The sequence below is a fragment of the Providencia sp. wls1922 genome (assembly GCF_009706505.1).
GTDB classification, from domain to species: domain Bacteria; phylum Pseudomonadota; class Gammaproteobacteria; order Enterobacterales; family Enterobacteriaceae; genus Providencia; species Providencia lanzhouensis.
Genome location: NZ_WLUG01000092.1, coordinates 1 through 115343, shown reverse-complemented (window position 1 = coordinate 115343; position 115343 = coordinate 1). Strand labels below are relative to the sequence as shown.

Sequence of the window (115343 nt, the reverse complement as noted above, 5' to 3'; positions counted from 1 at the left end):
CGCACTTTGGCAAAGCCTGCTAACAGAAATCGACAGCCTACCCCGCTCTATCCATAGCCGCCCCTCCCTCTCGAAATCACTCCTAAACTTAATTCAAAACGCATGGGTGATAGCCTCATTGGATGAAGATATCGAGCACATTCGCAGCGTCCATATTCTTGCAGCGATGGTGAAGCAACCCTCTTTAGTTCCGAACGACGCCCTTTGGCCATTAATGACCTTAAGCATCACACAATTACAACGCTTAAGACCGATGCTGGATGCGCAATCCGATGAGCGCCCTGAAGTTCAGCAACTTGCGGCGCATAATCAATCTTTGCCGGCAGAAGCGCCACTTGAAACGCAATCAACAAATGAAGCTCCTGCACCGAATGTCATCGGAAACACACTGAATGAAGCCTTACTGGCCGTGCTGAATAAATTTACGGTGGATGTGACCGAAAAAGCACGCGAAGGCGCGATTGACCCAGTCTTTGGACGTGATGACGAAATCCGTCAAATGGTGGATATTCTGTCTCGCCGTCGCAAAAACAACCCAATCCTCGTGGGCGAACCGGGTGTTGGAAAAACCGCGTTAGTGGAAGGCTTAGCCCTACGTATCGTTGAAGGTAATGTTCCTGTCAGTCTGCAAACCACATCATTACGTACATTAGATTTAGGTCTACTGCAAGCGGGGGCTGGCGTCAAAGGCGAATTTGAACAGCGTCTAAAAAACGTGATTGAAGCTGTACAACATTCTCCTACTCCGATTTTACTGTTTATCGATGAAGCCCATACCATCATTGGCGCAGGCAACCAAGCCGGTGGCGCTGATGCCGCTAACTTACTCAAACCCGCCCTTGCTCGTGGTGAGTTACGCACGATTGCCGCCACCACTTGGTCTGAATATAAACAATATTTCGAGCGTGACGCCGCTTTAGAACGTCGTTTCCAAGTCGTCAAAGTCGATGAACCTGATGACGAAAAAGCCTGTTTAATGCTTCGTGGACTAAAACCGCGCTACGCCAAATATCATGGTGTTCACATTACCGATGATGCGGTCAAAGCCGCTGTTACCTTATCCCGCCGTTACTTAACCGGTCGCCAACTCCCCGATAAAGCCGTGGATTTACTCGATACCGCCAGCGCCCGTATCCGCATGAGCCTCGATACACTCCCTGAAGAATTGACGCGTTTAAAGGCCAAGCGCAATGCATTAGAACTTGAACAGCAAGCGATCCTTGATGATTTGGCGATTGGCAACACCACCAACCAATCCCTACTGAGCGAATTAGTCACTCAAGATGCCCAAATAGCGATACAGCTTGCTGAGTTAGAACAGCGTTTTGAGCAAGAAAAAAACCTTATCAGCGAGCTCTTAGAACAGCGCCGTCAATCCCAAGATGTCAGCGATATCCAATCACAGTTAGAACTCGTTCAACAAAATGAGCCGCTGATCACCCCCGATGTGGATATCAGAACCGTTGCCACTGTCATCGCCGACTGGACGGGTGTGCCATTATCCAGCCTCTTAAAAGACGAACAAACCGAACTGCTTGAATTAGAAGACTCGCTAGGTAAACGCGTTGTGGGTCAAGAAAACCCATTACTGGGGCTTGGACAACGATTACGTGCTGCTCGCACAGGTCTTGCCTCAGAAAATGGTCCTCAAGGGGTATTTTTATTAGTGGGGCCAAGCGGAATTGGTAAAACTGAAACCGCACTCGCCTTGGCTGATGTCCTGTTTGGTGGCGAAAAATCCTTAATTACCATCAACATGTCAGAGTATCAAGAAGCCCACACTGTCAGCCAATTAAAAGGCTCGCCTCCAGGTTATGTGGGTTATGGTCAAGGCGGGATTTTAACGGAAGCCGTTCGCAAGCGCCCTTACAGCGTCGTGTTACTCGATGAAGTGGAAAAAGCCCACCGCGATGTGCTCAACCTGTTTTATCAAGTTTTCGACCGTGGATTTATGCGCGATGGCGAAGGCCGTGAAATTGATTTTCGCAATACCGTTATCTTAATGACAGCCAACTTGGGCAGCGACTTGCTTATGCAGCAACTCGAAGAGTTCCCTGAGTCTACCGACGGCGAGCTGCAAGAACTGCTGCGCCCAACTTTGCGCGACCACTTCCAACCCGCCTTACTCGCACGCTTCCAAACCTTAATTTATCGCCCATTAGGCCCAGCCGCTCTGCGCCAAATTGTTGAAATGAAACTGGGCAGCGTCATTAAGCGTCTTTACACCCACTACAAGCTTGAAGGCATTATCGAAGAAGCGCTGTATGACACGCTCGTGAGCGCCTGTTTATTACCTGACACCGGCGCCCGCAATATAGACAGCCTGCTTAACCAACAAATTTTGCCAGTACTTAGCCAACAATTACTCATGCGCCAAGCCAACCACCAGCAAGCACAAAGCCTGACGTTGGGGTATAGCGAAGAAGACGGGATCATCCTGAGTTTCAGTGATATTGAGGAGACAAATCCATGAGCCTACTCGATACAGCCAAAAACCTACTTCAAGGTCAAAACCGCTATCGCCTAGAAGTCCAAGGCTGCTCAGATTTACTGGACGTTGAACATTTTACGGGTCGTGAAGCCGCTAGCGATACCTATCGCTATCAAATTACGTTTACCTGTTCTGCCCAAGATCTTTCTGCGCAACAATTATTGCGCCGTAATGCCAGCCTGACCTTTTCCGCGCCGATAAATAACCTAATGGGGCTCGCCACTCAGCCGAGCGTTGCCAAGCGCGTTCATGGCGTAGTGACGGATTTCCGTCGTCTCTCTGGCTCTGCGGATGAAGCTCGCTACCAGTTAGTTATCGAGCCTTTTTTTGCTCTACTCCGCCATCAAATTCGCAGCCACCGTTTCTTTATCAACCAATCCATCCCTGATGTGGTTGAACAGATCCTGCGCGAACATAATTTCAAAGGCTGGGAATTCGAATTTCATCTCGAAAAAGAGTACCCAAAACGCGAACAAATCAACCAAATTAACGAAAGTGACCGCCAATTTATCGAGCGTTTACTCAGTGAAGTGGGTATTTTTTACCGCTTTGGTTTACAAGATGATACCCAAACCGAGGTGCTCCACTTTACGGACAGCCAACGCGGCTATGTGTATGACAAAACGCTACCATTAAATAGCCCATCTGGGCTGAGCGATAACCATGTTGACAGTGTTTGGGGATTATCTTTGCGCCATCAAGTGGTTGAAAGTACTGTCTTTGCCAAAGACTATAACCACCGACTGGCGGAAGATACGTTGATTTCCGCCGTCGCGGACATGACTCGCGGTGATGGCGAAAAAATCAACTACGGCGATGTTTACCACTATAAAGGTCGCCACCTGACCCGAGGGGACAAAATTCGCCCTGAAACCGAAACCGCTAACTTCTGGGCAAGACTCGACCACGAACGCTTTTTAGCTCGCCAGACTTTACTACGCGGAGAAAGTAGCGCAGCAGACCTGACGCCATTATTAGTATTAAGCATTCAAGATAACCCGCTCAGTTCGACGTTACCCAGCGTATTCAAATCACCCGTTTTAATTACTCGCCTACGCTTTACCGCCAGCCGAGATAAAGCGCTGACTGTTCGCTTTGACGCCGTGCCTTACACGGAATCACTGTGTTGGCGCCCTGCTCTAAAACCACGCCCTGTCATTGCTGGAACATTAATGGCGCGCATCACCAGCGCAAAAGACCACGACATTTATGCCCACCAAAATGAACATGGCTTTTATTGGGTAAAATTCGACGCAGATCGCGATGATAAAACCAAGGGCTATGAAAGTATGCCCGTGCGTTTGGCGAAACCTTACGCCGGAGATACTTATGGGATGCATTTCCCACTGATTCAAGGGACTGAGGTCGCTATCGCCTTCCATGAGGGTGATCCAGACCGCCCTTACATCGCCCACGCACTACATGATTCCCGCCACCCCGACCACGTGACGGATAAAAATAACACCCGTAATGTGATCCGCACGCCTGCGAATAACAAACTGCGCATGGAAGATAAACGCGGGCAAGAGCATATTAAGCTCAGCACCGAGTATGGCGGAAAAACCCAGTTAAACTTGGGGCATTTGGTCAACGCCGAGCGCGAACAACGCGGTGATGGTTTTGAGTTACGTACAGATAGCTGGGGCGCAATTCGCGCGGGTAAAGGGCTGTTTATTACCACCGATAAGCAGGATAAAGCTGGTGGTGATGTGTTGGCGATGGAAGAGGCTGTTGCCCAGTTAAAACAAGCCCAGCAGCTGACTGAATCTCTTAAAGAAGCAGCGAAGATCGCAAAAGCTGAGCTGGCTGATTTACAAACTCAAAAAATTCTGCTCTCTGACACTCTTCACGAACTTAAACAATCTGCGTTGCTTGTTTCTTCTCCAGAAGGTATCGCACATACCTCACCTAAAAGTATTCAACTTTCATCGGGTGAAAACATTATTGCAACCGCACAGAAAAGTGCCGATTTTAGTATTGCAAAAAAATTCACAGTTGCGGCAGGTGAAATTATTAGCTTGTTCGCTCAAAAATTAGGCATAAAAATCTTTGCTAACCAAGGTAAAATTTCCATAGAAGCTCAGCACGACGAAATGTCATTAGATGCATTAAAAGATTTAAGCATCAGCAGTCATGATGGCAAAGTCATTATCAAGGCTAAAAAAGAAATCATTTTAACTAGTGGTGGAGGTTATATCCGTATTGCGGATGGTTCTGTTGAATGTGCCGCACCCGATAAAATCATCGAGCGTGGGGCTGTCTGGCAAAAATTTGGTGGGCAAAGTATTAATACTGCAATGCAATCTTGGGAAAGCTCTGAGTTTGCAGTTAAGCCTCAGTTTGTGAGTTATGACAAAGAAGCACAAATTGATTTATCACATCCTGTTGGCATTATTGCTGACGGTACTAAAAGTTCTAGCACTAGTGACACATTAGGAAACGTATCTGAGCAAAAAGGATTAGGTCTCGATAAATTGAACATTGAATTTAACGACAAGAAATAGTTTGTCAGCAATGGATGCAGCGATTCCATTTTAAGGAGATTATATGGCCGATAAATCAGATCATGCAGCAAAAATTGGCGAGTGCCAGCACACTTCATATCATTTACCTCAATGGGATGAAAATGGGAAATGCAGTTGGGTTGATATCCAACGTCAACATAAATCCCTCAATGCTGAAGCGAAATGTATCGTACCGCCAACAAAAGTAATACCTATTATTTTTATCCCTGGGGTCATGGGAACAAATCTTAAAAGTAGTGTTGGTGAAGATTCTTGGAAAGCGGAATCGATTAAGGGGGCTGATACTCTTTGGTTTGTTCCTAAAGACGGTCATGAACGTAGAAAAACTTTAAACCCAGACACTACTACTGTTGAAAACAGGAAAACAAGTATTAGCTCTCGAGTTCATTCTCTCTTCCCTGATAATGGAAATCTACTCCCTACTAGACAGGAGCGGCATTGGGGTGAAGCGTTATATTTAAGTTATGGAAAATTTTTAGAATTTTTTCAATATGCTTTGTTGGATGATTGGCAGACTGATGTTTATCGTATGTATTCTGACGCTAAACTAAAACAATTCAAACGTTCAGGTGTATTAGCTAACTTAGTTAACCGAAAATTAGGGGATACTCATGACTCTCCGCTAACCGATCCTGAGCTAACGCACTTTAAACGCTTCCTCTTTTCTGTTCATGTTTTTGGCTATAATTGGCTGAAGGATAATGTTATATCCGCTGAAGAACTGACTAAATATATTGATGATGTTTTAGATATCTACAAAAATAAGCATGGGTATGGTTTAGCAGTAGAAAAAGTCATTTTAGTCACGCATTCTATGGGGGGATTAGTCGCTCGTTACGCAATGAGCCCCCCTGAAGGGGTTGAATTTAAAGGTTGTCAAGATAAGGTTTTAGGCGTTGTTCACGGGGTTATCCCTGATTTGGGGTCTCCTGCAGCTTATCGCCGAATGAAAACCGGAGCGGGTAAAGAAGATATTCCAGGGCAAGTTCTAGGAGGAAACGCAGAAAAATTAATGCCTGTTTTAGCTAGAGCACCAGCTCCATTACAATTACTGCCGTATCCGTCATACCCATCAGGATGGTTAAAAATTGATGGTGAGAGTGCATATCCTAAAGTAGACCCTTTTGACGAAATTTACTTACGTAATGATGTGTGGTGGAAATTGTATCAATCTGACATTATTGATTCCGATAATGCGAAGGTCACGAGTAATTGGGATGAATATGATAAATTAATGGAAGGTTCGGTTAGACCTTTTATGGAGCATCAGGAAAAAGGCTTTTATCACCCTAACACTTACGTATTTTATGGTAATGAAAAAGAATCCGATAATTATCTATCATGGAGTCGAGTTTCATATAAACGAGAAATACAACTGAGTGAGGATGCATTGCGACGTTTACCGGCCGTTAAAAATGTTCGATTTGAAAAACAATCAGATGGTAAAATGTATGTTATTCCTACAGGAGATGTTCCGCATTATTATTACAAAATAGATGACGATAATGTTTATGAGTTAGTTTCGTCGTTAGGCAAAGGTGATAGCACCGTTCCCATTGAGTCACTCAATAAAATAAAAATACATACATCAATTAAAAGTGTCTTGGCGACAAATGTTGATCATCAAAATGCTTATGCATTAGATGATACGGCTTATTCTGAATTTAGTGATGCCATTAAATTTACATTAAGATCAATAATTAAAATTGTACAAGAGGTTGATGCCAGTGCAGCTGACTAAATTACAAGCATCGTTCATGATAATTTTGTTTATGCTCATAATTTCATTTTTATGGCTCATTCGTGAAGTTGCTCCAGCTCCGTTAAGTGACAAGGAAAAGATTGTGATAGAAACTCTGTTTGATAAAACGAAACCTCAATGTATTGGTCGTTATGTTATTGATGTTCCTGCATCATTTAATAATAAATTGCAGGATAAGATATTTATTGATGATTTTAAAATTGAGAGCAAATTTATTTATCCCCCTGCATTTCGGCAACGAATTGAGTTACGAGAAAAGGAGTTAATAGAAAGAAAAACGAGTAAAGAAAATACACCTGTACTGAAGGAGGTTATACAATTGCCAGATGGAAAAGGCGTTATTTTCGATGCGAATCAGTCTGGATCTAATGATGCTTATAGAACATTAGAAGCTCATGTGTATGTTAATCATATCGCGTTTATAATTACTACTGACATCCGAGATCTTTCTGATAAAAAATATGAAAAAAGAAAAGCTAGCTTTTTAGCTAGAGGTGGAACAGAATTTCAATCAAACCAAAAACCAGCTAAATTAGCTGCTATGCAATCTTTGATCTCACGATTAAGTGGGCGGTTAGATCATGTCGTTCCCACAGAGAAAGGGGTTTGCATTCCTAATGGTTTTATTTTAGATGATAATAGTAAACAACAAGAAGATATTTATTTTTTATATGAAAATAGTGATTTTAGTTTAGCCATAAACATGGATCATCATGAGACGCCGCAAGATGAAATATTATTAAATAAATCTTTTGAAATAAAAAAAGCAATGGCGTTAAATAATATGCACACGTTTAAAAAAGGTGAAATAAAACCTAATGGAGTCCCTGCTCAAGAATGGCTAATGTATGGGAGACAAAAAGTTTATAACGAAGAAAATAACGAAGAGTCAGGATTTTCTCATTATTCTTTTCTTTTGAAGGTAAATCAAGGTACATCCTCTTTCGCTAAACCATTTTTAAGTATAACTTTATTTAACAATGATAAAGAAACAACATACAGTGATGCCGAAATGGTCGAAATTTGGGATCGAATTGCCAGCTCACTACGTTATAAACCCAACGCCTTTTAATTTAAAAACTATAATTAACCAATTGAATTTCAGGTAAAAATACCATTAATTACTCATATTAAATCATCATCTATCATCGCCTATTTCACTTTTATACATTATTATTTAGTAATAATGTATGTGGTGTGTTACTGGCCTAAAAACACCATGATTCTATTAAATAACGTTTTACCGTTAGATAGTAAAATAATAGGAACTAATGTCTGTGCGAATAATTAAGAATCACTATTGGGGTATAATCATACTTGTTGTGATTATGATACTTGTTGGACTCATTCTTTTTACAGAACAACAAGCAAACACCAAACTGAACGATAAAGAAAAAATCGTGGTAGACGCATTATTTGAAAAAACTAAACCTCAATGTATTGGGCGTTATATCATCGATGTTCCAATTAACTGGGAAAACGGTTCTCATGATAGTCTGTTTATTGATGATTTTCATATTGAAAGTAAATTTATTTATCCTCCAGCCTTTAAACAACGTATTGAACTCCGAGAAAAAGAATTAAGAGAATGGAAGCAAAGCACAGAAAATTCACCTGCACTTAAAGAAGTTATCCAATTGCCAAATAGTAAAGGTGTTATTTTTGATCGAAATGAGCCTGGGGCAGATGATGCTTATCGAGTATTAGAAGCTCATGTCTATGTTGACCATATCGCATTTATTATTACTACTGAAATCCGAGATTTTTCGGATAAAAAATATGAAAAAAGAAAAGCCAGTTTTTTAGCTAGAGGTGGGACAGAAGTTCAATCAAACCAAAAGCCAACTCGTTTAGCGGCTATGTATTCATTAATTTCTCGATTAAGTGGGCGATTAGATCATGAAATCCCGACCGATAAAGGTATTTGTATCCCGAATGGGTTCATTTTGGATGATGATAATAATAAGCACCAGCAAAAAATCGCTATGGTCTATAAAAATGATGAATTGTTATTGTTCTTGGAATCTGACAATCGTTATTTGGGGTCTAATGATACGTTACTAAATAGAGAAAAAGAGATAAATGAGGCAATGAAGCAACAAGGGTTACACACAATAAAAAAAAGAGATTTATCAATTAGTAATATTCCAGCACAAGAATGGTTAATGACAGGGAATCAGGAAATTTACCCTAAGGAAGAGAATAAAAGAATATCCAATTTACCATATTATGATTTTTGGTTTTTTGCCAATGAGGCAACATCAACTGAAATAATACCACTACTACATATTGGTATGAATAATCGAAATAAATTCACTTCATACAGTGATGCACAAATGGTCGAAATATGGGATCGAATTGTCGGCTCTCTGCGTTATAAGCCCAATGAATTTTAATCTATACAAAAGGGATAATAAATATCTAAACACTTAGCCCTATTTCTGATACGAATCCGAAAGGGAACGATAAAATAACGGTTAAAAAACACTGTGTATTTTGGTGGTTCAGATAAAAATGGTCTTCCATTATCAATGACTGAACTTTCGCATAAAGATAATAACGTTATTTCCAAAAGGTAGGTTCACAATGAAGGGATTTGTCTGTCTAGGTGACAAAAATACCCATGGGGGATATGTACTGTCCGCCTCATCAAGTTTATTCATTAATGGTAAGCAAGTTGCACGCATCGGAGATCTTGTTTCCTGCCCTAAACACGGAAATAACACCATTATAGAAGGGTCTGATTCCACTTTTGATAGTGGCATTGCTGTAGTGGTTGATCAGTGCCTATGTTCATGTGGGTGTCGAGTAATCAGTTCTGAGCCTACTACTTGTATAGAATAGATAAGGATATCAAACTAATGCATTGGAAAATCCCCTCTATCCCTGATAAAACACCGAGAAAGAATCCCAGCTATAAAGTTTTAATTGCCTTTTTCATAGGGATAGTTACCGCAATTTATGCTTATGGAGTAACATTACCTACCGAACAAAAAATGCGTTTATTTATTATCACATTACCTGTGACGGCTCTTTTATTTCTGGCATGTTTTAGTTTTTTATATATACGCTATCAGCATTCCGTAATCACCTGTAATAACTGGGAAAAAGAAAAGAAAATCACCGAAATGGAATGGCAGCATTGGTGCCAATCCTCAATTACATCTCTTGGTTATGTTAACTATACACCAGATAAAGATGGCGCTGGCGTATTTTTAAAAGATGACGAATCTATCCCAATGTTCCCAGATAAGCCACGGCAGTTATTCAACAAACAAAAAACTGATGAAGACCTTTTTTCAAAAATTGATAAAAATCTTGAAAAGCAGTGTCCAAACTACAGAGTGTATCTATCAAATATTTATATCTTCGATAATGAAAATCGCGTTGATAACAACCTACTAATTTACAATCAATGGCATCTTAAACCGACTGAGTCATCATCATATCAAACTATTTTCTCCGCTTATGACACTAAACATGAAGATACATTTTTGATTATTACTATCCAATCAGAACCAAAATTTAGTCAATTCGTTTCAGCTCAATTATTTTCAACTAATAATCAATTAATTAATCCAAGTCATTCTCGTGTAAGTATAGAAAGGATTATGGAGATTGATATGCAAGATATTGACAATGAAATAATCAAGTTTATCAACTATAGCGGAATATCAAGAAAGCATAGATTTCAGACCTGGGTAACAGAGTCCAAGCAAGATATAATTGATAGTATTCTAATCAATTATAGTGATAAAAAAATCGAATTTGATAAACATCGCCCTATTTACTCTCTAGCATTATCTTATTCAGTTCCCCATCCTAATGCATTTTTAAGCTATCTCTCGTTAGTGAGTGAAATAGCAAAAAAATCAGGTACAGATCAGGTTCTCATCCATTCTAATACTAATGGCTCTAGCTATGCCGTTTACATTCGCAGGTTTTAATATGATAAATAGAACATCTATCAGTTTACCTAGAGGGAAATTGTTTTTTATTCTTTTCCTCGTTGTTATTCTCTCATTGATAACTATGTTTTTTGTTTATCAATATAAACCTTTTGATACAAATCCATTCCTGATAGGAATATCTGTACTTAGTGTAATTGCTTTATTTCTTATTTCTTTTTATCCCATAAAAAATAAGTTAACACAAAAAAAACAACAAAAAGAATTCAAACCTCAAAATACCCCAATCGATTTGAATGCACCAACTAAAGAAATAAGCTTATTGCATAATCAAATTATTCAAGCACTACGCAACCAATACGGCACTTTCTGGCATTCCAAAGTCTCCATTCAGCTCCTCCTTGGCTCCCACTCCGCCGTCGAAAAACTTGCTCCTAGCCTGACGCAAGAAATCTGGCAAGAGTGTGATGGAACCCTACTTATCTACGGTGGCGATATCGGGAGTTCCATCGATTCAGAGCGACTAGAAACCCTCAAACACCTACGCCGACGTCGTCCGCTCGATGGCGTGATTTGGGTGACTGAAAACAGTATTTCGTCACAGCTTTTAGACAACAACGTCACGTTCACTAACCTCAATACCGCAACAGCCCACAATGCAGGGCGCGCTATCCAGAACCTCTTCCAAGAGTTAGGTTGGCGTGCACCGGTTTGGGTATGGAGTGTCAGTGACCAGCAATCCCTCAGCGCTGTTGAAACGCCCTCTATCCTCTGTATGACAGAGCAAAACATGCCAGCCGAGGCGCTATCCCCTAGCTTATTAAGCCTGATCCCTGCACTTGTGATCAACGGAACTCAAGCATTACTGCGCGAACAAAAACACACCTATCTACTCGCCTTAGCCCAATTTTTACAAAACGGTGGCAGCCAGCAGCTTGCAACCGCATTAGCACCACTCAATACCCAATTACGTACGCTGCCTTTTTCCGGCATCGCATTCAGCCCTTCTATCAATCCGTTAAATCAGCAACGTTTACCCAATAGTTGGCATCCTGATACCCGCTGGAAAAGCTGGTTGAATGTGCAGTCTGAACTGGCATCCGGTTTACAGCCTGCCTCTTTAGGCTTTGACAAAAAACGTCTCGTTCAATATGGCGCAGCCACCGCCATGACCTTATGGGGCGCGGGCATGATTGTCTCTTACTTCGCCAATCGCCAGCTTATTGAAGAGAGCTACCAAAGCGCGAGTGTCGCCGCTAACAGCCAATTACCGGAAACTGAACGCCTCAAAGCCCAGTACGATTTTCAGCAAACCCTAGGCTTACTCAATCATCGCGAACAAACTTCTGTGCCTTTCTGGCTCCATTTTGGGCTAAACAGTAATCAGCCACTATTAGCCCATTTATGGCCACTGTATCAACAAACGGTATTACCGCCTTTGCGTGATACCATCGCTCAACAATTGTCTCAACAATTACAGGCGTATGCTCAGCTATCCCCTAACAGTGATGACCGTCGCCAAGCCACCCAAGGGGCGTATCAAAGCCTAAAAACCTACTTAATGATGAGTACCCCTGAGCGCATGGATCCGGCGTTTTTTACTGACAGCGTGCTCTCGACTCTCCCCGTCCCGCAAGGAATGAACGAAGGCGAATGGCAAACCCTCGGTAAAGAATTACTTATGTTCTATGCCCAACAGCTACCGAAGCACCCCGAATGGCAATTAACTGCCAACAATAACCTGATTAATCAAAGTCGCACTTTACTCATTCGACAAATTGGTCAACGCAGCGAAAGTGCTACGCTATATCAAGAAGTGTTACTACAAGCGCAACATCAGTTCCCTGATATGACCTTAGATGATATGACGGGCGATACCGATGCCAGCTTTTTATTCACCACGGATGAGTTTGTATCAGGTATTTTTACCCGCAAAGCGTGGGAAGAGTCTATTCAACCTGCCATCAAAAAAGTGGTTGAATCTCGCCGCAGTGAAATTGATTGGGTATTGAGTGATAGCCAGCATGAACTTAGCCAAGATATTTCGCCTGATGCACTTAAGCAGCAGCTTACTGAACGCTATTTTGCTGACTTTTCTGATAGCTGGTTAAACTTCCTCAATAGCCTGCAATGGCGCCATACTGAAAGTTTGTCTGATACTATTGACCAATTATCTTTGATGAGCGATGTGCGCCAGTCACCCGTCATTGCATTGATGAATACCGTGGCTTACCAAGGGAAAACCGGACGCCAGCAAGAAAAGCTCGCCGATTCCTTTATGAACTCCGCGAAAGACCTGCTCAATAAAGAACAGAAACCCGTCATTAGTCAGAAAGCCGACTTTACGGGTCCGCTTGAAGATACCTTTGCCCCTATTCTGAATTTTGTGGACCCGCAAGCCACCGCGCAAACAAGCGATAACCTCAGCCTACAAGCCTATCTCACCCGCATAACCCGCGTGCGATTAAAACTTCAGCAAGTGGTTAATGCACCGGATCCGCAAGCGATGTCTCAATCCTTCGCGCAAAGTATTCTAGAAGGTAAAAATGTCGATTTCGCCGAAGCGCGGGATATGGGTAGTTTGATTGCCGCCAGCTTTGGGCAAGAGTGGCAAAGCTTTGGGGATGCGCTGTTAGTGGAGCCGATGACCCAAGCGTGGCAGCAATTACTCACACCAACCGCCCAAGGCATTAATAGCGAATGGCAAAATGCCATTGTCAGTGAATGGAATAACGCTTTTGGTGGACGCTATCCGCTAAAAAATACCCAAAGCGATATCTCCTTACCGTTGATGGCGCAATATCTGCGCCCCGATAATGGTCGGATCCAACGCTTCTTAGAAACTCGCCTACAAGGAGTTTTACGCAAAGAAGGCAACCATTGGGTACCCAATAGCACCAATGCCCAAGGATTACGCTTTAACCCTGCCTTTTTAACCGCGCTAAATACCCTGACAGAGTTAGGCGATGTGGCCTTCGCGAACGGGGAAGCGCGTCTCTATTTTGAAATGCGTCCAGGCACCAGTAAAAATGTGATGCAAACCATATTGGTGATCGATAAACAAAATCTCACTTACGATAACCAGTTCCCAGAATGGCAACGTTTTGTTTGGCCTGCCGATACCGTCGCGTCTGGCGCATCTTTAACTTGGATGACCACGTCATCGGGTACCCGACTCTATGGCGATCATCGTGGTGTTTGGGGTTTGATCCGTTTACTCGAAACGGCCAACGTCGCGCCTTATGCGGGCAGCACTAGCAGCTATACCGTCTCGTGGGTAACACCCGATGGCATCTCTCTAAATTACCAACTACGCACCGAAATGGGTCAAGGCCCGCTGGCGCTATTAAAACTGCGTAATTTCGTTTTACCTGAAAAAATCTTTTTGGATTAGCCATCGATAGGACATCACCTATGCCTTTATTAACTGCCTTGCGCACCGCTTGCTTTACTGGAAATCCGCTTGCTGCTAACCAGCTTGTTGAGCAACAAGTGGCACTATGGGAGCGCTGGCTACTGCCCATTACCGCTGAAAATCCAATGGGGGATGACCCCGGTTATGACGATGACTTCGAACGCATGAAAGAAGAAGTCAACAAACTCTCTGGGTCAGACACTGAATTAATTTGTGCTCTTGCCGAGAACCTCCTAACCAACGTCTGCAAAGATGCGCGAGTTATCACTTACTATATTTGGGCGCGTTTGCATCGTGAAGGGGAAACGGGATTAGCCGATGGGCTCGGTCTACTCACAGGATTACTACATCGCTACCATGACAGCCTACTACCTTCGCGCCCAAATAGCCGAAAAGCCGCCATCGAATGGCTGGCGGGTCAACGTGTCATCGACAGCTTATCCCTCTACCCTGAGGTGGATAGCAACGAATTTTCCCGCATTGTGGCACTACTTAGCGCGATCGTGGATGAGTTTAATACGTGGGATGAAGCAAGCCGCCCTAACCTTGCCCCCCTCTTACGGGCTTTAGAAAATCGGCTCGCCCAATCCGGTGGGGCTGATAGCGTCATCCCGCAAAATATCAAAGCGTCGGAAAATGTCGCGACAAAGCAAACGGCCTCGGGGATCAGCCCTATCGCCCCCATACAATCAGGTCGTGAGCTGCTCGACCAAGCCAAAGTGCTTGCCAATTATTTGCGTAATCAACCCAACGGCTGGCTGTCGGGTCACCGGCTGATGAAATCTGTCCGTTGGGATACCCTGCACCAATCGCCACCACAGAACCAGCATGGTTGCACACGTTTAGCCCCACCGCGCTCGGATGCGAAAGCCCAATTAAAACGTTTATATCTGCAACAAAACTGGTTGGAGCTCACCGAACAAGCCGACCGCCTATTTGCTGAAGGCGTTAACCATTTTTGGTTAGATGTTCAATGGTACCTACACCAAGCGCTCAGTAAATCTCCCGCGCCTTGGAACGGTTGGGCAGACGTTATTGCCTCGGATTTAAAACAATTTTTATTGCGCCTACCCGGGTTAGAAAATCTCGCATGGGAAGATGGCACCCCCTTTGCTGATGAAGTGACCCTCGCGTGGATCAAACAACAGATTCTGGAAGATAACATTCAGTCTCTGCACTCTATGCCAGTTCAAGGCGCGGATGACGATGATAACGGCTCGATATTTGCCTTAGAGCAAGAAGCATTAACGCAAGCCGATACCGAAGGGGTAGAAGCCGCCTTAGCATGGTTAATGTCTCGCCCGAATATTCAGACCACCCGCCAAAAATGGCTATTGCAATTGGTAATGGCAAGAGTGGCAGAGCAGTTTGCCCGTCATGATTTGGCGCTGAACTTATTGCGTGAATTAGACAATCGCGCTGAACACATGCAACTGGCTGATTGGGAACCGCATTCCCTGTTTGAAGTCAAAGCCCGCCAATTACAACTTCTGCGCGGTAAAGCGCAACGTAACACACCGGATAAGGCCGAGTTACATCACCAAATGTCTGAGTTATTGGCTCAATTGACTCGCTTAGATCCTGTCCGAGCGCTAGTACTCTACCCTTAAATTAATCAGTGAGAGTGATACGAATGGATGATTTAACCCTTCGCTATTATGATGCAGAAATGCGCTATCTACGCGAAGCTGCGAAAGAGTTCGCCCAAGCTCATCCCGACCGGGCGGCACTATTAGATTTAGATAAAGCCGGCATTCCCGACCCTTTTGTTGAGCGACTATTTGAAGGTTTTGCCTTTTCGATGGGGCAACTTCGCCAAAAGATTGATGATGATTTACCTGAATTAACGGAAGGATTGGTCAGCCTACTCTGGCCTCATTATTTACAAACCATCCCTTCACTGTCCGTGGTTGAACTCGCACCGGATATTCACGATATGAAATTATCGTCGGTGATCCCTGCCAATTTTGAAGTACTTTCACGCCCGATTGGCGAAAAGAAAACCGTTTGTCGTTACCGCACCACGCGGGATTTAACCTTAAATCCCATTGCGCTATCCACAGTGAATTTAACCACTGAGCCTGATGGACGTTCCGTGATCCGATTACGCTTCGATTGTGCAAAACTTGTCGATTGGAAACAGAGCCCACTTGGGACCATTTCCTTTTATTTGGCGGGTGACGTTCCAACCACTTACGCCCTGCATCTGGCTCTCACTAAACATGTCGCGGCGACCTATATCCGTTTACCGTCATCCCCTGACCGCGTTCGTTTGCCGCTGTGGTTTTCCCCTGGGGGATTTGCTGAAGAAGATCAATTGTGGCCCAAAGGAGATAGTACTTTTAGTGGCTACCAGTTGTTGCTGGAGTATTTTTCTTTTCGCGAAAAGTTTTTCTTCGTCAACTTAAACGGGCTTGAAGAGATTCAATTACCCGAAGGATTAAGTCACTTTGAGCTGGAAATTGTACTCGATACCCTGTGGGATAGCGACATTCCATTAAGTCACGATAACCTAAAATTGCACAGCGTTCCGGTGATCAACTTATTCAATATTGAAGCTGATCCACTCACCGTTAACGGGTTAGAAAGTGAATATTTACTGCGTCCCCGCCGTCTACAAGATGGACACACCGAAATTTATGCTGTCGATACGGTTCATGGAACAAGGCGAGGTGAACACATTCACTATGTTCCATTCAGCAGCTTTCGCCATCGAGGCGGTATGTTGCGACGCAATGCACCAGAACACTACTACCACACTCGCGTTAAGCGCGGGGTCAGCGGGTTACATGATACATGGCTGATTTTAGGGGGAGAACGCGAACAGCCGACCGCTGCTCTTGAAAGTGAAACCTTATCTTTGCAATTAACCGGCACTAACGGGCAACTTCCACGCAAAGCGCTGCAAAGTACATTGCTCGACAGAACCGAAGAAACGCTACAAACCCAATTGCAGGTTCGCAATTTATGCAAGCCAACCCTGCCTTGCTATCCCCCAGCAGAAGACCGATTTCATTGGCGCGTTCTCAGCCACCTTGGCGCCAGCTTCCTCAATATGATGGACAACGTAGAGGTATTGCGCGGCACATTGGCACTCTATGACTGGCGAGAGGATGATTTAAACAGCCGCAAACTCGATGCCATGATCCACGTTGAACAGCACCTTATTGAGCGTTTCGAAAAAGGCTTTTTACAGCGCGGTATTGCCATCGATATCACTCTTGATAGCAACGGATTTAACGGTGAAGGGGATATTCATCTCTTTGGTGAAATGCTCAACCGCTTTTTCGCACTGTATACCGACGTGCATCTATTTAACCAATTGACTCTCCATATTTTACCAACAGGAAATAGCCTCACATGGACAGAGAACCATCCTCAGTAAATCAGCTTTTTGATGCGCTAGGGGAGCGTCTACCACTGGTTAACTTCTATCGGTTTTGCCAACTGCTAGAACAGAGTAATAAACAGCGCCCGCCACTTGGTAGCACCCAAGACCCGAAAACAGATGTTATCCGGTTTCGTCCCCATCGTGGGATGGGTTTTCCTGTCACCGAAATTAAAGGCATCGACATTGAAGACCGCTACCGAGATAGCAACACACCCAGTATTCGAACTACCTTTTTAGGGTTATATGGTGTCACATCACCGTTACCCACCGCCTACCTCGATGACATCGCACAACAGCGGGAAGGAACCGAATCGCTCACGGACTTCTTGGATATTTTTAACCATCGGCTCACGACGCAGTTTTACCGTATTTGGCGAAAATATTCCTATCCAGCAACTTTTTCCGCAGGTGGCGAAGATGAAACATCCCAGTATTTGTATGGGTTAATTGGCTTGGGGATCCCCGGCACTGCTCAACATGTGCAAGCGCCTTTATCCCGCTTTCTCGCCTTACTGGGCACGTTACGTTTTCCAACCCGCACCGCAGAAGGCGTTGTGTCACTCGTAAAATTACTCGCGCCTGACACTCATGTGAAAATCAAACCCCATGACCCGCGGCGTATCGAGCAAACAACTCAAACAGGGCTGTCGTGCAAAACCCCAATGACCTTAACCAATAAGCCCGTTTTAGGTCAGTATTCTACCGATGTAAACAGCCAAATTTTGATTACCTTACAGACAGATAACTTTGATGAAGCCCGCAATTGGCTGCCTGACGGACAGCTGTATCAAGATTTAATGGCGCTATTGCATGTTTACCTAGGGTCAAGAGTCAATGCCCGTCTTTGTCTTAAATTACCCAGAAAGTTGCTCCCTAACGCAACGTTAAGCTCGCAATCTCACCAAGGTGTTCAGCTGGGACGGACCGCCGCGATGGGCACATTGGCGCCTAATGTCGCTCTCCGCGAACACATTATTACCTTAAATCTGGGGCGCTATCAGCGATTATCGGCAACATCACACTCTACGCCGCCCTCACATTACGCTAATTATCGATTCTGATTCCGGGACTCTCCTATGAAACACATCCCTTTATTGCCATTTTGCGGCAAAACATTGGTGCTTCTGACTGCATTAAACCTCACTGGATGCGGGCTCACTCAAATGGTCAGCGATGGCACTCGCAGTGCAGCAAGCGCGATATTTTATAAGCAAGTGAAAGTCGTCCATCTTGATTTCGTGGCACGTGAAGCGCTCAATACCGATGATACAGGCGCATCGCTGTCCACCATCATTCGTGTATATCAATTGAAAGATACTGAAAGCTTTGATGAGAGTGACTACGCATCGTTATTTGCCAAAGATAGCCAAGTACTAAAATCCTCTCTCGTGGTACAAAAAGATTTACGCATTCGCCCGGGTGAGTCGATTTCCCTTGATATGCCCCTTGAAGACGGCGCTGAATTTGTTGCCATCGCCGTGATGTTCCATCACCCAGACCTTATCACCGATGACTGGCGCGTAGTGATCCCCAAAAAGCGGTTACTACCGGATGACCCACGCTTACTCACCCTTACTGATAACTCCATGACCTTAAAACCACTTGGAGAAAAATAGCATGTCCCAGCCTTCATTATATGAAATGTTGACGGGGTATTTTGCGGGAGGATTGGATATTGATACTATCCCAGAACATGACCAAGTGATGGTTTCTGTGATGGACAATATTCGCCGCATTCTCAACGCCAGAGCGGGCAGTATCGAGCACCTTCCCGACTACGGGCTACCAGATATGAGTAAAATGATCCAAGGTCTCCCCGGCACTGCTCACAATATGATGACCATTTTATCGGCAACGTTACTCAAGTATGAGCCCCGCATCAAATCACTCTCTTTAGTGTTATTACCGCAAAACAGCTTTGGGGCACTCCATTACGCCCTTGAGGTTGAATTACATGAGCAAGGTTTGATCCGTTATGGCACTGAATTTATGCCGGATGGGCGCATTCTCGTACACCATCTAAAAAAACAATTCTATACGATTTAAACTGACGACTGCGTGAGAAGACTATGAACCCAGATTTAAACACATTGCGCCTTGGTGGCGACCCGCGCACGCTGGCTGATTTTGCCGCGCTCAAAGAAGAATTAAATAAACGCTTTCACCCCGCCCGCCCAGATGTAGACTGGGCGCGCGCTCATGGGCTATGTTTGTCCTTATTCAACCAAAACGGCGCTGATTTACAAACTTGCGCATGGTTTACCCTGATCCGCCAGCATCAAAATGGCATCGCGGGATTAAACGAAGGCTTATCTTTACTTCAACATTTACTGAGCCGCCACTGGCAAGGATTATGGCCACAACAGACCCATGCCCGGGTTGAGATCCTCGCTACGCTGAGCCAACAACTCATGACAGGGTTACGCGCCCATGCACCTGTTTATGCAGACCTGCCAGCTCTGTATCATACTGAAGCGACGCTCAACCAAATTGGACAGTTGCTACAAACATTAGAGCTCAAACACCTCACTCAGCTGGAACGACTGCAAAACTTGCTCACCACTCAAGCCAAGCAGCTCGAAAATACCGATGTTCCCGACAGTGGTTTTATTCCACCAACGCCGCTGCAATTGCCAAAAACTGCGCCATCGTCATTTCATGCCCGTACCGCAGCAACGCCAATTTCCATCAAGGCCAATGCCACTATCAGCACACCAACACCGACCAAGCCTTCTTACCGCAAAGGCATTTGTGTGGGTATGGCTTTCGGTATTGTGCTCACAGGCGCGCTGTGTGCAGGAACTTTGTATGTGTTACACCCACAAATCAATAACCACGTTTTAGCGCAAGCGCTACCCCAATTACCTGACTTTACGCCGAATATTGCCTCAATTCTTGAGCAACAATTGCAGCCTAATGCCGCACAACCGAATAGTTTTTCTCCTGAAAAACTCAAGATAATCGATAACTACCTCGTGGAATTAGAGTCCGTCTCCCCAATTTGGTCTCAGCAGTATGGATTAAACATGGTGAGTTACCTCACTAAACAATATGGTGACCGGCAAGAAGTCAGCGCATTTAACGATAAATGGCAGCAAAATATGCAAATTAATGCGCTATCTAACAATAAATTACAACAGTGGTCTGAAGGGATGGCCGAGCTAAATAATCTCAGTACGCGCTTAGACAGTCTTGATGGTAAACCTCGCAGCTATATCACGGGGTCTGAATTAAAAACCATTATTTTCAATGCCCGCCAGCATTTTAATCAAAGCGTTCCGTTAGAAGAAGAATTGCGTCGTCTTGAGCAACTTCAAACCCAAGGCTCCGTCCCTGAGTCTGAATACCAACGGATTGATAACCATTTTAAACAGCTACTCAATCGCTATGCGTTGATTCAGCAAAATAAATAATTCTTCATCTCTCAATTAAGCCAGCATGCTCAATTAAAAGGACACGCAATGAGCCAAGATGAACAAAGCGAAAATATTCAGCATTGTTTTGCTGAATTTGATGACAATAAATGTGCAGTTTGGAAAGACTTACAGCGGAAGCACCAATCTGAAAATGCCAAAGCGAATTGTTATCTCCCATCAACTAAAGTGGTTCCCGTTATTTTTCTACCCGGCATTATGGGGTCTAACTTAAAACATAAAGATACGGGAGACTCTGTCTGGCGGATACGCAGTAATATGGCGTTAATGCTATGGGATGCGTTGGGTTGGGGATTGACTGGCGGAAAACGTCGTCGTGAATTGCTAGATCCTAATGCCGTTGTAACGGATTTTGGTCAAAAAGTGGGTAATGATGATAACGAATCAACCTATTTTGCCAGTTCACGTCAAAAACGAGGTTGGGGCAGCGCATTAGAGTTCTCTTACTTTGAACCCTTAGAGCAATTACAAAAAGAATTACTGGTTTGGGAGCAGTATTACAATAAAGCGAAAGATCAGGGATGCGCGACGGCAGATGAAGCTGAGGAGTATTTCTCTCAACACTCTATTTTTAAAAATATTCTAGAGAAACCACTTTCGCCAGAGGATACTAACCTGCTTTCATATGGTGAAACGGGGAAATACCGTAGCTTACTGCTTCCACTTCATGTTTTTGGTTATAACTGGTTACAAGACAACGCTCAGTCCGCACAAGATCTCGCCAAATACATTGATGAGGTTTTAAATTTATACCGTCCTAAACAGAATGGCGGGATTGGGCATGGACTCGCCTTTGAAGAAGGGCAGGAGAAAGTCATTCTTGTGACCCATTCGATGGGAGGCTTAGTATCACGTTACGCTTCCGAATTATTAGCAACACCCTGCAAAGATAAAATTCTTGGTATCGTGCATGGTGTGATGCCCGATTTAGGTTCGCCAACCGCCTATAAGATGATGAAAATCGGGGAACATGCGTTTCCGATGTCACTTGTTTTGGGGGCCAGTGCCACACGGCTTATGTCTGTTTTAGCGCAATCCCCTGCACCGTTACAACTTTTACCTTCTCCGAAATATAACCATGGTCAACCGTGGATGCGGGTTGAAAAAGGCAGTCCTGATGGGGTAACTGATTTATTGTTGCCGCAAAAAGGTGATCCATTTAAGGAAATCTATCTTCAAGATAAAGTTTGGTGGCGAATGTATGAGTCTGATATTTTGGATAAAAAAGAGGATAAAATTACTACTAACTTTATAAATTATAAAATGTTAATGATAAAACAAGTAATACCATTCATGGAAAAAATGAATTCTCATTATCATGCCAATACTTACCAATTTTACGGGGCGTATGACGATAAAAATGACACTACGCTGGCTAAAGATCCTCGCCGTTCAGATGAAACGGTGACCTGGAAATTACGGGATAAAACGTCGTGGTTATGGGTATCTGACGATAGTCGAGAGACAACGGAATATGGTGATAAACGGGAGTATACATTACTTAAATCGAGCTATGCGTGGAAAAGCCCCAATGGAAATTATGAAGGAGGTGCGGGAGATGGTACGGTGCCTAAATACGCTATCAATCTACAGGAATCGTGGCGATTTAAAGACATTTTAGAAACGAATGTTGACCATCAGAATGCCTATAAATTTGAGCCCATGAAGGGGGATGGTATTTATGGTGAGGGTAAATTATCACCAGCGATAAAATTCACCTTACGCTCCTTATGCAAAATATTGCAAACGGGTGAGGTTAAACCATGATAAGAAATAAATTTATTGCTTTTTTAAGCTTGGTCTTATTGGGGGCTTTAGTTGCGTGTTCCGTGCCCAATAAAACCTATTCCCGCTCACTTAATGAAAAGGATTCTGCTGTGATTAATACTCTGTTTGATGATGCACCGACCTACTGTTTAGGTCGCTACACCTTTAATTACCCAAAAGCGTTAACCCAAGAGCTTTCCTCGGTCATCACCATCGATGATATGACGATTGAAAGTCAATTTATGTATCCCCCTTCATTTAAACAACGTATTGAATTACGAGAAGACGAATTAAAAAAACAGCGAGTGAGTGAGGAGCGGGATGGACCCTTTTTGAAAGATATTGTGCGATTAGAAAAGGGGGTAATTTTTGATAAAAATGAAAGCTATGCTTACCCTGGATTTGCCAGAGAGCTAGAAGCTCATGTGTATATTGATAATGTAGCGTTTATTATAAAAACTAAGTTCCATGATCTGACATCAGATAAGTATGCTAAAGAAAGATCATATTTTACAGGTGATTATCCTATTACAGATAAGTCTCAAAAACTAGCAGCGATGCAATCCTTAATTTCTCGCTTACAAGGGCGACCAAAGAATGAAATTCCGACCGATAAAGGGATTTGTATTCCTTATGGCTTTATTCACGATGATGGACGTGACCACAAATTTAAATTGTCCATGCTCTTTAAAAACAATCAATTTGCATGGGCAATTGTGATAGATAATTTATTGGGAAGTGAAGATGACAGTTTGCTTGAACGCTCATCTGAAATTAAACCGATTATGCGGCAATTAGGGGCTTCTACCTTGAAAAAAGGCCCAGTGAAATACAATACGATTGCTGGTGAAGAGTGGTTAATTTCCGGTGAAGAAGACGGAGATAAAAAATACCGTTTTCAATACAATGCCAATGAGAAAAATGTCACTTATTTACAACCTTTAGTGCTTATTTTACTTCATAACTCCGGAATATTGACAGTGAAAGATTACACCGATGCGCAAATGGTTGAAATCTGGGATCGGGTTTTACAGTCATTTAAACTTCGTCCTAACGCGTATTAAGATTTAATGCAATGACAGATTATCCCCTGTCATTGCGCTTTCTATTCCTGTCATTATCATCAGACACCGCATAGTAATTGGAAAGAAGAAACGCCCCTTCCACTTCCATTTGTCCAGACACTTGGCCGCCAGAAATGACGAAAACATCCACAACTAAAAATGTGTCATCTGTTGTATAATAAAAATAGGCTTTATACTTAACTATCATGGCACTAAACATCAGCAGTAGAAAGGTCTGCGACCTTTTCACACAATTCATTTGCATATAACGGCGCTGAAAAGCACAGCAGCAAGCATAAATAGAACTGTTTCATTTCATTCCTTGAAACGCAGTGATTAGTGCATCCTTTTTACCAATGGTATACTCAATTTAATTTAGGAAAAACACCCGATTATTAAATTCAAGGAATACCCCATGCTTCGCTGTGCTGCTCGTATCACCCACCAGCTACGTCATGCATTTCATTCTCGACCGCGCTTTTTGGTCTCGCTCATTGTTGCTTTCATCACTTTCTTCGCTTTATTTCAAACACAAAGTCTGATTATTAACTTAATTATCAGTTGGAACGCATTTGCGTGGTGTTATTTGTTGTTTCTGTTCCAGAGAATTATTAGCCACAATGTGAAAGACATTCGTAAGCTGACAAAAATCGAAGACGAAAGCGCGAGCATGGTAATATTTTTCTTGATGTCAGGCTGCTGCGTCAGTTTATTAGCCTTATTTTTTGCCTTGGGCGGACACAGTGATATCCCGAAAGCCGATAAAATTTACTCTTATATTTTAACTGCCTCGACATTGATATCCTCTTGGCTGCTCTTACCTACGGGCTTTACCATGCACTATGCCCATCTCTATTACGGCAATAGTGAAAATGAAAAACCGTGGCTAATTTTCCCCGATAAAATCACCCAACCCAGCTATTCGGATTTTATGTATTTCTCATTCACCATTGCCGTCGCCTCACAAACGGCAGATGTAGAAGTAGCCTCAACCCCTATGCGTCGCGCAGTATTGCTCCAATCCGTTATTTCATTTGTCTTTAATATGGCCATTTTAGGGTTGTGTATTAATATTTCTGCCAGCTTCTTTTAAAGGTTATCGGATTAACTTGTCGAAATAAAAAGAGTTAGCCTGCTATCACAATAAAAAAATATTCAATGCAGGATATTGACAATATCCCCATATAGATCTAAAAATACTGTATATTAATACAGTCTTTAGTAGAGGCTATTATGTTACGCATCGAAGTGTTATTTGATAAGAATTCACCGCAAAAACCAAGTGGCTTGGTTTTACAAGCTTTAGAGTCTGAGATTTTACGCAAACTACAGTCACAGTACCCTGATATGGTCACTCGAGTGGGCTTTAGCTCTCAGCAGGCGATTAATATTTCAGGAACGAAGATTGCGGATGATAAATTACGCATTGAAGAGATCTTAGAAGAAATTTGGATGGATGACGGCTGGCTACCTGAAGCAAATACCGATGACTAGATGATTAGCAGAGAAATGGAAGGGTAATATCCATCTTCCATTTCTTAATTCATTATTCTTTGAAGTTAATCTGAGTCACTTTCAATCTATTTCTGCCTATCGTTTATACGCTTCTGTGTATAAAAACCGATAGCACCACAATTCACTATTCCGCCATTATCGAAAGAGTATTAATAAAGTTTCTGACGAAGATACGATTTAAACTCATTCACCGGATTACGTTTCGTTTTACTCACTTCAAGTATTCGAGCCTCTACTAAGCAAGTTTTCGCATCAGTGCATCGCTGAACTTCATTTAATTTCGTCGGATTCAACGCCAATTGTGGTTTATTGAAACTCGCCCCCATAAATACCATGGCAAAAAAAATAATCCCGATAAATAGAGGCACTTCAATATACGCTTTTTTCATGATGAATGCTCTTGTTATGGTTGTTGAGGGTATATTAATGCTTTTGCATTTTAGTACCTTAATATTTGGTTAAACCAACCTTAAGGGATGCTTAAGGGGATAAATATCCTAGTTGCTGGGTGAGCGGAGTCTGCTTATACTCCGCAACAGAGGTAATAAATATGAATATTTTATTGGTAGAAGATGATCTTCAGCTCGGCAAAGCGTTATGTCGTGGACTGGAATTAGCCGGATTTAATCCTTGCTGGGTCAGATTATTATCTGATGCTAAGCAGCAATTACAGGCACGCAATTTTGATGTCATGCTTTTAGACTTGGGATTACCTGATGGTGATGGTCAAGAGGAATTAATTGCATGGCGCCAATCTGGAGAATCAATACCGATTATTATTCTTACCGCCCGTAATAAAATGGATAATTTAGTGGCGAGCTTAGATTCTGGTGCCGATGATTTCTTAACAAAACCCTTTGAAATGCCAGAGTTGATTTCTCGCGTAAAGGCTATTAGCCGCCGTATGGCTGGGTTTTCATCTGAAATTTGGCAATTAGATAATCTGCAATTAAATCCATTAAACCATCAAGTCACCTTGGATGGTCAATTATTATTACTCTCCGGTAAAGAATATCTGTTGCTATACGAGTTAATTAAAAATGCCGACAATGTCGTGCGAAAAACAGATTTAGAGCAACGTTTATTTGGCTTGGATGATGTGGAAAGTAACTCCCTTGAAGTCCACATTCATAATTTACGCCGCAAAATTGGTAAAGACAGAATTATTACTATCCGTGGCATCGGTTATTTACTAAAAAAAGAAGCGCAATCTGGTGAAGATTAAATCCTTTCTTGTCTACACATTTGGTATTCAGATTGGCGCAGTCATCTTTTTATGGCTGCTGCTAGTCGGTTGGTTACAATTTTTTTATCTACCTGATTTGGTCGATGATGATGAATTTAACCAACAACAGCAAATCGTCACACAAGGGATTGCGCGTACATTAGGTACAGTATCAGATACCCCAGAATATTTTGATAAGCTCGCGGTTATTCTGCAAAAAATGTATACCGATGCCATGGAAAACGGCATTGAAACTAGCTATAAACCGTATATGGTTGTGCGGGATAATCTGGGACATGTGCTATATCGCAATAGTGAAAAGATTTCAGACCCATCACTAAAATCAGTCGATATGCTAACTGCCCAACATAAAGATTGGCATTTCACTTCTGCATGGGATGATGATCATACCCTCGAAGTTGTGATTGCAGAATCGTATCTTGAGCGACGAAAGTTAATTGGTAATCCAGCCGAAGGCACTGCCATTCCTCTCGCCTTTATTTTGGGCATAATGTTAATCGCTATTCTGATCACTGCCTATTTTAGTATTCGCCCCATTAAACAAGTCGCTAAAATTATTTCATCGCGTCAACCGGGAAATTTAACGCCGATTGATACCAAAGATATGTATAAAGAAACTCGCCCTATTATTTCCGCGATTAACCAATTAATGGCACGAGTCGATGCCGCGAATTTACGCGAAAAACGTTTTATGGCAGATGCGGCTCATGAATTGCGGACTCCGATTGCAGCGGTAACAGCACAATTGCATGTGTTAATGCATATCGATAATCCAAAAGAAAAAGCCGAGATTATTAATGATATGAAAGAGACATTAACGCGCGCCGCCTCTTTATCTCATCAATTAATTGATCTCGCACGTTTGGAAGCGGAAGATTTTGCCATTCGTAAAGAGCAAATTGATTTACCTATGTTAATCAGTAATCTCATTTCATCCCATATTCCTTATGCTCTCAATAAACATATTGATGTGGAATTATCCAGTCCAGATTCTTTTTATGTCGAAACTGATAAGCTGGCGCTGAGTAATGTGTTCACTAATTTAATCGAAAATGCGATTAAATATTCTCCTGAAAAAGCCAAAATAAAAGTGACACTGGTCGATCTCACCCCTTTTGGTGCCACCATTACGGTTCAAGATAATGGACGCGGTATTCCGGAAGAGAGCCGAGCACATCTATTTTCTCGCTTTTACCGTGTGCCCGGAACATTAGAAACAGGAAGCGGTTTAGGATTATCTATTGCCCATAATCTGGCATCGAAAATAGGTGCAACATTAAAAGTCACTGATGGATTAGAGAATAAAGGTATTGGATTTATTATTGATTTGCCTTAATTAAGGCGGCAGTCGAGAATAATACCATTATTTAAAATAATGTTATTCAGTTAACATCCCTAGTGCATAATAAACATTACAATCCCCTTTTACGTTAAATTACTTAGCCATAAAAAGGGGCAATAATGTCACAGGCGCTAATCATCATTGATCTTATTAACGATATTGTGGGTAAAAACGGTTTATCCAATAGCAGTTATTCCCAAGTCAATTCCCGCAATATTATTGAAAAGGCGAATCAAGCCGCTAATTACGCAAGAAGTCAGCGTATTCCTGTTATTTGGGTCAAAGTTGGCTTTAGCGATAATTATCAAGATATCCCCGCTGGCTCCCCACTTTTTTCACAAGCTAAACAGAGAGGCGCATTAAAATTAAGTGGCTACGGCTGCCATTGGGTGGAAGATTTGGTCGTTCATATGCAAGACAGAGTGATCATTAAGAAAGGCGTTTCTGCATTTGCAGGCAATAAACTCCACCAATGGCTTAACGATAATAATATTACTCAGCTCTATTTCGGTGGAGTCAGTTCGGTGATGGCAATCCAAAGTAGCGTAAGACAAGCCCATGATTTAGGTTATTTTTGCCATGTCCTCGAAGATGTGTGTGCCGCTGCAACCATTGAACTACACGAACAAAGCATGCAGGCACTGGCAGGTCTAGCCACTATTTCATCCAGCAAAACCTTTATGCAAAGTAATTAGCCGGCATGATGAGTAAGCTGTAAACAATAATTTACAAGGTTCGACCTAAAAATTAGTTTAATATTTAAAATATCTTTTGGCTGATTATTGACTTTGATCAATAAAAAACTAGAATGCTCCTACGTGATCAAGATCACACATTAACATTCGGAGCGAACATGAAAAGCATCAAAGAATTTTTCGTTAACCTGCAAGAAGTTGTTGAATTACTGTCCAAGCGTTTTATGTAATTTGCTTTAAACTTTAGTTAGTTAAACCATAGTCAATCAAACCTTTCATTTACCTCATTCAAGTATTTGCAAATTTTTGCTAACGGCCTTTTTAAGGCCGTTTTTTTATTCAAATACGTTCTCAATAATTTCAGCAACCACTGCCGTGCCAATCGCTACCAAAATAAGATCTTTACCACTCATTTTCCATTCATAGCCCGCATAAACAGGCAACTGATGGATAAACTTTGATGGTAGAACCTTTTTAGCTATCCCCGGAGGTAACGGTTTTCCTCTTCTGACTTGCTTTGCAATTCCTGGTGGTAGCCCTTTGTAGCCCGTAAGACCATACTCAATGGCTAAAGGTCGAACATTCCCAAAATTCACGCTAAAACTAATATTAGGTGAAATACGCAACGTTCCTTGAATGCCTGAATTATCACCGTTCCATTGCTTCGCTTTATAATGGTCATCATCTTTATTTTTATGGCCGTTGTTGCCTTTAAATTCTTTATTATTATGTTTGTTACCGTTTCCATGCCCGTTGTTACCACTTGGGTCGGAAAACGCAAGTGGTGATGTCCCCATGAATGCTAAAAGAACAATCAGTGGTAGACAGCTATTTTTCGTAGGCTTTTTCATCAGTATTTCCTCATAAACATGATCGTTTGAGAGTATTCCTCAAAGTATAGAGCATCAATCAGAATAACCGCCATTTTCCGTAATCTTATGTAAATATTCGGTATATTTCACAAACTTAAGTCCTATTTGCTTATACTGGGTCGTCATTTATGGATAACGCAATAAAGGAGAATTTATGCAGCAGCAACTGCTCGACTGGGCTCGCCAGTTTAATCAAGACTATGCCACCCTCGCCTCTCTCTTAATGGTTCTTGGGCTGATACTGATTGTCGCCCTGATTTTGCATCTTTTTCTGCACAAAATTTTGCTTCCCACGATTGAAAAAAGAGGATTAAAAGCGGGTTCCGGTTGGCAACATCAACTCACCCAATATAATCTGTTCAATCGAATTGCCTTTATTATTCAAGGTATTGTTGTCAACATTCAGTCCACCTTATGGCTATCTTCGGGCTCAACGACACAAATGGTATTGAATGTCGCTTCCCAAGCATGGTGCTTGCTGTTTGGCTTACTGACGATTTATTCCATTTTGGATATCACGCTGGGCGTATTACAACGTGCGGCAAAAACAGCTCATCTCCCGCTACGTGGAATTTTTCAAAGCATTAAGCTTATCGCCACCGTTTTGATTTCGATTATGATCATCGCGCTACTGATTGGTAAATCTCCGTTGATTATCCTCAGTGGTTTAGGGGCGATGACCGCCGTCATGATGTTGGTGTTTAAAGATCCAATTATGGGCTTAGTCGCTGGTATTCAGCTCTCTGCAAATAACATGGTCAACATTGGTGATTGGCTGGAAATGCCTAAATACGGTGCTGATGGTGCGGTAATTGATATTGGATTGACCACAGTTAAGGTTCGAAATTGGGATAATACCGTCACCACTATTCCAACTTATGCACTGATTTCCGATTCATTTAAAAACTGGAAAGGCATGACTGAATCAGGCGGGCGCCGTATCAAGCGCAGCCTACGTATCGATGCCAATAGTATTCATTTTTTGAAACCTGAAGAAGTTAGCAACTTTGAAAAAGCCAACTTATTAGAGCCTTACATCGGGAAAAAAGTCTCTGAGATCCAGGTCTACAACTCTGCTTTACCAGAGGATAAAGCGACGCCACTCAACCAGCGACGCCTCACTAATATCGGGACATTTCGCGCCTATATTGAAGCGTATCTACGCGCTCACCCGCAGATCCATAAAAATATGACCATCATGGTTCGCCAATTAGAGTCAGACTCAAACGGTATCCCAATTGAGATTTACGCGTTTACCAACACGACAGTGTGGTTAGAATACGAACGCATCCAATCGGATATTTTTGACCATATTTTTTCCATTCTGCCGCAGTTCAATTTATCTGTGCATCAATCACCTACCGGTAATGATGTTCGATTCTTAGGTCATTCAACAAATAAATAACTCATCATAGGTAACTTATAAATACTACTTAATGATTAGCAAACATGGCCAGCCTACCTAGAGGGGGAAACCCCTCTTATACTCACAGATCCCACCCTACCATTATATAATTCTCAATATAACGATTGATAATAAAAACAGAACAAAAATGGCATCTATGACAAGAAAACTCCTTATAAATTAAATAAATAAAAATATTTCCCTTGGTTTTTTCAAGGATATTGTTGATGCATATCATGTTAGTGAGTGGGTATTTTTTCTAACATATTGAACATACCTAATACGTTATTTACATATAGGCAATGTCAATGCATAAAAATAAAACAAATACTCATTTTGCAGAACTGAGCAGGAGGGAGTTTCTTCAGACCTCCGCAACCGTAGCGGGTGCAGCCGCCGTTGCAGGCTCAATCACTCTGCCTTTTGCTGCTCAAGCAAAAACACCAACCATCATGCCTGACGAAGTCAGTGAGAAAATCAGCTACAGCGCTTGTTTAGTTAACTGCGGTAGTCGCTGCCCTCTAAAAGTTCATGTGAAAGATGGCGTTATCAGCCGTATTTCCAATGAAACCATGTATGACGATTCAACACTGGGAGAACATCAGATTCGCCCTTGTCTGCGTGGTCGTTCAGTTCGCTGGAAAACCTATAATCCAGACCGTTTAAAATACCCAATGGTGCGTGTGGGTAAACGTGGTGAAGGTAAGTTCAAAAAAATTAGCTGGGATGAAGCTACCACTATCATTGCGGAAAAACTGAAATACACCATCGATAAATACGGCAACGATGCCATTTATTACCAATAAGGTTCTGGTTCAACGGGTGCCAACTTGCACGGTCGTGCGGCCTGTAAACGTCTTTTAAGTTTAACGGGTGGATTTTTAGGTGACTACGGAACTTATTCCTACGCACAGCTAATGGAGATCACGCCATATGTTTACGGCAGTGTGGAAGAATCTTATTTAACGGAAATCCAAAACTCCGATCTCGTGGTGATGTTCGGTCATAACTTGGCTGAAACCCGTATGTCCGGTGGTGGTCAGTTCTATGAAACACTCAATGCCCTCGATAAGAGCAAAGCAAAAGTCATCATTATCGACCCACGCCGTACCGATAGCGTCACAACATTAGGCGCAGAATGGATCCCTATTTATCCAGGTACTGACGCCGCATTAGTGGCAGCCCTGGGTTATGTGATGATCCAAGAAGGCTTAACCGACGAAGAATTCCTGAAAAATTACTGTGTAGGCTGGGATGAATCAACCCTGCCAGCTTCAGCACCACGTAATGCCTCTTACAAAGATTACATCTTAGGCAATGGTCCTGATGGGATTGCAAAAACCCCTGAGTGGGCGAGCAAATTAACGGGTATTTCGGTTTCACGAATCATTCAGTTAGCCCGTGAAATTGGTAACGCTCAACGTGCTTGGATCTCACAAGGCTGGGGCTTACAACGTACTGAAAATGGTGAGCAAGCCTGTCGCTCTATCATGATGCTGCCTATTATGTCTGGCAATATCGGTCGTTCTGGGACTAACACCGGTTTATGGGGTAACAGTTTCGCCTATCCAGTGGCTGGATTTGGCTTGCCAAACCCTGTGAAAGCGTTGATCCCTACTTATATGTGGTCAGAAGCGATTGTGCGCGGTAAAGAATTAACCGCAGAAAATGGCGGGATCAAAGGCGTTGATAAGCTGAATAATGACATCAAATTTATGTGGTGTTATTCCAGTAACGTCATCGGAAACCAGCATGGTGACTTGAATAAGACCCATGAAATTCTGTCTGATGAATCAAAATGTGAGTTTATCCTTGTTTGGGATAACCACGATACCCCATCGGCAAAATATGCGGACTTACTACTGCCAGATGTGACCACCGTCGAAACAAACGACCTGATCAATAACTCCTATGCAAGTGGGGCTTATCACTACCTAGTTCGTCTACAAAACGCCATTGAACCACTGTGGGAAAACCATCCAAACTACGATGTATTAGTCGAAATCGCAGAGAAAATGGGCGTAAAAGATCAATTCACTGAAGGTCGTACCTACGCAGAATGGATTGAGTTTTGCTACAACAAAACCCGTGAAAAAATGCCTCATTTGCCCGAATTTAGTGAAACTGATGGCGCGGGGATCATCGACCGTAAGTTCCTTAATAGTGCTGAAAACGTGGCACTGAAAAGCTTCCGTGATGACCCAGTGAATAATCCACTGAAAACACCATCGGGCAAAATTGAAATTTACTCCGAAAAACTGGCTGAACGCGTGAAAAACTGGGAACTTCCAGAAGGTCAGCGTATTCCAGCTATTCCTGAATATTGTGTGAATAGAGAAGGTGTTGAAGCGCAATCTGCACAGAAAAAACACTCTTTATTAATGACAGGCTTCCACGATAAGGGTCATGTTCACTCAACCTATTACAACGTGGCTATGCTGCGTGAGGCTATTCCTCATCAATTCTGGTTAAACCCAATTGATGCACAAGAACGTGGCTTGAAGAACGGCGATTTAGCTGAAATCTTCAATGATCGCGGGCGTATTCAGATTAAAGTCAAAGTGACTGAGCGTGTCTTACCGGGTGTGATTGCGGTTCCTCAAGGTGCATGGCGCACATTGAATACCGAAGGTTTAGATGTTGGTGGTTGTATCAACACCCTAACCTCCCATGTCCCTTCTCCACTGGCGAAAGGCACACCACAACATACTAACCTTGTTGAAGTCAAACGCGCTTAAGGAGTTAATTGATGAAACAGTATGGCTTTTATTTTGACTCCACAAAATGCACTGGCTGTAAAACCTGTCAGGTAAGTTGTAAGGACGAAAAAGATTTAGATTTAGGTCCTAAATTCCGCCGTGTGTATGAATTCGGTGGCGGTAGCTGGCAGAAACAAGACGGTATTTGGCAACAAAACGTCTATAGCTACTACCTGTCTATTTCGTGTAACCACTGCTCGAATCCAACTTGTGTAGAAGGTTGCCCAACTGGTGCAATGCACAAACGCAGTGAAGATGGCTTAGTGGTTGTTGACCAGTCTATCTGCGTAGGCTGTCGTTACTGTGAACTGCGCTGCCCATACGGTGCGCCACAGTTTGACGAAAAGAAAAAACTGATGAGCAAATGCGATGGCTGTTATGAACGTGTCGCAAAAGGAATGAAGCCGGTTTGTGTAGAGTCTTGCCCGCAGCGCGCTTTAGATTTCGATGACATTACCGTTTTACGTGAGTTACACGGTACGGAGTGCGGCATTGCACCGATGCCAGATCCAAGCCTGACTAACCCGAATATCGTCATCAAGCCACACAAAGATGCTAAGCCATCAGGTGATAAAAGTGGCGAATTGAAAAACCCTGCGGAGGTCTAATATGCATGAGTTACCACTGGTTTTCTTTACTGTCTTAGGGCAATCCGCGGCGGGTTTATTTCTGTTAGCTTATATTGCAAAAAAAATGGGCTCAATTGACGATAAACAGCTGAAAACAGCCAATATTGTCGGGTTTATCATTGTGATGATTGGCTTAGGTATTGGCGCACTGCACGTCGGTCAACCACTGCGTTTCTTCAATATGTTGTTGGGCGTGGGTCGCTCACCAATGAGTAATGAAGCGTTCTTAAGTGGCGTATTTGTGGGTTGTGCTGCCGCTACGCTGTTTTTCACCCACTTTGTTAAACAAGCGGCTCTGCGTGAACTGTCTAACATTGCGGCGGTGATTTCAGGATTAGCGTTCGTTTGGTCAATCCCGCAAGTGTATAACATTGCAACCATTGCTAACTGGGATACCCAATTCACTACGCTGCAAATGTGGACAACCCTGTTTGTGGGTGGTGGCGCACTTGCAATGGCAATCGGCGCTCGTGGTTTAGGATTAACGGCGTTTTTAGTCGGTACCTTTGCGATTTTTGCCAGCCGTGCCAGCTACCAAGCATTTTTAAGCGAAACTGCACCCGCATTAAGCGCAGAGCAGACTGGTTTTTGGGGCTTCCAAGTGATTGTATTAGCGATTGCCTTAGCGGCATTCGTTGGGTTCGCTATCAAGCAACGTTCACCAAAAATCCCTTTACTGGCCTGTGCAGCAGCCGTATTACTTGCTGAATTGTCTGGCCGTATTGCCTTTTATAACCTGTGGCAAATCACCATGTAAGGTGCTATAACCACAGATTATGGTTAGCAGTATAAAATAAATAATAATATAAGAGCCTGAATTCAGGCTCTTTCTTTTAAGTTAATTGAAGCTTTAAATTAATTGCAGCTTTATAGGTAATATCATGCAAACTCTCGATACCACTCTTTTTCGTATTTTAGGGGGAATGTTTTACTACTCTCCTGAAACCCCCACATTTCAAACGTTACAACCTGTACTGCGTGAAATCCCATCCCTGTATGATTGGCAAGAACCTGCTCAGCTGATTGCCGATTGTGAGGCATTAAGTGATTACCCAGCAGATACGCTTACCTATGATTTTTCAATTCTTTTTGAAGGTCAAGGTGCAATGCCAGCACCACCGTGGGGCTCGGTGTATCTGTCTCACGACAACACCGTTATGGGGGATTCCACCAGCGCCTATCGCCAGTTTTTGATGTCCCATGGATTGGTTACCGATACAGGATTACGAGAGCCGGAAGACCAATTTGGTTTAATGTTAATGGCCATTTCAGCACTGGCAGAGCAAGGTCAAGACGATGCCATTGTGGAATTACTTGAGCAGCATTTATTACCTTGGGCGGAACGTTACTTAACGTTGGTTCAGCAAACGTCAACTGAACATGGGTTTTACCCTACCCTTGCAAAAATCACTCAGACCTATTTGGCTAGTGTGCAAAAACAGCTCGGTTTACAGCCTGCAACGGCTGAGCTTTTCCGTTAATAAACCTTGAAAGAAAATGAGTTTGCTAGTGCGTAAGCAAACTCATTTTTATGTAGACGAATTAGAATGACGAGTTAGGTTGCTGTAGAAAAGCAATTTCTTCTCGAGTTGATGGCCGACCGAGAATCTCATTGCGATGCGGGTAGCGCCCAAACTTATCGATAATAGCCTTATGGCGCATTTCATAATCCAGCGTACTATCATCCCCCAACATTCGGAATAGCTCCACCGCTTGCAGGTGGATAAAGCTCGATTCTGAATGCATAAACGGCATTAACATAAATTTTCGCTGAGATAGCGTAAGTAGATGATAATCCGGCTGTTTAATGGCTTCTTGTGCCAGTGCTAGCGCCATCGCATCTTGCGCGAACGCTCTTGGTGTATCTCGCCATAAATTACGGGAAAACTGGTCAAGAATAATAATTTCCGCTAAACGGCCGCGAATAGAGGCTCGCCAATAAGCCAGCTCCCCTTTTGCCGCCTGTTCACTGAGCGCAGTAAAACGTTTTGCGATGGTTAAATCGAATTTCTCGCTTTTTTCAAACCACTGTTTTGGGGTCGATTCTTCAAACCAAAATGAAAGCACTTCTTCCATGGCATTCATAAGTTACCTATTTATATTATTATTGCGATTATTATTACGATATCGGGTTCATCGTAGATAAAAATAGTTCAAATTGACAGGATGGAGATCTAAAAACACAAATTTGCAGATAAAAATTTTGTTATTTGCGAGCTAGCCCTAAAATAATCGCGATAGCACTCTGTAACTCCCTACTGTTTTTTATTGCATCAAGATAAGTATTCTTTTTTTGATAATGATAAATGCTCGATCACACATTATTATTTGCTGTTTAATGTGAATTTAAATTTATCTATCGTATGAATACATACATTTATTTAATCCAATGTTAGAATTTGACTTATATTTTATAGACAAAGCATTTTATAGACAAAGAACACGCCCCCATATATTAAGCGTGTTAATTTGACATCTTGGGTGTACTTCATTAGCGGTGAGTGGGAAGGCAAGATAAATGGCAGGACATATGGTACTTATCGGTTGGGCTTTGTGGGTCAGTCCTTGTGGCACTGATTCATGCGATGCATTACCCGTGACCGAAACCATTTTTACCCAAGAACAGTGCATGAGCCGAAAATCCTATTTAGAGGCAAAACGCCCTAATTTGTTTTTCTTATGTGGTGAGGTTTATCGTGATAGCGATGAAATCGCCAAAGAGGAAAAAAGTGTCGTGCCCGCACCTAATCCACCATTACCTGTACGCAACTTACCGGAACGCAAATCACGTTGAGTTACGATCAAATAGGTAAGGCGGTGGCGATTCGCCACCCCTTATTAACGATTAATCGCCATTAGCGATTAGATAATCTCCGCAATTTTATTATCTGCATTGATAAAATCCCCTTGTTTAGCCGTATATTTCAGTTCCCCTGAACGGTGGGCGATGACTTGAACTTCCATTTTCATTGCCTCCATCACGCCAATAATGTCTCCTTCTGTTACCTTATTTCCTTGAGGAACTAGCCAATTGAATAGCACGCCAGAAATGGGGGCGTTCACGCTGTTAGGGTTGTTTTCAACGCTTTGAGGTGCAGAAGTTGCTGTCGTTGGGTTCACCGCCATTCCAGCAAACAATTGCGCGGGCAACCCCAGTTCGCAACGTTTCCCATCAATTTCAATAAATGACCGTGTTAACGCTTGTTCGGCTTGTGGTAATTGGCGTTTCGCAGGGGGAATTTCAACACTAAATTCCGTTTCAATCCAACGGGTATGCACCTTAAAGTTTTCACAAAAATCCGCTTGCTCCATCACCGCACGATGAAAAGGCAATACGGACGCGATCCCTTCAATCTTAAATTCAGCTAATGCGCGACGAGCACGTACAATCGCTTGTTCACGGGTTTGACCGACCACAATCAATTTTGCCATTAGCGAGTCAAAGGTACCGGGAATAGTTTTGCCTGTTTCAACTCCACTATCAACACGGACGCCTGGGCCTGATGGTGCATCAAAACGTAAGATGGTTCCCGGAGTTGGTAAGAAGCCATTCCCTGCATCTTCCGCATTGATACGAAATTCAAAAGCGTGACCACGAGGTTTAGGCGTTTCTTGAATACTCAGCGGCAAACCTTCAGCAATACGTAGCTGCTCAACCACTAAGTCAATTCCTGCCGTTTCTTCTGTGACTGGGTGCTCAACCTGCAAACGAGTGTTCACTTCTAAGAAGGATAAAGTGCCTTCTTGGCTTAATAAGAACTCAACCGTTCCCGCGCCCACATAGCCGGCTTTACGGCAAATATCTGTGGAAGCGCGAATGATTTGTTGCTCCAGTTCAGGGGCTAAAAACGGGGCTGGAGACTCTTCCACTAACTTTTGGTTTCGGCGTTGCAACGAACAATCTCGCGTTCCCACGACAACAACGTTACCGTGGGTATCAGCGATGACTTGCGCTTCAATATGGCGAGGGTTATGCAAAAATTGCTCAATAAAACATTCCCCGCGACCGAATGCCGCTGTCGCCTCACGCACCGCAGAGTGGTATAACTCTTCCACTTCGTGCATCTGCCATGCCACCTTTAAACCGCGACCACCGCCGCCAAATGCAGCTTTAATTGCGATTGGTAGCCCATGTTGATGGGCAAACTGCACCACTTCCTGCGCGGTTTCAACGGGATCTTTGGTTCCCACGACAAGCGGCGCACCCACTTGTAAGGCGATATGTCGGGCTTGAACTTTATCCCCTAAAATATCAATACTCTCTGGGCTTGGACCAACCCAAATCAAGCCAGCTTGTTGTACTGCTCGCGCGAATTCAGCACGTTCAGAAAGAAAACCGTAGCCCGGATGCACCATGGTTGCACCGGATTTTTTTGCTACCTCAATCAGTTTCTCAATGTTTAAGTAGCTCTGTACTGGGGTGTTGCCACCTAACCCATAAGCTTCGTCCGCCATGTTGACATGCAATGCGTCAATATCGCTATCGGCATACACCGCCACAGACGCAAAACCATAATCGCGGCAAGCTCGAATAATACGTACGGCGATCTCACCACGGTTGGCAATCAATACCTTATGCTGTGCATTTTTATTATTGGTATTCATAAGCTTCATGACTCCCTTCAAGTTGATAAAATTCACGTAATGGATTAAAGCGGATTTTGCCATTCACGGGGATTTGCCCTGCAAGATCCAAATGATAGTCACACACCGCACCTATCACCGGATATCCTCCCGTCAATGGGTGGTCATTTAAAAATAAGACCGGCTGCCCATTAGCTGGGACTTGGATGGCGCCAATACAGGTGCCTTCGCTTGGTAATTCTTGTAACAGTTCACGACTTAGCGGCACTTCACCCGCAAGGCGTAACCCAATACGGTTTGAGGCGGCAGTCACTTGCCAAACTTGCTGACGCAGTAATTCGGCGGCTTGTTCAGTAAACCAATCTGTTCTGGGTCCCATTACTACATCCAATACCACCACATCATCTGCTGTCGGGTAGTCAAAGGCTGGGGATTCTGTGAGCGAAATGGCGCGATGATTCATTTTTTGATGAATCGATAAAGATTGTCCAACCATCAAGGGTGCGGGTCCTACTTGGGCTAAGGTATCGAATGAGCAGCTTTCAAGAACTGGCGCCACAGAAAAGCCCCCGCGTACGGCAAAATAACTACGTACACCGTTGATTGGGCGTCCTAATTGAATGACATCCCCTTTCGCGAGGTGAATCGGTTGGTAGGTTGCTGAGGTAAATATTTGCCCGTCTTCTGTCGTGATGGTGACAGGGCACTGGGCACCTGTAATACCAACCAAAAGGTCTCGATTAGCACGGACTTTTAAGCCACCTTGTGTGACTTCCAGTACAGTGGATTGGGTACAATTACCGACCAAACGATTTGCACTGTATAGCGCCGATTTATCCATCGCTCCTGATTCGGAGATCCCTAATGCTGACTGCCCAATACGCCCTCTATCCTGAAATAAGGTTTGTAGCCCGGTCGCCAACACGGTGAGATCGTACGTTTGGTTCTCATCGATAGATTTAATGTCAGTTTGACTCGGTAAACTATAGCTCACGGAACTCTTGCTTTGGTCAACAAATTGTACCCGATAACCCGCTTGTAAAAGTGCCGGTTCTGGTCGATTAATATCCCACACGGCTAAATCAGTCTGACCTATCAGTTGCCAACCACCGGGGCTGGCTTGTGGATACACACTGCTAAATTCTCCCGCCAATGCCACTGAACCAGCGGGAATTCGCACACGAGGGGATTGGCGGCGCGGTACCTGTAATTGCGCTTGCTTCGATACCATATAACCAAATCCAGGCGCGAAACCGCTAAATGCCACCAGATATTCATTTTCCGTATGGCGACGGATCACCTCTTCGATAGTGACCCCTAAATACTCCGCCACTTCCGGTAAGTCTTCCCCGGTATAGTGCACGGGAATAGTGACTAATTTTCCCGTTTTAGCTTCGCCGCCTTCAATGTTGCGCAGAGAAATTTGCTGCACAATCGCATTAATATGCTCAATTGCTGGGTTATAACGCACTAATACCGTTCGTGCCGCTGGGGTTATCTCTTTAATGCCGTTAATTGGGCGATGCGTTAATGAGTCTGTCAGTGCCATCGTCTGTTCGAGACTCGGCAGTTCAACCATAAACGCGCTTAAATTGACAGGTAAGAAACGCATAAGTCCCCCTATACGTGATAAGCGGCGTCAGGAACATCCGTGATAAACATATATCCCGGAGCATGACTCAACGCAAAAGGAACACCTGATTTCATCACCGCCGCTTGAGGCGTCACACCACAAGCCCAAAATACAGGAATTTCACCTTGTTCAATGCGGACTGCATCCCCAAAATCAGGGCGCATAATATCTTGGATCCCCAGTAATTCAGGTGCGCCAATATGTACGGGAGAGCCATGTACCGCGGGAAAACGCCCCGATATCATGACGGCATCGGCAACACGATCGGCAGGGATTGGGCGCATGGATACCACAAGCTCGCCCTCTAGACGCCCCGCAGGACGACACAGTCGGTTTGTTTTATACATCGGCACGTTGGAACCATCAGTAATGTGGCGAACATCAATACCCGCCTCTATCATCGGTGTTTCAAAGGTAAAACTGCAACCAATCAAGAAAGTGACTAAATCAGGATGTTGCTGATAAATAGCCGTCGCATCCGTAATTTCATCCACCAGCTTGCCCTGTTCCCAAACGCGATAACGAGGAATATCAGTACGCAGATCGGCGCCTTCGGCTAACACAGTTTGCCAACTCCCTGATTCGCACACATCCAAGACAGGGCAACTTTTGGGATTACGTTGAGCATAAAGTAGGAAATCAAACGCCCAATCTCTCGGCAACGCAATCATATTGGCTTGAGTCATTCCCGGCGCCATACCTGCTGTGGGTTTATCATAGCCATGGCGAATCGCTTCTCTCGCTGATTTCGCTGCTTGAATAGCCTCTTTTGAGGCTTTCATTAATGCATTCATGCTTGACCTCCCTTTCCTGCAAATGCACGGATACCGATCCCCTGCAGCTCAAAGAGTTCACGCACTTTTTTCGCCATCTCTAACGCACCGGGGCTATCTCCATGTACACAAATAGAGCCCGCTTCAATAGGAGTGAATTTCCCATCAATAGCGACTACGCCACCTTCATTCACTAACTGCAACATGCGCTTAGCCACTAACTCTGGATCATGCAGAACGGAACCTGCTAACTTGCGAGAAACCAGCGTACCATCGCTGTTGTAAGCTCTATCAGCAAAAGCTTCTGCGACCACCTTCAATCCGCTCTCTTTTGCCCAACCAATCAATGGGGATCCCGCTAATGCCACCAGCGTTAACTGGTTATCAATCTTCAAGATCCCATCAATGACAGCCATTGCTTGGCGTTTGTCATGGGCGATGGTGTTATATAACGCGCCGTGTGGTTTAACATATTCCACGTGGGTGCCAGCCGCCGTTGCAAGCCCCTTTAATGCGCCAATTTGATAAATCACGTCTGCGGTTAATTCGTTAGACGCAATGTCCATATTTCGACGACCAAATCCGACTAAGTCTGGATATCCCACATGCGCTCCTACCGTCACACCCTGCTTTTGCGCGGCAATGAGCGTTTGGAGGATCCCATCGGGAGAGCCTGCATGAAATCCACAGGCAATGTTGGCGCTACTGACAATGCTCAACATCGCCTCATCATTGCCCATTTTCCATTGACCAAAACTTTCACCAAGGTCGCTATTTAGGTCGATTTGCTTATTCATTATTGTTCCTCAATCCTTGATAACGACTTATTTTAAGTAGTTGAAAATTGCACTCACGGACATGGCACCCATGTACCACGTTAACACACAGGTCACGACCCCCGACCACAGTAACCAACGTGGATAATGATACCCTTCCATTAAATCTGCACGTTTCCAGCCAATATAGACAAACAGCGTCAGACCAATCGGTAAAATCAAGCCGTTAAAGCCACCGGCAAAGACCAATAGAGCGGCTGGCGCGGTTCCCATAAACAGGTAAACAGCCAATGAAACAGCGATGAACAGGATAGTGGCAATATTACGTTGTCTTTCTGTAATGGAAGATTTGAACGCTTTTAAGAAGCTCATGGAGGTGTACGCTGCACCGATAACGCTAGTCAGTGCTGCCGCCCATAAAATTAAACCGAAAATACGTAAACCGAAATTACCCGCCGCGGCTTGGAAGGCTTGAGAGGCAGGGTTCGCCGCTTTACCTGAAATATCAATCGTCACGCCACTGGCAACCACACCTAAGATGGCTAAAAACAGGACATAGCGCATGACACCGACGACGATAATCCCTTTGGTCGCTGCGCTAGAAACCGCTTTGATGTTTTCGACACCAACTTCGCCTTTATCCAGTAAACGATGCGCCCCTGCGTAGCAGATATAACCACCGACCGTTCCGCCAACAATCGTGGTGATCATCGCAAAATCGACGGTATCAGGGAGTACGCTTTGACGTAACGCTTCACCAATTGGTGGGTTAGATGCAATCATCACAAAGAGGGTTAGACCAATCATGACCAAACCTAATGCAATGATTAATCTATCAATAAAACTACTAGCTTTGCGGGACGAGAATATATAAATCGCTAAGAGCGCACTGAGTAAACCGCCCCATTTAGGGTCAAGACCAACGAGTGCATTCAAACCTAAACCAGCCCCAGCAATGTTACCAATATTAAATATCAATCCACCAAAGATGACTAACACCGCCAGTAAATAGCCACTTCCGGGAATTGTCGCATTGGCGATATCGGATGAGTGCATTTTCGTGAGTGTCACCACTCGCCAAATATTTTGCTGTACCACGAAATCAATCACGATGGAGGCTAAAATACCAAAAGCAAACGCGGCACCTAAAGTAACGGTAAATGTCGCGGTTTGGGTGATAAATCCGGGACCAATCGCTGATGTTGCCATTAAAAAAATAGCGCCAATCAGCGAGGAACGACGTTTCTTCACATATTCTGCTGTCGAGATATTTTCATGAGCTGCCATATGCATACTCCTCTGTAGTTTTTGTTGTTATCTGTATTTTGATGTTGTGCAAGTTTTTTAATACTGAACTCATTTGTAGAGGCAATTTTCGTGCCATTGTTCTATCAATGGTATGGATTGTTAATTTATTGAATGAAGATTGTTGAACAATTAATACGGAGCGATGAATAATTAAGCAATCAAAATCGTTTCTGGTAAGTTAAAAATCAAATCTTGATCACTTTTTTAACAATTAATGTTTATCTGTAACATTAAGAATGAGAGGTGTAATACGTCAAAGCACCAATTTGGTGCTCAAAAAGGAAAATGCCCTGAATTAGTGCATAAAAGGAGTCTTGCTGCCCTACAGCGAATATGTGAAGATAGCGCTCAAATACCTGTTTTAATGAACTGTTCACCCTACTTTTCTTCAACTAGGCTCACCTTTTTATGAAAAAACAGCCCGTCGCACAAACCTTGTCAGTCACTATCGCAGAAACTATCCGCCATAAAATTACGATTGGTGAGTTAACGCCGGGACAACGTTTATCAGAAGCCGCATTGAGTGAAGAGTTGGATATTTCCCGTAATACCTTAAGGGAAGTCTTTCGTGTATTAACCCAAGAAGGTCTACTCACCTACGCTCCCAATAAAGGGGTGTATGTTTCCGTCCCTGATATGGCGGCGATTATTGATATTTACCAAGTGCGTCGATTAATTGAATGTGATTCATTGACCCATGCTTATGCCCTGCATCCTGCCGTTCAAAAAATGAAACTCGCTGTCGCTGAAGCTCGAGAGCATGAAAATACGGAAGATTGGGTAGGTGTCGGTACCGCCAATATGAAGTTTCATACCGCGATTGTGGAATTGTCGGACAGTGAAAGGTTAATTAAGCTTTATCATAATATTGCCGCTGAACTACGTTTAGCTTTTGGTCATTTAAATGATGCCAAACTGCTCTATGCTCCCTACATTGATAAAAACCAAGCTATTTTAGAGTTACTTGATGCAGGTAAAAATCAAGAAGCGGCCGCAGCACTTTTACACTACCTCGATTTATCTGAACGCACATTACTTGCCGCCTACAAGCGCAGCCAATCACTGCTATAAAATCCTCATTTTTACAGATGGCTCGCTTTATCCCATGTCTTTTGTTACCCCTTTATTTTTTTAATTCAATATCTATGCAAATAATTTTGCATAGATATTGCAGAATTAAACACTCCACAGAAAATCCAACTCATAAAAATTGTATTTAACAATCTTTATAGATTAGATTAATCACTTTTTATTATCAATTTAGCAACACATATAGATACAAATAGAAATAAATATTAACAAATCATTTAATTTCAGAAACTTAATTTACAATTTGTTATAAGTAACCATTGTAAATAACTCTACTTTCTCGAATAAATGATTGTGGTTTTTCCGAATATTGGTTATAAAACTGAGCATAATAAAAATACAATGTTAAATATTATTAATATAAACGAGAATTATTTATGACACTAAACAACATCGTTCCAAAAAAACCGTTTAAATTTGGGTTAGGGTGGCAGATTCTAGTTGCGCTTTTTTTAGGTGTTATCGTTGGTGCTTTACTGCATGAAAGCGTGGAATACAAAGATTGGTTAATACTGAATGTTCTCTCTCCCGCCGGTAAGATTTTTATTCAGTTAATCAAAATGATTGTGGTACCTATCGTCATTTCGACCTTGATTGTGGGGATCGCTGGTGTCGGGAATACAAAACAATTAGGCACATTGGGTTTCAAAACGATTCTTTACTTTGAAATCATTACTACCATTGCCATCATTGTGGGTATTTCGTTTGCCAATATCTTCCAACCAGGTGTGGGCATTGATATGTCTCAGCTCACTCAAGTGGATATTTCTCAGTACCAAAAAACGACGCAGGAGGTTGCTAGCCATCCTTCAGGGATCGTGAATACTTTATTATCTTTGGTACCGAGCAATATTTTTGCTGCCATGGCGAGTGGCGATATGCTTCCTGTTATTTTCTTCGCGGTTTTATTTGGTTTAGGATTATCTTCTCTACCAGTAGCAAAGAAACAGCCACTATTAGATGTTCTGCAAACTTTTTCTGAAACCATGTTCCGCGTGACTAACATGATCATGATGTATGCACCAATCGGGGTGTTTGCATTAATTTCCGTCACCGTTGCAAACTTTGGGTTTACTTCACTGGTTCCTCTGCTGAAGTTAGTTATTTTGGTTCACTGTGCGATTATTTTCTTCGCTGTTGTGGTGCTCGGAATTGTTGCACGTTATTGCAAAATTAATATTTTTACTCTGATGAGAATATTAAAGGATGAGTTGCTGCTTGCTTATTCAACCGCCAGCTCTGAAACTGTACTTCCTCGTATTATGGATAAAATGGAGAAGTATGGTGCACCAAAATCTGTCACCAGTTTCGTTATCCCAATTGGTTATTCATTTAACTTAGATGGTTCCACCTTATATCAAAGTATCGCTGCCATTTTTATTGCTCAGCTATATGGTATTGAGCTGTCATTAGGGCAAGAGCTTATTTTAGTCTTTACCTTAATGATCACGTCAAAAGGTATTGCAGGGGTTCCGGGAGTTTCATTCGTCGTCTTGCTGGCAACGTTAGGCTCTGTGGGGATTCCATTAGAAGGTTTGGCATTCATTGCCGGTGTTGACCGTATTCTCGATATGGCAAGGACTGCACTTAATGTGGTTGGTAACGCATTAGCTGCCTTGATTATCGCCAAATGGGAACACAATTATGATGAGAAAAAAGCCCGAGAGTATGAGGAAAGTTTTTAATTAAAGACTAAATATCCAGGCTCTTCTTATTTCTAATTTCTAACCCTAGCCATCTTTAAACGATTAAAGATGGCTTTGAATCAGCGTATTCATCGTTGATTGCCCTCACTCATCCCTATAAAAATTATTTTACCATTCAATCAGTTATGCTAATATCACCTAAAATCAGTTAATTATTAGAAATAATACCTAGCTTTATCAAAAAATGATTTATTAAATATTTTTTATTATACTATTATTTCATTCTACTGCTGATATTTGTACACTATTGGATCTACGATTGATATATACTCAATGATACATGCTAAGCGATAACCTCTTACTCAAAAACAGAAATTGATGAAAATATGCACAACTTAGTGAAAAATAATTTCTTATTAAAATTTATTGCGTTATTTTTGTTCTTTACCGCTATTCATTATGCAATGGGTTACCACTTCAAGATTTTCTACATCCTAGCCATCACAGGAATATTAATTGTCGTTAATGACTATCCTAAAGTGTATAAAACCATTATTGCCATTTATACCCTAGTGGGTATCTTCTATCTACCTGTAGGGTTACTTTACGGCTATCCTGATTATAATATCTTTTCATCTTTTTATTATACGGATAGCGAGGAAGCTAAAGGCTTTCTTAAAAACATCAATTACAAGTATTATTTATTATCAATTCTTCTCTTGTGTTTCAGTTATTTCATATTCAAATTGAAGTTTGAGGTTAATAAAAAAAGTAAATTTGCTTTCTCTGCTATTTTTTTGATAATCACCGCGATATCTCCTATTAAAGCTATTTCTGAAGGAAGCTGGCGGTTACTTTTAACATCTGGATTACCTGAGTATCGTTTCTTTACTGAAAGCCTCTTTTACCTAGATTATTTACAGCAAGAAAAAAAATCTATTGAAGGTAATGATACCTTTGAAACAGTCACCTCCAATCCTAAATATCATGTTTATGTCATTGTTATTGGCGAAAGTGTTCGCCGTGACTTCATGCACAGTTATGGTTTTCCAATAGAAAACACCCCTTTTACCGATACAGTAAAAGGCTATATATTCGATAATTATATTTCTGCATCAGGTTCAACCAACCTTTCGTTGTCAAATACCTTATCTTTATATCCAAAAATGCAAAATAATATTATTTCTCTCGCAAACAAAGCGGGTTTCAAAACTTTTTGGATTTCGAGACAAGGCACTTACGGTAAACATGATGGTCCTGTAGCATCAATCGCCAAGCGTGCAACACATGCTTATTTTGTCGGTGGAAGTGCGTTACTCGATAATAATGTTATGTCTCAAGATGCCTCTGTAATCCCTAATTTTGTAGAATCCTTAGAGCAGCCTGCTCAACATAAGCTTATTGTGGTGCATTTAATTGGTAGCCATTCACCATTCTGCGATAGAATTGATAACACTTATGAGCAATTTCATATAAGCGACAAACTTTCTTGCTATATTCAATCTATTAAGAATACGGATATCTTGTTATCTCAAATTCAGCAACTACTTATAAAACAAAATACATCATGGTCTATGCTTTACTTTTCTGACCATGGTCTGTCTTTTATCGACAACCAAACTGATCTGATCCATGGTGATAAAACACGGCAAAATTATGAAGTACCGTTTTTTATCACATCGTCTGATTCCACTCAACGCGAGGTTATTTCTACTCGTCGAAGTGCAATGAGTTTTATGACATTATTCTCTCAGTGGACTGGAATATCGGAGAAGAGTATTTCTCAATCATGTACAATGATTTCGAATCAAGAATGTGAAAATCAAAATACCGTCATTAATTTTGATAAAGATTCAATGAACTTTGAACGTCTTAATAACGATAAAAAGAAATAAAATACCAATCAAAGGCGATAAATTAACTCAGTTTATCGCCTTTTTAATAGTTACCTTTACGTAATTTGAAATTTAATTTATTACTTATGTGATATTTACTCGCAAGATTTCATTTCATTGCTACGCTAAATATACACTTTAATTTAGGTCATTCTTTATTTGGGTTTGCAGCAATGAATCAAGTCAGACGCTTTCTTTTATTCTTAAAAGTTTTACAGCACCTAATGATTATCTTTGTATTTACCCTGTCATATTTTATGTTTCAGAATTGGCTATAATTCGATAAAGTTGAACGTAAACCCAAAGCCCCCTTCTATAGTAAAACAATACACCGACTATTTAGGGGGAGCTTCTGAGACATTATTTGGATGAGTTTTACATACGATACTTAAATGAATTCTTCCGTGTTAAAACGCCGCATCCATCAAGATAAATTTAGGCTCAGCTCTTTGATAGCGGTTAATCATCGGTACTAATCGTTGGAAGTGTTCAGACGCACAATGTGAATCTAATGCAGCACGATTCGGCCACTCTTCAATAAAAACAAAATGCCCAGGATCCTTTTCATCAATATAAAGATCATAAGCGATACATAGCGGTTCTTTCTTTGTGGCTTCAACAAGTGCCTTATAGAGCGGCAATACAATTTCTACCGCTTCCGGCTTGATAAAATCTTCAGCAATGACTTTTAGCATGGTAATCCTCTTTGTTTAGCTTGTTAAAACTCAAATCAATCCCTTTCAACTAAGCGAGCTTCAAAAGCTCTTATTGATTCAGCTTATCATCCACATTTTTAATTATCTGCGCTAATTTTGCTTTATCTTTATCAGAGAGATAGTCATGGTATTTTTCAACAAAGCGCTGGATTCGCTCTGCCCCAGCAATAATTATCTGAGCAGCCTTGTTGATGTCATCTTGATGGGTATTCATGTTGAACCTCATTAATCTGTGCCATGACAAAGAAGGTACCATGCGTTTAATAAATGATCACCAAACTAACCTTTAGTGACATATGAGGATTACTGAAAACAGATATTGTCGACGGACGGAGCATACGGAAAATACAGCGTAAAACAGAGGGTATAGATGACTGGCAAAGAAAAAACCCGCTACATCTTTCGATGTAGCGGGTTCTTATTTGGTGCCGGCTACCGGAGTCGAACTGGTGACCTACTGATTACAAGTCAGTTGCTCTACCAACTGAGCTAAGCCGGCTAATTTGGCGGAGAGATAGAGATTCGAACTCTAGGATGGTTTCCCATCGGCGGTTTTCAAGACCGCTGCCTTCAGCCGCTCGGCCATCTCTCCATGGGGCGCGATTATGGAGGAATCCCGGGGGCTTGTCTACCCCTGATAGTAAAATAATTGCATTTTTTTGTTCGTTTGACTAATCTTCACTCAATTGTTCTCTATTGCCCTAAAAAAATGCTAATATCTGTGCAAAATCAGTGTCTATAACGTACCTAGGCGTATGATTTTTAATCTGATTAATCTAATTTGCCAGTGTGACGGCGTGGGACTGTATGTACAAACAATCATTATTAAAACCGAATGTTCTTTCTCGCATTTTTATTGCCTTTATTGTGCTGCTCGTCACAATGCTGTCGTTGTCCCTCTATAATTATTATCACGCATGGATGTTAGCGCACCAAACGGCCATCAACACTCTCGCTAATCGACTCGCTTATCAAATTGAAGATTATCGCTATCAAGCGGGTCACATCTATAAGCTTGCCAATGATAAAACTACACCTGACTCTGTTAACGACATTTCCGTGACTGAAATGCGCCACGATGTTTATTGGCTAAGTAGCAATAACCAGACCATTGATTCCATTGTGTTTGGTCTCAATAAACCAAGCAGTAAAGTCTTAGCGACAAAGCTCGCAAACTATATGGAGATTGTATGGGGGGCACGGAATGAATTTAACTCCATGTACTACCTTAATGGTCAAGACAACTCCTTAGTTCTGGTAACTACCCATTCCATTCTAAAACCAGAGTTACGCTATAAAGAAAGCTATTTAACGCTAACGGCGGAAGATAAGCGCTCTGATATGATCACCCAATCGACATTATTAGATCGCCGTGAAGTTATCTCCAATATGCAGAAAAATGCCCAAGATAATGTTTACTTCTATACCTATCGTTTAGTCTTTAACTCGCCAGGGCGCCTTAGTAGTGTGATCTCCTTTGATATTTCTATCAATTCAATCCTCCCCTTTACATTACAGGGTGATGATATTTCGATTTCACAGCGACCAAACAATCAAGAAAATAGCCAAGCGGCCAGCGAACTCGTCGGCACCAGCCTTATGCTATCTCAACCCATTGAAGGCACTAATTACCAGATTAGCTATACCCTTTCTCTGAAAAGTATTATTTTCGGGGTGCTAAGTTACAATTTTTGGCTAATTACCTGCATGATTGCGGTCAGTATTTTGGCGCTGATCACCACCATGTTTATTCGCAAACGAATTATTTCACCCAATGCTTCAATGCTGGATGAGCTCCAGTTTAAAGATGCCCTCAATAATGACATTCTTAACCATATTTCTTATGGCATCCTAGTCTTTGATTTTAATAGTAATAAAAAATTATTAAGTAACAGTATCGCGAATCACTTATTACCGTCTATGGATCTGATACATATCAAAGAAATGGCAACCGATCATAATGATGTCATTCAAGTTTCCATAGAAAACAATATCTATGAAATCATTTTGGTGAAAAGCTTAATTAAAGAAAACACCATTTTGTTTATCATCATAGATAAAGATAAAGAAGTTCTGACGCAAAAACGCCAAGAAATGGCTACGCGTGAGCATCAACGAAATATTCAACTTAGAAAAGTGGTTTTCGAAAATATTTGCCAGGAAATTCTACCCGCTGTTAACCAAATTGATGCCAAATTTAACCAATTAAGCTCTTCACTTGGTGAGCCTAAAAATCCATTATTATCTGAAATTCAAAACCAACTGTTTTATATCAATAATTGGTTTAGAAATATCGAACTTATTAGTCAATTAGAAACTCAACAGATTGAGTTTAAAACAGAAAAGTTTGCTATTGGTCAGATGATTAACCAATATCTTAAACAAAATTTAGCGCATTTAAATCGAAAAGGACTTTCGTTCTATTTTTATAACAACATTAATCCTGACTCATTAATTGAAAATAACCCGGATTATTTCCAGACTTTATTCCAATTAATTTGGGAATACTCAATAGAAACTACAGCCTTTGGTAAAATTACCGTTTCAATTGACTATATTGAAGAAAAAAGTGAAGTTTCTATTGATATAAAAGACAGCGGAATTGGGTTAACTCATATTGAATTGAATAACTTGCAAAGCCCATTCACAGGGAAAGCACAAAGTTCAAATCAATTTAAGCGTTCAGGCATGACCTTTTACCTCTGCAAATTATTAACGAAAAAAATGCAGGGAACATTTAGTATCAAGTCAAGTGATGCCATCGGTAGCCATTATCAAATTAAGCTCCCTGCGCAATCCCAGATGCAAAGCCATGAATACCCTGCTCTGCTTGAAGATATGTATATTCGCTTGAATATTCAGAATATTGATACTCGTCGCATTGTTAAACAGACCTTATCGCATTATGGTGCAGAGTTTCTTGATATCGATGAGAGCTCACCACATAGCCACTGGGATCTCTTGATCGCCGACAATGATGACGTTTCCTTTAATAACATAATTAAAGTTAAGGGAAATCTATCTTCAATAAATTGTATTAACCCAAATTATATTGAAGTTAACTACAATTTCGCGGATGAACTTATCGATGCTATCTCATTATTGATAGAACAAGCGAATGAGACAGAAGATAATAATGAATCCAACCTATCTTCATCACTCGTTCTACGAGAAAATAACTCTCAGTCGAATAATTCTGTCGATAATATTATTTCAGGCTATCATTTAATTCTGTCGAAGAGCGATTATAAAGATTTGTTTATCTCAACAGTACCGATAGATATTAATAAACTGTATAATAGTGAAAGTGTTGCGAATTTAACCGAATTAAAAGACACTGCACATCGTTTAAAAGGAGTTTTTGCTATGCTTGAATTCCATTATCTTCATAAACTTTGTGAAGATTTGGAACATTACATAGCAGATGAAAACGGATTTGAAATAAAAAATTGCATTAGAGAACTGGATGTCTCAGTGAAAAGACTAATGCCAGAAGGTAACCAATAATATGAATAACCTAAATGTCATTGTTGCCGATGATCATCCTATTGTTCTTTTCGGTATCAGAAAGTCGCTTGAACAGATTGAATGGGTAAACATCGTCGGTGAATTTGAAGATTCTACTTCTTTAATTAATAACTTAGCGCGCCTGAATGCAGACGTTCTGGTTACTGATTTGTCTATGCCTGGCGATAAATACGGCGATGGTATTACATTAATTAAATACATTAAGCGTCACTACCCTGACTTATCGATTATTGTCCTCACCATGAACAATAATCCGGCGATCTTAAGCGCTATTCTTGAGCTTGATATTGAAGGTATCGTACTAAAACAAGGTGCGCCTGCTGACTTACCAAAAGCGCTAGCTGCCTTACAAAAAGGGAAGAAATTTACCCCTGAAAGCGTAAGTAAATTGCTTGAGAAAGTGAATGCGAGTGGATATGGCGATAAGCGTTTATCACCAAAAGAAAGTGAAGTGCTACGCTTATTTGCAGAAGGATTCTTAGTCACTGAGATTGCTAAAAAACTAAATCGCAGCATCAAAACCATTAGTAGCCAGAAAAAATCAGCGATGTTAAAGCTGGGTGTTGAAAATGATATCGCACTGCTGAATTACCTTTCATCAGTCAGTATCGACAATTCCCCTTCTGAATAATCGTTTTTTGGCACTAAAATAGAAGCCCGTTCAGGGCTTTTATTTTTTCTATTCAATATGTTAACTGTTTAATAAATAATTTATTCACTCATTAGGTTTAACATATTTCACCAACGACTCCCGTAGCACACTGATCGATGTAGGCTTCGAGAGACAATCATTCATACCCGCATCAAGACAACGCTGCTTCTCTTCTGCCATGGCATTTGCCGTTAACGCTACAATAGGCTGCCTAAAACCTTGTTCTCGCAACGTGCGCGCCAATTGATAACCGTCCATATTGGGCATATTCACATCAGAAAGAACAATGTCCGCATGATTATGCTCAAGGAATTTCAACGCATCTAATCCATCGACTGCCGTACTTGTCATAAAGCCAATGCTTGTCAGCTGCTCTGTCAATAGCATTCGGTTAATAGGATGGTCATCAACAATTAAGACTTTAAACGTATTCAAATCTGCATCGGCATCTTCAAGGTCATGGTTCTCTAAACTCTCTTTAGTACCTTGAACCAACTTAACAATGATTTTATCAATCAACATTGGCAGCTTATCGAGCTGATAAGTGTTATAGAGCCAATTACTTGGTTGAGTTTCAAATAATTCACCTGAATATAAACTACTGAGTTTCAGCAAGTTTCTATTCTGTAAGGCAACACTTTCTTGGGTATCCGTAATCAACAAGTCATACGTCTCATTGATATCAATGGATGAGCCCGTTACCACATTAAAATGATGGTGTTCGAGCAATCTTACAAGAAAATCAATTAAGAATGCATTTTGACCCGTCACGGCGACACGGTAATTTTTTCGGTACTCAGGAATAACGGGTTCTAAATATTGCTGGTCATAGAGTGGAATGCGGATCGTAAACGTACTCCCCAGCCCCGCTTGAGAATCCACACCAATATCACCATCCATCAAGTTGATGAGTTTCTCACAAATAGCAAGCCCTAACCCTGTCCCTTTGTGTCCATTATTTTGATCGTATACTTGGAAGAATGGGTCAAATAATTGCATAACCACTGCTGGGGTCATTCCAATCCCCGAATCTTTGACTTCAATTTTTAAATAATTTTCATCTTTCCAAACATGCAGCATCACAAAACCAGAGTCTGTGAACTTTATGCTGTTATTCACAATATTGGAGATAACTTGTTGTAGGCGCACTGGGTCGCTAAGCATCATGTCTGGAATATTCGGCTCAATATAAGAGTAGAGTGACACTTGTTTTTTAGTTGCTAAAGGGACGTAGTTAGCAAGAACATAAGCAAATACATTGCGGCAATTGAATAATTTATTTTCTATTTTTAATTGTTTGGATTCAATTTTGGAGAAATCCAAAATATCACTGATAATCTGCAACAATAGCGATGACGAATTATCCATTGTAGAAACTAATCGAAGCGCTTTATCTGATAAATCATACCGTTGCAATAACTCAATATTACCGATGATCCCATACAACGGTGTTCTTAATTCATGGCTCACCGTGGCTAAGAACATCGATTTCGCTTGGTTCGCCTGATCCGCTGCATCTGCGACATCCTGCAATGATTTTTCCATCTGCACACGAATACTAATGTCGATCAATACGCAGATAGCCACATCTTCATTTTGATAACGTGAATTCACAAAACTAATTTGTAGATGGGTGCCATTCGTTGCAACAACATCAATATAGTTGCTAGATTTTTGACGAATAATCGTCAAAATTCGCTGTTTATCATCTTCACTCAGTAAACGGAAATAGTTATGTGCGAGCTCATTACTCAGAATATTGCCGCCATCACTTAGCCTTAGGATAATGATCCCAACAGGAGCTGATGCCACAATTTTATGGTTAAATTGTTCATGCTCTTCAAGACGAATCGCCGTATTGGCAGCAGGCTCTAACATTCGTCTTTCTAATAACCAAATTAAAAAGAAGATTAACGTACCAGACAAAATATTAATTAATATTGCGTAAATTATTGATGTTTTTAGGTTGCTGATTAAATACGATGTCTCAATTGAATAAATAACCGTTAGTTGCGAAGGTGCTAAACGCTTCTTAAAAAACAGCTGAGTATAATCAGAGTTAAAACCGAAATAATTTATCTCTCCAGATGTCAGCAATGGTGAATTTTTAATATTCGAATCTGATGAAGTGTAGAGAACAGGTTGATTTGATGAGTTAATTAATGTGATTTCAACGGCTGGATTATTACGTAAATTAAACTGATTTAAGTTTATCGCTCGCTCAATCCCAATAAAACCAACAATTAAGCTTTTCTCATAAATAGGGATCATCAAATAGAGTTGACCATTTGATGGTTGAGAACTGTGGGTGATGGTATATAAATTGCGCTCTTGACCCTGCTGTCTTAACTGTTTGTAGATCCGCGCATTGTCATAGACCACTTTTTTTAGCGTATCAATATCAGAAACTGCAGCACGAATTGAATAATCCATCATGCAGTAACTGCCTGTTCCAAAGACAAATACGTGATTTAAGCCTTGGGGGACCGCAATGCTGTCTTTCCAGAAAATATTGAGTTGTTCAAAAGCAGAAAGATAATTCTGAGTTCGCTGCTTAAATACATCACAATCTGCCGATGGCATGAGTGGATATAGCGAGTATGACGTGGATGCGGGTAAAGTGATATCTTCTTGTTGAATACCCACTTTTTGTTGATGTTCTTCGTCTTTGAGTCGTTGCTGCTCCGTCATGGAATGAATAAGGCGAAGTGTAGCATTTGACTGCTGAATATAAACTTGCAGGTTTTCATAACCAGAATGGAATTGCTGGCGCAGATCAGATTTATGTTCATTGAATTGCATATAAAGGAAAAACAGAGTGATGAAAAGCCCCATTCCCCATAGCATAACGCCTAGGACACGAAAAAGATCTCTAGATAATCTGAGGGATGTTTTAAACGAGGGTAAATATCTCAATCCGTTACCTACAAGTACATTATCACTAATACTGAGTATACTCGATTAACTCAATGAAAAGCGACAACCAATAACTTCCATGTATATTGCTAGTGTAAAGATACAAAAACGGGCGGATAATCCGCCCGTTTCATTGATGAATGATACTTACTCTTCGGTATCTGCATCAGTTTGTGCTTCACCGTCAACATCAATACCCTCTTCATCGGTATTGTCATCGTCTTCAGTTTCAGCAACACGTTGTAAACCAACTACTTTTTCATCTTCAGCAGTACGGATCAGCGTCACACCTTGAGTATTACGTCCAACGACGCTAACTTCAGAAACGCGGGTACGAACCAGAGTCCCAGCATCCGTAATCATCATAATTTGGTCGGTATCCTCAACTTGGATAGCGCCAACAACTTGACCATTACGCTCGCTCACTTTAATAGAGATAACCCCTTGAGTTGCACGAGATTTTGTTGGGTATTCTGCTTCTTCAGTACGCTTACCGAAGCCGTTTTCAGTCACGGTCAGAATATGGCCTTCACCACGAGGAATAATTAAAGAAACAACTTTATCGTCGTCCATTAATTTAATACCGCGAACACCTGTCGCTGTACGTCCCATCGCACGAACCGCATCTTCTGCAAAGCGCACCACTTTACCTTGCGCAGAGAACAGCATGACTTCATTGCTACCGTTGGTTAAATCAACACCAATCAGCTCATCGCCTTCATTCAAGTTCACGGCAATAATACCGGCACTTCTTGGGCGACTGAAATCTTGCAGAGGGGTTTTCTTCACGGTACCGCTCGCGGTCGCCATAAAGACATAATAGCCCTCTTCGTATTCACGCACTGGTAAAATCGCGGTGATACGTTCATCTTGCTCAAGTGGCAGTAAGTTCACAATTGGACGTCCACGAGCACCACGGCTAGCTTCAGGCAATTGATAGACTTTCATCCAATATAAGCGACCACGACTGGAGAAACACAAGATAGTATCGTGGGTATTCGCCACCAGCAGACGCTCAATAAAGTCTTCTTCTTTAATACGCGCTGCGGATTTACCTTTACCACCACGGCGTTGTGCTTCGTAGTCAGACAATGGCTGATACTTCACATAACCTTGGTGAGATAGCGTTACCACCACATCTTCTTGGTTGATCAAATCTTCAATATTGATATCTGCGGTATTTTCAGTGATCTCAGTACGACGCGGGTCGTTATAAGCATCACGAATTGCTTCTAACTCTTCACGAATAACTTCCATTAAACGCTCAGGGCTACGCAGAATAAACAGTAATTCTTCGATTTGTTTCAGAAGTTCACGGTACTCTTCCAGCAGTTTTTCATGCTCAAGACCGGTTAATTTCTGTAAACGCAGATCCAAAATTGCTTGTGCTTGCTGTTCAGTCAGGAAATATTGACCTTCATGAACACCATATTGTGGCTCTAACCACTCAGGACGTGCAGCATCATCACCCGCACGTTCCAGCATCGCAGCAACATTACCCAGAGCCCAAGAACGGGCAATCAGCCCAGCTTTTGCTTCAGCTGGTGTTGGTGCTTTACGGATCAATTCGATAATTGGGTCGATATTCGCCAGTGCCACCGCCAACGCTTCAAGGATGTGCGCACGGTCACGGGCTTTACGCAGTTCGAAAATAGTACGGCGTGTAACAACTTCACGACGATGGCGAACAAACGCGGCAATAATATCTTTCAGGTTCAAGATTTTTGGTTGACCCTGATGCAGTGCCACCATGTTGATACCGAAAGAAACTTGCAATTGCGTCAGTGAATACAGGTTATTTAGTACTACTTCGCCGACTGCATCGCGCTTAATTTCAATGACAATACGCATACCGTCTTTATCAGACTCATCACGCAGTGCACTGATACCTTCAACGCGTTTTTCTTTAACTAATTCCGCAATTTTTTCAATCAAGCGCGCTTTGTTCACTTGATACGGAATTTCGTTGACGATAATGGTTTCACGACCATTTTTCTCATCAACTTCGACCTCGGCACGTGCACGAATGTACACTTTACCGCGACCGGTACGATACGCATCGATAATACCACGACGACCATTGATAATAGCGGCAGTCGGGAAGTCAGGGCCTGGGATGTGTTCCATCAAGCCTTCGATACTAATATCTTCGTCTTCTATATAAGCTAAGCAACCATTAATCACTTCCCCTAAGTTGTGCGGAGGAATGTTAGTGGCCATCCCGACAGCAATCCCTGAAGAACCATTGACCAAAAGGTTAGGTATCTTCGTTGGCATCACTTCTGGGATTTGCTCTGTACCATCATAGTTAGGAACAAAGTCTACGGTTTCTTTTTCTAAATCAGCCAGCATTTCATGGGCAATTTTCGCCATACGGATTTCCGTATAACGCATTGCAGCGGCGGAGTCTCCGTCAACTGAACCAAAGTTCCCCTGACCATCTACCAGCATGTAGCGCATAGAGAAAGGCTGCGCGAGACGAACGATGGTCTCATAAACGGCGCTGTCTCCATGTGGATGGTATTTACCGATGACGTCCCCAACGATACGGGCAGACTTTTTATAGGGTTTATTCCAATCATTTCCCAGTACATTCATCGCAAATAACACTCGGCGGTGTACTGGCTTCAGCCCATCTCGAACATCTGGAAGTGCACGGCCGACGATAACGGACATTGCATAATCCAAATAGGAACTTTTCAGTTCTTCTTCGATATTGACTGGGGTGATTTCTCTGGCAATCTCGCTCATGGAACCACTGTCCCTCATAACTTCAGATTCAAAGAGTAAACTATACCACAACTCCCTTATTTAATTAAGAGATAAGAGAAGTGAGTATTTGTCTTTCAAGCTATGTATAATAGCGGAAAAATGCGCTTATGTGTCCGAATCTTGTAGATTTTCAAGCAATAGTCTCTCAAGGATTTTCATATTTGGTCCATAATCCCAATAAATTAACTCACGGGCGACTATCGTCCCATTACGAATTCCAACCTGTTTTTGCATTTTGCAAAATAAATATAGTCCAATAGGTAAAAATAAGTAATGCGAGGATAGAAATAGATATAGGAGTTCCTCAGATGAATGATACCCAAGACCAAACGTACCTAAACGTCGACAAACAAGAAATTGAAAAGTTTGAATCGATAGCATCACGTTGGTGGGATCTTGAAGGCGAGTTTGCCCCATTACACCGCATTAATCCGCTGCGTTTAGGCTACATCATGCAACGTGTAGACGGCATTTTTGGTAAGAAAATCCTCGACGTTGGCTGCGGTGGCGGTATTTTATCTGAAAGCATGGCGCGCGAAGGTGCGGATGTCACGGGTTTAGATATGGGTGCAGACCCATTAATGGTCGCTCGTCTACACTCTCTGGAATCGGGCATTCCTGTGGAATACGTCCAAGAAACCGTCGAACAGCATGCAGATAAACACCCTCAGAGCTACGATATCGTCACTTGCATGGAAATGCTTGAGCACGTTCCAGACCCAGAATCTGTGGTAAGAGCCTGCGCGAAATTAGTTAAACCTGGCGGACATGTTATTTTTTCCACCATTAATCGCAACAGAAAAGCATGGCTAATGGCTGTCGTGGCAGCGGAATATGTGATGAAAATGGTTCCAAAAGGCACCCATGATGCTAATAAGTTTATCCGCCCATCCGAATTAATTAGCTGGGTCGATAAAACGCAATTAAAAGAACAACATATGATGGGACTGCATTATAATCCAATCACCGATAAATTTTGGTTAGGCCCTAACGTTGATGTGAACTATATGCTGCATACGATCAGCGAATAAATAGCAAGCGGTACGTTTAAGAAAACAGCAAACGGTCTCAACTTTACAAAATAATTTTTAGGTTAATGTCGGTAAGTCAATTTTTGGCAACTCCACTTCTCATGCTGCTTACCGACATGATCAATTTTTCTTATCCAGTTGTTATCCACAAAAACTATCAGATTTGTACACTTGATAAAATCGCACATTAACATTATCTTGTTATTAGATTCTTAACAAACTACTACATATAGTGGTCATCACAAATATAATATACAAGTCTCATGATTGTTCATCATGAGCTTTTTTACGTTTGGGAGACTCTATTTTGTAACTCAACCAAGGTGTACTTGCTCATGAACCAGAGTCTGTTAGTCACAAAACGTGATGGACATAAAGAACGCATTGACCTCGACAAAATCCATAAAGTTATTACATGGGCGGCGGAAGGTCTTAGTAACGTATCAGTTTCACAGGTGGAGTTACGTTCTCAGATTCAGTTTTATGATGGGATCAGAACTTCTGATATTCACGAAACGATGATTAAAGCCGCTGCTGACTTAATCACCGGTGAAACACCAGATTACCAATATCTTGCTGCACGTTTAGCGATTTTTAACCTGCGCAAAAAAGCCTATGGCCAGTTTGAGCCACCAAAATTATATGCCCACGTAAAACATCTGGTTGAGATGGGTAAATATGATAAGCATTTGCTGGAAGACTACACCGAAGCAGATTTCGAGCAAATGGATGGTTTTATTGACCATTGGCGTGATATGAATTTCTCCTACGCCGCTGTTAAACAGTTGGAAGGGAAATATTTAGTTCAAAACCGTGTCACCGGTGAAATCTACGAAAGCGCCCAGTTTTTATATATTCTGGTTGCTGCATGCTTGTTCTCTCATTATCCACAAGCAACCCGTTTAGATTACATCCGCCGCTTCTATGACGCGGTATCAACATTCAAAATTTCTTTACCTACGCCAATTATGGCGGGGGTACGTACACCTACACGTCAATTCAGCTCATGTGTTCTGATTGAGTGCGGTGACAGCCTTGATTCTATCAATGCAACCTCAAGTGCTATCGTGAAATATGTCTCTCAGCGTGCCGGTATCGGTATCAACGCGGGTCGCATTCGTGCGCTGGGTAGCCCAATCCGTGGTGGCGAAGCATTCCACACTGGCTGTATCCCATTCTATAAGCATTTCCAAACTGCGGTAAAATCTTGCTCTCAAGGTGGCGTACGTGGTGGTGCAGCAACTCTGTTCTACCCTATCTGGCACTTAGAAGTAGAAAGTTTATTAGTGCTGAAAAACAACCGTGGTGTTGAAGGGAACCGTGTTCGCCATATGGACTACGGTGTACAGCTCAACAAATTAATGTACGAACGCCTGATCAAAAACCAAGATATCACCCTATTCAGCCCGTCTGATGTTCCGGGCTTGTACGATGCATTCTTCGCGGATCAAGACGAGTTCGAACGCCTATATGTGCAATATGAGCAAGATGAGAAAATCCGTAAATCTAGCGTGAAAGCGGTTGAATTATTCTCATTGATGATGCAAGAACGCGCATCTACAGGTCGTATCTATATTCAAAACGTTGACCACTGCAACACCCACAGCCCATTTGACCCACAGGTTGCCCCTGTTCGTCAATCCAACCTGTGTCTGGAAATTGCACTGCCAACTAAACCATTAAATAACGTCAATGACGAAAATGGTGAAATTGCCTTGTGTACGCTGTCAGCGTTTAACTTAGGTGCCATTGAAAGCCTCGATGAGTTAGAAGAGTTAGCTATCTTAGCGGTTCGTGCATTAGACGCACTGTTAGACTACCAAGATTACCCAATCCCTGCGGCGAAGAAAGGCTCTATGGGTCGTCGTACTCTGGGTATTGGTGTGATTAACTACGCTTACTACTTAGCGAAGCACGGTGTTCGTTACTCCGATGGTAGCGCCAACAACCTGACGCACAAAACATTCGAAGCGATTCAATATTACTTACTGAAAGCCTCAAATGAATTAGCGAAAGAGCAAGGTGCTTGCCCGTGGTTCAATGAAACCACTTATGCGCAAGGCGTGTTACCTATCGATACTTACAAACGTGAGCTCGATAAATTAACTAACGAACCACTGCATTATGATTGGGAAGCGCTGCGCCAAGAGATCAAACAGTACGGTCTGCGTAACTCAACGCTGTCTGCATTAATGCCATCAGAGACCTCGTCTCAGATTTCTAACGCGACCAATGGTATCGAACCACCACGTGGTTATATCAGTATTAAAGCATCAAAAGACGGTATCCTGCGCCAAGTGGTGCCAGATTACGAAAATCTGAAAGGTGCTTACGAGCTATTATGGCAAATGCCTTCCAATAGCGGCTATTTGCAGTTAGTTGGGATCATGCAGAAGTTTATCGACCAGTCGATTTCTTCTAACACAAACTATGACCCAACCCGTTTCCCGAATGGCAAAGTGCCAATGAATCAACTGTTAAAAGATTTATTGTTAGCCTACAAGTTTGGTGTGAAAACACTTTACTACCACAACACCCGCGACGGTGCTGAAGATGTTCAGGGGGATCTGGAAGAAGTTGTTGAAAGCGCAGATTCTGATTGTGAAGGCGGGGCTTGTAAAATTTAATAGGGATGGTTATGTCACATTCATACACGATTTTTTCTCAGAAAAAAAATAACCAGCTGCTGGAGCCGATGTTTTTCGGCCAGCCTGTGAACGTTGCCCGTTTTGATCAGCAAAAATATCCTATTTTTGAAAAACTGATTGAAAAGCAACTCTCATTCTTCTGGCGCCCAGAAGAAGTTGACGTGGCGCGCGACCGTATTGACTATAATGCGCTGCCTGATCATGAAAAACACATTTTTATCAGTAACCTGAAATACCAAACGCTGCTCGACTCTATTCAGGGTCGCAGCCCTAACGTGGCATTTTTGCCACTGATTTCAATCCCAGAATTAGAAACTTGGGTTGAGACTTGGTCATTCTCAGAAACAATTCACTCACGTTCATACACGCATATTATTCGTAATATCGTGAATGACCCGGCGATTATCTTCGATGATATCGTTGAAAATGAAGAAATTCTCAAGCGTGCAAAAGATATTTCTGAGTACTACGACACGCTGATCGAAATGACCAACTATTACCATATGTTTGGTGAAGGGACCCATACGCTGGGTGGTAAACAAGTCACTGTTTCACTGCGAGCACTGAAAAAGCAACTTTATTTATGCTTAATGAGCGTTAACGCCCTTGAAGCAATTCGTTTCTACGTCAGCTTCGCGTGCTCTTTCGCCTTTGCTGAGCGCGAATTGATGGAAGGTAACGCAAAAATCATCAAGCTGATTGCTCGAGATGAAGCGCTGCACTTAACGGGAACTCAGCATATGCTGAACCTGTTACGCTCAGGTCAAGACGATCCTGAAATAGCAGAGATTGCCGCTGAGTGTGAAGATGAATGCTATCGCCTGTTTGTGGATGCGGCAGAACAAGAAAAAGAGTGGGCTGAATATCTGTTCAGCGAAGGCTCGATGATTGGTCTGAACAAAGATATTCTGTGCCAATATGTGGAATATATTACCAACATTCGTATGCAAGCAGTTGGCCTGAAATTACCATTTGAAGCGCGTTCTAACCCTATTCCATGGATCAACGCATGGTTAGTGTCTGACAACGTTCAAGTGGCGCCACAAGAAGTCGAAGTCAGCTCTTATTTAGTCGGTCAGATTGACGCTGAAGTTAACACCGATGATTTGAGTGATTTCGAACTGTAATTATGGCAAGTCATAAAATCACCCTGCGTCTTACGCAGGGTGTGCAAGTTCCCTACCACACGGATGTTCACACCAGTTTATTGGATGCCCTTGAAGATAGCCGAGTGCCTGTCGAGTACCAATGTCGAGAAGGCTACTGTGGCTCATGCCGCGTAACATTATTAAAGGGAAAGGTTGGATACAAACGTAAACCGCTCGCTTTTGTTCAAGAGGGTGAAATTCTGCCCTGCTGTTGTCACCCGCTATCCGATATTGAAATCGAGTAGCCGCGCTAGTAATACTGCATATCTAACAATAAAAAGCGATTGCTTTGATGACTCGAGCAATCGCTTTTTGCTTATAAAATCATACCTAAAATAATGCGAGTTACCGGTAAGCAGCTAACCCCCTGCAATTTGAAGTATGACGGGTATTTTTATAGATAACCGTACATTGCAGCAAAAATCCAACCAAACACACAGGATACACCCACCCCAATTAGACCAGGCAAGATAAAGCTGTGGTTGATAACAAACTTACCAATACGTGTAGTACCAGAACGGTCAAACTGAATCGCCGCAAGGTCACTTGGATAAGTTGGCAGGATATAGTAACCGTAACACGCTGGTGCAGACGCAATAATATATGCAGGGTCAACACCAATACCCAGAGCGATAGGCACTACTGCCGCTAATGCCGCTGCTTGTGAGTTAACAAACTTGGATACCAACAGCAAAATCACCGCATACGCCCAAGGGAAATCTTTGACTAATGAACCTAAAGTGCCTTTAATTTCATCCATATGGGCACCGAACATGGTTTCTGCCATCCACGCGATACCATATACCGCCACGATAGCAATCATCCCTGACCGGAACACTTCGTTTTTAGAAATCTGTCCTGGATTGGTTTTACAGATGATAATGATCAGCGCACCCGCTAATAACATAAACATCTGGATCACTAACACCATCGATAACGGCTTACCGTTAATTAATGGTCTGAGCTCAGAAAATGCCCCCAGTAATGCCACCACCACGATGGATGCTAAGAAAATCCACATTGCTACCCAGTTAATTTTTGGCAATTTTTTATCTAACAGCGTAACGCTATCACCATAAACATAGTCATGGTTTTCAGGCACTGAGATAAATTCTTGGAATACCGGGTCTTTATCCAGATCTTTACCGCGGAACCAGCTAAAGATACCTATCGCTAAGATACCGATTAAGGTTGATGGGATAGTGATTGCCAGTAAATCTAAAAATTCTAATGATTTACCGTTGATGGACACGCCATTTAACATTGCGACTAAAGAAACAACTGCCACGGAAACAGGGCTGGCAATAATCCCCATTTGCGCCCCGATACTACTCGCCGCCATTGGTCTTTCAGGACGAATATTATTCTTGATCGCTGCATCGTAAATGATTGGCAAAATGGTATATACCACATGCCCGGTACCACACAAAATGGTTAAAATACAGGTAACGAAAGGTGCAACAATAGAGATGTATTTTGGATTTTTACGCAGTAAACGTTCTGCGATTTGTAGCATAACGTCCAAACCGCCTGATGCTTGTAAGGTTGCTGATGCTGCAACAACAGCAATGATAACAAGCATAACGTCTACAGGCGGTTTTCCTGGAGGCAAACCAAAACCAAAGACAAGTATAACTAGGCCAACACCGCCTAGCAGCCCGAGCGCCATACCCCCTTTTCTTGCTCCGTAGAACAAGCAGACAAGAATAATGGCAAGTTGAATCATAAAGTCCATAGGTCCATCCTTTATTTATAGGTTTCCCTTATTATCCAGATGGTCTTAACGTATTAATTTGATTTATATTAATTTAAAAAACAATATTGTTTTATTTTCATTCCTAATATTTTGGTCCCATCACAAAATTCCCCTTTAGTTGCTGCCATAATACTCAGTTAAATAATATAATGAGTAAAATCAATCTTATAAACCCCATTTTTTAACATTTAACCCTCATCAAGTTTCACTTCTTATTTTCATTCTTAACAAAAATTCACCCTTAGCGAGCAAGTTGTTACTTGCCCATACATTAATAGAATTTTTGACTTATTTAGACTGTTAATATTTATTTACACACGCTGTAATTCAGATTTGACAGAGTAATCGCAATCGCATAATCTGCTTAAATTATTAATAACCCGAATTCAATCAGAGGAATTTGTGAAGAATCGTACCCTTGGCAGTATTTTGATCGTGGCAGGAACAACAATTGGCGCAGGAATGCTAGCAATGCCGCTAGCGGCAGCAGGTGTTGGCTTCACTGGAATAGTATGTTTGTTGATTGGTTTATGGATGCTAATGAGTTATACCTCATTACTACTAGTCGAGGTATATCAACATAATCCTGCCAATATGGGGCTCGGTAGTGTTGCGAAAAAGTACCTCGGTCCTGTCGGTCAAATTGTCACTGGTTTGAGTATGTTATTACTGATGTATGCTCTGACAACTGCCTATATTGGCGGGGCTGGAGTGCTTATCTCTGATAGCCTATCTTCTTGGTGGGGGATTACGGTTTCGACTCAAACAGCCATTATTATGTTCACCATTGTTGGCGGTGCTGTGGTCTGTGTGGGTACACACTCTGTTGATTTTATTAACCGTATTCTTTTCACCGCTAAGACGATTTTCTTAGTGATTATGCTGGCCGTTATGATGCCTCATGCCGAGGCGGTTAACCTAAGCACCATGCCGCTGGAAAAAGGCCTTATACTCGCCGCTGTTCCCGTGATTTTTACCTCTTTTGGGTTCCACGGAAGCGTACCTAGTTTAGTCAATTACATGAATGGTGATGTACGCAAGCTGCGTATCATTTTCATTACAGGGAGTGCAATTCCTCTGGTTGCCTACATTTTATGGCAAATCGCAACTCTCGGCGCTATCCCATCCAATACATTTATGGGGATCCTTGCCCAGTCTTCAGGTTTAAATGGATTATTAACCGCAATCCGTGATGTGGTTGCCACCCCTCGTGTGAATATGGCAGTTGCCCTGTTTATGGATTTAGCGTTAGCGACTTCCTTCTTAGGTGTGGCTTTAGGTTTGTTTGATTACCTTGCAGACTTATTTAAGCGTAGTAATGATTTTATTGGTCGCGCACAAACCACGCTGCTGACCTTCGTACCCCCGTTACTCGCAGCGTTGTTCTTCAGTAGTTTTGTTCAAGCATTAACTTACGCCGCTGTCGCATTATCAGTCCTAGCATTAATCATACCGGCACTGTTAACCATGCGCGTACGCAAGTTAGAAGCGAATGGCATTTACCGCGTCAAAGGCGGCACACCAATCCTCACTTTAGTTCTGCTGTGCGGTATCGCAGTCATCGCCATCCAATTCGCCATCGTGGCCGGCTTCCTGCCAAACGTTGGTTAATCCCTAGAGTTTCATTCATAAAAAAACACCCCAATTTGGGGTGTTTTTCTTGGCATTTTTTGATGTTTTTTTTGAAAAACTATCACTGCCATTTTTCAACTCATAATGAGCACTAGCATTATTCTCTAAATAGTTTGAATTGTGGCTAGGCGGCAAACGAGGATATCTTGGGGAGCATACATGAGTATGTGACCCGAGTATCCGAGTGCAGCCAACAACGCCACAAATCAAAATATGACGAGAATATTAGAAGGATAGGCCGGCGCCCACATACCATCCGTCTGCCAACTTCTCATTACGATCATCATGTGCGCCTTTCATCTCAATCAGACGATAACCCGCATCAACCGACAGCGGTTTAAACACGGTATAGCGCGCACCTGCTTTCGCTTCCATGTAGGATTTGCTGCCTGAAGTCAGTGATTCTGGTGCGCCATACGCTTCACCGTAGAAACTTAATGATGGCAGTGCTTGCCAACTTAAGCCGCCGCCTAATGCTGCCGCTGCACCGTTAGAACCATCTTCAGGAGATAAATACAATGCTTTACCACCTACATAGGCATTAAATGGTCCTAATGGCAGACCGAAAGTTGCGCCTAAGCTACCTAACTCGCCATTATGATCGCTACGAGCCCAAGAGCCATTAAATGCTAAACCTGAACCTTGAGTTCCTAAACCAGCACTTAATTCTGTAAAATGTTCACCCGCGCTGAAATCAGCAGAAATTGCTTGGGCAGCACCCATATAAAATGCAGAGGTCGCTGCAACAGCTAAAAGAACTTTGCGCATTATCATTTCCTTTATTATTAAAAATTAAAGTATCGTGACGATGTTACGTGATTTAGTGCACGTACTCAGTCTTTTTTGCTTAAATTTACGTTAGAACACCGTTTAACGCACAATAAGTGAAATTCATCAGTGGTTTACTTCAATCAATTCTTCATTTTCTGACTAAACTTCTTACTATGATTACAGTGATTGGTCAGAGCGATTAGATAATTAATTCTTTGCTTATTATACTGTTCATCAAGTTTATTATAGAGATGAAGTGATATTCTACAAATATTCATCCAGTTAGTTACTTTTGTGTAGTCTATAAATCTAATAGCTTGGGAGTATTGTGATGAAAAAAAGAGGTTTAACTACCGCTTCAGGCGCACCTGTTGTGGATAACAATAACGTGATGACTGCGGGTAAACGTGGCCCGATGCTGTTGCAAGATGTTTGGTTTTTGGAAAAGCTCGCCCACTTCGATCGTGAAGTGATCCCAGAGCGCCGTATGCACGCTAAAGGTTCAGGGGCATTCGGTACTTTCACTGTCACCCATGACATTACCCGCTATACCCGCGCAAAATTATTCAGTGAAATTGGCAAGAAAACTGATTTATTTGTTCGCTTCTCCACCGTAGCCGGTGAACGTGGTGCAGCTGATGCCGAGCGCGATATCCGTGGTTTCGCCATGAAGTTTTATACCGAAGAAGGCAACTGGGATATGGTGGGTAACAACACCCCTGTATTCTATCTGCGTGACCCGCTGAAATTCCCTGACTTAAACCACGTTGTTAAACGCTGCCCTTACACCAATATGCGTAGCGCTGCCTATAAATGGGATTTCTTCTCCCACTTACCTGAAGCGCTTCATCAATTAACCATTGATGTCAGCGACCGCGGCTTACCAAAAAGTTATCGCTTTATGCACGGTTTTGGTAGCCATACCTATAGCTTTATCAATGCGAATAACGAACGTTTTTGGGTGAAATTCCACTTCCGTAGCCAGCAAGGTATCGAAAACCTTATGGATGACGAAGCAGAAGCGCTGATTGGTAAAGATCGTGAAAGCTCTCAACGTGACCTGTTCGATGCTATCCAACGTAAAGAATACCCTCGCTGGAACTTACAGATTCAGATCATGCCAGAAAAAGAGGCGTCAACCGTCCCTTATAACCCATTTGATCTAACCAAAGTGTGGCCACACAAAGATTATCCATTGATTGATGTGGGCTATTTTGAACTGAACCGCAACCCAGATAACTATTTCTCGGATGTGGAACAAGCGGCATTTAGCCCAGCGAATATCGTTCCGGGCATTGGATTCTCTCCAGACAAAATGCTGCAAGGTCGCTTATTCTCTTATGGGGATACTCAGCGTTACCGTTTAGGTATTAACCACTATCAAATTCCGGTGAATGCCCCACGCTGCCCATTCCACAATTATCATCGTGATGGTGCAATGCGCATTGATGGTAATAGCAGCAATACCGTGACTTATGAGCCAAACAGCGCAGGTATGTTCCAAGAACAACCGGACTATAGCGAACCACCATTATCCATCGAAGGTGCGGCTGATCACTGGAATCACCGTGAAGATGAAGATTACTTCAGCCAACCTCGTGCACTGTATGAATTGCTGGACGATGCCGAACATCAACGTATGTTCCAACGTTTAGCGGGTGAGTTGATTGAAGCGTCAGAAGAGACACAAAAACGTCAAATCGAGTTGTTTAAGAAAGTGCACCCAGAATACGGTGCTGGTGTTGAAAAAGCGTTGAATGCGCTGAAATAAACAAGCATTTCCTGTTATGACCAAGCGCTAGAACTTTCTAGCGCTTTTATCTATTCCTTAATTCATTCTGCGTTTAGTTCATCACTATCTTTGTGTTAACACCCATCGCTTCACCTGCTGGCGAGAGACTTTAATTCCCCCCGCTTTCAATTCAGGTTCTAGGCGATAAAACGCCATGGGGAATTGATACGGGGCTAATTTATCTTTTAGCCAATCCGCCAACATGTTCAAATTCATTGATTCATCAGCGTCAATCACTGCCACAGGGCGCTGTCCAAATTGCACATCATCAACAGGAACAATAAAGCTTTGGTGCACACCAGGATGAGCATTGATCACCGCTTCAATATCTTCAGGCTGCACACACTCCCCGCCACTAATGAATAGATTATCCAAACGACCTAAAACCTGATATTCACCCTCAATAAAGGCACCTTTGTCATTGGTTTTAAACCATCCATCCACTAAATTTAAAGGATGTAATTGCCCATCAAACCAATACCCTAAAGATTGGCTGTCCGACTGAATTTGAATTTCATCATCCACCAGCCGTACTTGTTTACCCGCTAATGGAAGCCCTACACCTTTCTTACCATCTGTACGTTTGGCACACACGGTTGACGCCATTTCTGTCATCCCATAACCACTCCAACATACAATACCACGTTGCTCGGCTAGCTCCGTTAAACTGGTTGGGATCATAGCCCCCCCCAACAAGACTTCTTTTAACGAAAGATTTAACGGCATCTCGTCATTCAGTAACCGCCATAGTTGAGTCGGCACTAATGATGCATGGGTGACACCCTGTAATGCTTCGGGCAATGGTGTAGAACGAATGGCGAGTTTTGCACCGCTCAGTAACCAACGCCATACAATCCCTTGCCCTGAAACGTGAAATAATGGCAATGAAAGTAGCCAGCAATCCTCTTGCTGATAATTCATGGCATCCAACACGCCAGCCGCACTGTTCAAATGCGCCGAAATACTGTGTACAGCCGCTTTAGGTAACCCCGTAGAACCTGAGGTTAAAATTAACGTTGCAGGTTGCTCAGCAATTTTCTGAAAGCTTACCGAAGGAAAATCGTCATATTCAATAAAATGATAATAAAGCTGGTGGTCCAAATGACGATAATTCGCGAGCGCGTTTTGTTCATCGGTAAAATCAATCACTGCGCTAATATCAAGATGTGGCAGTAATTCATCTAACAACCGTTCAGGAAGGCGAGGATTGATAGGCAAGACTTTCGCCCCACAAGCTAGCAACGCCAATTGACTGAGTAGCAGTTCAACGGAGTTTTTACCGCGCAAAGCGACACATTGCCCTTCTTGCACGCCTTGCATCGCAAAGTAAGTGACTAAATCGGCAATCTGCTGATTTAATGCCGCCCACGTTACCGCATCAGTATCCGTAAAAAGTGCAATGTTATTTGGTTGAAGACTGGCCCAATACTGCCAAGGCCAGTCGGTAAAGCGGCTAGACGATGATGCTAACTCTGCCATACAACTGTCAGCTCATCTAACTGTTGAACAGGAATTTGGCATTGTGGCCAAGGTCTCACCAATTGAGATTGGATCAGTGAAACCGTATCTAAACCTGGAATGGTATTCGGCGTTAGCCAATTTGCGACCCGCGCTAATTGGGTTAAACCAAAGCTGCTTTCGATGGATGAGCTGATCACAGCCTGCATCCCTAACTGATGAGCTTGCTCCACCAAACTACGGCAATAACTCAAGCTGCCCGTTAAGGTCGGTTTAATGATAATAGCCGCCACACCCGGTTGCGCTTCTACTTTGAAGTCATCTTCGCGCACACTTTCATCCCATGCGATGGCGATGCCAGTATCCGCAGAAAATTGCAAAGACTCCTCACGGGTTTTGCATGGCTCTTCAAGGAACGCAATTCGTGCACGGTAATCTGGATTCACATATTTAGCGAAACCATCTGCTTTTGCTCGGGTCCAGCTGCGGTTAGCATCTAAGCGCAGTTTTAGCTCAGGCACCGCTTCCAATAATAAGTTTGCCACCATGCCATCACGCACAGCTTCATAAAGCCCCACTTTCACTTTGGCGACTTTTTCCCCTTCCATGGCATCGAGGCTTAGGATTAGGTCATCAGGGTCACCGCTGCATAATGGCGCTTTACGATAATTAGCTTGTTGTGGAAGTTCACCGGCCAGCTCTGCTAATGCACAGCTACAGCCAAAGGCAACTGAAGGTAAATGGCTTGGCGTCATTGTGCCTTCATTCACCCATTCATTTAGCCATGCGATGGTGTCGGCTGTTGCTTCTTCCAACGTTTCACGGCTAAATTCTGGCAGAGGTGAAATTTCCCCCCAGCCTTCGCTATCCCCATCTTGTAAACAAACCAAAAGCCCATCACGGGTTTTTAGTCGTTGATAGCGAAGGATAACGCCTGCCTCCATCGGCAGGCTGAACGAGTAAAGTTTGGCTTTTCTCATTATGGATTACGCTTATATTTAGAAAAATCTGGCGCACGCTTTTCGTTGAATGCGTTACGCCCTTCTTGACCTTCATCGGTCACATAGAACAGCATCGTTGCGTTACCCGCTAATTCTTGCAGACCCGCTTGACCATCACAGTCAGCGTTCAGTGCCGCTTTCAAGCAACGTAATGCCATTGGGCTGTTTTCCAGCATTTCTCGGCACCAGCGTACTGTTTCTTTTTCTAAGTCAGCATAAGGTACAACGGTGTTTACCAGACCCATGTCTAACGCTTCTTGCGCATTGTACTGACGGCACAGGAACCAAATTTCGCGGGCTTTCTTTTGACCGACGATACGCGCCATATAAGATGCGCCCCAGCCGCCATCAAACGAGCCAACTTTAGGACCCGTTTGACCGAAAATCGCGTTATCGGCTGCGATGGTTAAGTCACACATCATATGTAAAACGTGACCGCCACCGATGGAGAAACCAGCAACCATTGCAACAACAGGTTTTGGACAGGTACGAATTTGACGTTGGAAATCCAATACGTTCAGATGGTGCGTACCGCTTTCATCGCGATACCCGCCGTAGTCGCCACGAATTTTCTGGTCACCACCAGCACAGAACGCTTTTTCACCTTCACCCGTTAGGATGATAGTCCCGATATGGTCGTCATAACGCGCGTCTGATAATGCTTGGATCATCTCTTTTACGGTTTGCGGACGGAATGCATTGCGCACTTCAGGGCGGTTAATGGTAATTTTAGCAATCCCTTCAGGGGATTTGTGATATCGAATATCGTCAAAACCGGCTGAGCAATCTTGCCACTCAATCGGTGCGTACAGTTTTTCTTCGCTTGGATAAATCATTATCAAGTTCCTTTAACCACAGTGTGATAAAAAATAGTGAAGTGCAGCTGCATAATGTTGGGGATTTTCCCGATGCGCATTATGCCCTGCATTATCAATTAGCGTAAACGGCAATGCATATTGTTGCGAAACGCCTCGAAATTTTTGGTCTTTCTCACCGCAAAAATAACAGTAAGGGACCGATAATTGCTTTAATGACTCAGCTAAAAATGGTTGTTTGGATAGCGACGTATTTTCTAGCATATCGGCAACGGCCAATGGGTTATTTTGACCTCGGAGTGCTACCAATTTTTCACGCTGAGCCGATGTAAGGTCGGCAAAAACCGCTTGTTGATACCAGTCATTCAAAACCTGTTCGATTGGCTGATGTCGAAAACGTTCTGCCCAGCGATGGTCGTTATCAGCTCTCGCAATACGTTCTTGTTCACTCTGTAAACCAACGTTGCCCCCTTCAATCACCAACCCTTGTAGCCCTTGATGAGTGCTAAAGCAGGCAAAGTGCATCGCTAAGCGGGCGCCGAGCGAATAGCCAATCAACACATATTGCGAAACAGAGTAACGCGCCAACAACTGAGTCAGTTGCGTATCAAAATCAACAAAACCTTGGCAGCCGATATTGCGTGAATCACCATGCCCCGGCAAATCGACCACTAAGCGCGGATAATTGGGGCAAGCCTCAACAATCGATGACCAATCATCGTGACTCCCTAATAAGCCATGAAGGAAAACTAGCCACGGTGTTTTTTTGCCGTTGGCAGGTTGTTCCTGACTCGGATAATAGTGCGCCGCTAGCACGGTAAACTTTCCACGTCTTGCAGTAATTGTTTTAGTGTTCGAGCACCTTCATCCCCATCAACCACTAACTCAATCAGCAGTGTACCGCGTTGCTTGAACCAGAATTCTTGCACTGTCTCTTTTAAGCTCGACCAATCTGTTGGCGCGCAGTATTGCAGACCAAACATCATCGCCGCACCTTCAAAGCTTACATTTTGTGGCATGCAATAATAGTTTTGGCGAGCTTCTGGGGAGGTTGGCAGCATCGAGAAAATTTGCCCGCCATTATTGTTCACAATAATCAACACACTAGGAGCAGAAGGTTCGCGCAACAATGCCAAACTGTTCAAATCATACAATGCGGATATATCCCCGACGATACCGAGTGTCGGTTTTGCTGTCGCTCTCTGTACACCAGCCATCGTCGAGATCAACCCGTCGATACCACTGGCGCCACGGTTACTAAATACCGGGTAACCCGCAGGCAATTGAGCCAGTGCATCAATTAAACGCACAATTAAGCTATTCCCCACGAAAAGTTGTCCGCAAGGCGGGAGAAGTTCAGGGAGTTGATGCGCTACCGCAGCTTCAGAAAATTGGTTTTGCAGCTGGGTTTGAACATGTTGCAAGGTACGATTTGTTAAGTCCGTTAAGCCTTCGCACCATGCACCGCGCGGTTGAGCAGGATGTTGCTCTATCCACCCTTTTACGCTGCAAGTGAGCTTACGACCCTGATGGTTGGCAGGATCTAAACGCCCGGGAATAGTATCAATTATCCAATACTCTTGAGGATGACACTGGCTTTGCCACTGTAATGCGCGTTTTCCTGTTATGCTGGAGCCAAACTGAACCACTAATTCTGCTTCATCTAACCAGGCTTTAGCGTTCGGGTGTTGTAACCATAAATCAGCACATGGATAAGGTTGTCCAGTCTGAGAGAGCACATCACCGATAACTGGCCAGCCTAGTTCTGCCGCCCATTTTGCAACAAGCTCGCCATCATTGCTGCTCATACGCCCTGCGATCACGACCCCTTTTTTCTGACGCCAGAAATACCAGTCAGCCACTAATGCGACAGTATGGGTTAGAGGTTCGCTTAGCCACGGGTGAGATGATTGCCACCAATTACCTAAACTGGCTTGCCACTCGGTTTCCCCTTCAGTTTCACCATACAGCGGTTCAGCAAAAGGACAGTTCACATGGAATGCCCCATGACGCAGCTGATTCATCCCGTTATCTAGCGCAGAAACCAGCCACTTCGCTGAAATATCGCGCGTGGGTCTTGGTAGCATTAAACTTTCGAACGGATGGCTAGCAAAAATATGGGTTTGGCGGATAGCCTGATTGGCACCGCAGTCAATTAATTCTGGCGGTCTGTCTGCCGTGAGGAAAATGACTTTTTCCCCCGTTAATCCAGCTTCTATCAGTGAGGGATACAGGTTAGCGACTGCCGTCCCTGAGGTGACAATCACGCCAACAGGTTCTCCACTCGCTTTCGCAAGCCCAAGAGCAAGATGACCTAATCCGCGCTCATCAAAGTGCGTATGGCAATGAAGTTTTGCATTATTCACAGCGGCTAACGTTAACGGCGTGGAGCGAGAGCCGGGAGCTATGCAGATATTTTTCATTCCGTGACGGGCTAGCGCCTCAATAATTACCTCAGCCCAACGGAGATTAAATGCTGAATTCGACATAATGTGCTCGGTAAATTATTCATGATGCTGAGTGTAATAGGATTGAGAAAAATTTCTTGATCTCAAAACAATTTTTCATGAACTAATTGAAAATAAAAAAGAAATAACCATTTTAGCTATAGGGTTTTTAGGCTATTTTTTCATTGTGCTTGGTTTTTCATTGCGTTTTAAGTAAGGATTTCAGCCCAGACGCTTTGTTTTCAATTTCTTCCCACTCTTGTTCAGGATCTGAACCACTCACAATCCCTGCGCCTGAATAGAGGGATATCTGGGTACCATCAATTTGAGCGCAGCGCAGAGAAACCGCAAATTCACTGCGATTTAAACTGACAAAGCCACCCGTTCCTGCATACCAACCACGAGAAAATGGCTCGTGCTCGGCAAGGAATTCACGAGCAACGCGACGGGGTAAGCCGCATACCGCTGCCGTCGGTTGTAAACGTTGCAAACAATCGCTGTCTGAGGGCGCTAATAGGGTCGCGGCAATGGAGCGATATAAATGTTGGATTTTTCTCAGGCGGATCACCTTCGCGGGGGAGACATCAATACCCGTTACCGCACCTTGTAATTGCTGACAAATATCATCAACCACCACTAAATTTTCATGCTGGTTTTTACTGTCTTCCATTAACCATTTGGCATTTTCAGCCGCAATCCCATCATCAACATGGTTAGCAACCGTACCCGCTAGTGCTTCAGAATTAAGTTGAGTGCCTTGGCGCAAGTAAAGACGCTCTGGAGTCGATGACATAAAGCCGGAGTGCGCACTAAACGCCATCATAAAATGGTAGCAATGGTGATTCACTTTTTGGCTAGCAGATAAAAACTCTGCCGCAGTTATGGGCTTAGATAGTGACAATTTGGTTTCCCGTGCCATCACCACTTTCTCCATTTTACCTGCACGCATATCGTGAATTGCCCCAGTGAGTAACGCACACCATTCATCATGATCGGGAATATGCTGCTGCCCAATGATTTGAGTGGATAATGGGGATACGCTATTCGATACCGAATTTAACTGCTGTACAAAAGCAATAGCGGCTTGGAGATCCTGTGCACCATCAATATTTAGAGCAACAGTCACCGTTGAGCGCAAGCGGAAGATTTCTAATCGAGGTAGAAAATAGAATGCGGATTCTCGCTTAAGGGTTTCACTGATACCTTCGCCCACACCATTCCAACCATTGAGGCCCCATAATCGCATATCAGGGATTTCAGTATGCTCGGAGATAAATTGCTCAGCATCCATGATAGCATTAAATGATTTTACTGTGCCTAACGCACTACATTCCTCTGAGCCAGTACGGTGATACCAATAGAATTGAGGGTAGCTATCTTGGGACGATAACCACGCTAATCCAGGAAACGCCTCTTTTGCATCCATCTTCCACGTTAAGCGGGTATATTCGTTAGGATTGAGTACTAATGTAGACAAATGGGTCAGAATTTCAGCTAATAATTTATCAATTTTTGTTTTTGTCACTTTAGATTCCCACTGCACCATCACAACGACATCGATTTACTTACAATTATTATATATCGCAATGTAATTTATTAATACATTCATTATTAATAGCACAAGATGTTTAAAAAACCGTCAGATAGAAATCAAAAATGATAAGCTTACGACATGGGGGCATTTTCAAAATCATGTCATATCAAACTGTTAAATAAAGTCTCTCACCCTTCTTATTTGTATAACTCCACTATCAACTTATGAGTAAAATATAAAATTTCAATAATTCACCTTATAAACCACTTTTATTCTTTAATTAGTTCTAGATATTGAATCCTAATTAAGATTAATTACTTATTATTTGAAATCATAATATTCAGCTTAAGAACTCAGTGATGATCCTATATCTAAATTTTAAAGTTGTAATTTATGTAATAAATGAATATTTAAAACTACAACCAATGAGTTATTTTTTAGCGCTGATTTTCATTTTTTAATATCAACATAAGCCCTGCGTTTCTAGTAGGTTATGAGTTATAAATTTGAACGTTACAAGCCCCTTGTTTATTACTATTAAAAACCAAAAGTAAAAAATAAATTAATCATCAAAGCAACAAGATAATTAGCTCTCTAATTTTATCATTCCACCTTCATTTAATTAATTGGAAATCCAGAATGAATACTCAGTCTAACTATGACAGAATTATTGAAAAGGAAAATATTGGCGATGCAACATTGGCATTGTTAACCAATCAAGACTCCTTATCCGCAAGATCAGCGGGTATATTCACCCTCGAAGATTTAATTAATATTCACCGACACGTCCAGTTTGCGCTAACCCTTCCTATCAAAGAAATTGATATTTTAAAATGGTTCGGCATTAATGATAAAAATGATTCATTACTACCAGCTAGTGAATTAACTGAGACGATTCTGAGTATTCGTAAACACGCTAACACCTGGGATAACGTTGAGCTCAAAGTGAAAGAGCAATCCATTGATTTGTCATTAACAAGTCGTAACATCATACAAACTGGTGATCAAATTCTTGAATATATTAATCACATGCCGATTATTCAAAAAATCTCAGATAGCTTAGAGGATTTATCTGAAAGCGACTTAAACCAAATCACCTATCAAAATGACGACCAACAAATTGCCACTGAACTTTTAAGCATTTTGCAGTTAATTAAAGGAGATATAAAACAGCAATCGATTAAAACCATTCAAATTAAAAACACAGTCTCAGATTTTCGTGCGCATATTACCGGTGGATATCTTTCAGACTACACCCATGTAGATTCATTACTCTTCACAATAAAAGGACTATATCAACAATTAGAATCTAACGAGGATCCCAGCAATAACGAGTCATTTTATAAAGAGCTTATCGCCTTTAAGAAAAACGAACTATACCAATTAGAGCAGGAATATAGCCACTTTGTTAAGCTTTGCTTTACAGGTCTTGCGGGGGGCATTATTGGTTTAGTGATTACAGGCAGTATTTTTGGTGTAAAAGCAGAAAATATCCGTGATAGGAAAAATAAATTAATCAAAGAAATCGAAGGAATAAATCATAAGTTACATCAAGAACAGCTACTACAGAAAACTATCTTTGATATTCAAATTAATTTACAAAAAATTGAAAGTTTATTTAAAGATGCACGTCTAGCTATTGACCACTTAGATTATATGTGGCTCGTAATCCTCACAGAGATTAAACAATCTATTGATATATTTGCAAGGATAAACAATGCAGAAAAACTGATCCGGTTTATCACGCAATTCAAACGTATCATCACATCTTGGACTTCTATTCAAGATTATTCAGTTCATTTGATTAAGCTATTTGATGAGCTACAAATCAATGAAAAAAACTCACAATAAAAGGCGTTAATATGTATGATAACCTCGAATTACCTATGTTACCCTCCATTGATATCTACCAATTAAGGTGTATTTCAAATAGCATTAGCTCTTTTAATAAAAATATTCTTAACTACGACTATATTATTTATGGTCGCATTCAAAAAATTGCAATTAAGATTGAAAGACTCAATGAACTGATTAGAAACTCTGTTCCCATTCTAAAAATCAAATTGAACTATATTATTAAAAATGATGATTATGCATTGCTGACATATGAAAATAATGATGATGATCTATCTGATATTCGCCGAAAAATTGCAATTACAGGCTTTGTCGATGACTTAATGGATGTCAAATTTGAACTTGAAAAGCTTATTTCAAAAACACGCTATACATTAGAATCATTATTAGTTTTTCATCTAAATGAACCTAACAAACTGAAGCATTCTCAATATACCAAACAAAAAGAATTTCTTGTTAACTCTAAAAATAGTAAGCAATCTAAGATTAATGAATTAAATAACAATCTCTCTGTGATCCTCGCAGCAGAAGATATTATATTAAAGCATAAAATTACAGATTTCTTTGACCGATATTTTCAAGGGAAAGAGCTTATTGATTCTATTGATATCCAACCCAATAAAAAAGACATTCTGAAAGCGGCTATTAGTTATATTCGTAATTTATTAACGATGGTGGATGATGGGCTCGAGTTTAGTCAACTTGTTGATGTAAGGATCTATATCAGTGACCAGATTATTGAGGCGCGTGAAGAAATAAATACGATAGATAATAATATATTTCGACTCTCGCAGCTCATGAGCTATGCCAATGATATTAATCAGATAGAAACCCATAAACAGACCATTATCACTCAAGCCGGCGCTTTAAAATCTTATTGGGAGTCTTGGTGCGGTTTTATGAGTGAAAAAGTCTCAGAGGAGTGTTTGAATTTCGATCAAATTAAAACCGTTAGCCAAATGTTAATGACCTATTTGAACGATATTGAGTACCAATATCAACGACAATTACCGGATTAAAAAAATCCCCGTTACTGTTAAGTAACGGGGATTTTATCGGAACTGACTTGTTGACTAAAACCTAGCTGTTTACTAAAACTTAGCTAAGTGCTGGCAGTGTCGATGTTGCAATATCAATAATCGGTTGTGGCCACAGACCAAACACAATAACCGCTATCGCACACAGCGCTGCAAACACAGTTCCCAACGTCATTTTTTCTGGTCCAGTATAGCGGTCTGCATGTTCTGCATCACGGCTATATAAGCTCGCCATAAAGCGCAAGTAGTAGAACAATCCAAGTGCACTACCTACCACCACAGCCCCTGTCAGCCACCACAATTGTGCGTATACGGCCGAAAGGATGGCATAGAACTTACCAATGAACCCAAGCGTAATAGGAATACCCGCTAGAGATAACATCATCACCGTCATCACCATCGCCAAGACTGGCTTGTGCCAGAATAAGCCGCGGAATGCACTGAAATCATCTTGGTCATCACCACGGTATGGGCTAGAAATTACGCTAACCACACCAAACGCACCCAAGCTCGCTAACAAATAGCTCACCAGGTAGATAGCAATGGTGACTTGTGCCAATTGAGCATCAACACGCATTGCCACTAACGTAACCAGTAAGTACCCCATATGAGCGATAGATGAGTAACCAAGCAGACGCTTCGCACTCTTCTGAGTCAATGCCAGCAAGTTACCAAACAAGATTGACGCAATCGCAATCACACCAACAACTGCTAATAATGTATCTGTTTGTGCGATGCCATCAACATGCGTAATTGGTGCTTCTAAGAAGATGCGAACCAACACCGCAAAGATAGCGATTTTACTGCCCGTTGCTAAGAAAGCGGCAACGGGTGCAGGTGCACCTTGATAAACGTCTGGGGTCCATAATTGGAATGGGAACAACGATAATTTAAAGCCGAAGCCCACAATCATCATACCTAAACCAACTAAAATCAGTGGCGCGTGAATGCTGCTATTCGCTAAACTTTGACCGACGACGCTGAAGCTTAAGCTACCTGATTCTGCGTATAATAAAGCGATACCAAACAGCAGGAATGACGACGCTGCTGCGGATAACACCATATACTTGATACCCGCTTCTAAAGTACGGCTACGTTCAAAGGTATAAGCCACCAGGCCAAATAGTGGAATAGAGATCAATTCAATACCGATGAACATCGAAGCCATATGGTTCGACATTCCCAGTAGAACACCACCCGTCACCGCAATGCTCAATAAGAGGTAAAACTCTTCTTTGTTATCATTAAAGCCTTCTAGCCAATGATAAGCAAAAATAGCGGTACCCATACCTGCGATCAGAACCAGTCCTGAGTAGAACAGTGCAAAACCATCAACTAACAGCAATGAAGTCACTGCTCTTGGTAGTAATGCTTCTTCGCCCACTGATGTAGGAATGGCATAGCCGTTAACCCAAATCAGTGAAACAAATGTCAGGAGAAAGCCAACAACCGTTATTCCGGCACTGGTTAAATGATCTCGCCGCCACGCAATTGACAGCATCACAATCACTGCAGTCAATCCAGAAAGGATTAACGGCAGCATTGCTAACAATTCTAAAGTTGTTATTGTCATGGCGAATTACTACCCTTGTGTTGAAAGTGAAGCAGAATACAGGTTATGCAGTGTTTCCATCGAACCCGCAGACGTATCTAAGATAGGTTGTGGGTAGAAACCAATGATAACCAATAAAGCCGCCAGAACCAGTAAAACACCAAACTCACGAGCCGTTAGCCCTTTCAGTTCAGTCTCTGATTTCGGCGTTCCGTAGTAAGTCTGCTGCATCATCCATAGTGCATAGATAGAGGCAAACACCACACCAAACACCATAATGCAGGTCACTAATGTGAATTGGCTGAAGCTACCGAAGAAGATCATGAATTCGCCGATAAAGTTACCTGTGCCCGGCATACCTAAGGTTGCTGCGGCAAAGAACAGGGATAAACCCGGTAACCATTTGATGCGTTTCCATAATCCACCCATCATGCGCATATCACGAGTCTGAGTACGTTCGTACAGCTGACCACTGATAATAATCAGCGCCGCACCCGACAGACCGTTAGTGATCATTTGCACCACAGCACCTTGATAGGCCAGTGTCGATGCTGCATAGATAGCCACGGTCACAAAGCCCATGTGCGATAAGCTACTGTACGCCGCTAAACGTTTAATATCCGTCTGTTTGAATGCTAACCATGCACCGTAGAAGATACTGATCACACCCAGCGTCATTGCCACTGGTGTAAATTGCAGTGAAGCTTCAGGGAACAATGGCAGTACAAAACGTAACAAACCGTATGCGGCTGTTTTCAGCATGATACCGGAGATATCGACAGAACCCGCCGTTGGCGACTGTTCTTGGGTATCTGCCATCCACCCATGGAATGGCACTAATGGCATTTTTACTGCGAAAGCAATAAAGAAGCCCAGCATCAGCAAGAAGCCCGCCGTACCTGACAACGCACTTTCAGTACCTAGCAACGCGTTATAGTCGAATGTCAGCTCATTGAACGCAATCCAGTGAAGGATAACTAAGCCGATAATCGCCACCAGCATGATCAAACCGCTGACTTGCGTATAGATAAAGAATTTTGTCGCTGCCTTAACATGCTGGCGGTTACCTGACCCTTTGTGTCCCCAATTCGCAATCAGGAAGTACATCGGGATCAACATCATTTCCCAGAAGAAGAAGAATAAGAACAGGTCAACCGCCGTGAAGATCCCCATCACACCTGCAATAATCCATAACAGGTTAAAGTGATAAGCACCTTGGTTCTCTTGCTGCTCGCTCCACGAACTGAGGATTGAAAACGCGCCCATGATGGCGGTTAACACCACCATCAACAGCGATAATCCATCAACCGCTAACGAGAAATTGATACCTAGCGCAGGGATCCATTCCCTTGAGTATGTATTTTGCCACTCTGGAATACCTTGCGGGTTAACCAGCGAATAATCCCCTTGCGCCCAAAATAGTACCGCAAGGATAAGCGTGATCCCCATTGTCCCCAGCGCAACCCAACGAGGTGCGCGGTGACTGAATCGGTCGGCCTGCCAGCTTAGCAGGGCACCGATAAAGGGAATAAGTATTAGCCAATATAATTGCATGGCGCAATGTGTCCCTTAATTAAACCAAAAGCAGCAGAGCAAGAATCAGCACTGCACCCAGCCCCAGAGAGGCAACATACCAACGGACCTGACCGTTTTCACTCACTGCTAGCCCTTTGTTTGCCCAACGTGAAAGATGTGCAGGGATATTCATCAGTGAGTTAATCGGATCGCTTTCGAGTAACCATGCAATTCCTTTGAAAGGTTTTACAAAAATTACATCATACAACCAGTCGAAGCCCCATGCGTGGTACCACCACGTTGAGAAGAAACGACCAATTGCTGTTTTCGCAATCGCATCAACGATAGAACGTCTAAACAGATAGAGGAACGTCGCAATCAACAGACCTGCGATAGCAAAACCACCCGAGATAGCTTCGATAAACAGTTTACCGTCTTCAGCTTCCATAGGTTTTGCAGGGAATACGCCCTCTAATGGCTGGTGGATCATCGCACCCACGAAGGTTGCAAGGATTGCCAAAATAGCCAGTGGTACAGTGTGAGTGATGCCTTTAACTTTATGCGCTTTGATTTTGGCTTCACCGTGGAAGACGATGAAAATCATACGGAAGGTGTAAATTGCGGTCATTAATGCACCGATGATACCCGCCCATAACAGCACAGTTTGCCCATCCACTTTCGCGCCCCACAAGATGGCATCTTTACTGTAGAAGCCAGAAGTAAACAGAGGCAACGCGGCCAATGCACTACCACCGATTAACATCACAATATAAACGAATGGAATTTGCTTACGCAGCCCACCCATTTTGAAGATGTTTTGCTCGTGATGACACGCAATGATCACCGAACCTGCGGACAGGAACAGTAACGCTTTGAAGAAGGCATGTGTCATTAAGTGGAAAATTGCCGCATCCCATGCTTGTACACCGAGAGCCAAGAACATGTAACCAATCTGGCTCATAGTAGAGTAAGCAAGAACACGTTTGATATCCGTTTGAACCAATGCTGCGAAACCTGCAAACAGCAATGTTACCGCACCCACAACACCCACTAAATGCAGAATATCTGGGGTTAATAGGAACAGACCATGAGTACGCGCGATTAAGTACACACCCGCAGTAACCATGGTTGCGGCGTGGATCAGCGCAGATACTGGCGTTGGACCCGCCATCGCATCAGCTAACCATGTTTGTAATGGCAGCTGAGCTGATTTACCTACCGCACCGCCTAATAACATCAGCGTTGCCCAGTTCAGCATCGATAAGCCTTCTGGAGACAACTGAGTCGCACGTTGTGCCATTTCGCTGAAGTTTAAGGTACCCAATTCGTTGTACAGGATAAACATGCCGATAGCCAAGAACACGTCACCGATACGGGTCACGAAGAAGGCTTTCATTGCCGCTTTACCGTTCTCTGGATTGGTGTAATAGAAACCAATCAACAGATAACTGCACAGCCCTACCCCTTCCCAACCGAGATACATCAGCATCATGTTATCAGCCAGCACTAATACCACCATGCTCGCGATAAACAGGTTAGTGTAAGTGAAGAAACGTGAGTAACCTTCCTCGCCACGCATATACCAAGAGGCATACACATGAATAAGGAAGCCCACACCCGTTACCACACCTAACATGGTCAGAGAAAGACCATCAAGGGACAGGCTAAATGGGATGGTGAAATTACCCACAGACATCCAAGTCCATAACATTTGTGGGTATGGCTCATATCCACCATTAGCTAAAACAGGTTGGGCTAAAAATTCAGAGCCTGCATAAAATGCAACTAGAGCGGCCAGACCCACTGAGCCTGCACCGATAATCGCGGATACATTTTCTGACCAACGACCGCGGGAAAATGCGAGAAGCACAGACCCTAACAGCGGGAACAGAATCGTTAAATAGAGTAAGTTCATTCGCGCATCTCACTGACTTTATCAATGTTCAGGTTTTGACGATGACGATGGAGTTGCAGTAACAACGCCAATCCAATACTCGCCTCCGCTGCCGCCAGAGTGATTGCCAGAATATACATAATCTGACCATCTGGTTGCCCCCAAAAACTGCCTGCGACCACAAAGGCTAATGCCGTTGCGTTCACCATGATTTCCAGTCCGATCAGCATGAAAAGCAGGTTGCGGCGAATAACAAGACAGCTCAGTCCCATTACAAAGATAATTGCCGCTAAAATCAGACCATGTTGAAGAGGTATCATTGTTTCTCCCCCGCATTACGGCTGTTGCTGACAAGATCAGCGCTGTTTTCTGAACGGTCACGACCCACGTGGAAGGCAACAACCAGACCCGCGAGCAATAATAACGATGCTAATTCAACGGCTAAGACGTAAGGACCAAACAAGCTGATACCCACTTCTTTCGCTGTGATAATCACACCTTCCGTTTTTTCTTGATGAGAAAGGCTGGTGATCCCATACACTAAAATGCCCAGTAAAACGGCAGATAGCACTGCGGGACCAATCCACGTTTTCGGTGTTAACCAAGCGCGCTCTTGTTCTTGTACTGAGCGACCTAAGTTCAACATCATCACCACGAAAACAAACAGAACCATAATGGCGCCAGCGTAAACGATAATCTCCAACGCTCCGGCAAAATACGCCCCGAGCGAGAAGAACACCATTGACAGTGCCAACAGAGAAACCACCAGATACAGTAGCGCATGCACTGGATTGGTATTAGTAATCACCCTCAAAGTTGCTAGAACAGCAACTAGACCGGCGATATAAAATGTAAATTCCATGAATATCGCTCCTTACGGCAACAGGTCTTTGACGTTGATAGGTTTCGCTTCGTTATCCGCTTCGCCTTTATCTTTGCCTGCGATCGCCATACCTGATTTACGGTAAAAGTTATAATCAGGATATTTACCCGGTCCTGAAATCAACAGGTCGTTTTTCTCATAAACCAGATCCTGACGACGCCAATCTGCCATTTCGAAATCTGGCGTCAATTGGATTGCCGTGGTTGGGCAAGCCTCTTCGCACAGACCACAGAAAATGCAGCGAGAGAAGTTCACGCGGAAAAATTCGGGATACCAGCGTCCATCTTCGTGCTCAGCTTTTTGCAGTGAGATACATCCCACAGGGCAAGCAACCGCACATAAGTTACACGCAACACAACGCTCTTCACCGTCAGGATCGCGCGTTAGCACGATGCGCCCACGGTAACGGGGTGGCAGATAAACCGGCTCTTCTGGGTACATTTGCGTTTCCCGTTTATCGAACGCATGTAGACCCACCATCCAAATACTGCGTACTTGGGTGGCGAAACCGACCAATAACTCTTTTAATGTCATGGTTCAATCACCCCTTACTGAGCGTTGTATAAAATCACTGCTGCGGTACCCAGCAGGTTAAGCAGTGTCAGCGGCAGACAAATTTTCCAGCCGAAGGACATTACTTGGTCATAACGTGGGCGCGGTAATGAAGCACGGATCAAGATGAACATCATCATGAAGAAGGCTGTTTTAATCGCAAACCACAGGAAAGCAGGCAGGAATGGACCATGCCAACCACCAAAGAACAGTGTCACAATCAGCGCGGACACGGTCACGATACCGATATATTCACCCACGAAGAACAGACCGAATTTCATACCGGAATATTCTACGTGGTAACCGTCGGCAATCTCTTGTTCCGCTTCTGGCTGGTCAAATGGATGACGGTGACACACCGCGACACCCGCAATCGCAAACGTGATAAAACCAAAGAATTGTGGGATCACGTTCCACATACCCTCTTGGGAATTCACGATGTCGATTAAGTTGAATGAACCCGCTTGCGCGACCACACCCATCAGTGACAAGCCTAAGAACACTTCATAACTCACCGTTTGAGCCGATGCACGCATCGCACCCAATAAGGAGTATTTGTTGTTACTTGACCAACCAGCGAACAGTACCGCGTACACTGCCAGACCTGCCATCATCAGGAAGAATAAGATCCCGATGTTCAAGTCAGCGACGTGCCAAGTCGGGCTGACTGGCACAATGGCAAATGCTAAGAACAGAGAACAAAATGCGATAACCGGCGCAAGCGTAAAGATTTTCTTGTCCGCGAACTCTGGGATCCAGTCCTCTTTAAACAGCATTTTGAACATGTCGGCAATCAGTTGTCCCATTCCAAATGGACCCACACGGTTAGGACCGTAACGGTTCTGGAATAGACCGAGAATACGGCGTTCACCGAGACTCATGTATGCCCCGCAGGTCACAACAACCAGCAAGATAACAACCGATTTAAGGATGGAAATCAGGACTTCCATCACCGCAGGAGAAATCCAATCCATCATGCGCCCCTCCGCAGATTATTCACTGACACGCCCGCCATTACCGGAGCAATTCCCGGCATACCCAGAGGTAAACCGATTTGACCCACTGCAAGGTGCTGACTAATGCGCACTGGCAGATTAAAGGTTTGACCTGCATGACTAAATTCAGCTTTCACGCCAGCATTTAGACCGAGTGTCGCCGCATCTTGCGCGTTCAACATGATATAAGGCTCTGGCATACGTTGCTGGATCACATCAGAACGTTGTGAAGTTTCATCACTACCAAATAGATGATAGTAAGGTGCCACAACCCACTGTGCTTCGCCGCTTTGGTAAGCCGCCGGAACCTCAGTGAAGTACGCCAATTTGTTTTCTTTCGAATTGAATAAACGCACACCCGGATCACCAAACAGTAAGTGTCCGCCCACCTCTGCTTGGAATTTGTTCCATGCTTGTGGTGAGTTCCAGCCCGGTGCCCATGCAAATGGAATTTGCTGGCGTGGCGCTTTCGGTTGGTTATTCCCTTCCATTGAGAACGCAAATGGTGAGTCGATATCTTGCGGTTGACGCGGTTCATGAACCGATTTGTCTGCCAGCATTGCCGTACGACCGCTGTAACGATGAGGTTCACGTGCCAGTTTCTGCCCACGAATGCGGAAAGAGGCTTTCGGTGCCGTATCTCTAATACCCGCAAATTGTGGCAGAGCTGCCACACACTCTTCGATAACGTGGTCTAATTGCGACCAATCTGCATCACGTTGCTGCGCTTCAGTTTGCAGTGAATGCATCCAGCGCCAGCTTTCGTTCATCACGATGCTGTTATCGTAGTAAGTTGGGTCAAAGACTTGGAAGAAGCGTTGAGCACGACCTTCTTGGTTGATAAGCGTACCGTCCGCTTCAGCAAAACTTGCCGCTGGCAGGACTAATGTCGCTTTATCCATGATGTCTGTGTGCTGGTGGTCTGCCACGATCAGGTGCTTCAGTTTCGCTAATGCGCTATTGACAGCATCCACGGTGCTATGACGGTAAAGGTCATTTTCCATCACGATAGCCACATCCGCTTCATTAGCTTCAATGCGTGAGAACGCATTTTCTAATGGCAATGCGTTCATCATCGCAAGACCAAAGCTGTTGGCATGAGACGCGACATAAGACAGACCGACGTTCGCACCCTTCGCTTTCAGCGCAAATGCCACGTTAGCGGCGGCTTCGATCACCGCATCGCTAGCGCTATGGCTACCACTGATAATCAGAGGTTTTTTCGCACCCGCTAAGGCTTGAGCTACGGTTTCTACTTTCGCTTTCACATCAGCCGGTAAATCATTTACCGCCGGTGCGTCACCGTTGATCAGGTTAGCAATCGCAAAACCGAAACGTGCTTGATCAGTCACTGGCGCACGGTAGTTGTATGCGGCTACATCATCTAAACGCGTGTCATCCACGTTAGTGATAAACAGTGGATATTTGGCGTGTTGACCAATGTTTTGAATCGCTGCGATTTGCCAGTCAGCGACTTTCTGTGCCGCTGCCATTTCACGGGCTTTACCTTTCACTGCTTGGCGAACAGATAATGCCATACGGGCGCCTGTCTGAGTTAAATCTTCACCCAGAACTAATACCGCATCATAGCCTTCGATTTCACGCAATGTTGGGGTGTAAACACCGCCGTTTTGCAGAATGTTTTGCATCAACGCTAAGCGGCGCTGTTCATCCTTAGAAATACCAGAATAGAAGTTTTCAGCGCCAACTAAAGCACGCAGTGCATAGTTGCTTTCGACGCTAGCACGTGGAGAACCGATACCAATCACTTTCTTCGCTTGATTGATGATCTGTGCACCACTTTGCATTGCTTCAATCGCCGAAACCACCTGCTGTACGCCATCTTTGGTTAACAGCGCTTGGCGAGGACGGTCTTTACGGTTCACGTAACCATAACCGAAGCGACCACGGTCACACAGGAAGTAATGGTTTACAGAACCGTTATAACGGTTTTCAATACGGCGCAGTTCACCATAACGCTCACCTGGGCTGGTGTTACAACCGATGCTGCACTGTTGGCAGATACCCGGTGCAAATTGCATATCCCATTTACGGTTATAGCGTTCTGAATGCGTTTTGTCGGTGAATACCCCTGTTGGGCACACTTCGACGAGGTTACCGGAAAATTCACTTTCCAGCGTGCCGTCTTCAGTACGACCAAAGTAGACATAGTTATGCGCGCCATACACACCTAAATCTGTGCCATCGGCATAATCTTTGTAGTAACGAACGCAACGGTAACACGCGATACAATGGTTCATTTCATGACTAATGAATGGACCGAGATCTTGGTTTACGTGCGTGCGTTTTGTAAAACGATACTTACGCATAGTATGACCAGTCATCACCGTCATATCTTGTAAGTGGCAGTTACCACCCTCCTCACAGACTGGGCAGTCGTGTGGGTGGTTGGTCATCAGCCATTCAACAACACTTTCACGGAATTGTTTGGCTTCTTCATCATCGATTGAGATGTAAGTGCCTTCCGTTGCCGGTGTCATACAAGACATCACGAGACGACCACGAGTGTCATCTGCGTTTTGATACTGCTTCACCGCACACTGGCGGCAAGCGCCAACGCTTCCCAGCGCCGGATGCCAGCAAAAATAAGGAATATCTAGCCCCAACGATAAGCAGGCTTGTAACAGGTTTTCAGACCCGTTTACGTCATATTCTTTGCCGTCTACATATATCGTAGCCATAGTCAGCATGCTTCCCAAAGGCCCGCTTTAGCAGGCGTTAAACATAAATACGTTCTTCGTCAAAAATTCGTTTAGCGGTTGCTCAATCGCTAAATGCTTACCAACGCTGCTTGAGCAGGTTTGGCTGGATCCCGGCAATCTGCACGATGTTGCGCAGATCTTTTTTCGAGATACCCGCTTCGAACTCTCCACGGAAATATTTGATGGCGCTTTGTAATGGCTCAACCGCACCCGGTGCGTGTGCACAGAAGGTTTTGCCTGGTCCTAAGAAACGGCAAAGTTGTTCAAGAGTTTCGATATCCCCTTCTTGACCTTCACCTTTTTCTAATGCCTGTAGAATTTTTACGCTCCAAGGCAGACCATCACGGCACGGTGTACACCAACCACAGGATTCACGCGCGAAGAAGGTTTCTAAGTTACGTACTAAAGAAACCATGTTGATTTCGTTATCGACTGCCATCGCTAGCGCTGTACCTAAACGACTGCCTGCTTTTGCAATATTTTCGAAATCCATCGGTAAATCGAGGTGATCGTTGGTCAGGAAGTCAGTTCCTGCACCACCCGGTTGCCATGCTTTGAGTTTTAATCCATCACGCATACCGCCCGCGTAGTCTTCTAAGACTTCACGTGCAGTTGTACCAAATGGCAGTTCCCACAGACCCGGATTTTTCACGCGTCCAGAGAAGCCCATCAGCTTAGTGCCCGCATCTTTACTTTTGCCCGCGCTTAAATCGATATACCACTGGTCACCGTGCTCTAGAATTGCTGGCACGTTACAGATAGTTTCAACGTTATTAACGCAGGTCGGTTTACCCCATGCACCTGAACTTGCAGGGAATGGTGGTTTAGAGCGTGGGTTTGCACGACGACCTTCAAGGGAGTTAATCAATGCGGTTTCTTCACCGCAGATATAACGACCTGCACCGGTATGCACGAATAGCTCAAAATCAAAGCCCGAACCGAGAATATTTTTACCTAATAGACCCGCTGCTTTGGCTTCTTCGATGGCACGACGCAAATGTTTAGCCGCTTCAACATATTCGCCACGTAAGAAGATATAACCACGATACGCTTTCAATGCATAAGCGCCGATAATCATCCCTTCCACTAATAAGTGTGGCAGTTGTTCCATCAGTAAACGGTCTTTGTAAGTGCCCGGTTCCATTTCATCCGCATTACATAAGAAGTAACGCAGTTTCATGTTTTCGTCTTTCGGCATTAAGCTCCACTTCAGACCCGTCGAGAACCCTGCACCACCACGACCTTTCAGTCCGGCGTCTTTGACAAGGTTAACCACTTCATCAGGAGCCATGCCTTTAAGGGCACGTTCGACACCTTTGTATCCGTTTTTACTGCGATACTCATCTAACCAGACTGGCTGCGCGTCATCGCGTAGACGCCAAGTTAATGGATGAGTTTCCGCGGTACGGATCACAGGGTTTGCGGAGAAGTTTGTCATGGATACTGCTCCAGTAGCTTTTGAATATTTTCAGGCTGCACATGACTGTGGGTATCGTCATCGATCATCATCGTTGGACCCTTGTCACAATTACCTAAGCAACAGGTTGGCAGCAGCGTAAAGCGACCATCAGCTGTGGTTTGACCTGGGCGAATACTCAGCTGTTTAATAATTTCAGCTTCTAAGCCTTGGTAGCCCGTAATATGGCAAACAACACTGTCGCAATAACGAATAATGTGGCGACCCACTGGTTGACGGAAAATTTGGCTATAGAATGTTGCCACGCCTTCCACATCACTCGCAGGAATGCCGAGAACTTCTGCGATAGCGTGAATTGCGCCATCTTCGACCCAGCCACGATTTTTTTGCACAATTTTCAGCGCTTCAATTGAAGCCGCGCGTGCATCTTCATAGTGGTGTTTTTCCCCTTCAATTTCCGCACGCTCATGTTCGGTTAACACAAAACCGTGATTGACTTGCGGTTCGAAGGTATTCACCACGTCAGACTGGCTGTTACAGCCGCATTGGCTCGTGCCACATTGACCTTGTTTATCTTGTTCATTATGCATGGTTAGCGATCCACATCCGACATTACAAAATCGATACTACCCAGATAGACAATTAAGTCAGAAACCAAGCTACCTCTGATTGTCGCCGGAATTTGCTGCAAGTGCGCATAACTCGGAGTACGAATACGTGTACGGTAGCTCATGGTGCTGCCGTCACTGGTTAAGTAGTAGCTGTTGATCCCTTTGGTTGCTTCAACCATCTGGAATGATTCGTTAGCTGGCATTACCGGACCCCAAGACACTTGTAAGAAGTGGTTGATCAGGGTTTCGATATGCTGCAATGTGCGCTCTTTCGGTGGCGGCGTTGTCAGTGGATGGTCAGCTTTAAATGGACCTTCAGGCATATTCTTCAGACACTGCTCAAGAATACGGATACTTTGACGCATCTCTTCCACTTTGATCATTACTCGGTCATAGCAGTCACCGTTATGGGCGATTGGAATGTCGAATTCAAAGTTTTCATAACCTGAATAAGGACGTGCTTTACGTACGTCAAAGTCCACACCCGTTGCACGCAAGCCTGCACCTGTCACACCCCACGCTAATGCCTCTTCCTTGGTGTAAGATGCCACACCAATAGAACGACCTTTCAAAATGGAGTTTTTCAGCGCAGAGGTCACATAGGATTCTAGACGTTTCGGTAACCAGTCTAATAATTCACGCAGTAATTTATCCCAGCCACGCGGTAAATCGTGAGCAACCCCACCGATGCGGAACCAAGCTGGGTGCATACGGAAACCAGTGATTGCTTCAATGACGTTGTACACTTTTTGTCTATCAGTAAACGCAAAGAACACCGGCGTCATCGCACCAACGTCTTGAATATAGGTACTGATATACAGTAGGTGACTGTTGATACGGAACAGTTCAGACATCATCACACGGATAGTTTTTACGCGATCCGGTACTTCGATACCTGCCAGTTTTTCAACCGCAAGAATATATGGCATTTCATTCACACAGCCGCCGAGGTATTCGATACGGTCGGTATAAGGAATGTAGCTATGCCATGACTGACGCTCACCCATTTTTTCCGCACCACGGTGGTGGTAGCCGATGTCGGGAACGCAGTTAACAATCTCTTCACCATCCAATTGCAGCACGATACGGAATGCACCGTGAGAAGATGGGTGGTTTGGACCCAAGTTCAGGAACATGAAATCTTCGTTTTCATTTCCACGATCTAAGCCCCACTCTTCTGGTTTGAAAGTTAATGCTTCCATTTCCAGATCTTGCTTTTGCTTAGTCAGAACAAATGGGTCGAATTCCGTGGCGCGCGCAGGGTAATCTTTGCGCAGCGGATGACCTTCCCAGCTTGGAGACATCAGCAAGCGACGTAAATTTGGGTGACCTTGGAAGGTGATCCCGAACATGTCCCACACTTCACGCTCATACCAGTTGGCATTTGGGAATAAAGAAACCACTGATGGCACGTTTAAGTCTTTCTCGTTAAGAGCCACTTTCAACATGATATCGCGGTTTCGGTCAATGGAAATGATGTGGTAGAACACACTAAAGTCCGCTTCAGGCAGACCTTGGCGATGAATACGCTGGCGTTCATCGACTCCATGTAAGTCGAACAACATCACATAAGGTTTAGGTAGCTTCTGTAAGAAATCTACAATTTCCAGTAATTGTTCACGGCGCACCCAAACCACTGGCATGCCAGTGCGGGTTGCTTGAACTGAAAAGGCATCCGGGCCAAATTGGTTGCGCAGTTCCAGAAGCACAGGATCATTAATGTGATCTTGTGTCTGCCATTCTGGCTGATTATGACTCGCTTGCGCTATCTGATCTGTCATCATTCTTCACCATAACGCTTGATCAGGTTTATTATTTCGCAACAACATTGCTCTGTTACGCTGTATGGCTAAAAGCCTTAAATTTCGTCAGGGGTACGCAGGTTGGTTACTGCAATACGTTCACCGTGTTTTCTTTCTCTTTCTGACTGCATATTCGCACGATAAACACCCTGATCACCGACAACCCATGAAAGTGGGCGACGTTCTTTGCCGATGGATTCTTGTAACAGAAGGAGAGCCTGCATATAGGCTTCAGGGCGTGGCGGGCAGCCTGGAATGTACACATCCACGGGAATAAATTTATCGACGCCTTGAACAACAGAGTAGATGTCATACATCCCACCGGAGTTCGCACATGAACCCATGGAGATAACCCATTTTGGTTCAAGCATTTGGTCATAAAGGCGCTGGATGACGGGAGCCATTTTGGTAAAACAAGTTCCCGCAACAACCATAAAGTCGGCTTGACGAGGAGAAGCACGCAGTACTTCCGCACCAAAGCGGGCTACGTCATGAACAGCCGTGAACGACGTCACCATTTCTACATAGCAACATGAAAGACCGAAGTTGTATGGCCACAGGGAGTTTTTACGTCCCCAGTTCACCACATCATGAAGTGCATGGGATAATTTCCCCATATACACGCTGTTTTCAACTTGCTGCTCAAGAGGATCAGTAACGATTTCTTGAGTTTGCAGTGGGTAACGGTCGTTCTCACCGTTCGGATCTATGCGGGTGAGCGTATAATCCATTGTATAATGCCTCGCTTTTTACTGCGGATGACGATTGCTGATTTTAATAACTTCACTAGGACCTTTAACTGCGCGACGTGAACGGATTGGAGTCCAATCGAGTGCACCAACGCGGATCAGATAAAATAATCCCGCCAACAATACCAAGATAAAAATAGCGGCTTCGATGAAACCGACCCATCCCGCTTCGCGGATGGCGACAGACCATGCAAATAAGAACATAGCCTCCACATCGAAGATCACGAAAAACATCGCGACCAAGTAAAACTTGGCTGACATACGAAGACGAGCACTACCGACAGAGTCAATACCTGACTCGTAGGGAACATGTTTTGTTCTGGCTTTAGCGCGGCTACCCAAGAAATGACCTGCGGTCAACATGAAAGCGCAAAGACCAATAGCGCCGAGAAGGAATATAGCAAAGCCCCAGTTATGGGCTAACTCTAGGATTGATGTAGACATACTCGTTGCTTACTCATTACTTATGGCACTTAACTGCTCTTTTTATAACACGGCAGTATTGCACCACAATTGCCCAGTTAATCGAGAAGAAAGACTAAAATTGACCTCTAAACTAAAAGATCCCCCAAACTAAAATCAGCCTGACGACTGCTGTTTGGTTTGCCCTTCTCTCACTACATTTTATTTTGCTCAAATGAGACAAAATAACCGTATTTATTACAAATAATTCACACGTCAAAAACATTTGTGAAACAAAAATAACTCATTAACTGCTAAAACGTGTCAGTGTTACTATACACAAATAAACACGCAAAGTAGTCTAACTGATTATTCGCTTTTACTACACTATTATCTCAGGAAAAACCTGTCTTAACAGACGAAAAAATGTGCTTTTTATTTGATCTAACGCACAGATTTATTGAAAAAATACTCAATTTGTTTACATAACATCCGAATTTAATTTAATAAGCGATAACGAATTTTTATTCATCATGCCCACTAAGCCACTGACTACTCTCAGCTATTTTATCAATTCAGCAAATAAATTTTGTTAACGGCGTAACAAATCGTTAACTAACTAATGAATTTCATGTTATGCCATATACATCACAATTATTTCATGCTCTTACGCGTAAATCCATACTCAATAAGTGGTTAATTCGTGTGTTTTGTCACCTATTGAGCAGAAACATTGTTCACTATTTTGTCACCTGAACTTTAAGTAAAATATCGTACTGGCAAAATCCCCTTCTTCCCCTATTAACCACTTAATGAGTATGGTCAGTAAATTTCAGTTAAAAACAATTTGATAACAATATAAATGCGTAAAATAGTCAGGTCGGTTTTAAGGAAGATATAGATGGAAAAAAAACGGCTGAGCCAGAATTAACTGACTCAGCCGGATAAACATATTTTGATTTATTTGACACTTATCTTTGATAAAAATCCTATTTTATCGATAAGGACAGTTCTCTATCTTATTGAGCGCCGTTCTCAACTTGTTCAGCGACAGAATAAGAGATTTTTTTGTTTTCAATTGCATTAAAAACAGTGAGCACGAAATCTTTTTGCTCATCCGCATTTTTATATAACCAGTACTGAATATCTGGTAAACGAGGTAAGCCATCTGACTCGCCTAAAACACGCAGATCCGCATTTTGCATTTCCATTGGACGTGCAGTTACTCCAACTTCGGCATTCACCGCTGCGCGAACAGCAGGTAATGATGCCGCTTCATAAGCCACATGCCATGGTAATCCTGCTTCATCTAATGCATGAGTACATAACTTACGGTATGGGTTAGTTTCATCCATTACCACCAATGGGATTGGCTCATTTGGGCGTAGCTGAAAATCAGGTGCGCTGTGCCATAAAATCGGGACAGTTCTTAATGCTGTTTTTGGGTGCTGAGGAATACGACTTGTCGTTAATGCTAGATCAATTTCATGATTATCTAACATTGACTCAATAAACTGAGCACGTTTAATTCTCACTTCTACCGCGATGCGTGGAAATACGGAGGCAATACGGTTTAGTAAGAAAGGTAATAAGATATCGACGGTATCGTCGGATGCCCCGATACGCAATTCGCCATCTGCATCGTTATAGGTTAAAGATGCGGTGGCATCATCATTAGCGCGTAAAATTTGTCTCGCATAACCGAGTAATTGCAAACCGTGGGCGGTTAACAGCTTATTACGCCCGTGACGTGCAAATAATTCACGACCAACTAATTGCTCTAAACGTTGCATCTGCTGGCTAACAGCGGACTGGGTTCGACATACTGCGGCAGCAGCAGCGGCAAAAGTGTTAAGATCAGCCACTGCGACAAATGTGCGTAGTAAATCGAGATCTAAGTTCATTATGGGACGATTGGAATTTATCATCGTACATTCTCTTTATATAATTTTATGATACCTGGTGTTTCTGCTCTCCTCCGTGAGAATCAGCGAGTCTTAAAAATAATCCAACTTTTGCATTTCTAATCCGTAGATCTGCATTTATTGTATTCAATACTCTATATTGCTATATCTATTTGATAATTAACTTAAACAGCTTAATTATCCAATTAGTGTTTTAAATTTCTATCAATTAAAGCGGGGTTGATTAACGTAAAACTCAATAAGCGCGAAATAATTGAAGAAGACTAAATAGTAACATATTTAATGTAGTTGCAATTATTTTAATGTAAGCTGTTTATGTAACATATGATGTAAATTAACAATTTTATTAATTATCAATACACTAAACATTATAACCACGGTTTCACTAAGAATATTCTCATTAAAATAATCAATATTGCTAACAAAAAAAGTCAAAAAGCACCCAAAATGCCCCGACCAATAGTTAAATTTATTTCTAATTTAATGATTTAAGATGCAAACTTACAGAGTGATACAATTTTTGTTACTTTGTCATTATGCGACTTTTCTGCCATTTTTTTATAACTCATCCACTGACACACTCCAAAACAACGATAATTATCAGAATTAGATTCCAACTTAATAACTATAATTGGAATCATCATCTAACTTATTCAATACTTTAAGATAGCACATATCTGATTTATGTCTAAACCAACCTTTTACACCAAAAATTATCTAGCATCTTCAAAAGCTTCCGAGGGAGGAGTACAGTAGATAGTAACGCCGGAAGTCCCCTATGATTGCTAGCCCGTTAGGGTAATGAGAGAACCATGAATACGATAATGAAATCCAATAAGCTTGATAATGTTTGCTATGACATTCGCGGGCCAGTTTTAAAAGAAGCTAAACGCTTAGAAGAAGAAGGCAATAAAGTCCTAAAACTGAACATTGGTAACCCGGCACCGTTTGGCTTTGAAGCACCTGATGAGATCCTCGTTGATGTCCTGCGCAATCTGCCAAGCTCACAAGGTTACTGTGATTCTAAAGGCTTATATTCTGCGCGTAAGGCAATTGTTCAACACTACCAAGCCCGTGATATCCACGATATGACGGTTGAAGATGTTTATATTGGTAACGGTGTTTCTGAATTAATCGTTCAAGCAATGCAAGCGCTATTAAACAATGGCGATGAAATGCTGGTTCCAGCCCCTGATTATCCACTATGGACAGCGGCTGTTTCGTTATCGGGCGGTAATGCTGTTCACTATATGTGTGATGAACAACAAGGCTGGATGCCGGATATTGACGATATCCGCAAAAAAATCAGCCCACGTACCCGCGGGATTGTCATCATCAACCCAAATAACCCAACAGGTGCGGTGTACAGCAAAGAACTATTAATGGAAATCGTCGAGATTGCTCGCCAACATAGTTTGATTATCTTTGCCGACGAAATTTACGATAAAATTCTGTATGACGATGCGCAGCACCACTCTATCGCAGCATTGGCTCCTGACTTACTGACAGTGACCTTTAACGGGTTATCAAAAACCTACCGTGTCGCAGGTTTCCGCCAAGGTTGGATGGTATTAAATGGTCCGAAAAAGCAGGCCAAAAGTTATATTGAAGGCTTAGAAATGTTAGCCTCCATGCGCTTATGCGCTAACGTGCCAATGCAACACGCTATCCAAACAGCATTAGGCGGTTACCAAAGTATCAGTGAATTTATCCAACCGGGTGGTCGTTTATATGAGCAGCGTAATCGTGCATGGGAATTGATTAACCAAATTCCTGGTGTCTCTTGTGTTAAGCCACAAGGCGCTCTGTATATGTTCCCGAAAATTGATATTAAACGTTTTAATATCCACGATGACCAAAAAATGATCCTTGACCTGCTACTGCAAGAAAAAGTGCTATTAGTTCAGGGAACTGCATTTAACTGGCCACATCCAGACCATTTCCGTATTGTCACCCTGCCTTATGCAGATGATTTAGAAATGGCGATTACCAAGTTCGGGCGTTTCCTTAGCGGATATAAGCAGTAATTAGAACATTACTAAGATTTTTGTTAGTCAATAAATAGCTCCTCAGTGAGCTATTTATTTTTGATAGCCTATAAAATGAAATATTACTGTTATAACTAATTAAAATGACCCATCCTATAATCAAAGTTATCTCAAAATACTTTAAATTATTTAAGTGTGATTAATTTCAGGATGAGCAGGCAAATAGAATAGTCCTAAAAGAACCATTCTATTTATTACATATCATCTCTTAATACGACTATCTTTATCTGATATTTAAATGATAGAAATAAGATAAACTGCCGCAAGAAAAAACAACACTAATATTACTGGAAAGTATTTCATAAAAACCTCGATTAGCTGACAAGTTAGAATAATATCGATGATTATAAATCATTCTTCCTTTATATCAATTAATCGTTCAATAAATTAATTTCAATCCATTTAAGAGCATCCTTATGAGATTGACTGAATTCCTATTTATATATAACAATAAATCCATCCTTAGATTAACCATGTACTACAGCCATTAGAATGTATAAACACCACAGATATTGTTTTAGCATAACCATTTATGGATTAAATCTCTAAAAACTCAAAACCATTCAAATTAATATACTCTGCATGACCCTATTTATTTCTTTTTTCACCCTACTTTACATTAAGCTTATGGTTAGCCGAATTATGTTTAACGACTGTTAAATCTTCACACTAGAAATTTTCAAAGGTAATACATATCAACCTTATTTCAAATACTTTACCGATGTTTCTCGCAATAGCTATTTGATTGAAAAAAGAAAAACTCAGTAATACATAGACATTTTTGTCGAAAAAGTTCCTGATACTGGGTATGTAACATTTAATTGCTTGTTTTTACCATCAACGGATAATTTAACTCGCCCTATTTTTTTATCTTCCTCACTAATTGAGCAAAAAAATCCATCAGGCGTAGTATAAGAACCCGACAACGTTACAATATGAACACGCCAGTAATCACTTGTTTGTCCAACATCATGTTGAATAATATATTCAAATGCATTTTCAATCAGTTCATTATTTTGTATACCCCCAAGTGAAATTGAAGCCAATCTAATTGAAGTGTGCTGTAAATTAGCCATCAATATCTCTTCTCCCCAATGGTTTTCAAATGAGGCAATACCACCACTTAGTTTTTCTATGTTCATACATCCTCCTTTTTAGATAGAGTCTCATCATAGCGGTATTTAAGTAACCTTAAACCACTTGTATTTATTAGTTTTTTATAAGAAAAGCCCTCTTAAGCCTGACAAAATAAACTTACCAGCCTCATAAATTTTGAGATATAATTTAGACCATCACCGGATCACTGAAGAGGGATTATGAGTTATTTTTTTGCCCACCTTGCTAGAATGAAACTTATTCATCGCTGGCCACTCATGCGCAATGTGCGTACCGAGAATGTCTCCGAGCATAGCTTACAAGTTGCCATGGTAGCACATGCTCTTGCGGTCATTAAAAACCGCAAATTCGAGGGAAATGTCAACCCTGAAAAAATTGCGCTATTTGCCATGTATCATGATGCCAGTGAAGTCATCACTGGTGACTTACCAACGCCAATTAAATATCACAATCAGCAAATCGCCCACGAATATAAAAAAATCGAGAAATTTGCCCAGCAAAAATTGTTGGATATGCTGCCAGAAGAGTTGCAAGACGATTTTAAATGCTTACTGGTAGAAGATCTGCAATCCGAGGAAGAACATTTTATTGTAAAACAGGCAGATACCTTATGTGCCTATTTAAAATGTTTGGAAGAGCTATCCGCAGGTAATAGCGAATTCAAGTTAGCCAAAAGACGTCTTGAAAAAATGTTAGCGGAGCGCAATAGCCCTGAAATGGAATATTTTATAAAAACGTTTGTACCTAGCTTTACTCTGTCTTTAGATGAAATAAGCAATTAATATATAAGTAGTGGTATGCGATGCCCACTTATATAGTATATTTATTGTTCTACCAATCTAAAAACTTCAACTCTAAACTCGTCTAACAAAAGAGCTTAATCAACCTTTTCTAATTTTACATTACAACCTATCATTACAGAGAATGCAATATAAAATGTTTTTGCATCCCCATTAATACCCAATATTACAAACTCAGAATCATCAATTGAAATAGTACAACGTAAAGGTTCTTTCGTTTCATAAACCTCTCCACTCTTCGTGACTAATTTTAATGACCAAAAATCATATGAATCTATTTTATTTCGCTCAAATAATATAGTGAACACCTTTTTCAGTTCAGCCTTATTCGGAATGTCATATATTTCTTTTGAAGTTAACAGTTTTTTAGTTATATCAAAATAACCAGAGACAAAGTGAGTTAACACAACATGTGATAAATCCTCCCCCCAATAATTTTCAAAATCGCAATAACCGTAAACAAACTTCTCATTACCCCACGATTCATTTTTACTCATATCATCCGCCTATAATTAATAGATATTGAATTGAGGAGAATATCAACAAAAGATTTATCATTAAAATATATTAAATATTATAAATTTATTATTTTTAATATAAAAAGAGCCCTAATATATAATAGAGCTCTTTATTGATACTATTTTTGTATTTACTTAAAAAGGAAATAAGATAGGAATAACTGCCACACTGATAAACATTACAATTATCGTAAATGGCACGCCGATCTTCAGAAAATCTGCAAATTTATAACCACCGGGACCCAATACCAATGTATTCACAGGGGAAGAAACCGGGGTCATAAACGCAGCGGATGCCGCAATACCAATCACCATCGCAAAAGGTAATGGAGAGACATCCATTTGATGCGCAGCGGCAATCGCAATAGGCGCCATGAGTACCGCAGTAGCCGTATTGGAAATAAATAAGCCTATCGTCGCGCATAAAATAAACAGGCAGACTAGCATCACATGAGGACCTAATCCGCCAGCTACCTTCATTAGTGCATCTACCGCAAGGGCTATCCCCCCGGTTTCTTGTAAAGCGATAGCGAATGGCATCATGCCAACAATCAAAATAATACTCGGCCAATGAATCGATTTGTACGCGCTTTCCATATCAATACAGCGAAATTTTCCCATTAATAAACAGGCAATCAACGCCGCAATAAAGTTAGGGATTTCATTGGTAACCATCATCGCCACCATAAGCGCAAGGCAAAATAACGCATGAGGGGCTTGTGAGGAGGCAGGGGCAACAGCTTCGACTTCGGCGGCTAAGTTCAATACGATAAAATTACGCGGTTTTGTTGATAGAACACGGATCAATTTCCAATCACCGATGACCAGTAAAATATCCCCCAAGCGCAAAGGTTCATCCACCAGTTTTCCATCAAGCGCTTTTCCATCGCGACGGATCCCGACGACGTTTAAACCATATCGGGTACGAAATTTAATCTCTCGTAAACTTTTACCTAGCAATTCCGAGTCCGGGTTCATGGAAACTTCCGCCATCCCCACATCCCTCGATTGCTCGGAAAAATAATCCCCACGCAAAATCATCGGCTCAAGAAGCTGTTCACTACAAAATTGGCGCAGTTCATCGTCAGTCACTGAAATATCAATTAGCAAAACATCACGCTCACGTAGCTCCGTTCCCCCCGTTGCACTCACCATCACACGGCGAAACTTACGCCAGCGCTCAATCCCCACAACGTTTGCACCATAACGGGAACGCAAATGAAGCTCATCAAGCGTGTGTCCAATCAGTGAAGAACCTTTACGAATCGCTAATCGGCGGGCACGCCCAGCCAGTTTATAATCGCGGATCAAATCACGAAAACTACGTTGATATTTAACAGGTTGTTTATCCGGTTCATTGCTACCCAACCAGCGGCGAGTCAACCACATATAGCCAATACCCGCGACTAAAATAAGAAGTCCTATTGGGGTGATTGAGAAAAATTGAAAGCTGGGTAATCCTTCGCGAACTAATTCACTGTTGACCACCATGTTGGGAGGAGTTGCGACTAATGTCATCATGCCGCTGATTAAGCCAGCAAAGCCCAGCGGCATCATTAATCGACTTGGTGAGGTTTTCATCCGTGCTGCGACACTGAGCACCACCGGAATAAAGATAGCTACCACGCCAGTGGAGCTCATAAATGCACCGAGCCCCGCCACCGTCATCATTAAAAAGACGAGCATTTTACTTTCGCTGCTGCCTGCAACTCGGACGAGCCACTCCCCCATTTGATAGGCAATTCCGGTACGAACCAGACCATCACCGATGACAAACAGAGCGGCAATCAACAAAACGTTAGGATCCGCAAAACCCGCCGTTGCCTGTTGTAAGGTCAGTGTATCGCTTAATACAAACGCCACAATGACTAATAAGGCAACCACATCCATGCGGACTTTATTGGTAGTAAATAGAACAACCGCGATCAATAGTAGGGTTAGCACCCACAGCAATTCTCCGTTCAAAGTATCCCCTTTCGACGAAAAAAAACAGGCTAAAGATTTTAGTTAGTTAACCATGTTTTTCAGAGGATTTCTTTGATTAGATCGCAATTAGACGTTTTTCGACACGAAAAGCTCAAAATAGCCGTTATCGTCAGGACCTGTCACGGAAATTTGTTCTAATGTACTAATAATCGCAGAGATTTCATCTCTTCTCGGCATGCCTTCTGGAGCGTGAACTGCAATAACTTGGCAGCCCGCACTTAATGCTGAATGGATCCCCGCTGGCGCATCTTCAAAAGCAATGCACTCTTCAGGAGGCAGTTCGAGGCTTTTCGCCCCTAATTGGAAAGGTTCTGGGTCTGGTTTACCTTTCGAGACTTTTTCAAACGTGACCCAATGTTTAGGTTCAGGTAAACCCGCTGCTGCTCGGCGTCCGTGAGCAATGGGTACTGTACCTGATGTCACAATCGCCCAAGGGGCACCTAATTTATTCAGTAAAGATAACAGTGCTATTGCACCTGGCAGTGCAACAACCCCCTCCATATCTTCACTTTCCATCTTCTCTAACCAACGAAAATGGCTTTGCAGCTCTTCTTCGCTTGCATTAGGTAGGAAATGGCGCAATGTGGTCATTGCAGGTTTTCCATGAATGTAGTCGATAATCGCTTGCTTATCTTCACCAATTCTATCGCCGAATAAACACCAACAGCGCTCAACAACAGCGAGTGAGTCCGCCAACGTGCCATCGAGATCGAATAAAAAACCTTTTGCTTTTAACTTCACATCAAACCCTTTTTCAGAAAATCGTGCTACCTAATGCAAGACGTAAATGTGTCTACCTAAAAAGATAGGTTAAGCATTGAGAATTTGAGAAACCTCAACCGCTGAAAGGTGATATTGGCGAGGGCAAGCTTGCCAAATTTTCAGCATTCTTAAATATTTATCCCACATTGGTGTTTGTGAGTTAAAGCCATGAGTTCCGCTATCGAAATGGGTATATCGCCCTTCTGTATTAACCATAAAGCGCACGTAACTCAGATAACGCGCTTCCGTTGCGGCATCAAAGCCCAAAAACTGCACACGACGACCATCCACACCATGTTTGTCTTCCATGTTGCCGTAAGAAACTTGCAGCGCATGGTACATTTCCATCACTTCAATAACTGTACGACACGTTTGCTCGCTGAGTTCACCAAAATCCCTATCCAGCTCGCGCATTTGTAAACCAAATCCACGCTCAATGATAGTTTGCAGACGGCGGTAACGCTCCGCGTTATCTGGGTCTAACATGGTCATCATTTTATATTGATTGGATAAAATTAAGCGTTCAGCATTGGTCATTTCCATCACAGCTCTCCGTAGATAATTTTCTGCAATCTTCGCATTCAATGTTGATAATGCACAGATTAAATATCACTTTTATTGATCTAAACAGTTATTTTGCGTTAATTACTGTTAAATAAAGGTTTGTTATCAAATTGAATGCTAAATAAGGTTCAATGAACCGTTTAGATATCTTCCATAAAGGTATGATCTAACTGATTGAACGCTTTTTTCAAAAGTTCGGCTAGCGCCATATAATCAGGCTGCTGCTCAACGGGTGCCATCGCTATTCCCGCTTCGGTAAATTTATCGCGAATTTCATAGAACCAGCTTAATAACCCTGCCGGTAATGGTGTGACGGCACGCTTACCTAACCACCATAATCCTTGCATTGGCAAGCTGCAGGCAAATAGCGCCGTTGCGACAGCTGGACCTAACTGCCCGCCTAACGCAATTTGCCAAGCCAGCGTAAATATCGCAATGGGCGGCATAAAGCGGATCCCAAACCGAATCGCTTTATTGATACGTAGTTCAGGAAACAGTGGCGTTAGCTTTTTTTCCATAGGGAAAACCTTCAGATAGTGATTACCTAATCTGAAGCGTTTGAAAAAACCCGGAGGGGTACTCTGCATTGTGCTCATCAATTAATTTCCTACTACTATTGATTTTCTACTGCCATTCATTTTCTATCGCTATTCATTTCTGGATGTCATCACAAAAACAATATCAATCTATGGCTAGCTTACGTCAAATTGAGCGTGAACGCACACTCAGTTTTTAAGTTAATTTTCACAAATTTAGCTTTAATTAAGCTAACTTAAATGAAACCCGCTATTCTCTTGAATGCGTAACTCACCGCTATAACTACACTTTATATGGCATTTATGATTTTAATCAACCAAACGCCCTATTTTTAAAAAAAACATATAAAATATAAAATAGTTTTAGTAGAATCGACCGTAATTAGAATTACTGCCGAACTATGTTACTTAATAGTTCTCTTTAATAAGTAAACAACAGTGATATATTGGGGTTCTGCGCGTTATTTCAACACGATACTGTGACTTATTTCTCACAGTTATTTAACAGCATCACGTAACGTTTGCGCGAGAAAACCCTGTAAAATCATCGACCCATGTACTTTTTTGCACATATCATGATATCAATCATGAATTGGTCGGATATAAATGCGCTAGGCTCTAGCGAATTACATTTTTCAACTAAGTCTGTGTGTCCTCATAACGGGCTTCACAACATCAACTAAGATAGGTATTTCCATGTCAAGTAAGCTGGTACTGGTTTTAAACTGCGGTAGCTCCTCACTGAAATTTGCAATCATCGATCCGACTAATGGAGATGAATTTCTATCAGGTTTAGCTGAATGTTTTAATTTGCCTGAAGCCCGCATTAAATGGAAAATGGACGGTGAAAAACATGAGGCACCTTTAGGTGCAGGCGCTGCGCATAGCGAAGCACTGAACTTCATCGTAAATACGATTCTTGCTGCGAAGCCTGAATTGTCAGCACAAATTTCCTCTATTGGTCACCGTATTGTTCATGGTGGCGAGAAATTTACTTCTTCTGTTGTTATTGACGACGAAGTTATCGCGGGTATTAAAGCGGCAATCCCATTCGCGCCTTTACATAACCCAGCTCACCTTATTGGTATTGAAGAGGCGAGAAAATCATTCCCTCATCTGATCACCAAAAACGTAGCGGTATTCGATACAGCGTTCCATCAGACCATGCCTGAAGAAGCTTACCTGTATGCACTGCCATACGAATTATATTCCGAGCACAGCATCCGTCGTTATGGTGCGCACGGTACTAGCCATTTCTACGTTTCTCGTGAAGCCGCGAAAAAACTGAACAAGCCAGTTGATGAACTGAACGTTATCACTTGCCATTTAGGTAATGGTGGTTCAGTATCTGCTATCGTTAACGGTAAATGTGTTGATACATCAATGGGTTTAACTCCATTAGAAGGCTTAGTCATGGGAACTCGTAGCGGCGATATCGACCCTGCGATTATTTTCCACTTGCATGATTCATTAGGCATGAGCGTTGACCAAATCAACAAAATGCTGACCAAAGAGTCTGGCTTACTGGGCTTAACTGGCGTGACTAGCGACTGCCGTTATGTTGAAGATAACTACGGCACTAAAGCGGATGCAACCCGTGCAATGGATGTGTTCTGCCACCGTTTAGCAAAATATGTTGGTGCGTACAGCGCGCTGATGGAAGGTCGTCTTGATGCAATCATCTTCACTGGTGGTATCGGTGAAAACTCTGCACAAGTGCGTGAAATCACGCTGAAGAAACTGGCAATTCTTGGTTTCGAATATGACCACGAGCGCAACTTAGCAGCACGTTTCGGTAAAGAAGGTGTTATCACCACCGACAACAGCCGCCCGGCACTGGTTATCCCAACCAATGAAGAGTTGGTGATTGCCCAAGATGCTGCACGCTTAACAGCATAAAGACTTTCTTGCCGCCAGCCTTATGCTGGCGGTACTGCTTTAGAGTAACCAAAAAACGAGGTTCCTGTGTCCCGTACAATTATGCTAATTCCTACTGGCACCAGCGTTGGTTTAACCAGCGTTAGTCTGGGTGTCGTCCGCTCAATGGAACAAAAAGGTGTCCAGCTGAGCGTGTTTAAACCTATCGCACAACCACGCGTTTCCGGTAATAAAGACCAAACTACCGAAGTTTTACGTTCTCACTCCAGCATCACAACCATTGTTGAGCCTTTAACAATGGAATATGTTGAGTCTCTACTGACTTCATCAAAGAAAGACATTCTGATGGAAGAGATTGTGGCGCGCTACCACGACCACACTAAAGATGCAGAAGTGATCCTGATCGAAGGTTTAGTCCCAACTCGCAAGCACTCTTTTGCTCAATCACTGAACTACGAAATTGCTAAAACCCTAGGTGCTGAAATTGTATTTGTTACTGCACCGGGCAATAGCTCAATCCAGCAAATGCAAGAGCGTTTAGAGCTGGTTCGTAACGAATTTGGTGGCCAACGTAATGAAAGCATCATCGGGGTTATCGTTAACAAAGTTAACGCCCCCGTTGATGAACAAGGTCGTACTCGCCCTGACCTGTCTGAAATCTTTGATGATTCAACCAAAGCGACTGTGGCAAATATCGATGCCAAAGCGCTGGAGTGTTTAAATCTACCCGTTTTAGCGTCAATTCCTTGGAACTTTGACCTGATTGCCACTCGTGCAATCGACATGGCAAAACACTTAAATGCGAAAGTCGTTAACGAAGGTGAAATCAATACTCGCCGCGTTAAATCCGTCACTTTCTGCGCACGTAGCATTCCACACATGCTGGAACACTTCCGCCCAGGTTCATTATTAGTGACCTCTGCGGATCGCCCTGACGTACTGGTTTCCGCCTCTTTAGCAGCAATGAATGGCGTCGAAATTGGGGCTATCTTATTAACAGGCGGCTATGATATCGATGCACCTATTCGCAAACTTTGTGAACAAGCATTCGAAACTGGCTTACCTGTGTTTATGGTGAACAGCAACACATGGCAAACTTCACTGAATCTGCAAAGCTTCAGCCTTGAAGTACCTGCTGATGACCATGAGCGTATCGAGAAAATTCAAAACTATGTGGCTCGCCACATTAGCAGTAACTGGATTGAATCTCTGGTTGCTGATTCTGAGCGTCCTAACCGTCTGTCTCCTCCGGCGTTCCGTTACCAGTTAACTGAACTGGCTCGTAAAGCAGGCAAACGTATCGTCCTGCCAGAAGGTGATGAACCACGTACCGTTAAAGCAGCATCGATTTGTGCTGAACGTGGTATCGCGACCTGCGTATTGTTAGGTAATCCTGATGATATCCGCCGTGTTGCAGCATCTCAGGGTATCGAATTAGGCGCTGGCATCGAAATCGTTGACCCAATTAAAGTTCGCGAAGAATATGTTGCACGCTTAGTCGAACTGCGTAAGAGCAAGGGCATGACCGAAGTGGTTGCTCGGGAACAATTGGAAGATAACGTTGTTCTGGGCACATTGATGCTGGAAAAAGGCGAAGTGGATGGTCTGGTCTCTGGTGCGGTTCATACCACCGCAAACACCATCCGCCCACCACTACAGTTAATCAAAACTGCGCCAGGTAGCTCATTAGTTTCTTCTGTATTCTTTATGCTGCTGCCAGAGCAAGTGTTTGTTTATGGTGACTGTGCGATTAACCCAGATCCAACGGCAGAGCAACTGTCTGAAATCGCAATTCAATCTGCGGATTCAGCAAAAGCCTTTGGTATCGAGCCTCGCGTTGCGATGATCTCTTACTCAACGGGTAATTCCGGTGCGGGTAGCGATGTTGAGAAAGTGCGTGAAGCAACACGTTTAGCGCAAGAAAAACGCCCTGACCTGATGATCGATGGTCCGTTACAGTACGATGCTGCAGTAATGGCAGATGTGGCTAAATCTAAAGCGCCAAACTCACCGGTTGCAGGTAAAGCAACTGTGTTTATCTTCCCAGACTTGAACACCGGTAATACTACCTATAAAGCAGTACAACGTTCTGCTGACTTAGTCTCTATCGGTCCAATGCTGCAAGGTATGCGTAAACCCGTTAACGACTTATCCCGTGGTGCACTGGTAGACGATATTGTTTACACCGTTGCACTGACTGCTATTCAAGCGGTACAAAACGAAAACGCATAATCTTAGTTATTAAGTATTGAGTTAAAAGGTCAATCCAGAAATGGGTTGACCTTTATTTTTTCATCGCTATCTGAAAATAACATCCTCCCATTTCCATATCATTAACCTCTATATTTTCACAAAATATTGAGGTTAATTATGATTCTTTCCCATAGAGTTCATATTAAGTTTGAACAGATAAAATTAACAGATCATTTTAAAAACACCGCTGAGAATGAGTTTTCCCGCAATATAATTGGCATTAAAAATATCCAAGAAGCCGAAAAAGGTGTCTGTTATGGATTAACACATGCTTTCTTATTTTATGCCCATGCAAATGATGAAAAGAAATATATAAAAAATCTGGCACACGCATTAAAAAAAACACATAACGCCAAAGAAAACACTCGTCACTATCGTACTTTTTTAAATGATGCTTTCTGTCAAATTATTTATAAACAAGCATCGGTTGACTATGCCCTTCACATTGACAACGCCATAAAAAAGTTTGATTTTTCAAATGATAGTCATGAATTAAAACAAAAAAAAATGCTTGACTCCATCAGTGAAATCTTTTTAAAAAATAGCGCATTGTTACTCGATAATATAAAAGAAGATGATGTTATCAACTTAAAAAAAGCATTACATCAGCTATATTCTTATGCATATTCTACATCCGCAAACGCCAGGGAAGATATATTAAAAGGGAAAAGCCACTTTGAATGTCATTTAATAAAGTTAACCGCTCGAGAAATTAAGAGAAAATGTTCTAATTTTGCAAAAACTGACTTATCACTCAAAGGTATGAAACCTTTTTTTGAACTGGTTAAAAATCACCAGAAAAAAATCATTAAGTACCAAATAATACAAAAAATAGCCAATATAATATAAAGTATGATACCTATACGATTATTGATAATGATATAAAATTAAATCCGCAAAATTATATAACCTTCGAGCAATTCAAACAGCGTATTAATAATCGGCTACAGCAACAGAAGGATACCATTTGTGATTTTATTACTAAAAATCATGCCATGGGGATCACAATTAAACATATCAACGATAAAGTTATATTCAAGTTCTTTGAACCTAATAAAGGGCTTTATATAACAAAAAATAAGAAAAAGTTTTTTAATCTCATTGAGAAAACAATGTCTCAGCAAGCATGCTTAGTTAATGCTCAACACGAGAAAATCATCGAGGTTAATACTTCCTACGCCGATAAACTTCATCAATATCCGCTATCCAATAAAATCAAAGAACCTAAATTTTATAAATCATAAAAATACAAAAGGACTACCAAGGTAGTCCTAATTTCAATACTCGCATTTACTCTGGGTTTGAACAACTAATCGCCTTATCCGCTTCATTATTACGTGTTAACCATAATGACAGCGCTTTGAGTGAATCTGGCGTGAACTCATCGCAACGAGCGGTAATTTCCTTAGGTGTCAACCAACTTACTTCCGCGACTTCACTTTCTTGCAAAGCAAAAGGACCGTGGCTCACACAACTAAATAATCCACCCCACACACGGCAAATTTCATTTTCATAGTAGAAAGTGCCATGCTCTGCAAACGGAACGCCAGCAATCCCCAATTCTTCTTCAGCTTCGCGCTTAGCTGATTCAAGGATCTGTTCATCTTGCATCACGACACCGCCCGCCGTTGCGTCCAAAAGCCCTGGGTAGAAATCTTTAATGTCAGTTCTTCGTTGCACCAGAATTTTACCCATACCATCGTGCACCACGATATAGGTCGCACGGTGGCGTAAGTTTTCTGCACGCATTTGGCTACGAGTTGCTTGCGCTATTACATTATTATCTTCGTCAACGATATCTACCCATTCGACGAATTCGGTCTGTTGTTCCATCCTGAAAACCTTATTTAGCTTGCCCACCAAAATACTTTGATACAAGGTATTCTTTTCGCATATATGTTGCAAGGGATCCTAACCAAATTTGACCTTGCTTTCCATCACAAAAATCAATGCATCTCTTTAAGATACAGTACAAAATTCTTTTTTGTGAAGCGTTAACTGAAACCCAACAATTCCCATTTGCAAATGCTATAGTTATCTTTACAGGGTGGTAAAAATTGGATTATTTAGAGTGTGATAGCGCTTTAAATAGGGGGATAAAAAATGAGAATTCTAATAACAGGCGGAACAGGGTTAATTGGTACCCAACTAGTTCAAACGTTAGTGATGCATTCACATCAGGTCACTGTGTTAAGCCGTTCACCACAAAAAGTATACAGTTTATTTTGTAAAGCCGTTGAATGCTGGACAACCCTTCAAGATAAAACCTCTCTTGATGGCTTTGATGTGGTCATCAACCTTGCTGGTGAACCTATCGCAGAAAAACGTTGGACGGCAGCACAAAAACAGATCCTTTGTGATAGTCGCTGGAAAATCACGCAACAATTGACGAATTTAATCAAAGCCAGTCAAAACCCACCGAGCGTATTCCTGTCAGGTTCTGCTGTTGGTTACTATGGCGACCAAGGTCAATCGGTCGTGACGGAAGAAGATCAACCTCATGATGAATTTACCCATCAACTAGCTGCTCACTGGGAAGCTATCGCCCAAGAAGCGCAATCGGATAAAACCCGAGTTTGTTTACTACGTACTGGATTAGTTTTATCCCCTAACGGCGGTTTGCTCGCTAAAATTCTGCCTATTTTTAAAATGGGTGCTGGTGGACCGATTGGTCACGGAAAACAATTTATGCCGTGGATCCATATTAACGATATGGTGAAGGCGATTTTATTCCTAATGGAGACGCCAACCCTCTCCGGCCCATTTAATATGACCTCGCCTTACCCTGTCCATAATGATCAATTTGCCGCCATGATGGGGGATGTTACCAACCGCCCTTCCTTTATCCGCACCCCAGCATTTGCAGTCAGGGGTGTACTTGGGGAATCCGCGACATTATTACTTGGTGGACAACAAGCCATACCTAAACGTTTAGAAGAGGCTGGCTTTGAATTTGAATTTATTGAGCTGAGAATTGCACTTGAAGATTTGTTAGCACCAAAATCATGATTATTTTAAAAACAGGCACTATTTAGCGCCCTGCCAACGGGTAAATAAATCTTGTTCAAGCTCGATATCAAATTGGTCAAGAACGCGGTTAACAGTCTGGTTAACAATATCTTGAATAGATTGAGGCTGGTGATAAAACGCAGGCATTGGGGGCATAATCACCGCTCCCATTTCTGCGGCTTGTACCATCAATTTCAAATGGCCAATATGCAGCGGTGTTTCACGCACGCCCAGCACCAACTTTTTCCCTTCTTTCAAAACGACATCTGCGGCACGGGTAACTAACGTGTCTGTATAGCTGTGAACGATGCCAGAAAGAGTTTTCATGGTACACGGCATGATGACCATGCCCGCAGTACGAAAAGAGCCTGAGGAGATAGCAGCGGCGATATCGCGGCTATCATAAACATGGTCCGCAAGCTGTTGTACATCTTTAACACTGAATTCTGTTTCCAGTGCTAATGTCTGACGCGCAGCTGCACTCATCACTAGGTGGGTTTCCACATCCTTCACAGGTTTGAGCACTTCCAGCAATCTAATGCCATAGATTGCTCCACTTGCGCCTGTTAACCCAATGATCAATTTTTTCATGTTCAGCCCCAATTCACGTCATTTCTTGCATTATATATTAAATATCGTGAAGTAGTGAGTGAGAGGCGAAGTGTGGAGGTCAGGATAGTGAAAATACAGAGCAAAACTTTACTCACTGAATAAGCAGTCATCAATAAAGGAAACTTGAACGGAGGGTAATTCAGACTAACTTCATTTTCAGCTTAGTTTTAAATTTAATCCTCTAAATAATTCATGTTGTAGCTAGGCGGCAAGTTAGCTAATCCCTAGGAGCATACACAAGTATGTGACTAGGGTTAGCTAATGCAGCCAACAACGCTACAGCGTGAAGTATGACGAGGATTCCCTAACGTTTAGCCTTCGTTGTAAATCTCTAAATCCTCAACATCACTCTGATCTTTCAACTTCAACTCATCATCTTTGCGCAGATTTTCTAGATAGTCTAAATAGCTTTGGTCGATATCTTTGGTCACGTAGATGCCATCAAATACTGAACATTCAAATTCATTGATTTCCGGATTTTCTTCACGAACCGCATCGATGAGGTCGCTGAGATCTTGGAAAATTAGACCATCTGCGCCAATCAGCTTACGAATTTCATCCACTTCTCGACCATGTGCAATCAACTCATTCGCATTTGGCATATCGATTCCGTAGACGTTAGGGAAGCGAACTTCTGGTGCGGCTGAAGCAAAGTAGACATTCTTTGCACCCGCCTCACGAGCCAATTCAACGATCTGTTCTGATGTGGTACCGCGCACAATAGAGTCATCCACCAGCAGAACGTTTTTATCACGAAACTCTGCACGGTTAGCATTTAGCTTACGGCGCACGGATTTACGACGTTCTTGTTGCCCAGGCATGATAAAGGTACGTCCAACATAGCGGTTTTTCACAAAACCTTGGCGATACGGTTTATCTAGGATATGGGCGATTTCTAACGCGATATCGCATGAGGTTTCAGGGATTGGGATCACTACATCAATATGCAGATCCTCCCATTCACGAGCAATTTTCGCGCCCAATTTTTGCCCCATACGTAATCTTGCGTTATACACCGAGATTTTATCGATAAACGAATCTTGGCGAGCAAAATAAACATATTCAAAAATACACGGTGTCAGCTGCGGGTTCTCTGCACATTGGCGGGTAAATAATTTGCCATCTTCAGTGACATATACCGCTTCGCCTGGTGCAACATCACGTAGGAATTCGAAACCTAAAGTATCGAGAGCCACACTTTCAGAGGCGACCATGTATTCATGTTCGCCAGTCGCTAGAATACGGCGACCAAGGACTAATGGGCGAATACCGTGAGGATCACGGAATGCCACCATCCCGTGACCAATAATCAATGCCACGCAAGCATAGGCACCACGGATTTTTTTGTGCATTGATGCTACAGCACTAAAAATGTTGTCGGGTTCGAGAGGAAAATGATCAAACTTATCTAATTCGTATGCTAATACGTTTAGAAGAATTTCGGAATCTGACGTGGTATTCACATGGCGACGCGCTGTTTCAAATAGGCTCCGAGCAAGTTCGTGAGCATTTGTCAGGTTACCATTATGCGCAAGGGTGATACCAAAAGGAGAGTTAACGTAAAAAGGCTGGGCTTCGGATGCGCTGGAACTACCCGCAGTTGGATAACGCACATGTCCAATACCCATCGAGCCTTGAAGGCGCAGCATGTGGCGCGTTTCAAAGACGTCTTTTACTAAACCATTTGCTTTACGCAAACGGATATTGTTTTTACCATCAATAGTCGCAATACCCGCTGCATCTTGCCCACGGTGCTGTAGCACCGTTAACGCATCATAAATTGATTGGTTTACCGGTGAAACACCGGCGATACCGACAATACCGCACATTTAGTCTTTCCTCATCAGCCAGACGGAGAGATATTCTCCGGTAGGAAACTTGACGCATTTTGCAGGTAGTCAAAGAACCACCTAATTATATGACTGAACTGCGGAATAAGCTGTGAACGATGCCAGTCCTCACTTTGAGGAAGCGGTGTAAATGTATCGAGAAAGAACAATAGCGCCGATACAATTAATACCCCACGCAACGCACCGAAGCAGATCCCCAGTACACGATCTGTACCCGATAATCCGGTTTTTTGTACTAATGAGCTAATCACATAGTTCACCACTGCACCGACAATCAATGTCGCGATAAACAGCGCTGCAATCGCAATACCATTACGAACTAAAATATCCTCAAAGTTCGTAAAGTAACTCGCTAAATAAGGGTAAAACGTACTTGCTACGAAGAACGCACAACCCCAAGTGATTAACGATAATGCCTCACGTACAAATCCACGGATCAGGCTTACCAGTGCCGAGAAGCCAATAATGGCGATAATTGTGTAATCAATCCAGACCATATTTCATTCCAAAATTCGCATTCACGTCAGCGGCGAATGCATTCTAACAGAAAACGAAAACGTTTGCGTAACCATTTTTCATCGAATTTAAAAAAATCAGCGGCGAAAAGAAAAAATCATAATCGCCGCAGTAAGTTACTAAATACCCTTATTTTTTAGGGATAACTGAATGTCAATTTAAGGCTTAAAGGCTTGGATTATCCCTTTTGTACCGGTAATTGCGTTCAGTTCAGGTAAAGCCGATTCAAGCTTCTGCCTTGATGCTTCTGGTCCCACATAAATACGCGTTAATTTGTTGTTCACTGGTTGCGCTGGCACCGTATAAACCTGATACCCAGACAATCTTAGCTTCGCCACAATTTCTTCAACCTTGCTGGCATTATTGAGGGCAATCACTTGCACCACATACGCTTTACCTTGAGGTTCTTGTTTCGGCTCTGGCTTCGGTTCAGGTTTAGGTTC

General features: G+C 42.6%; 90 protein-coding genes, 2 tRNA genes and 1 pseudogene (1 of these 93 running past the window's edge). 46 read left to right on the top strand and 47 right to left on the bottom strand.

Annotated elements, in window-relative coordinates; translation table 11 throughout:
* The 18 genes from tssH to GKR71_RS11455 form a co-directional block, all read left to right on the top strand.
* Positions 1 to 2473, top strand: the 3' portion of a protein-coding gene (tssH, locus tag GKR71_RS11540; protein WP_154634311.1) for a type VI secretion system ATPase TssH. It extends 191 nt beyond the left edge of the window; 2473 of the gene's 2664 nt are visible here — the last part of the coding sequence; its start codon lies beyond the left edge, outside the window; the stop codon is at positions 2471 to 2473.
* Positions 2470 to 4995: a type VI secretion system Vgr family protein gene (locus GKR71_RS11535; protein WP_154634310.1), complete on the top strand. Its 2526-nt coding sequence runs from the start codon at positions 2470 to 2472 to the stop codon at positions 4993 to 4995. Before tssH ends, GKR71_RS11535 begins: the two co-directional genes overlap by 4 nt.
* Positions 4996 to 5038: 43 nt before the next feature.
* Positions 5039 to 6757, top strand: coding sequence for a lipase family alpha/beta hydrolase (locus GKR71_RS11530; protein ID WP_036952969.1), 1719 nt, complete (start codon positions 5039 to 5041; stop codon positions 6755 to 6757).
* A complete protein-coding gene (locus tag GKR71_RS11525) occupies positions 6738 to 7850 on the top strand; it encodes a T6SS immunity protein Tli4 family protein (RefSeq protein ID WP_154599443.1) in 1113 nt (370 codons plus the stop codon). The genes GKR71_RS11530 and GKR71_RS11525 overlap by 20 nt, the downstream gene beginning before the upstream one ends.
* A gap of 199 nt (positions 7851 to 8049) precedes the next feature.
* Positions 8050 to 9174 (top strand): T6SS immunity protein Tli4 family protein, encoded by a 1125-nt coding sequence (locus tag GKR71_RS11520; RefSeq protein WP_154634309.1) that lies wholly within the window; start codon positions 8050 to 8052, stop codon positions 9172 to 9174.
* A 190-nt stretch (positions 9175 to 9364) separates the two neighbouring features.
* Positions 9365 to 9622, top strand: a complete 258-nt coding sequence (locus GKR71_RS11515) for a PAAR domain-containing protein (protein WP_036952967.1) — start codon at positions 9365 to 9367, stop codon at positions 9620 to 9622.
* Positions 9623 to 9639: 17 nt separating this feature from the next.
* Positions 9640 to 10725: a hypothetical protein gene (locus GKR71_RS11510; RefSeq protein WP_154634308.1), complete on the top strand. Its 1086-nt coding sequence runs from the start codon at positions 9640 to 9642 to the stop codon at positions 10723 to 10725.
* 1 nt (position 10726) lies between these two features.
* Positions 10727 to 14080 (top strand): ImcF-related family protein, encoded by a 3354-nt coding sequence (locus GKR71_RS11505; protein ID WP_154634307.1) that lies wholly within the window; start codon positions 10727 to 10729, stop codon positions 14078 to 14080.
* 20 nt (positions 14081 to 14100) lie between these two features.
* Positions 14101 to 15711: a type VI secretion system protein TssA gene (tssA, locus tag GKR71_RS11500; protein ID WP_036952963.1), complete on the top strand. Its 1611-nt coding sequence runs from the start codon at positions 14101 to 14103 to the stop codon at positions 15709 to 15711.
* Positions 15712 to 15734: 23 nt separating this feature from the next.
* On the top strand, positions 15735 to 17486 hold the full coding sequence (tssF, locus tag GKR71_RS11495; RefSeq protein ID WP_036952962.1) for a type VI secretion system baseplate subunit TssF: 1752 nt from the start codon (positions 15735 to 15737) through the stop codon (positions 17484 to 17486).
* Positions 17462 to 18553, top strand: a complete 1092-nt coding sequence (gene tssG, locus GKR71_RS11490; protein ID WP_154609584.1) for a type VI secretion system baseplate subunit TssG — start codon at positions 17462 to 17464, stop codon at positions 18551 to 18553. Before tssF ends, tssG begins: the two co-directional genes overlap by 25 nt.
* Before the next feature lie 15 nt (positions 18554 to 18568).
* Complete coding sequence (gene tssJ, locus GKR71_RS11485; RefSeq protein WP_154634306.1) at positions 18569 to 19108, top strand: type VI secretion system lipoprotein TssJ; 540 nt, start codon at positions 18569 to 18571, stop codon at positions 19106 to 19108.
* 1 nt (position 19109) lies between these two features.
* Positions 19110 to 19538 carry a type VI secretion system baseplate subunit TssE gene (tssE, locus tag GKR71_RS11480; protein ID WP_154634305.1) on the top strand — a complete coding sequence of 143 codons (429 nt, stop codon included), beginning with the start codon at positions 19110 to 19112 and terminating at the stop codon, positions 19536 to 19538.
* Between the two features lie 23 nt (positions 19539 to 19561).
* Positions 19562 to 20905: a VasL domain-containing protein gene (locus GKR71_RS11475; RefSeq protein WP_036952954.1), complete on the top strand. Its 1344-nt coding sequence runs from the start codon at positions 19562 to 19564 to the stop codon at positions 20903 to 20905.
* A 48-nt stretch (positions 20906 to 20953) separates the two neighbouring features.
* Positions 20954 to 22693 (top strand): lipase family alpha/beta hydrolase, encoded by a 1740-nt coding sequence (locus GKR71_RS20390; RefSeq protein WP_154599433.1) that lies wholly within the window; start codon positions 20954 to 20956, stop codon positions 22691 to 22693.
* The gene (locus tag GKR71_RS11465; RefSeq protein ID WP_154599432.1) at positions 22690 to 23757 is read left to right on the top strand and encodes a T6SS immunity protein Tli4 family protein; all 1068 of its coding nucleotides are present in this window, start codon (positions 22690 to 22692) and stop codon (positions 23755 to 23757) included. The genes GKR71_RS20390 and GKR71_RS11465 overlap by 4 nt, the downstream gene beginning before the upstream one ends.
* A 415-nt stretch (positions 23758 to 24172) precedes the next feature.
* Entirely contained in the window at positions 24173 to 24850 is a 678-nt protein-coding gene (locus GKR71_RS11460; RefSeq protein WP_036952946.1) for a DUF1345 domain-containing protein, read from the top strand.
* A gap of 140 nt (positions 24851 to 24990) precedes the next feature.
* Complete coding sequence (locus tag GKR71_RS11455) at positions 24991 to 25251, top strand: DinI-like family protein (RefSeq protein ID WP_036952942.1); 261 nt, start codon at positions 24991 to 24993, stop codon at positions 25249 to 25251.
* A 170-nt stretch (positions 25252 to 25421) separates the two neighbouring features.
* Here the strand turns inward: GKR71_RS11455 and GKR71_RS11450 are convergent, their stop codons facing one another.
* Positions 25422 to 25661, bottom strand: coding sequence for a hypothetical protein (locus tag GKR71_RS11450; RefSeq protein ID WP_036952939.1), 240 nt, complete (start codon positions 25659 to 25661; stop codon positions 25422 to 25424).
* Between the two features lie 161 nt (positions 25662 to 25822).
* Here GKR71_RS11450 and GKR71_RS11445 point away from each other — a divergent pair, with 161 nt between their 5' ends.
* From GKR71_RS11445 to GKR71_RS11435, 3 genes are all read left to right on the top strand, one after another.
* Complete coding sequence (locus GKR71_RS11445; RefSeq protein ID WP_036952936.1) at positions 25823 to 26497, top strand: response regulator; 675 nt, start codon at positions 25823 to 25825, stop codon at positions 26495 to 26497.
* Positions 26487 to 27854, top strand: coding sequence for a sensor histidine kinase (locus GKR71_RS11440; RefSeq protein ID WP_036952933.1), 1368 nt, complete (start codon positions 26487 to 26489; stop codon positions 27852 to 27854). The genes GKR71_RS11445 and GKR71_RS11440 overlap by 11 nt, the downstream gene beginning before the upstream one ends.
* Before the next feature lie 125 nt (positions 27855 to 27979).
* Positions 27980 to 28555, top strand: coding sequence for a cysteine hydrolase family protein (locus GKR71_RS11435; protein ID WP_036952930.1), 576 nt, complete (start codon positions 27980 to 27982; stop codon positions 28553 to 28555).
* Positions 28556 to 28890: 335 nt separating this feature from the next.
* Here GKR71_RS11435 and GKR71_RS11430 read toward each other — a convergent pair whose 3' ends face one another.
* On the bottom strand, positions 28891 to 29406 hold the full coding sequence (locus GKR71_RS11430; RefSeq protein ID WP_154634304.1) for an anti-virulence regulator CigR family protein: 516 nt from the start codon (positions 29404 to 29406) through the stop codon (positions 28891 to 28893).
* Between the two features lie 175 nt (positions 29407 to 29581).
* Here GKR71_RS11430 and GKR71_RS11425 point away from each other — a divergent pair, with 175 nt between their 5' ends.
* From GKR71_RS11425 to GKR71_RS11405, 5 genes and pseudogenes are all read left to right on the top strand, one after another.
* Positions 29582 to 30832, top strand: a complete 1251-nt coding sequence (locus GKR71_RS11425) for a mechanosensitive ion channel family protein (RefSeq protein WP_036952924.1) — start codon at positions 29582 to 29584, stop codon at positions 30830 to 30832.
* Between the two features lie 308 nt (positions 30833 to 31140).
* Positions 31141 to 33570: pseudogene (locus GKR71_RS11420) on the top strand (DMSO/selenate family reductase complex A subunit).
* 11 nt (positions 33571 to 33581) lie between these two features.
* The gene (locus GKR71_RS11415) at positions 33582 to 34199 is read left to right on the top strand and encodes a DMSO/selenate family reductase complex B subunit (RefSeq protein ID WP_036952921.1); all 618 of its coding nucleotides are present in this window, start codon (positions 33582 to 33584) and stop codon (positions 34197 to 34199) included.
* Position 34200: 1 nt separating this feature from the next.
* Positions 34201 to 34977, top strand: a complete 777-nt coding sequence (locus GKR71_RS11410) for a dimethyl sulfoxide reductase anchor subunit family protein (protein WP_036952918.1) — start codon at positions 34201 to 34203, stop codon at positions 34975 to 34977.
* A 124-nt stretch (positions 34978 to 35101) separates the two neighbouring features.
* Positions 35102 to 35701: a TorD/DmsD family molecular chaperone gene (locus GKR71_RS11405; protein ID WP_108477914.1), complete on the top strand. Its 600-nt coding sequence runs from the start codon at positions 35102 to 35104 to the stop codon at positions 35699 to 35701.
* 61 nt (positions 35702 to 35762) lie between these two features.
* On the opposite strand, the gene GKR71_RS11400 is transcribed toward GKR71_RS11405, so the two are convergent.
* Positions 35763 to 36305, bottom strand: coding sequence for a DUF924 family protein (locus tag GKR71_RS11400; protein WP_036952909.1), 543 nt, complete (start codon positions 36303 to 36305; stop codon positions 35763 to 35765).
* A gap of 433 nt (positions 36306 to 36738) precedes the next feature.
* Between GKR71_RS11400 and GKR71_RS11395 the strand changes: the two genes are divergently transcribed.
* On the top strand, positions 36739 to 37014 hold the full coding sequence (locus tag GKR71_RS11395) for a hypothetical protein (protein WP_036952907.1): 276 nt from the start codon (positions 36739 to 36741) through the stop codon (positions 37012 to 37014).
* Positions 37015 to 37082: 68 nt separating this feature from the next.
* Here the strand turns inward: GKR71_RS11395 and GKR71_RS11390 are convergent, their stop codons facing one another.
* Genes GKR71_RS11390 through GKR71_RS11370 form a run of 5 tightly spaced genes read right to left on the bottom strand, consistent with a single transcriptional unit; the run spans position 37083 to position 43273 of the window.
* A complete protein-coding gene (locus tag GKR71_RS11390; RefSeq protein ID WP_154609582.1) occupies positions 37083 to 38825 on the bottom strand; it encodes an acetyl/propionyl/methylcrotonyl-CoA carboxylase subunit alpha in 1743 nt (580 codons plus the stop codon).
* Positions 38812 to 40416, bottom strand: a complete 1605-nt coding sequence (locus tag GKR71_RS11385; RefSeq protein WP_154634303.1) for an urea amidolyase family protein — start codon at positions 40414 to 40416, stop codon at positions 38812 to 38814. Before GKR71_RS11385 ends, GKR71_RS11390 begins: the two co-directional genes overlap by 14 nt.
* Before the next feature lie 8 nt (positions 40417 to 40424).
* On the bottom strand, positions 40425 to 41231 hold the full coding sequence (locus GKR71_RS11380; protein WP_036952901.1) for a putative hydro-lyase: 807 nt from the start codon (positions 41229 to 41231) through the stop codon (positions 40425 to 40427).
* Positions 41228 to 42007, bottom strand: a complete 780-nt coding sequence (locus GKR71_RS11375) for a LamB/YcsF family protein (protein WP_036952898.1) — start codon at positions 42005 to 42007, stop codon at positions 41228 to 41230. The genes GKR71_RS11380 and GKR71_RS11375 overlap by 4 nt, the downstream gene beginning before the upstream one ends.
* A gap of 27 nt (positions 42008 to 42034) precedes the next feature.
* The gene (locus GKR71_RS11370) at positions 42035 to 43273 is read right to left on the bottom strand and encodes an NRAMP family divalent metal transporter (RefSeq protein WP_154634302.1); all 1239 of its coding nucleotides are present in this window, start codon (positions 43271 to 43273) and stop codon (positions 42035 to 42037) included.
* A 429-nt stretch (positions 43274 to 43702) separates the two neighbouring features.
* Here GKR71_RS11370 and GKR71_RS11365 point away from each other — a divergent pair, with 429 nt between their 5' ends.
* The 3 genes from GKR71_RS11365 (at position 43703) to GKR71_RS11355 (ending at position 47924) form a co-directional block, all read left to right on the top strand.
* The gene (locus GKR71_RS11365) at positions 43703 to 44365 is read left to right on the top strand and encodes a GntR family transcriptional regulator (protein WP_036952892.1); all 663 of its coding nucleotides are present in this window, start codon (positions 43703 to 43705) and stop codon (positions 44363 to 44365) included.
* A 395-nt stretch (positions 44366 to 44760) separates the two neighbouring features.
* Positions 44761 to 46068 carry a glutamate/aspartate:proton symporter GltP gene (gene gltP / locus GKR71_RS11360; protein WP_036952889.1) on the top strand — a complete coding sequence of 436 codons (1308 nt, stop codon included), beginning with the start codon at positions 44761 to 44763 and terminating at the stop codon, positions 46066 to 46068.
* Positions 46069 to 46415: 347 nt separating this feature from the next.
* A complete protein-coding gene (locus tag GKR71_RS11355; RefSeq protein ID WP_154609460.1) occupies positions 46416 to 47924 on the top strand; it encodes a phosphoethanolamine transferase in 1509 nt (502 codons plus the stop codon).
* A gap of 407 nt (positions 47925 to 48331) precedes the next feature.
* Here GKR71_RS11355 and GKR71_RS11350 read toward each other — a convergent pair whose 3' ends face one another.
* From GKR71_RS11350 to GKR71_RS11340, 4 genes are all read right to left on the bottom strand, one after another.
* Positions 48332 to 48619, bottom strand: a complete 288-nt coding sequence (locus tag GKR71_RS11350; RefSeq protein ID WP_108477912.1) for a putative quinol monooxygenase — start codon at positions 48617 to 48619, stop codon at positions 48332 to 48334.
* Positions 48620 to 48689: 70 nt separating this feature from the next.
* Positions 48690 to 48854: a hypothetical protein gene (locus GKR71_RS19910; RefSeq protein ID WP_165906929.1), complete on the bottom strand. Its 165-nt coding sequence runs from the start codon at positions 48852 to 48854 to the stop codon at positions 48690 to 48692.
* Between the two features lie 209 nt (positions 48855 to 49063).
* A tRNA-Thr gene (locus GKR71_RS11345) sits at positions 49064 to 49139 on the bottom strand.
* A gap of 5 nt (positions 49140 to 49144) precedes the next feature.
* Positions 49145 to 49232 (bottom strand) — tRNA-Ser (locus GKR71_RS11340).
* Between the two features lie 215 nt (positions 49233 to 49447).
* Between GKR71_RS11340 and rcsD the strand changes: the two genes are divergently transcribed.
* Together rcsD and rcsB are read left to right on the top strand one after the other, a co-directional pair.
* Positions 49448 to 52147: a phosphotransferase RcsD gene (rcsD, locus tag GKR71_RS11335; RefSeq protein WP_154609459.1), complete on the top strand. Its 2700-nt coding sequence runs from the start codon at positions 49448 to 49450 to the stop codon at positions 52145 to 52147.
* Between the two features lies 1 nt (position 52148).
* Positions 52149 to 52799, top strand: coding sequence for a response regulator transcription factor RcsB (gene rcsB, locus GKR71_RS11330; protein ID WP_004259923.1), 651 nt, complete (start codon positions 52149 to 52151; stop codon positions 52797 to 52799).
* Between the two features lie 84 nt (positions 52800 to 52883).
* Here rcsB and rcsC read toward each other — a convergent pair whose 3' ends face one another.
* Positions 52884 to 55736, bottom strand: a complete 2853-nt coding sequence (gene rcsC, locus GKR71_RS11325; protein WP_154634301.1) for a two-component system sensor histidine kinase RcsC — start codon at positions 55734 to 55736, stop codon at positions 52884 to 52886.
* A gap of 147 nt (positions 55737 to 55883) precedes the next feature.
* Positions 55884 to 58487: a DNA topoisomerase (ATP-hydrolyzing) subunit A gene (gyrA, locus tag GKR71_RS11320; protein WP_154599425.1), complete on the bottom strand. Its 2604-nt coding sequence runs from the start codon at positions 58485 to 58487 to the stop codon at positions 55884 to 55886.
* Between the two features lie 329 nt (positions 58488 to 58816).
* On the opposite strand from gyrA, the gene ubiG reads away from it, so the two are divergent.
* The 4 genes from ubiG to yfaE all read left to right on the top strand — a co-directional run bounded on the left by ubiG (position 58817) and on the right by yfaE (position 63580).
* Positions 58817 to 59539, top strand: coding sequence for a bifunctional 2-polyprenyl-6-hydroxyphenol methylase/3-demethylubiquinol 3-O-methyltransferase UbiG (gene ubiG, locus GKR71_RS11315; RefSeq protein ID WP_036952802.1), 723 nt, complete (start codon positions 58817 to 58819; stop codon positions 59537 to 59539).
* 335 nt (positions 59540 to 59874) lie between these two features.
* The gene (nrdA, locus tag GKR71_RS11310) at positions 59875 to 62166 is read left to right on the top strand and encodes a class 1a ribonucleoside-diphosphate reductase subunit alpha (protein WP_154609456.1); all 2292 of its coding nucleotides are present in this window, start codon (positions 59875 to 59877) and stop codon (positions 62164 to 62166) included.
* Positions 62167 to 62177: 11 nt separating this feature from the next.
* Entirely contained in the window at positions 62178 to 63314 is a 1137-nt protein-coding gene (gene nrdB / locus GKR71_RS11305) for a class Ia ribonucleoside-diphosphate reductase subunit beta (protein WP_154634300.1), read from the top strand.
* A gap of 2 nt (positions 63315 to 63316) precedes the next feature.
* A complete protein-coding gene (gene yfaE, locus GKR71_RS11300) occupies positions 63317 to 63580 on the top strand; it encodes a class I ribonucleotide reductase maintenance protein YfaE (protein WP_108478594.1) in 264 nt (87 codons plus the stop codon).
* Between the two features lie 149 nt (positions 63581 to 63729).
* On the opposite strand, the gene GKR71_RS11295 is transcribed toward yfaE, so the two are convergent.
* Positions 63730 to 65070 carry an anaerobic C4-dicarboxylate transporter gene (locus GKR71_RS11295; RefSeq protein ID WP_006660307.1) on the bottom strand — a complete coding sequence of 447 codons (1341 nt, stop codon included), beginning with the start codon at positions 65068 to 65070 and terminating at the stop codon, positions 63730 to 63732.
* 483 nt (positions 65071 to 65553) lie between these two features.
* On the opposite strand from GKR71_RS11295, the gene tyrP reads away from it, so the two are divergent.
* Positions 65554 to 66702: a tyrosine transporter TyrP gene (gene tyrP, locus GKR71_RS11290; RefSeq protein WP_230082430.1), complete on the top strand. Its 1149-nt coding sequence runs from the start codon at positions 65554 to 65556 to the stop codon at positions 66700 to 66702.
* Between the two features lie 246 nt (positions 66703 to 66948).
* Here tyrP and GKR71_RS11285 read toward each other — a convergent pair whose 3' ends face one another.
* The gene (locus tag GKR71_RS11285; RefSeq protein ID WP_006661376.1) at positions 66949 to 67491 is read right to left on the bottom strand and encodes a YfaZ family outer membrane protein; all 543 of its coding nucleotides are present in this window, start codon (positions 67489 to 67491) and stop codon (positions 66949 to 66951) included.
* 334 nt (positions 67492 to 67825) lie between these two features.
* On the opposite strand from GKR71_RS11285, the gene GKR71_RS11280 reads away from it, so the two are divergent.
* Positions 67826 to 69265, top strand: coding sequence for a catalase (locus GKR71_RS11280; protein ID WP_036952784.1), 1440 nt, complete (start codon positions 67826 to 67828; stop codon positions 69263 to 69265).
* A gap of 84 nt (positions 69266 to 69349) precedes the next feature.
* On the opposite strand, the gene menE is transcribed toward GKR71_RS11280, so the two are convergent.
* The 6 genes from menE to GKR71_RS11250 all read right to left on the bottom strand — a co-directional run bounded on the left by menE (position 69350) and on the right by GKR71_RS11250 (position 76532).
* Positions 69350 to 70765, bottom strand: a complete 1416-nt coding sequence (gene menE, locus GKR71_RS11275; protein ID WP_154634299.1) for an o-succinylbenzoate--CoA ligase — start codon at positions 70763 to 70765, stop codon at positions 69350 to 69352.
* Complete coding sequence (gene menC, locus GKR71_RS11270) at positions 70753 to 71724, bottom strand: o-succinylbenzoate synthase (RefSeq protein ID WP_036952778.1); 972 nt, start codon at positions 71722 to 71724, stop codon at positions 70753 to 70755. Before menC ends, menE begins: the two co-directional genes overlap by 13 nt.
* Positions 71724 to 72581, bottom strand: coding sequence for a 1,4-dihydroxy-2-naphthoyl-CoA synthase (gene menB, locus GKR71_RS11265; RefSeq protein WP_154634298.1), 858 nt, complete (start codon positions 72579 to 72581; stop codon positions 71724 to 71726). Before menB ends, menC begins: the two co-directional genes overlap by 1 nt.
* A 12-nt stretch (positions 72582 to 72593) precedes the next feature.
* Positions 72594 to 73376: a 2-succinyl-6-hydroxy-2,4-cyclohexadiene-1-carboxylate synthase gene (gene menH, locus GKR71_RS11260; RefSeq protein ID WP_036952772.1), complete on the bottom strand. Its 783-nt coding sequence runs from the start codon at positions 73374 to 73376 to the stop codon at positions 72594 to 72596.
* Positions 73370 to 75049 carry a 2-succinyl-5-enolpyruvyl-6-hydroxy-3-cyclohexene-1-carboxylic-acid synthase gene (gene menD, locus GKR71_RS11255; protein WP_154599420.1) on the bottom strand — a complete coding sequence of 560 codons (1680 nt, stop codon included), beginning with the start codon at positions 75047 to 75049 and terminating at the stop codon, positions 73370 to 73372. Before menD ends, menH begins: the two co-directional genes overlap by 7 nt.
* Before the next feature lie 157 nt (positions 75050 to 75206).
* A complete protein-coding gene (locus GKR71_RS11250; RefSeq protein ID WP_230085071.1) occupies positions 75207 to 76532 on the bottom strand; it encodes an isochorismate synthase in 1326 nt (441 codons plus the stop codon).
* Positions 76533 to 77180: 648 nt separating this feature from the next.
* On the opposite strand from GKR71_RS11250, the gene GKR71_RS11245 reads away from it, so the two are divergent.
* Positions 77181 to 78392 (top strand): alpha-xenorhabdolysin family binary toxin subunit A, encoded by a 1212-nt coding sequence (locus tag GKR71_RS11245; protein ID WP_036952764.1) that lies wholly within the window; start codon positions 77181 to 77183, stop codon positions 78390 to 78392.
* Positions 78393 to 78403: 11 nt separating this feature from the next.
* The gene (locus GKR71_RS11240; RefSeq protein ID WP_154634297.1) at positions 78404 to 79414 is read left to right on the top strand and encodes an alpha-xenorhabdolysin family binary toxin subunit B; all 1011 of its coding nucleotides are present in this window, start codon (positions 78404 to 78406) and stop codon (positions 79412 to 79414) included.
* 79 nt (positions 79415 to 79493) lie between these two features.
* Here GKR71_RS11240 and nuoN read toward each other — a convergent pair whose 3' ends face one another.
* The 14 genes from nuoN to GKR71_RS11170 form a co-directional block, all read right to left on the bottom strand.
* Entirely contained in the window at positions 79494 to 81005 is a 1512-nt protein-coding gene (gene nuoN, locus GKR71_RS11235) for an NADH-quinone oxidoreductase subunit NuoN (protein WP_036952758.1), read from the bottom strand.
* Positions 81006 to 81014: 9 nt separating this feature from the next.
* Complete coding sequence (nuoM, locus tag GKR71_RS11230; RefSeq protein ID WP_036952755.1) at positions 81015 to 82538, bottom strand: NADH-quinone oxidoreductase subunit M; 1524 nt, start codon at positions 82536 to 82538, stop codon at positions 81015 to 81017.
* 19 nt (positions 82539 to 82557) lie between these two features.
* Positions 82558 to 84414, bottom strand: coding sequence for an NADH-quinone oxidoreductase subunit L (nuoL, locus tag GKR71_RS11225; RefSeq protein WP_154634296.1), 1857 nt, complete (start codon positions 84412 to 84414; stop codon positions 82558 to 82560).
* Positions 84411 to 84713 (bottom strand): NADH-quinone oxidoreductase subunit NuoK, encoded by a 303-nt coding sequence (gene nuoK / locus GKR71_RS11220; protein WP_006660292.1) that lies wholly within the window; start codon positions 84711 to 84713, stop codon positions 84411 to 84413. Before nuoK ends, nuoL begins: the two co-directional genes overlap by 4 nt.
* Entirely contained in the window at positions 84710 to 85255 is a 546-nt protein-coding gene (gene nuoJ, locus GKR71_RS11215) for an NADH-quinone oxidoreductase subunit J (RefSeq protein ID WP_036952750.1), read from the bottom strand. The genes nuoK and nuoJ overlap by 4 nt, the downstream gene beginning before the upstream one ends.
* Positions 85256 to 85267: 12 nt before the next feature.
* Positions 85268 to 85810, bottom strand: a complete 543-nt coding sequence (gene nuoI / locus GKR71_RS11210; RefSeq protein ID WP_004259834.1) for an NADH-quinone oxidoreductase subunit NuoI — start codon at positions 85808 to 85810, stop codon at positions 85268 to 85270.
* 14 nt (positions 85811 to 85824) lie between these two features.
* Positions 85825 to 86802, bottom strand: a complete 978-nt coding sequence (nuoH, locus tag GKR71_RS11205; RefSeq protein ID WP_036952747.1) for an NADH-quinone oxidoreductase subunit NuoH — start codon at positions 86800 to 86802, stop codon at positions 85825 to 85827.
* Positions 86802 to 89534 carry an NADH-quinone oxidoreductase subunit NuoG gene (nuoG, locus tag GKR71_RS11200; protein ID WP_154634295.1) on the bottom strand — a complete coding sequence of 911 codons (2733 nt, stop codon included), beginning with the start codon at positions 89532 to 89534 and terminating at the stop codon, positions 86802 to 86804. Before nuoG ends, nuoH begins: the two co-directional genes overlap by 1 nt.
* 88 nt (positions 89535 to 89622) lie before the next feature.
* Positions 89623 to 90984, bottom strand: a complete 1362-nt coding sequence (gene nuoF / locus GKR71_RS11195) for an NADH-quinone oxidoreductase subunit NuoF (RefSeq protein ID WP_036952742.1) — start codon at positions 90982 to 90984, stop codon at positions 89623 to 89625.
* On the bottom strand, positions 90981 to 91553 hold the full coding sequence (nuoE, locus tag GKR71_RS11190) for an NADH-quinone oxidoreductase subunit NuoE (RefSeq protein ID WP_230082422.1): 573 nt from the start codon (positions 91551 to 91553) through the stop codon (positions 90981 to 90983). The genes nuoF and nuoE overlap by 4 nt, the downstream gene beginning before the upstream one ends.
* A gap of 2 nt (positions 91554 to 91555) precedes the next feature.
* Positions 91556 to 93358, bottom strand: a complete 1803-nt coding sequence (gene nuoC / locus GKR71_RS11185) for an NADH-quinone oxidoreductase subunit C/D (protein ID WP_181477305.1) — start codon at positions 93356 to 93358, stop codon at positions 91556 to 91558.
* 74 nt (positions 93359 to 93432) lie between these two features.
* Entirely contained in the window at positions 93433 to 94107 is a 675-nt protein-coding gene (locus GKR71_RS11180) for a NuoB/complex I 20 kDa subunit family protein (RefSeq protein ID WP_004912254.1), read from the bottom strand.
* Positions 94108 to 94125: 18 nt separating this feature from the next.
* Positions 94126 to 94569 (bottom strand): NADH-quinone oxidoreductase subunit A, encoded by a 444-nt coding sequence (locus tag GKR71_RS11175; RefSeq protein WP_036952734.1) that lies wholly within the window; start codon positions 94567 to 94569, stop codon positions 94126 to 94128.
* 977 nt (positions 94570 to 95546) lie between these two features.
* Positions 95547 to 96455 carry a LysR family transcriptional regulator gene (locus GKR71_RS11170; RefSeq protein ID WP_036952731.1) on the bottom strand — a complete coding sequence of 303 codons (909 nt, stop codon included), beginning with the start codon at positions 96453 to 96455 and terminating at the stop codon, positions 95547 to 95549.
* Between the two features lie 809 nt (positions 96456 to 97264).
* On the opposite strand from GKR71_RS11170, the gene GKR71_RS11165 reads away from it, so the two are divergent.
* On the top strand, positions 97265 to 98479 hold the full coding sequence (locus GKR71_RS11165) for a pyridoxal phosphate-dependent aminotransferase (RefSeq protein WP_036952728.1): 1215 nt from the start codon (positions 97265 to 97267) through the stop codon (positions 98477 to 98479).
* A 782-nt stretch (positions 98480 to 99261) separates the two neighbouring features.
* Here GKR71_RS11165 and GKR71_RS11160 read toward each other — a convergent pair.
* Complete coding sequence (locus tag GKR71_RS11160; RefSeq protein WP_036952726.1) at positions 99262 to 99642, bottom strand: hypothetical protein; 381 nt, start codon at positions 99640 to 99642, stop codon at positions 99262 to 99264.
* Between the two features lie 174 nt (positions 99643 to 99816).
* Here GKR71_RS11160 and yfbR point away from each other — a divergent pair, with 174 nt between their 5' ends.
* Positions 99817 to 100398: a 5'-deoxynucleotidase gene (yfbR, locus tag GKR71_RS11155; protein ID WP_036952723.1), complete on the top strand. Its 582-nt coding sequence runs from the start codon at positions 99817 to 99819 to the stop codon at positions 100396 to 100398.
* Between the two features lie 95 nt (positions 100399 to 100493).
* Here the strand turns inward: yfbR and GKR71_RS11150 are convergent, their stop codons facing one another.
* The 5 genes from GKR71_RS11150 to yfbV all read right to left on the bottom strand — a co-directional run bounded on the left by GKR71_RS11150 (position 100494) and on the right by yfbV (position 104842).
* The gene (locus GKR71_RS11150) at positions 100494 to 100913 is read right to left on the bottom strand and encodes a hypothetical protein (protein ID WP_051422684.1); all 420 of its coding nucleotides are present in this window, start codon (positions 100911 to 100913) and stop codon (positions 100494 to 100496) included.
* A gap of 156 nt (positions 100914 to 101069) precedes the next feature.
* On the bottom strand, positions 101070 to 102899 hold the full coding sequence (locus GKR71_RS11145) for an SLC13 family permease (protein ID WP_036952721.1): 1830 nt from the start codon (positions 102897 to 102899) through the stop codon (positions 101070 to 101072).
* An 87-nt stretch (positions 102900 to 102986) separates the two neighbouring features.
* Positions 102987 to 103661: a sugar phosphatase gene (locus GKR71_RS11140; protein ID WP_036952718.1), complete on the bottom strand. Its 675-nt coding sequence runs from the start codon at positions 103659 to 103661 to the stop codon at positions 102987 to 102989.
* Positions 103662 to 103730: 69 nt separating this feature from the next.
* Positions 103731 to 104225, bottom strand: a complete 495-nt coding sequence (locus GKR71_RS11135; RefSeq protein WP_036952716.1) for a YfbU family protein — start codon at positions 104223 to 104225, stop codon at positions 103731 to 103733.
* A 161-nt stretch (positions 104226 to 104386) separates the two neighbouring features.
* Positions 104387 to 104842 (bottom strand): terminus macrodomain insulation protein YfbV, encoded by a 456-nt coding sequence (gene yfbV, locus GKR71_RS11130; protein WP_036952713.1) that lies wholly within the window; start codon positions 104840 to 104842, stop codon positions 104387 to 104389.
* A gap of 636 nt (positions 104843 to 105478) precedes the next feature.
* Here yfbV and ackA point away from each other — a divergent pair.
* From ackA to GKR71_RS20070, 3 genes are all read left to right on the top strand, one after another.
* Positions 105479 to 106681: an acetate kinase gene (gene ackA, locus GKR71_RS11125; RefSeq protein WP_036952711.1), complete on the top strand. Its 1203-nt coding sequence runs from the start codon at positions 105479 to 105481 to the stop codon at positions 106679 to 106681.
* 81 nt (positions 106682 to 106762) lie between these two features.
* Positions 106763 to 108892, top strand: a complete 2130-nt coding sequence (gene pta / locus GKR71_RS11120; RefSeq protein ID WP_154600249.1) for a phosphate acetyltransferase — start codon at positions 106763 to 106765, stop codon at positions 108890 to 108892.
* 138 nt (positions 108893 to 109030) lie between these two features.
* Positions 109031 to 109762, top strand: a complete 732-nt coding sequence (locus tag GKR71_RS20070) for a hypothetical protein (RefSeq protein WP_230085070.1) — start codon at positions 109031 to 109033, stop codon at positions 109760 to 109762.
* A 441-nt stretch (positions 109763 to 110203) separates the two neighbouring features.
* Here GKR71_RS20070 and yfcD read toward each other — a convergent pair whose 3' ends face one another.
* A complete protein-coding gene (gene yfcD / locus GKR71_RS11110) occupies positions 110204 to 110746 on the bottom strand; it encodes an NUDIX hydrolase YfcD (RefSeq protein WP_036952704.1) in 543 nt (180 codons plus the stop codon).
* A gap of 270 nt (positions 110747 to 111016) precedes the next feature.
* On the opposite strand from yfcD, the gene GKR71_RS11105 reads away from it, so the two are divergent.
* A complete protein-coding gene (locus tag GKR71_RS11105) occupies positions 111017 to 111922 on the top strand; it encodes a TIGR01777 family oxidoreductase (RefSeq protein WP_036952702.1) in 906 nt (301 codons plus the stop codon).
* An 18-nt stretch (positions 111923 to 111940) separates the two neighbouring features.
* Here the strand turns inward: GKR71_RS11105 and GKR71_RS11100 are convergent, their stop codons facing one another.
* From GKR71_RS11100 to GKR71_RS11085, 4 genes are all read right to left on the bottom strand, one after another.
* Complete coding sequence (locus GKR71_RS11100; protein ID WP_036952700.1) at positions 111941 to 112513, bottom strand: UbiX family flavin prenyltransferase; 573 nt, start codon at positions 112511 to 112513, stop codon at positions 111941 to 111943.
* Positions 112514 to 112845: 332 nt separating this feature from the next.
* Positions 112846 to 114363 carry an amidophosphoribosyltransferase gene (gene purF, locus GKR71_RS11095; RefSeq protein ID WP_036952698.1) on the bottom strand — a complete coding sequence of 506 codons (1518 nt, stop codon included), beginning with the start codon at positions 114361 to 114363 and terminating at the stop codon, positions 112846 to 112848.
* A gap of 14 nt (positions 114364 to 114377) precedes the next feature.
* Positions 114378 to 114881: a colicin V production protein gene (gene cvpA / locus GKR71_RS11090; protein WP_006660265.1), complete on the bottom strand. Its 504-nt coding sequence runs from the start codon at positions 114879 to 114881 to the stop codon at positions 114378 to 114380.
* A gap of 177 nt (positions 114882 to 115058) precedes the next feature.
* On the bottom strand, positions 115059 to 115343 hold a 285-nt coding region (locus GKR71_RS11085; protein WP_195848969.1), incomplete at its 5' end, for an SPOR domain-containing protein.

What these genes read in the sequence shown, in the direction of transcription:
- GKR71_RS11395 (WP_036952907.1), top strand. Translation starts at nt 36,739, where the DNA reads ATGGCAGGACATATGGTACTTATCGGTTGGGCTTTGTGGGTCAGTCCT.
- tssF (WP_036952962.1), top strand. Translation starts at nt 15,735, where the DNA reads ATGGATGATTTAACCCTTCGCTATTATGATGCAGAAATGCGCTATCTA.
- GKR71_RS20070 (WP_230085070.1), top strand. Translation starts at nt 109,031, where the DNA reads ATGATTCTTTCCCATAGAGTTCATATTAAGTTTGAACAGATAAAATTA.
- cvpA (WP_006660265.1), bottom strand. Translation starts at nt 114,881, where the DNA reads ATGGTCTGGATTGATTACACAATTATCGCCATTATTGGCTTCTCGGCA.
- GKR71_RS20390 (WP_154599433.1), top strand. Translation starts at nt 20,954, where the DNA reads ATGAGCCAAGATGAACAAAGCGAAAATATTCAGCATTGTTTTGCTGAA.
- GKR71_RS11135 (WP_036952716.1), bottom strand. Translation starts at nt 104,225, where the DNA reads ATGGAAATGACCAATGCTGAACGCTTAATTTTATCCAATCAATATAAA.
- menD (WP_154599420.1), bottom strand. Translation starts at nt 75,049, where the DNA reads ATGTCGAATTCAGCATTTAATCTCCGTTGGGCTGAGGTAATTATTGAG.
- GKR71_RS11160 (WP_036952726.1), bottom strand. Translation starts at nt 99,642, where the DNA reads ATGAACATAGAAAAACTAAGTGGTGGTATTGCCTCATTTGAAAACCAT.
- GKR71_RS11535 (WP_154634310.1), top strand. Translation starts at nt 2,470, where the DNA reads ATGAGCCTACTCGATACAGCCAAAAACCTACTTCAAGGTCAAAACCGC.
- nuoN (WP_036952758.1), bottom strand. Translation starts at nt 81,005, where the DNA reads ATGACAATAACAACTTTAGAATTGTTAGCAATGCTGCCGTTAATCCTT.
- GKR71_RS11280 (WP_036952784.1), top strand. Translation starts at nt 67,826, where the DNA reads ATGAAAAAAAGAGGTTTAACTACCGCTTCAGGCGCACCTGTTGTGGAT.
- nuoC (WP_181477305.1), bottom strand. Translation starts at nt 93,358, where the DNA reads ATGATGACAGATCAGATAGCGCAAGCGAGTCATAATCAGCCAGAATGG.
- GKR71_RS11150 (WP_051422684.1), bottom strand. Translation starts at nt 100,913, where the DNA reads ATGAGTAAAAATGAATCGTGGGGTAATGAGAAGTTTGTTTACGGTTAT.
- GKR71_RS11245 (WP_036952764.1), top strand. Translation starts at nt 77,181, where the DNA reads ATGAATACTCAGTCTAACTATGACAGAATTATTGAAAAGGAAAATATT.
- gyrA (WP_154599425.1), bottom strand. Translation starts at nt 58,487, where the DNA reads ATGAGCGAGATTGCCAGAGAAATCACCCCAGTCAATATCGAAGAAGAA.
- menC (WP_036952778.1), bottom strand. Translation starts at nt 71,724, where the DNA reads ATGAGAAAAGCCAAACTTTACTCGTTCAGCCTGCCGATGGAGGCAGGC.
- nuoJ (WP_036952750.1), bottom strand. Translation starts at nt 85,255, where the DNA reads ATGGAATTTACATTTTATATCGCCGGTCTAGTTGCTGTTCTAGCAACT.
- GKR71_RS11525 (WP_154599443.1), top strand. Translation starts at nt 6,738, where the DNA reads ATGCCAGTGCAGCTGACTAAATTACAAGCATCGTTCATGATAATTTTG.
- GKR71_RS11105 (WP_036952702.1), top strand. Translation starts at nt 111,017, where the DNA reads ATGAGAATTCTAATAACAGGCGGAACAGGGTTAATTGGTACCCAACTA.
- GKR71_RS11445 (WP_036952936.1), top strand. Translation starts at nt 25,823, where the DNA reads ATGAATATTTTATTGGTAGAAGATGATCTTCAGCTCGGCAAAGCGTTA.
- GKR71_RS11475 (WP_036952954.1), top strand. Translation starts at nt 19,562, where the DNA reads ATGAACCCAGATTTAAACACATTGCGCCTTGGTGGCGACCCGCGCACG.
- GKR71_RS11460 (WP_036952946.1), top strand. Translation starts at nt 24,173, where the DNA reads ATGCTTCGCTGTGCTGCTCGTATCACCCACCAGCTACGTCATGCATTT.
- nuoI (WP_004259834.1), bottom strand. Translation starts at nt 85,810, where the DNA reads ATGACATTAAAAGAGTTATTGGTCGGTTTCGCCACCCAAGTACGCAGT.
- GKR71_RS11510 (WP_154634308.1), top strand. Translation starts at nt 9,640, where the DNA reads ATGCATTGGAAAATCCCCTCTATCCCTGATAAAACACCGAGAAAGAAT.
- GKR71_RS11410 (WP_036952918.1), top strand. Translation starts at nt 34,201, where the DNA reads ATGCATGAGTTACCACTGGTTTTCTTTACTGTCTTAGGGCAATCCGCG.
- ackA (WP_036952711.1), top strand. Translation starts at nt 105,479, where the DNA reads ATGTCAAGTAAGCTGGTACTGGTTTTAAACTGCGGTAGCTCCTCACTG.
- nrdB (WP_154634300.1), top strand. Translation starts at nt 62,178, where the DNA reads ATGTCACATTCATACACGATTTTTTCTCAGAAAAAAAATAACCAGCTG.
- nuoL (WP_154634296.1), bottom strand. Translation starts at nt 84,414, where the DNA reads ATGAACTTACTCTATTTAACGATTCTGTTCCCGCTGTTAGGGTCTGTG.
- GKR71_RS11385 (WP_154634303.1), bottom strand. Translation starts at nt 40,416, where the DNA reads ATGCGTTTCTTACCTGTCAATTTAAGCGCGTTTATGGTTGAACTGCCG.
- tssJ (WP_154634306.1), top strand. Translation starts at nt 18,569, where the DNA reads ATGAAACACATCCCTTTATTGCCATTTTGCGGCAAAACATTGGTGCTT.
- ubiG (WP_036952802.1), top strand. Translation starts at nt 58,817, where the DNA reads ATGAATGATACCCAAGACCAAACGTACCTAAACGTCGACAAACAAGAA.
- menB (WP_154634298.1), bottom strand. Translation starts at nt 72,581, where the DNA reads ATGATTTATCCAAGCGAAGAAAAACTGTACGCACCGATTGAGTGGCAA.
- nuoK (WP_006660292.1), bottom strand. Translation starts at nt 84,713, where the DNA reads ATGATACCTCTTCAACATGGTCTGATTTTAGCGGCAATTATCTTTGTA.
- GKR71_RS11390 (WP_154609582.1), bottom strand. Translation starts at nt 38,825, where the DNA reads ATGAATACCAATAATAAAAATGCACAGCATAAGGTATTGATTGCCAAC.
- GKR71_RS11530 (WP_036952969.1), top strand. Translation starts at nt 5,039, where the DNA reads ATGGCCGATAAATCAGATCATGCAGCAAAAATTGGCGAGTGCCAGCAC.
- tssE (WP_154634305.1), top strand. Translation starts at nt 19,110, where the DNA reads ATGTCCCAGCCTTCATTATATGAAATGTTGACGGGGTATTTTGCGGGA.
- tssA (WP_036952963.1), top strand. Translation starts at nt 14,101, where the DNA reads ATGCCTTTATTAACTGCCTTGCGCACCGCTTGCTTTACTGGAAATCCG.
- nuoH (WP_036952747.1), bottom strand. Translation starts at nt 86,802, where the DNA reads ATGGATTGGATTTCTCCTGCGGTGATGGAAGTCCTGATTTCCATCCTT.
- GKR71_RS11285 (WP_006661376.1), bottom strand. Translation starts at nt 67,491, where the DNA reads ATGCGCAAAGTTCTTTTAGCTGTTGCAGCGACCTCTGCATTTTATATG.
- rcsB (WP_004259923.1), top strand. Translation starts at nt 52,149, where the DNA reads ATGAATAACCTAAATGTCATTGTTGCCGATGATCATCCTATTGTTCTT.
- pta (WP_154600249.1), top strand. Translation starts at nt 106,763, where the DNA reads ATGCTAATTCCTACTGGCACCAGCGTTGGTTTAACCAGCGTTAGTCTG.
- GKR71_RS11400 (WP_036952909.1), bottom strand. Translation starts at nt 36,305, where the DNA reads ATGAATGCCATGGAAGAAGTGCTTTCATTTTGGTTTGAAGAATCGACC.
- GKR71_RS11415 (WP_036952921.1), top strand. Translation starts at nt 33,582, where the DNA reads ATGAAACAGTATGGCTTTTATTTTGACTCCACAAAATGCACTGGCTGT.
- nuoE (WP_230082422.1), bottom strand. Translation starts at nt 91,553, where the DNA reads ATGCATAATGAACAAGATAAACAAGGTCAATGTGGCACGAGCCAATGC.
- GKR71_RS11350 (WP_108477912.1), bottom strand. Translation starts at nt 48,619, where the DNA reads ATGCTAAAAGTCATTGCTGAAGATTTTATCAAGCCGGAAGCGGTAGAA.
- GKR71_RS11465 (WP_154599432.1), top strand. Translation starts at nt 22,690, where the DNA reads ATGATAAGAAATAAATTTATTGCTTTTTTAAGCTTGGTCTTATTGGGG.
- GKR71_RS11365 (WP_036952892.1), top strand. Translation starts at nt 43,703, where the DNA reads ATGAAAAAACAGCCCGTCGCACAAACCTTGTCAGTCACTATCGCAGAA.
- GKR71_RS11425 (WP_036952924.1), top strand. Translation starts at nt 29,582, where the DNA reads ATGCAGCAGCAACTGCTCGACTGGGCTCGCCAGTTTAATCAAGACTAT.
- GKR71_RS11515 (WP_036952967.1), top strand. Translation starts at nt 9,365, where the DNA reads ATGAAGGGATTTGTCTGTCTAGGTGACAAAAATACCCATGGGGGATAT.
- gltP (WP_036952889.1), top strand. Translation starts at nt 44,761, where the DNA reads ATGACACTAAACAACATCGTTCCAAAAAAACCGTTTAAATTTGGGTTA.
- nuoM (WP_036952755.1), bottom strand. Translation starts at nt 82,538, where the DNA reads ATGCAATTATATTGGCTAATACTTATTCCCTTTATCGGTGCCCTGCTA.
- tssG (WP_154609584.1), top strand. Translation starts at nt 17,462, where the DNA reads ATGGACAGAGAACCATCCTCAGTAAATCAGCTTTTTGATGCGCTAGGG.
- nuoG (WP_154634295.1), bottom strand. Translation starts at nt 89,534, where the DNA reads ATGCTGACTATGGCTACGATATATGTAGACGGCAAAGAATATGACGTA.
- GKR71_RS11240 (WP_154634297.1), top strand. Translation starts at nt 78,404, where the DNA reads ATGTATGATAACCTCGAATTACCTATGTTACCCTCCATTGATATCTAC.
- GKR71_RS11370 (WP_154634302.1), bottom strand. Translation starts at nt 43,273, where the DNA reads ATGGCAGCTCATGAAAATATCTCGACAGCAGAATATGTGAAGAAACGT.
- yfbV (WP_036952713.1), bottom strand. Translation starts at nt 104,842, where the DNA reads ATGAGCACAATGCAGAGTACCCCTCCGGGTTTTTTCAAACGCTTCAGA.
- purF (WP_036952698.1), bottom strand. Translation starts at nt 114,363, where the DNA reads ATGTGCGGTATTGTCGGTATCGCCGGTGTTTCACCGGTAAACCAATCA.
- GKR71_RS11295 (WP_006660307.1), bottom strand. Translation starts at nt 65,070, where the DNA reads ATGGACTTTATGATTCAACTTGCCATTATTCTTGTCTGCTTGTTCTAC.
- GKR71_RS11430 (WP_154634304.1), bottom strand. Translation starts at nt 29,406, where the DNA reads ATGAAAAAGCCTACGAAAAATAGCTGTCTACCACTGATTGTTCTTTTA.
- GKR71_RS11505 (WP_154634307.1), top strand. Translation starts at nt 10,727, where the DNA reads ATGATAAATAGAACATCTATCAGTTTACCTAGAGGGAAATTGTTTTTT.
- rcsD (WP_154609459.1), top strand. Translation starts at nt 49,448, where the DNA reads ATGTACAAACAATCATTATTAAAACCGAATGTTCTTTCTCGCATTTTT.
- GKR71_RS11355 (WP_154609460.1), top strand. Translation starts at nt 46,416, where the DNA reads ATGCACAACTTAGTGAAAAATAATTTCTTATTAAAATTTATTGCGTTA.
- nuoF (WP_036952742.1), bottom strand. Translation starts at nt 90,984, where the DNA reads ATGACAAACTTCTCCGCAAACCCTGTGATCCGTACCGCGGAAACTCAT.
- yfcD (WP_036952704.1), bottom strand. Translation starts at nt 110,746, where the DNA reads ATGGAACAACAGACCGAATTCGTCGAATGGGTAGATATCGTTGACGAA.
- yfaE (WP_108478594.1), top strand. Translation starts at nt 63,317, where the DNA reads ATGGCAAGTCATAAAATCACCCTGCGTCTTACGCAGGGTGTGCAAGTT.
- GKR71_RS11455 (WP_036952942.1), top strand. Translation starts at nt 24,991, where the DNA reads ATGTTACGCATCGAAGTGTTATTTGATAAGAATTCACCGCAAAAACCA.
- GKR71_RS11165 (WP_036952728.1), top strand. Translation starts at nt 97,265, where the DNA reads ATGAATACGATAATGAAATCCAATAAGCTTGATAATGTTTGCTATGAC.
- GKR71_RS11435 (WP_036952930.1), top strand. Translation starts at nt 27,980, where the DNA reads ATGTCACAGGCGCTAATCATCATTGATCTTATTAACGATATTGTGGGT.
- GKR71_RS11100 (WP_036952700.1), bottom strand. Translation starts at nt 112,513, where the DNA reads ATGAAAAAATTGATCATTGGGTTAACAGGCGCAAGTGGAGCAATCTAT.
- nrdA (WP_154609456.1), top strand. Translation starts at nt 59,875, where the DNA reads ATGAACCAGAGTCTGTTAGTCACAAAACGTGATGGACATAAAGAACGC.
- GKR71_RS11450 (WP_036952939.1), bottom strand. Translation starts at nt 25,661, where the DNA reads ATGAAAAAAGCGTATATTGAAGTGCCTCTATTTATCGGGATTATTTTT.
- yfbR (WP_036952723.1), top strand. Translation starts at nt 99,817, where the DNA reads ATGAGTTATTTTTTTGCCCACCTTGCTAGAATGAAACTTATTCATCGC.
- GKR71_RS11380 (WP_036952901.1), bottom strand. Translation starts at nt 41,231, where the DNA reads ATGAATGCATTAATGAAAGCCTCAAAAGAGGCTATTCAAGCAGCGAAA.
- GKR71_RS11175 (WP_036952734.1), bottom strand. Translation starts at nt 94,569, where the DNA reads ATGTCTACATCAATCCTAGAGTTAGCCCATAACTGGGGCTTTGCTATA.
- GKR71_RS11375 (WP_036952898.1), bottom strand. Translation starts at nt 42,007, where the DNA reads ATGAATAAGCAAATCGACCTAAATAGCGACCTTGGTGAAAGTTTTGGT.
- GKR71_RS11180 (WP_004912254.1), bottom strand. Translation starts at nt 94,107, where the DNA reads ATGGATTATACGCTCACCCGCATAGATCCGAACGGTGAGAACGACCGT.
- GKR71_RS19910 (WP_165906929.1), bottom strand. Translation starts at nt 48,854, where the DNA reads ATGAATACCCATCAAGATGACATCAACAAGGCTGCTCAGATAATTATT.
- GKR71_RS11170 (WP_036952731.1), bottom strand. Translation starts at nt 96,455, where the DNA reads ATGATAAATTCCAATCGTCCCATAATGAACTTAGATCTCGATTTACTA.
- GKR71_RS11520 (WP_154634309.1), top strand. Translation starts at nt 8,050, where the DNA reads ATGTCTGTGCGAATAATTAAGAATCACTATTGGGGTATAATCATACTT.
- menE (WP_154634299.1), bottom strand. Translation starts at nt 70,765, where the DNA reads ATGGCAGAGTTAGCATCATCGTCTAGCCGCTTTACCGACTGGCCTTGG.
- GKR71_RS11405 (WP_108477914.1), top strand. Translation starts at nt 35,102, where the DNA reads ATGCAAACTCTCGATACCACTCTTTTTCGTATTTTAGGGGGAATGTTT.
- tyrP (WP_230082430.1), top strand. Translation starts at nt 65,554, where the DNA reads ATGCTAGCAATGCCGCTAGCGGCAGCAGGTGTTGGCTTCACTGGAATA.